This window comes from Streptomyces sp. NBC_01016, from assembly GCF_026341035.1.
Classification (GTDB): domain Bacteria; phylum Actinomycetota; class Actinomycetes; order Streptomycetales; family Streptomycetaceae; genus Streptomyces.
The window spans coordinates 4,625,277-4,740,619 of the sequence record NZ_JAPEOQ010000001.1 but is presented as its reverse complement, the minus strand read 5'-3'; the positions used below and the strand labels follow the sequence as shown (position 1 = coordinate 4,740,619).

Annotated in this window: 105 protein-coding genes, 1 tRNA gene and 1 pseudogene (2 of these 107 cut by a window edge); 66 read left to right on the top strand and 41 right to left on the bottom strand. The window is 69.9% G+C overall.

Annotation, left to right across the window (positions count from 1 at the left end):
• Positions 1-767, bottom strand: partial view of an aromatic ring-hydroxylating oxygenase subunit alpha gene (locus OG746_RS21270; protein WP_266716800.1) — the 5' portion only. 520 nt of this gene lie to the left of the window's left edge; only the first 767 of its 1,287 coding nucleotides appear in the window; the start codon lies at positions 765-767; the stop codon falls past the left edge of the window.
• A 96-nt stretch (positions 768-863) separates the two neighbouring features.
• A complete protein-coding gene (locus OG746_RS21265; protein WP_266716798.1) occupies positions 864-1,718 on the bottom strand; it encodes an enoyl-CoA hydratase/isomerase family protein in 855 nt (284 codons plus the stop codon).
• A 71-nt stretch (positions 1,719-1,789) separates the two neighbouring features.
• On the opposite strand from OG746_RS21265, the gene OG746_RS21260 reads away from it, so the two are divergent.
• Genes OG746_RS21260 through OG746_RS21245 form a run of 4 tightly spaced genes read left to right on the top strand, consistent with a single transcriptional unit; the run spans position 1,790 to position 5,702 of the window.
• Positions 1,790-2,758: a TIGR03621 family F420-dependent LLM class oxidoreductase gene (locus tag OG746_RS21260; protein ID WP_266716796.1), complete on the top strand. Its 969-nt coding sequence runs from the start codon at positions 1,790-1,792 to the stop codon at positions 2,756-2,758.
• Between the two features lie 9 nt (positions 2,759-2,767).
• Complete coding sequence (locus tag OG746_RS21255; protein ID WP_266716794.1) at positions 2,768-3,964, top strand: CaiB/BaiF CoA transferase family protein; 1,197 nt, start codon at positions 2,768-2,770, stop codon at positions 3,962-3,964.
• On the top strand, positions 3,964-4,884 hold the full coding sequence (locus OG746_RS21250) for an HpcH/HpaI aldolase/citrate lyase family protein (protein ID WP_266716792.1): 921 nt from the start codon (positions 3,964-3,966) through the stop codon (positions 4,882-4,884). Before OG746_RS21255 ends, OG746_RS21250 begins: the two co-directional genes overlap by 1 nt.
• Positions 4,884-5,702, top strand: a complete 819-nt coding sequence (locus OG746_RS21245) for an SDR family NAD(P)-dependent oxidoreductase (RefSeq protein WP_266716790.1) — start codon at positions 4,884-4,886, stop codon at positions 5,700-5,702. The genes OG746_RS21250 and OG746_RS21245 overlap by 1 nt, the downstream gene beginning before the upstream one ends.
• A 6-nt stretch (positions 5,703-5,708) precedes the next feature.
• Here OG746_RS21245 and OG746_RS21240 read toward each other — a convergent pair whose 3' ends face one another.
• Together OG746_RS21240 and OG746_RS21235 are read right to left on the bottom strand one after the other, a co-directional pair.
• On the bottom strand, positions 5,709-7,283 hold the full coding sequence (locus tag OG746_RS21240) for a CocE/NonD family hydrolase (RefSeq protein ID WP_266716788.1): 1,575 nt from the start codon (positions 7,281-7,283) through the stop codon (positions 5,709-5,711).
• A 26-nt stretch (positions 7,284-7,309) separates the two neighbouring features.
• Complete coding sequence (locus tag OG746_RS21235) at positions 7,310-8,638, bottom strand: CitMHS family transporter (RefSeq protein ID WP_266716786.1); 1,329 nt, start codon at positions 8,636-8,638, stop codon at positions 7,310-7,312.
• A gap of 153 nt (positions 8,639-8,791) precedes the next feature.
• Between OG746_RS21235 and OG746_RS21230 the strand changes: the two genes are divergently transcribed.
• The 3 genes from OG746_RS21230 to OG746_RS21220 all read left to right on the top strand — a co-directional run bounded on the left by OG746_RS21230 (position 8,792) and on the right by OG746_RS21220 (position 12,034).
• The gene (locus OG746_RS21230; protein WP_266716784.1) at positions 8,792-9,712 is read left to right on the top strand and encodes a LysR family transcriptional regulator; all 921 of its coding nucleotides are present in this window, start codon (positions 8,792-8,794) and stop codon (positions 9,710-9,712) included.
• A 155-nt stretch (positions 9,713-9,867) separates the two neighbouring features.
• Complete coding sequence (locus OG746_RS21225; RefSeq protein ID WP_266716782.1) at positions 9,868-11,112, top strand: CaiB/BaiF CoA transferase family protein; 1,245 nt, start codon at positions 9,868-9,870, stop codon at positions 11,110-11,112.
• Positions 11,102-12,034, top strand: a complete 933-nt coding sequence (locus OG746_RS21220; protein ID WP_266716780.1) for an HpcH/HpaI aldolase/citrate lyase family protein — start codon at positions 11,102-11,104, stop codon at positions 12,032-12,034. The genes OG746_RS21225 and OG746_RS21220 overlap by 11 nt, the downstream gene beginning before the upstream one ends.
• A gap of 15 nt (positions 12,035-12,049) precedes the next feature.
• Here OG746_RS21220 and surE read toward each other — a convergent pair whose 3' ends face one another.
• Entirely contained in the window at positions 12,050-12,796 is a 747-nt protein-coding gene (gene surE, locus OG746_RS21215; protein ID WP_266716778.1) for a 5'/3'-nucleotidase SurE, read from the bottom strand.
• Positions 12,797-13,173: 377 nt separating this feature from the next.
• On the opposite strand from surE, the gene OG746_RS21210 reads away from it, so the two are divergent.
• The 10 genes and pseudogenes from OG746_RS21210 to OG746_RS21165 all read left to right on the top strand — a co-directional run bounded on the left by OG746_RS21210 (position 13,174) and on the right by OG746_RS21165 (position 23,352).
• Positions 13,174-13,998, top strand: coding sequence for an enoyl-CoA hydratase/isomerase family protein (locus OG746_RS21210; RefSeq protein WP_266716776.1), 825 nt, complete (start codon positions 13,174-13,176; stop codon positions 13,996-13,998).
• 3 nt (positions 13,999-14,001) lie between these two features.
• The gene (locus OG746_RS21205; protein ID WP_266716774.1) at positions 14,002-15,030 is read left to right on the top strand and encodes an acyl-CoA dehydrogenase family protein; all 1,029 of its coding nucleotides are present in this window, start codon (positions 14,002-14,004) and stop codon (positions 15,028-15,030) included.
• Positions 15,027-16,202, top strand: a complete 1,176-nt coding sequence (locus tag OG746_RS21200; protein WP_266716772.1) for an acyl-CoA dehydrogenase family protein — start codon at positions 15,027-15,029, stop codon at positions 16,200-16,202. The genes OG746_RS21205 and OG746_RS21200 overlap by 4 nt, the downstream gene beginning before the upstream one ends.
• 72 nt (positions 16,203-16,274) lie before the next feature.
• Positions 16,275-17,858, top strand: a complete 1,584-nt coding sequence (locus tag OG746_RS21195; protein ID WP_266716770.1) for a FadD3 family acyl-CoA ligase — start codon at positions 16,275-16,277, stop codon at positions 17,856-17,858.
• Positions 17,855-19,060 carry a CaiB/BaiF CoA transferase family protein gene (locus OG746_RS21190; protein WP_266716768.1) on the top strand — a complete coding sequence of 402 codons (1,206 nt, stop codon included), beginning with the start codon at positions 17,855-17,857 and terminating at the stop codon, positions 19,058-19,060. The genes OG746_RS21195 and OG746_RS21190 overlap by 4 nt, the downstream gene beginning before the upstream one ends.
• Positions 19,050-20,201 carry a thiolase family protein gene (locus OG746_RS21185; RefSeq protein WP_266716766.1) on the top strand — a complete coding sequence of 384 codons (1,152 nt, stop codon included), beginning with the start codon at positions 19,050-19,052 and terminating at the stop codon, positions 20,199-20,201. Before OG746_RS21190 ends, OG746_RS21185 begins: the two co-directional genes overlap by 11 nt.
• Positions 20,202-20,216: 15 nt before the next feature.
• On the top strand, positions 20,217-21,365 hold the full coding sequence (locus OG746_RS21180; RefSeq protein WP_323179641.1) for an acyl-CoA dehydrogenase family protein: 1,149 nt from the start codon (positions 20,217-20,219) through the stop codon (positions 21,363-21,365).
• A gap of 13 nt (positions 21,366-21,378) precedes the next feature.
• Positions 21,379-22,164, top strand: a complete 786-nt coding sequence (locus tag OG746_RS21175) for an SDR family NAD(P)-dependent oxidoreductase (protein WP_266716762.1) — start codon at positions 21,379-21,381, stop codon at positions 22,162-22,164.
• 43 nt (positions 22,165-22,207) lie between these two features.
• Positions 22,208-22,726 (top strand): hypothetical protein, encoded by a 519-nt coding sequence (locus OG746_RS21170; RefSeq protein ID WP_266716760.1) that lies wholly within the window; start codon positions 22,208-22,210, stop codon positions 22,724-22,726.
• Positions 22,713-23,352 (top strand): annotated as a pseudogene (locus OG746_RS21165) (aminoglycoside phosphotransferase family protein). Before OG746_RS21170 ends, OG746_RS21165 begins: the two are co-directional and overlap by 14 nt.
• Here OG746_RS21165 and OG746_RS21160 read toward each other — a convergent pair.
• The 4 genes from OG746_RS21160 to OG746_RS21145 are packed head-to-tail and all read right to left on the bottom strand — an operon-like array spanning position 23,353 to position 27,296.
• A complete protein-coding gene (locus tag OG746_RS21160; protein WP_266716759.1) occupies positions 23,353-23,775 on the bottom strand; it encodes a hypothetical protein in 423 nt (140 codons plus the stop codon). It lies immediately after the preceding pseudogene.
• Positions 23,772-24,479 (bottom strand): ABC transporter ATP-binding protein, encoded by a 708-nt coding sequence (locus OG746_RS21155; RefSeq protein WP_266716757.1) that lies wholly within the window; start codon positions 24,477-24,479, stop codon positions 23,772-23,774. Before OG746_RS21155 ends, OG746_RS21160 begins: the two co-directional genes overlap by 4 nt.
• 11 nt (positions 24,480-24,490) lie before the next feature.
• Positions 24,491-25,201 carry an ABC transporter ATP-binding protein gene (locus OG746_RS21150; protein ID WP_266716755.1) on the bottom strand — a complete coding sequence of 237 codons (711 nt, stop codon included), beginning with the start codon at positions 25,199-25,201 and terminating at the stop codon, positions 24,491-24,493.
• Complete coding sequence (locus OG746_RS21145) at positions 25,182-27,296, bottom strand: branched-chain amino acid ABC transporter permease (RefSeq protein ID WP_266716753.1); 2,115 nt, start codon at positions 27,294-27,296, stop codon at positions 25,182-25,184. The genes OG746_RS21150 and OG746_RS21145 overlap by 20 nt, the downstream gene beginning before the upstream one ends.
• Positions 27,297-27,443: 147 nt before the next feature.
• Between OG746_RS21145 and OG746_RS21140 the strand changes: the two genes are divergently transcribed.
• From OG746_RS21140 to OG746_RS21125, 4 genes are read left to right on the top strand one after another with little or no spacing between them, the layout of a single operon-like run.
• The gene (locus OG746_RS21140; protein WP_266716751.1) at positions 27,444-27,896 is read left to right on the top strand and encodes a nuclear transport factor 2 family protein; all 453 of its coding nucleotides are present in this window, start codon (positions 27,444-27,446) and stop codon (positions 27,894-27,896) included.
• Complete coding sequence (locus tag OG746_RS21135) at positions 27,893-29,005, top strand: acyl-CoA dehydrogenase family protein (protein WP_266716749.1); 1,113 nt, start codon at positions 27,893-27,895, stop codon at positions 29,003-29,005. The genes OG746_RS21140 and OG746_RS21135 overlap by 4 nt, the downstream gene beginning before the upstream one ends.
• Before the next feature lie 8 nt (positions 29,006-29,013).
• The gene (locus OG746_RS21130; protein WP_266716747.1) at positions 29,014-29,823 is read left to right on the top strand and encodes an acyl-CoA dehydrogenase family protein; all 810 of its coding nucleotides are present in this window, start codon (positions 29,014-29,016) and stop codon (positions 29,821-29,823) included.
• Positions 29,824-29,841: 18 nt separating this feature from the next.
• On the top strand, positions 29,842-30,642 hold the full coding sequence (locus OG746_RS21125; RefSeq protein WP_266716745.1) for an acyl-CoA thioesterase: 801 nt from the start codon (positions 29,842-29,844) through the stop codon (positions 30,640-30,642).
• 12 nt (positions 30,643-30,654) lie between these two features.
• Here OG746_RS21125 and OG746_RS21120 read toward each other — a convergent pair whose 3' ends face one another.
• Positions 30,655-31,299 carry a TetR/AcrR family transcriptional regulator gene (locus OG746_RS21120; protein ID WP_266716743.1) on the bottom strand — a complete coding sequence of 215 codons (645 nt, stop codon included), beginning with the start codon at positions 31,297-31,299 and terminating at the stop codon, positions 30,655-30,657.
• Positions 31,300-31,415: 116 nt separating this feature from the next.
• On the bottom strand, positions 31,416-32,801 hold the full coding sequence (locus tag OG746_RS21115) for an ABC transporter substrate-binding protein (RefSeq protein ID WP_266716741.1): 1,386 nt from the start codon (positions 32,799-32,801) through the stop codon (positions 31,416-31,418).
• Positions 32,802-32,963: 162 nt separating this feature from the next.
• Here OG746_RS21115 and OG746_RS21110 point away from each other — a divergent pair, with 162 nt between their 5' ends.
• The 18 genes from OG746_RS21110 (at position 32,964) to OG746_RS21025 (ending at position 52,506) form a co-directional block, all read left to right on the top strand.
• Entirely contained in the window at positions 32,964-33,629 is a 666-nt protein-coding gene (locus OG746_RS21110) for a TetR/AcrR family transcriptional regulator (RefSeq protein ID WP_266716739.1), read from the top strand.
• Between the two features lie 226 nt (positions 33,630-33,855).
• Entirely contained in the window at positions 33,856-35,067 is a 1,212-nt protein-coding gene (locus tag OG746_RS21105; protein ID WP_266716737.1) for a CaiB/BaiF CoA transferase family protein, read from the top strand.
• Positions 35,064-35,495, top strand: a complete 432-nt coding sequence (locus OG746_RS21100; protein WP_266716735.1) for a Zn-ribbon domain-containing OB-fold protein — start codon at positions 35,064-35,066, stop codon at positions 35,493-35,495. Before OG746_RS21105 ends, OG746_RS21100 begins: the two co-directional genes overlap by 4 nt.
• Positions 35,492-36,694, top strand: a complete 1,203-nt coding sequence (locus OG746_RS21095; RefSeq protein WP_266716733.1) for a thiolase family protein — start codon at positions 35,492-35,494, stop codon at positions 36,692-36,694. The genes OG746_RS21100 and OG746_RS21095 overlap by 4 nt, the downstream gene beginning before the upstream one ends.
• Before the next feature lie 61 nt (positions 36,695-36,755).
• Positions 36,756-38,237 carry an aldehyde dehydrogenase family protein gene (locus OG746_RS21090; RefSeq protein WP_266716731.1) on the top strand — a complete coding sequence of 494 codons (1,482 nt, stop codon included), beginning with the start codon at positions 36,756-36,758 and terminating at the stop codon, positions 38,235-38,237.
• Between the two features lie 58 nt (positions 38,238-38,295).
• Positions 38,296-39,543 carry an amidohydrolase family protein gene (locus OG746_RS21085; protein WP_266716729.1) on the top strand — a complete coding sequence of 416 codons (1,248 nt, stop codon included), beginning with the start codon at positions 38,296-38,298 and terminating at the stop codon, positions 39,541-39,543.
• Position 39,544: 1 nt separating this feature from the next.
• A complete protein-coding gene (locus OG746_RS21080; RefSeq protein WP_266716727.1) occupies positions 39,545-39,766 on the top strand; it encodes a ferredoxin in 222 nt (73 codons plus the stop codon).
• Positions 39,767-39,771: 5 nt separating this feature from the next.
• Positions 39,772-40,554, top strand: coding sequence for an SDR family NAD(P)-dependent oxidoreductase (locus tag OG746_RS21075; RefSeq protein WP_266716725.1), 783 nt, complete (start codon positions 39,772-39,774; stop codon positions 40,552-40,554).
• A gap of 4 nt (positions 40,555-40,558) precedes the next feature.
• Positions 40,559-41,833 carry a cytochrome P450 gene (locus OG746_RS21070; RefSeq protein ID WP_266716723.1) on the top strand — a complete coding sequence of 425 codons (1,275 nt, stop codon included), beginning with the start codon at positions 40,559-40,561 and terminating at the stop codon, positions 41,831-41,833.
• Positions 41,826-42,272 (top strand): nitroreductase family deazaflavin-dependent oxidoreductase, encoded by a 447-nt coding sequence (locus OG746_RS21065; RefSeq protein ID WP_266716721.1) that lies wholly within the window; start codon positions 41,826-41,828, stop codon positions 42,270-42,272. Before OG746_RS21070 ends, OG746_RS21065 begins: the two co-directional genes overlap by 8 nt.
• Before the next feature lie 10 nt (positions 42,273-42,282).
• A complete protein-coding gene (locus tag OG746_RS21060) occupies positions 42,283-42,966 on the top strand; it encodes a TetR/AcrR family transcriptional regulator (protein WP_266716719.1) in 684 nt (227 codons plus the stop codon).
• On the top strand, positions 42,963-44,051 hold the full coding sequence (locus tag OG746_RS21055) for a phosphotransferase family protein (protein WP_266716717.1): 1,089 nt from the start codon (positions 42,963-42,965) through the stop codon (positions 44,049-44,051). The genes OG746_RS21060 and OG746_RS21055 overlap by 4 nt, the downstream gene beginning before the upstream one ends.
• A complete protein-coding gene (locus OG746_RS21050) occupies positions 44,048-45,145 on the top strand; it encodes a phosphotransferase family protein (RefSeq protein WP_266716715.1) in 1,098 nt (365 codons plus the stop codon). The genes OG746_RS21055 and OG746_RS21050 overlap by 4 nt, the downstream gene beginning before the upstream one ends.
• Before the next feature lie 49 nt (positions 45,146-45,194).
• Positions 45,195-46,655, top strand: a complete 1,461-nt coding sequence (locus tag OG746_RS21045) for a class I adenylate-forming enzyme family protein (RefSeq protein ID WP_266716713.1) — start codon at positions 45,195-45,197, stop codon at positions 46,653-46,655.
• A gap of 64 nt (positions 46,656-46,719) precedes the next feature.
• Complete coding sequence (locus OG746_RS21040; protein ID WP_266716711.1) at positions 46,720-48,117, top strand: ABC transporter substrate-binding protein; 1,398 nt, start codon at positions 46,720-46,722, stop codon at positions 48,115-48,117.
• Between the two features lie 166 nt (positions 48,118-48,283).
• Positions 48,284-50,515: an MMPL family transporter gene (locus OG746_RS21035; protein ID WP_266716709.1), complete on the top strand. Its 2,232-nt coding sequence runs from the start codon at positions 48,284-48,286 to the stop codon at positions 50,513-50,515.
• A 96-nt stretch (positions 50,516-50,611) separates the two neighbouring features.
• Positions 50,612-51,817 carry a sensor histidine kinase gene (locus tag OG746_RS21030; protein ID WP_266716707.1) on the top strand — a complete coding sequence of 402 codons (1,206 nt, stop codon included), beginning with the start codon at positions 50,612-50,614 and terminating at the stop codon, positions 51,815-51,817.
• Entirely contained in the window at positions 51,814-52,506 is a 693-nt protein-coding gene (locus OG746_RS21025; protein ID WP_266716705.1) for a response regulator, read from the top strand. The genes OG746_RS21030 and OG746_RS21025 overlap by 4 nt, the downstream gene beginning before the upstream one ends.
• Positions 52,507-52,524: 18 nt before the next feature.
• Here OG746_RS21025 and OG746_RS21020 read toward each other — a convergent pair whose 3' ends face one another.
• Entirely contained in the window at positions 52,525-53,484 is a 960-nt protein-coding gene (locus tag OG746_RS21020) for a LacI family DNA-binding transcriptional regulator (RefSeq protein WP_266716703.1), read from the bottom strand.
• Between the two features lie 152 nt (positions 53,485-53,636).
• Between OG746_RS21020 and OG746_RS21015 the strand changes: the two genes are divergently transcribed.
• The 4 genes from OG746_RS21015 (at position 53,637) to OG746_RS21000 (ending at position 61,165) form a co-directional block, all read left to right on the top strand.
• Positions 53,637-56,093, top strand: a complete 2,457-nt coding sequence (locus OG746_RS21015; protein ID WP_266716701.1) for a glycoside hydrolase family 2 protein — start codon at positions 53,637-53,639, stop codon at positions 56,091-56,093.
• Between the two features lie 74 nt (positions 56,094-56,167).
• A complete protein-coding gene (locus OG746_RS21010) occupies positions 56,168-57,505 on the top strand; it encodes an MFS transporter (protein ID WP_266716699.1) in 1,338 nt (445 codons plus the stop codon).
• Between the two features lie 46 nt (positions 57,506-57,551).
• Positions 57,552-60,080, top strand: coding sequence for an alpha-L-rhamnosidase (locus tag OG746_RS21005; protein WP_266716697.1), 2,529 nt, complete (start codon positions 57,552-57,554; stop codon positions 60,078-60,080).
• Positions 60,077-61,165 carry a family 43 glycosylhydrolase gene (locus OG746_RS21000; protein WP_266716695.1) on the top strand — a complete coding sequence of 363 codons (1,089 nt, stop codon included), beginning with the start codon at positions 60,077-60,079 and terminating at the stop codon, positions 61,163-61,165. The genes OG746_RS21005 and OG746_RS21000 overlap by 4 nt, the downstream gene beginning before the upstream one ends.
• 494 nt (positions 61,166-61,659) lie before the next feature.
• On the opposite strand, the gene OG746_RS20995 is transcribed toward OG746_RS21000, so the two are convergent.
• Positions 61,660-61,733 (bottom strand) — tRNA-Pro (locus OG746_RS20995).
• A 127-nt stretch (positions 61,734-61,860) separates the two neighbouring features.
• Between OG746_RS20995 and OG746_RS20990 the strand changes: the two genes are divergently transcribed.
• The gene (locus OG746_RS20990) at positions 61,861-62,373 is read left to right on the top strand and encodes a DUF309 domain-containing protein (protein WP_266716693.1); all 513 of its coding nucleotides are present in this window, start codon (positions 61,861-61,863) and stop codon (positions 62,371-62,373) included.
• Between the two features lie 280 nt (positions 62,374-62,653).
• Entirely contained in the window at positions 62,654-64,744 is a 2,091-nt protein-coding gene (locus tag OG746_RS20985; RefSeq protein ID WP_266716691.1) for an MDR family MFS transporter, read from the top strand.
• Between the two features lie 26 nt (positions 64,745-64,770).
• Here OG746_RS20985 and OG746_RS20980 read toward each other — a convergent pair whose 3' ends face one another.
• Positions 64,771-65,541, bottom strand: a complete 771-nt coding sequence (locus OG746_RS20980) for a sulfite exporter TauE/SafE family protein (RefSeq protein ID WP_266716689.1) — start codon at positions 65,539-65,541, stop codon at positions 64,771-64,773.
• A gap of 167 nt (positions 65,542-65,708) precedes the next feature.
• Between OG746_RS20980 and OG746_RS20975 the strand changes: the two genes are divergently transcribed.
• Positions 65,709-66,119, top strand: coding sequence for a DUF1622 domain-containing protein (locus OG746_RS20975; protein ID WP_266716687.1), 411 nt, complete (start codon positions 65,709-65,711; stop codon positions 66,117-66,119).
• On the top strand, positions 66,116-66,331 hold the full coding sequence (locus OG746_RS20970) for a hypothetical protein (protein ID WP_266716686.1): 216 nt from the start codon (positions 66,116-66,118) through the stop codon (positions 66,329-66,331). Before OG746_RS20975 ends, OG746_RS20970 begins: the two co-directional genes overlap by 4 nt.
• Positions 66,332-66,384: 53 nt before the next feature.
• On the opposite strand, the gene OG746_RS20965 is transcribed toward OG746_RS20970, so the two are convergent.
• The 7 genes from OG746_RS20965 to OG746_RS20935 all read right to left on the bottom strand — a co-directional run bounded on the left by OG746_RS20965 (position 66,385) and on the right by OG746_RS20935 (position 74,145).
• The gene (locus OG746_RS20965) at positions 66,385-67,911 is read right to left on the bottom strand and encodes a long-chain-fatty-acid--CoA ligase (RefSeq protein ID WP_266716685.1); all 1,527 of its coding nucleotides are present in this window, start codon (positions 67,909-67,911) and stop codon (positions 66,385-66,387) included.
• A gap of 322 nt (positions 67,912-68,233) precedes the next feature.
• Positions 68,234-68,872, bottom strand: coding sequence for a LuxR C-terminal-related transcriptional regulator (locus OG746_RS20960; RefSeq protein WP_266719108.1), 639 nt, complete (start codon positions 68,870-68,872; stop codon positions 68,234-68,236).
• Positions 68,869-70,623, bottom strand: a complete 1,755-nt coding sequence (locus OG746_RS20955) for a sensor histidine kinase (RefSeq protein ID WP_266716684.1) — start codon at positions 70,621-70,623, stop codon at positions 68,869-68,871. Before OG746_RS20955 ends, OG746_RS20960 begins: the two co-directional genes overlap by 4 nt.
• Before the next feature lie 67 nt (positions 70,624-70,690).
• Positions 70,691-71,602, bottom strand: coding sequence for an ABC transporter ATP-binding protein (locus tag OG746_RS20950; RefSeq protein ID WP_266716682.1), 912 nt, complete (start codon positions 71,600-71,602; stop codon positions 70,691-70,693).
• On the bottom strand, positions 71,595-72,395 hold the full coding sequence (locus tag OG746_RS20945) for an ABC transporter permease (RefSeq protein WP_266716680.1): 801 nt from the start codon (positions 72,393-72,395) through the stop codon (positions 71,595-71,597). Before OG746_RS20945 ends, OG746_RS20950 begins: the two co-directional genes overlap by 8 nt.
• The gene (locus OG746_RS20940) at positions 72,392-73,171 is read right to left on the bottom strand and encodes an ABC transporter permease (protein ID WP_266716678.1); all 780 of its coding nucleotides are present in this window, start codon (positions 73,169-73,171) and stop codon (positions 72,392-72,394) included. The genes OG746_RS20945 and OG746_RS20940 overlap by 4 nt, the downstream gene beginning before the upstream one ends.
• Positions 73,168-74,145: an ABC transporter substrate-binding protein gene (locus tag OG746_RS20935; RefSeq protein WP_266716676.1), complete on the bottom strand. Its 978-nt coding sequence runs from the start codon at positions 74,143-74,145 to the stop codon at positions 73,168-73,170. Before OG746_RS20935 ends, OG746_RS20940 begins: the two co-directional genes overlap by 4 nt.
• Before the next feature lie 302 nt (positions 74,146-74,447).
• On the opposite strand from OG746_RS20935, the gene OG746_RS20930 reads away from it, so the two are divergent.
• The 4 genes from OG746_RS20930 (at position 74,448) to OG746_RS20915 (ending at position 77,850) form a co-directional block, all read left to right on the top strand.
• A complete protein-coding gene (locus tag OG746_RS20930) occupies positions 74,448-75,302 on the top strand; it encodes a TetR/AcrR family transcriptional regulator (protein WP_266716675.1) in 855 nt (284 codons plus the stop codon).
• A 112-nt stretch (positions 75,303-75,414) separates the two neighbouring features.
• Positions 75,415-76,305 (top strand): beta-keto acid cleavage family enzyme, encoded by an 891-nt coding sequence (locus OG746_RS20925; protein WP_266716674.1) that lies wholly within the window; start codon positions 75,415-75,417, stop codon positions 76,303-76,305.
• Positions 76,306-76,396: 91 nt separating this feature from the next.
• Positions 76,397-77,377, top strand: a complete 981-nt coding sequence (locus tag OG746_RS20920) for a 3-hydroxyacyl-CoA dehydrogenase NAD-binding domain-containing protein (protein ID WP_266716672.1) — start codon at positions 76,397-76,399, stop codon at positions 77,375-77,377.
• Entirely contained in the window at positions 77,374-77,850 is a 477-nt protein-coding gene (locus OG746_RS20915; RefSeq protein WP_266716670.1) for a thioesterase family protein, read from the top strand. The genes OG746_RS20920 and OG746_RS20915 overlap by 4 nt, the downstream gene beginning before the upstream one ends.
• Before the next feature lie 91 nt (positions 77,851-77,941).
• On the opposite strand, the gene OG746_RS20910 is transcribed toward OG746_RS20915, so the two are convergent.
• On the bottom strand, positions 77,942-80,053 hold the full coding sequence (locus OG746_RS20910) for an MMPL family transporter (RefSeq protein WP_266716669.1): 2,112 nt from the start codon (positions 80,051-80,053) through the stop codon (positions 77,942-77,944).
• Positions 80,054-80,226: 173 nt separating this feature from the next.
• On the opposite strand from OG746_RS20910, the gene OG746_RS20905 reads away from it, so the two are divergent.
• From OG746_RS20905 to OG746_RS20890, 4 genes are all read left to right on the top strand, one after another.
• A complete protein-coding gene (locus OG746_RS20905; protein WP_266716668.1) occupies positions 80,227-80,562 on the top strand; it encodes a VOC family protein in 336 nt (111 codons plus the stop codon).
• Between the two features lie 691 nt (positions 80,563-81,253).
• Positions 81,254-81,508, top strand: a complete 255-nt coding sequence (locus OG746_RS20900) for a hypothetical protein (protein WP_266716667.1) — start codon at positions 81,254-81,256, stop codon at positions 81,506-81,508.
• The gene (locus OG746_RS20895) at positions 81,480-81,995 is read left to right on the top strand and encodes a DUF6879 family protein (protein ID WP_266716665.1); all 516 of its coding nucleotides are present in this window, start codon (positions 81,480-81,482) and stop codon (positions 81,993-81,995) included. The genes OG746_RS20900 and OG746_RS20895 overlap by 29 nt, the downstream gene beginning before the upstream one ends.
• A 21-nt stretch (positions 81,996-82,016) precedes the next feature.
• Complete coding sequence (locus OG746_RS20890; RefSeq protein WP_266716663.1) at positions 82,017-82,862, top strand: helix-turn-helix domain-containing protein; 846 nt, start codon at positions 82,017-82,019, stop codon at positions 82,860-82,862.
• On the opposite strand, the gene OG746_RS20885 is transcribed toward OG746_RS20890, so the two are convergent.
• A complete protein-coding gene (locus OG746_RS20885; RefSeq protein ID WP_266716661.1) occupies positions 82,859-83,503 on the bottom strand; it encodes a hypothetical protein in 645 nt (214 codons plus the stop codon). The two genes, OG746_RS20890 and OG746_RS20885, sit on opposite strands and share 4 nt — an antisense overlap.
• 371 nt (positions 83,504-83,874) lie before the next feature.
• On the opposite strand from OG746_RS20885, the gene OG746_RS20880 reads away from it, so the two are divergent.
• Positions 83,875-84,798 (top strand): HNH endonuclease, encoded by a 924-nt coding sequence (locus OG746_RS20880; RefSeq protein ID WP_266716660.1) that lies wholly within the window; start codon positions 83,875-83,877, stop codon positions 84,796-84,798.
• A gap of 986 nt (positions 84,799-85,784) precedes the next feature.
• Here OG746_RS20880 and OG746_RS20875 read toward each other — a convergent pair.
• The 15 genes from OG746_RS20875 to OG746_RS20805 all read right to left on the bottom strand — a co-directional run bounded on the left by OG746_RS20875 (position 85,785) and on the right by OG746_RS20805 (position 103,253).
• Positions 85,785-86,291, bottom strand: a complete 507-nt coding sequence (locus tag OG746_RS20875) for a hypothetical protein (RefSeq protein ID WP_266716659.1) — start codon at positions 86,289-86,291, stop codon at positions 85,785-85,787.
• A 17-nt stretch (positions 86,292-86,308) separates the two neighbouring features.
• The gene (locus OG746_RS20870; protein ID WP_266716658.1) at positions 86,309-86,629 is read right to left on the bottom strand and encodes a hypothetical protein; all 321 of its coding nucleotides are present in this window, start codon (positions 86,627-86,629) and stop codon (positions 86,309-86,311) included.
• A 605-nt stretch (positions 86,630-87,234) separates the two neighbouring features.
• The gene (locus OG746_RS20865; protein WP_266716656.1) at positions 87,235-87,711 is read right to left on the bottom strand and encodes a hypothetical protein; all 477 of its coding nucleotides are present in this window, start codon (positions 87,709-87,711) and stop codon (positions 87,235-87,237) included.
• Between the two features lie 596 nt (positions 87,712-88,307).
• The gene (locus tag OG746_RS20860) at positions 88,308-89,012 is read right to left on the bottom strand and encodes an RNA polymerase sigma factor (RefSeq protein WP_266716654.1); all 705 of its coding nucleotides are present in this window, start codon (positions 89,010-89,012) and stop codon (positions 88,308-88,310) included.
• A complete protein-coding gene (locus tag OG746_RS20855) occupies positions 89,009-90,646 on the bottom strand; it encodes a recombinase family protein (protein WP_266716652.1) in 1,638 nt (545 codons plus the stop codon). Before OG746_RS20855 ends, OG746_RS20860 begins: the two co-directional genes overlap by 4 nt.
• A 168-nt stretch (positions 90,647-90,814) precedes the next feature.
• Complete coding sequence (locus tag OG746_RS20850; RefSeq protein WP_266716650.1) at positions 90,815-91,465, bottom strand: response regulator; 651 nt, start codon at positions 91,463-91,465, stop codon at positions 90,815-90,817.
• Complete coding sequence (locus tag OG746_RS20845; RefSeq protein WP_266716648.1) at positions 91,462-92,646, bottom strand: sensor histidine kinase; 1,185 nt, start codon at positions 92,644-92,646, stop codon at positions 91,462-91,464. Before OG746_RS20845 ends, OG746_RS20850 begins: the two co-directional genes overlap by 4 nt.
• A 128-nt stretch (positions 92,647-92,774) precedes the next feature.
• Positions 92,775-93,698, bottom strand: a complete 924-nt coding sequence (locus tag OG746_RS20840; protein WP_266719106.1) for a TauD/TfdA dioxygenase family protein — start codon at positions 93,696-93,698, stop codon at positions 92,775-92,777.
• A 400-nt stretch (positions 93,699-94,098) separates the two neighbouring features.
• On the bottom strand, positions 94,099-95,544 hold the full coding sequence (locus tag OG746_RS20835) for a glyceraldehyde-3-phosphate dehydrogenase (RefSeq protein ID WP_266716646.1): 1,446 nt from the start codon (positions 95,542-95,544) through the stop codon (positions 94,099-94,101).
• A 54-nt stretch (positions 95,545-95,598) separates the two neighbouring features.
• Positions 95,599-96,789, bottom strand: coding sequence for a GDSL-type esterase/lipase family protein (locus OG746_RS20830; protein ID WP_266716644.1), 1,191 nt, complete (start codon positions 96,787-96,789; stop codon positions 95,599-95,601).
• 67 nt (positions 96,790-96,856) lie between these two features.
• The gene (locus OG746_RS20825; protein ID WP_266716642.1) at positions 96,857-97,429 is read right to left on the bottom strand and encodes a TetR/AcrR family transcriptional regulator; all 573 of its coding nucleotides are present in this window, start codon (positions 97,427-97,429) and stop codon (positions 96,857-96,859) included.
• A 94-nt stretch (positions 97,430-97,523) separates the two neighbouring features.
• On the bottom strand, positions 97,524-98,798 hold the full coding sequence (locus OG746_RS20820; RefSeq protein WP_266716640.1) for an SGNH/GDSL hydrolase family protein: 1,275 nt from the start codon (positions 98,796-98,798) through the stop codon (positions 97,524-97,526).
• A gap of 125 nt (positions 98,799-98,923) precedes the next feature.
• Positions 98,924-99,688, bottom strand: coding sequence for a malonate transporter subunit MadM (madM, locus tag OG746_RS20815; protein ID WP_266716638.1), 765 nt, complete (start codon positions 99,686-99,688; stop codon positions 98,924-98,926).
• A gap of 1 nt (position 99,689) precedes the next feature.
• A complete protein-coding gene (gene madL, locus OG746_RS20810) occupies positions 99,690-100,118 on the bottom strand; it encodes a malonate transporter subunit MadL (protein ID WP_266716636.1) in 429 nt (142 codons plus the stop codon).
• Positions 100,119-100,238: 120 nt separating this feature from the next.
• A complete protein-coding gene (locus OG746_RS20805) occupies positions 100,239-103,253 on the bottom strand; it encodes an AMP-binding protein (RefSeq protein WP_266716634.1) in 3,015 nt (1,004 codons plus the stop codon).
• Positions 103,254-103,352: 99 nt separating this feature from the next.
• Between OG746_RS20805 and OG746_RS20800 the strand changes: the two genes are divergently transcribed.
• The 9 genes from OG746_RS20800 to OG746_RS20760 all read left to right on the top strand — a co-directional run bounded on the left by OG746_RS20800 (position 103,353) and on the right by OG746_RS20760 (position 111,595).
• Positions 103,353-104,024: a GntR family transcriptional regulator gene (locus tag OG746_RS20800; RefSeq protein WP_266716632.1), complete on the top strand. Its 672-nt coding sequence runs from the start codon at positions 103,353-103,355 to the stop codon at positions 104,022-104,024.
• A gap of 163 nt (positions 104,025-104,187) precedes the next feature.
• Positions 104,188-104,802, top strand: coding sequence for a TOPRIM nucleotidyl transferase/hydrolase domain-containing protein (locus OG746_RS20795; RefSeq protein WP_266719105.1), 615 nt, complete (start codon positions 104,188-104,190; stop codon positions 104,800-104,802).
• Positions 104,803-104,860: 58 nt separating this feature from the next.
• Positions 104,861-106,234, top strand: a complete 1,374-nt coding sequence (locus OG746_RS20790) for an MFS transporter (protein ID WP_266716630.1) — start codon at positions 104,861-104,863, stop codon at positions 106,232-106,234.
• A gap of 39 nt (positions 106,235-106,273) precedes the next feature.
• Complete coding sequence (locus OG746_RS20785; RefSeq protein WP_266716628.1) at positions 106,274-106,669, top strand: TOBE domain-containing protein; 396 nt, start codon at positions 106,274-106,276, stop codon at positions 106,667-106,669.
• Between the two features lie 197 nt (positions 106,670-106,866).
• Entirely contained in the window at positions 106,867-107,664 is a 798-nt protein-coding gene (modA, locus tag OG746_RS20780) for a molybdate ABC transporter substrate-binding protein (RefSeq protein WP_266719104.1), read from the top strand.
• Positions 107,661-108,491 carry a molybdate ABC transporter permease subunit gene (gene modB, locus OG746_RS20775; RefSeq protein ID WP_524540438.1) on the top strand — a complete coding sequence of 277 codons (831 nt, stop codon included), beginning with the start codon at positions 107,661-107,663 and terminating at the stop codon, positions 108,489-108,491. The genes modA and modB overlap by 4 nt, the downstream gene beginning before the upstream one ends.
• Complete coding sequence (locus OG746_RS20770; RefSeq protein ID WP_266716624.1) at positions 108,488-109,573, top strand: ABC transporter ATP-binding protein; 1,086 nt, start codon at positions 108,488-108,490, stop codon at positions 109,571-109,573. The genes modB and OG746_RS20770 overlap by 4 nt, the downstream gene beginning before the upstream one ends.
• A gap of 80 nt (positions 109,574-109,653) precedes the next feature.
• The gene (locus tag OG746_RS20765; protein WP_266716622.1) at positions 109,654-110,073 is read left to right on the top strand and encodes a TOBE domain-containing protein; all 420 of its coding nucleotides are present in this window, start codon (positions 109,654-109,656) and stop codon (positions 110,071-110,073) included.
• A gap of 241 nt (positions 110,074-110,314) precedes the next feature.
• Complete coding sequence (locus tag OG746_RS20760; protein ID WP_266716620.1) at positions 110,315-111,595, top strand: YeeE/YedE family protein; 1,281 nt, start codon at positions 110,315-110,317, stop codon at positions 111,593-111,595.
• A gap of 95 nt (positions 111,596-111,690) precedes the next feature.
• Here the strand turns inward: OG746_RS20760 and OG746_RS20755 are convergent, their stop codons facing one another.
• The 3 genes from OG746_RS20755 to OG746_RS20745 all read right to left on the bottom strand — a co-directional run bounded on the left by OG746_RS20755 (position 111,691) and on the right by OG746_RS20745 (position 114,554).
• Entirely contained in the window at positions 111,691-112,437 is a 747-nt protein-coding gene (locus tag OG746_RS20755; RefSeq protein WP_266716618.1) for a methyltransferase domain-containing protein, read from the bottom strand.
• Positions 112,438-112,604: 167 nt separating this feature from the next.
• Positions 112,605-113,276 (bottom strand): GntR family transcriptional regulator, encoded by a 672-nt coding sequence (locus OG746_RS20750; protein ID WP_266716616.1) that lies wholly within the window; start codon positions 113,274-113,276, stop codon positions 112,605-112,607.
• Positions 113,277-113,333: 57 nt separating this feature from the next.
• The gene (locus OG746_RS20745; RefSeq protein ID WP_266716614.1) at positions 113,334-114,554 is read right to left on the bottom strand and encodes a CaiB/BaiF CoA transferase family protein; all 1,221 of its coding nucleotides are present in this window, start codon (positions 114,552-114,554) and stop codon (positions 113,334-113,336) included.
• A gap of 120 nt (positions 114,555-114,674) precedes the next feature.
• Here OG746_RS20745 and OG746_RS20740 point away from each other — a divergent pair, with 120 nt between their 5' ends.
• Positions 114,675-115,343, top strand: the 5' portion of a protein-coding gene (locus tag OG746_RS20740) for an acyl-CoA dehydrogenase family protein (RefSeq protein ID WP_266716613.1). It continues 507 nt past the right edge of the window; 669 of the gene's 1,176 nt are visible here — the first part of the coding sequence; its start codon is at positions 114,675-114,677; its stop codon lies beyond the right edge, outside the window.

Here is a 115,343-nt window from a genome sequence, read left to right as displayed (position 1 = left end):
AGCATGTGCGGGGTGAACAGGTCGTAGTGGTAGGCGTCGACGGGCGGCACCATCTTCTCGGCCTTGGCGACGTCCTTGTCGATGAACCGGGCGTGCACGTACGGCGGGTGGTACCACTCGCACACCGAGTCGACGGCGAGCTTCCAGTTGCCCTTGATGTGGGCGCGGAAGCCGTGGCGCCGGGTCATCTTCTCGAAGGGGTACTGCTCCAGTTCGAGCAGCCGGTCACCGAGGTAGGCGCGCAGCGGCACCGGGTCCTCGGCGAGATTGACGAAGACGAAGCCGGCGAACTCCTCGCAGTGCACGGGCGGCATCCGCAGCCGCTTCTTGTCGAGGTCGAAGAACTCCTGCTCGTTCGTGATGTGCGTGACCTGCCCGTCGAGCCCGTAGCGCCAGCCGTGGTACTTGCAGTGGAACTGCCGGCACATCCCGGCGCTCTCCTCCTGCGGGTGCTCCTGCCATACGACCTTGTTGCCGCGGTGCGCGCAGACGTTGTGGAAGGCGTGCACCTGGTCGTCGGCACCGCGGGTCACCACGATCGAGGCGAGGCTGCCGGGCAGTTCGCGGGTGAAGTATGAGCCCCTGCGGGCCAGTTGCTCGGAGCGGCCGACGTAGAGCCAGGACCGCTGGAAGATCGCGGCGCGTTCCGCCTCGAAGAACTCGGTCGAGACGCAGTCCTCGTACGAGACGGGGCCAGTGCCGAGTTCGGGGTAGTTCGGAGTGAACTTGCCTTTGCCGGTGGCCAGTCGTTCCTGAAGTTCCGTCATGGACCATGTCCTCTCGGGTCACGCGTCACCGTGAGTTGATAGTAGACAGTTAGAGGTGGAGTACGCCACACAACTGTCGTGCATTTACGGGTCGGTTCAGCTCCACGGCTCGTCGTCGTACGCCCGGTCCAGGGGCGCCATGCCGCCGCCGAACGGGAAGAACTCCTGCTGGGCGTAGGTCTCGCGCCCCAGACCGTGCCCGAGTTCGTCGAGGAAGGCGCGCTTGAGGTTCTGCGTGAACAACTGCCGCGTGTAGCGCAGGACCAGGTACGGGCGCTTGGCGAGTTCCCGCGCCAGCTCCCAGGCCCGGTCCAGGACCGCATCCTTGGGGTGCACCTCGGCGACGGCGCCCCACTCCTTGGCCTCCTGCGCGCCGAGCCGCTTCCCGGTGAGCAGCAAATAGCGGGCGCGGTTGTGGCCGACGAGGAACGGCCAGATCACATGCTGCCCGTCGCCGGGGACCTGGCCGCGCGGGAAGTGCGACACATCCTGGAAGTAGGCGTCCTCGGAGGCCAGCACGATGTCACCCATCAGCGGGACCTCGGAGTGGATGTTGCAGGGCCCGTTCACCACGCTGATCATGGGTACGTCGACGTCGAGGACGTTCCACATGAGGTTGCGGTTGTACCAGGCCTTCTCGTCGAGCTTGCGCAGTCCGCGCACGCCCGGCATGGCGTCGTACATGGGTGGGTCGGGGAGCTCGCCGTTCGGCAACCGACCCCAGTCAGCGTTGTAGTTGGCGCCCGTACCCGTGTGGATGAGGACCTTGATCTCGCGGTCGCCCGCCACGTCGGCGAAGGCGTCGGCCATGTCGTCGTGCGCCTTCCAGTCCCACACCAGGCTGTCGCCCTCGGTGTGGCACTGCATGAACAGGATGCCTTCCTCGCTCAGCTCGAAGCGATAGTTGCGGTAGCGGTCCTGGTACTCGGCGAAACGTGCGCGCTTGACCACATGCCCTCCCAATTCCGTTCGCCGCGGTCGGAGCATGGCGCCCCAACTGCTGGACAGTTATCGTGAGTTGCGTGACAAGTGTGCAGCCATTCAGGTTCGCCGTCCAGGCGACGAAGGCAACATCCGCGAAGGAGTGGCGCGACACGGCGCGCTCCGTACAGGACCTCGGCTACAGCACCCTGTTCCTCGCCGACCACTACCTCGGGCCCGGTCCGGCCCAGCGTGAAGCCCGTTGGCCCGCCCAGCATTTGGCGCCCGTCGCGGCGCTCGCCACGGCGGCGGCCGTGACGGACACGCTGCGGGTCGGCTGCCGGGTGTTCTGCGTCGACTATCACGTGCCGAACGTCCTGGCGAAGGAGGCCGCGACGATCGATCTGCTCTCCGACGGGCGACTCGAGTTCGGCATCGGCGCGGGGTGGAGCGCGCCCGAATACCGGGCCATGGGCCTTGAGTTCGCGCCCGCGGGGCGGCGCGTGGACAAGCTCGTCGAAGTGGTCGCGCTGGTGAAGGCGCAGTGGGGCGGTGAGTCGCTGGACGTGCGGGGCAAGCATGTGACCGCGATCGACCACGCAGGTCTGCCGCTGCCGGTACAGCGCCCGCATCCACCCATCATGATCGGGGGTTCCAAGCGCCGGGTGCTGTCGTTCGCGGCGCGCGAGGCCGACATCGTGAGCCTCGCGAACGTACCGTTCGCCGCGCACAACGACGCAGGCCGCACGCCCGCCGAGGAAGCCGCGCACCGCTATGGCCTGGTGCGGGAGGCGGCGGGCGGACGCATCTCCTCTCTGGAGGTGGAGAGTTCACCGTTCTTCGCACGGGTCACTGATGATTCCGCGTCCGCGGCGGACCGTGTGGCACACAGACTGGGTGTTCCGTCGGAGGGCCTGCTCGACCACCCCAACGTGCTCATCGGCACGCTCGACCAGGTGGTCGACCGCCTCCGGGAGCGGCGCGAGCGCTTCGGCGCCAACTACATCACCGTGCAGCAGGGCGAGGCGGAGCGCTTCGCCCCTGTGGTCGCGCGGCTCACCGGGACCTGAGGAGGCGCCATGACACATGGCCCGTTGCACGGCCTGCGCGTCGTCGAGATCGCCACCCTCGCCGCGGGCCCCACCGTGGCCACAACGCTCGGCGAGTTCGGCGCGGAGGTCATCAAGGTGGAACAGCCCGGTTCGGGCGACCCGATGCGCACGTGGGGCGACCGCCGCGACGGCATCGGCCTGCTGTGGAAGAGCATCGCCCGCAACAAGAAGTGCACCACGCTCGACCTGCGCACCGAGGCGGGCCAGGACCTCCTGCACCGCCTCCTGGAGGTCAGCGATGTCCTGGTCGCGGGCAACAGGCCGAGCGCGCTGGCCCGTTGGGGGCTGGACTACGACTCCGTCCACGCAGCGCACCCGCACGTCGTCATGGCCCACATCACCGGATACGGAAGTGGCGGCCCGAAGAGTGACCGTCCCGGCTACGGCACCCTCGCCGAGGCGATGAGCGGTTTCGCCCACCAGACGGGCCAGCCCGACGGACCGCCCACCTTGCCGCCGTTCATGCTGGCCGACGGTGTGGCAGGGCTGGCGGCGACGTACGCGGTGATGATGGCGCTCTACCATCGCGACGTGCACGGCGCGGAGGGCCAGCTCGTCGATGTGAGCCTCGTCGAACCGCTCACCCGGCTCCTGGAGACGGGAACCCTGGCCTACGACCAGCTCGGCCTGGTGAAGGGCCGGGCGGGCAACATGCTGCCGGCCAGCGCACCTCGCAACACCTACCGCACAGCCGATGGCCGGTGGCTGGCCATCTCCAGCGCCTCGCCCAGCATCGCCGCCCGGGTGTTCCGGGCCGTCGGCCGCGCGGACATGGCGGAGGACCCCGACTACAGGGATCCCGTACGTCGCCAGGAGCGGGCGGCGGAGGTCGACGAGGCCGTGGCCGACTGGGTGGGCCGGCACACCCTCGACGAGGCCATGACCGCGTTCGAGGCGGCCGAGGCGGCGGCGACCGCGGTGTACGACGCTCCGGCCCTGCTGGCGGACGCACACCTGCGGGCCCGCGGCACGTTCGTGGAGATGCCGGACCCCGACTTCGGGAAGGTCACAGTGCAGACACCGGTGGCACGCCTGACCGAGACACCCGGCCAAGTGGCCTACCTCGGCCGACCGTTGGGGGCGGACAACGATGCCGTCTACGGCGAACTGCTCGGCCTCTCCCCCGCCAAGATCGACGAACTGCGCGCCGGAGGGACGATCTGATGGGTACGCACACACGTCGGCCCCGCCGCTCCGAACTGGCCACGCCCGCGAGCAGCGAGCGCATGTGCGCGAAGGCCCCGGTATCCGGCGCCGACCTGGTCTTCCTCGACCTGGAGGACGCGTGCGCACCGGCGGTGAAGGAGTCCGCCCGCGCCATCGCCGTCACCGCGCTCACCGAACAGGACTGGGGCCCGACCCTGCGCGCCGTCCGCATCAACGGCCTGGACACCCCTTGGTGTCACGACGACCTCATCGAGGTCGTCACCGGGGCGCGCGACGCGCTGGACGTGGTGATCGTGCCCAAGGTGCGCACCGCGCGCGACGTCTGGTGGGTCGACGTCCTCCTGACACAACTGGAGCAGAAACTGCGCCTTGAGCGGCGGATCGCTGTGGAGGTCCTCATCGAGGAGGCGGAAGGACTCGCGAACGCCCTGGAGATCGCCCGCTCCAGCCCCCGGGTGGAGGCCCTGATCCTCGGCGCCGGTGATCTTTCCGTGTCGCTCCAATCCCGCGTCGACGGCAACTTCGATCCGCTCGGCCCCTACCCCGGCGACTTCTGGCACTTCGCCCGCACCCAAGTACTCACGGCTGCCCGCGCCGCGGGTGTCGCCGCGGTCGACGCACCGTTCCCGGCGTACGGCGAGCCGGAGGCGTACCGCGCGTCCGCCACGCAGGCCGCCCTGCTCGGCTTCGACGGCAAGTGGGCGATCCACCCGTCCCAAGTACCGCTGGCCAACGAGGTGTTCACGCCGGCCAAGGAGGAGGTGACCGCCGCCGAGGACCTCATCGCACGCTACCGCAGGGCCGAGGCGGAGGGCACGGGCGCGATCGGACACGACGGCCGCCTGGTGGACGCGGCACACATCAAGCTCGCGACGAACGTGCTGGACAGAGCCGCCCCTCGACGTACGGAGTTCTGATGCGTATAGCGAACGACCACGTAGCCGTCATCACCGGCGGCGCCAGCGGCATCGGCCACGGCCTCGCCGAGGTCCTCGCCGCACGCGGCGTCCGCGTCGTCATCTCGGACGTGCGCGAGGAGGGGCTGGCCAAGGCGCGGGCATCACTGGCGGAGGCGGGAGCCGAGGTCACGGCGGTGGTCGCGGACGTCGCCGACGAGGCGTCGGTGCGGACGCTGGCCGACCGGACGATGACCGCGTACGGGCGGGTGGACCTGGTCTGCAACAACGCGGGCGTCGTCTCCCCCGCCGCACCCCTGTGGGAACAGACCTCCCGCACCTGGGAGTTGATGATCGGCGTGAAGGTGCTCGGCGTCGTGCACGGCGTCCGCGCCTTCGCCCCGCTGCTCATCGAGCGGGGCGCGGGACACTTCCTCAACACCGCCTCTTCGGGCGGCCTCGCTCCGCTGCCCGACCGCACCCCGTACACGACGACCATGCACGCGGTCGTCGGTCTGACCGAGACACTCGACGAGGAACTGAAGCGGGTCGCCCCCACGCTCGGCGCCACCGTCCTCTGCCCCGGCCTGGTCGACACGCCTCTCGGCCGCAACTCCGAGGCGCTGGGCGCGATCCGTCTGCCGCCGGGTACCCCGGCCTCGATGCGGAGTATGGCCGACAACCGCGGCGGCATCCTGTCGCCCCGCGAGGTGGCGGAAGCAGCGCTCGACGCCGTCGAGGCGGGGCGGGTGCATGTCGCGCCCGGCGGGGGTGTGGTGGAGCGGGCCCGGGCACGGGTCGCGGCGCTGCTCGCGGACATCGAGGGCGGTGACGCGTGAGCGCGCTCAGCCGTTCCGCCCTGCCGCCCGCACCGTGAGCCGCAGCGTCGAGCCACGTGCACCTACGCCCAACGTCACCCGGCCCGCCGGTACGTCCGAGTCGATCTCCGGATAGTCGTCGCTCGACACCCGGAGCGCCAGCCGGTGCCCCACCGCGATCCGATAGTGGGTCGGCCAGATGTGCACCACCAGGTCGTGGTACCTGCCGGGTGTCACCGGAGCGAGTGCGGTGTGCCCGTGGCGGTGGCTCGCCTTGAGCCAGCCCGCCGTGATCCGGGTGCGGGTGCCGTCCGGCGCCACGTCGTACAACACGGCGGCGATATTGCCGTCGGGGGCGGTGAACGCGGCACGGACCGTTGCGGTGCCGTCACCGGCGAGCACCACATCGCGGGGGAACTCAGCGGTAATGAAGAGGAGTTGCTGGTCATCGCGCGGCGCGGCGGTCCCCGTGTTGACCTCGAACGCGGTCTCCCCCGCTGCCCCGGGCTCGGGCCCGAGGGAGCCGTCCCGGCGCAGCGCCAGCGTCAGGGCGTGTGCGTCGCGCGGCGGCCACTGCTCGAATTGCTTCCAGCCGCTGCCCGCCCCCGGGCCGGGGATCTCGTACGAGGTGACGTGCGCGGTCGGCAGCGGCGCCCGCCGGTCACCGCCGAGCCACCGGTCCCACCAGGCCAGGTACGCGCCCGGGCCGATGCCCGCGTACTGGGTCCCGGGATCCCCGTGGTCCCAGGGCCCGGAGACGAGCCACACGTTGTCGGGCCGGGCCAGGTAGTTCTTGACCATGCCGTCGCGGTAGCGGTCGTACCAGCCGTTGATCTCGAGGGTGGGGACGGTGAGCCGGTCCCAGCGGGTCTGGACGCTGCGGCCGCGCCAGAAGTCGTCGTAGAGCGGGTGTGCGGCGTAGGTCTGGAGAGTGGCGGGGGCAGTGGACTGCTGCCAGTCGCGGATGCGCGGGGAGTAGATGCCACCGCGGTAGATGGTGTTCTCGTACCAGTCGTGCAGGGCGTTGGTCGGGATGATCGCCCTGAGGTGCGGGGGCCGGTTCACGGCGACGAGGAGGCTGGTGTGCCCGCCGTAGCTGATGCCCATCTGACCGATGTCTCCGGTGCAGCCGGGGTGCCGGGCGAGCCATTCGATGGTGTCGTAGTTGTCGCGCTGTTCCTGCGGGCCGAAGGGGTCGACCGTGCCGGGTGACGCTCCGGATCCGCGCGCCTGGCAGACGAGCGCGTTGTAGCCGCGGCGAACGAAGTAGGCGGCCGCGTCACCGAAGCCCTCCAGGTTGGCGGCGTAGGCGGTGAACTCGTGGACGATGCCCGGGAAGTGGCCGGTGGCCGGTTTACCGTCCGGGGCGGCGGGCCGGTACAGCTGAGCGGCCAGGTGACTGCCGTCGCGCAACGGCACTCTGACGTCCTCGCGTACGACTCCGTAGTCGGCCGGTCTGTCGTACGAGAAGAAGGGGTCGGTGAGCGTGCCGGGGCTCGCGGCCACGGCGGCGCGGGCCGGACCGAGTGCCGCGGTCAGTGCGCCGGCCCCGGCGAGGGCACACACCGTGCGGCGGCTCGGGGTGAATTCGGTGATCTCCATGGGAGTGAGCTCCTTGCCGTGGGACGTCAGAGGGATATGGCGCCCGTGGCGAGCGCCGCCGCCGTCATCACGAGCGTCGTGCCGAACGCCCAACGGAAGATGAAGCGCTGGTGCTCGCCGAGCTGGACGCCGCTCATGCTGACGAGGATGAAGGTGGAGGCGGTGAGCGGGCTGAGCGGGAAGCCGGTGGTCATCTGGCCGAGGATGGCGGCGCGGGCGATCTCCGCCTGGTCGGCGCCGAACCCGGATGCCGTGTGGGAGAGGACGGGCAGCACCCCGAAGTAGTAGGCGTCCGGGGTGAAGGCCAGGCTCAGCGGCATGCCGGTGACGGCGACGAGCGGCGCGAGATGGCCGCCGAGGGAATCGGGCACGACGGAAACGAGCGCCTCCGCCATCTCGGAGATCATCTTGGTGCCGGTGAGGACACCGGTGAAAACACCCGCCGCGAAAATCATCGTGGTGACCAGGACCACGCTCTTGGCGTGCTTCTCCAAGAGTGCCTGCTGCTGCTCCCAGCGCGGGTGGTTGACGACGAGCGCGAGGGCGAAGGCGACCGCGAACAGCACGGGCAGCGGCATGACCTGAAGGACCAGTGCCACGATCAGGACGACGGTCAGCACGGCGTTGAACACGGTGAGCGGAAGGGGAGGGCGGGTGGCCGCGGGCATCAGCGGGGTGCCGGGGCCGTCACCGGCGATGTGGGCTCCGGCCTCCTGCCGACCCTCGCGCTGGGCCGGCACCGCGCCGAGGCGGCGGCGTTCCCGGCGGCCGATCCAGTACGCGGCGAGCAGCACCCACACGATCCCGCAGGCCATCGCAGGCAGCACCGGTGTGAAGACCTCCGAGCTGTCCAGCTTCAGCGCCGCCATGGCTCGCACCGTCGGCCCGCCCCACGGCACCATGTTCATCACGCCCGCGCCCAGACACACCACACCGGACAGCACGAGCGGGCTCATGCCCAGGCGCTTGTAGACGGGCAGCAGCGCGGAGACGGTGATGAGGAACGTCGACGCGCCGTCGCCGTCGAGTGACACACACATCGTGAGGACGGCGGTGCCGACCGCGATCCGTGCCGGATCGTTGCGGGCGAGCCGCAGGATGCCGTTGATGAGCGGGTCGAAGAGTCCGGCGTCGACCATCAAGGTGAAGTAGAGGACCGCGAAGGCGATCATGATGCCGGTGGGGGCCACCGTCTCCAGGCCTTCGAGGATCATGTCGCCCATGTCCCCGGCGAATCCGCCGACGAGGGCCGCGAGGACCGGCAGCAGCACGAGGGCCACCAGGACGGAGACCCGTTTGGTCATGGTGAGCACAAGGAACAGGCCGATCGTCGTAAATCCCAGCGCTGCCAGCATGGTTCTCGCTCACCTTCTCGATCCGCGTGTTCTCGCCGATGAGTGTCGGAGCGGCGGCGTATCGGCGTCCAGCATCAAACCGAGATCTATCCATGCGGTTGCCGCATCGGTTTCCGTATCCATGGCGCGGGCCGGCACGTAGGGTCCCTCGCCATGGACAGCACTCTGCGTCAACTCACGGCCTACGCCGCCGTGGCCCGCGCGGCCAGTTTCACGGCGGCCGCGACACACCTACGTGTCTCCCAGTCCTCGCTCAGCCGCGCGGTGGCGGACCTGGAGCGGCAGTTGGGGGCCCGCCTCATGGAACGCGACACTCGCAACGTGGAGTTGACCGCGGCGGGCGTCGAGGCGCTGCGCATAGCCGAGCAGATCGTGAACGCCCACCGCTCCGGCATGAAGGAGCTGGAGCGCTTCCTGCTGGGCGAGTCGGGCACGGTCGCGGTCGCCACCCTGCCGTCCGTCGCCGCGGTGCTGCTGCCGCGGGTGATCCTCGACTTCCGGCGCCAGCGGCCGCAGGTGACGGTGCAGCTCATGGACGGGCTCGAGCAGTCCGTGCTGAGCCGGGTGCTGTCCGGGGACGCCGACTTCGCCATCACCACGGGCGAACCGTCCGGGCAGCTGGAGCACCGGCCGCTGGTGCGCGACCGGTTCGTGGCGGTGCTGCCCCAGGAGCATCCGCTGGCCGAGCGCGCCGAGGTCACGTGGGACGACCTGGCCCGCGAGCCGTTCCTCGCGGTCGGCCCCGACTCCAGCGTGCGGCGTCTCACCGATGCCGCGTTCGCCCAGATCGGCGCGGGGTCCGCGCCGGCCGCCGAGGCGGGCAATGTCGCCACGGTCGGCGGGCTCGTCGCGGCGGGCCTCGGGGTCACCGCGATGCCCGCGCTGGTCCTGCCGCTGCTGGGCACCGGCCCGTTCGTGCAGCGGCCGCTGGTCGAGCCGACCGTCCATCGCCGCCTCGACATCGCCGTACGCGCCCGCCGCCCGCTCCCCCTGGCGGCCGACCGGTTCCTCGAGACCTTGCAGGAGTTCCGCTCCCGGCACAACGAGCTGCCCCCCGGAGTCACCTGGGCCTGAGCCAGGAGCTTCCACTTCCTCCCACACCGACTCATGCACAAAACGCAATGATTGATCGCTCTTTCATGCTGGACGCTCATGCCGGCGGCTCGGCAGGCTGAGGTGTGCCGCAAACGAGCGCGTGAATCGGGGAGTTGGGGAGCACAGTGGAGTCGGTGTCGAACAAGGATCAGGGAACCGGCCGCGGCCAGGGGCAGAGTCAGGGCCAGGGCCAGGGCCAACTGCACGGCCTCAAGGTGGTGGAGTTCGCGCACGTGGTGGCGGGGCCGATGGCCGGTTCCATGCTCGCCGACCAGGGCGCCGACGTCGTGCACGTGGAGCCGCCGGGGGCCGGTGACGCGGCGCGGGCCATGGGGCCGAAGAAGGACGGGCAGCCGCTCTGGTTCAAGGTCGCCGGGCGCAACAAGCGGTCCGTGACGCTGGATCTCCACCAGGAGTCGGGGCGTGAGCTCGCCCAGCGGCTCGTGGCCTGGGCGGACGTCGTGATCGTCACGCTGCGCAATGGCCGGCTCCGCTCCTGGGGCCTGGACTGGGAGTCCGTGCACCACGTCAACCCGAAGGCCGTGCTGCTGCAGATATCCGGTTTCGGCGCCACCTCGTCGCGCGCCGACGAGCCGGGCTTCGGCAAGGTCGGCGAGGCCCGCAGCGGCGTCGTGCACCTGACCGGTTTCGCCGACACCCCGCCCGTGCACACCGGCTTCTCGCACGGTGACGCCGTGACCGGACTGATGGGTGCCTACGCCGTGCTGGCCGCCCTGCACCGCCGTGACAACGACCCGGACTTCGACGGCGAGTGGATCGACCTCGCCCTGTTCGAGCCGCTGTTCCGCCTCGTCGAGTGGCAGGTCATCGTGCACGACCAGCTCGGTACCGTGCCGGAGCGCACCGGGAACCAGCTCGCGGTCGCGCCGGCCGCCGTCATCAACACCTACCGGTCGCGGGACGACGAATGGATCACGGTGACATCGGCGACCCTGCGCTCGGTCCGCAACGTGGCCCTGCTGCTCGGCCACGACGAGGCCGACTTCGCCACGACGGAGCAGCAGTTCGCCGGGAGGGCCGAGCTGGACGCGGGCCTGCGTACGTGGGTGGCCGAGCGCACGGCGGACGAGTGCCTGGAGGCCTTCGCACGCGCCGAGGTCGTCGCGTCGCGGGTGTTCAGCGCCGCCGACATCGCCGCGGACCCCGTGTACGCCGAGCGCGAGGACATCGTCACGGTCGACGACGCCGACCTCGGTCCCGTACGGATGCAGTCGGTCATCCCGCACTTCCGGCAGCGGCCGGGAGCCGTGTGGCGGACCGGGCCCTCGCTCGGGCAGGACAACGCACTCGTCTACCGGGAGTGGCTCGGCCTCTGCGAGGAAGAACTCACGGATCTGGAGAAGCACGGTGTCGTCTGAGTTGTCGTCCGCCTCCGGTGCGCACACGAACCGTCCCCCGCTGCGCTCCCTGCTGTTCGTGCCCGGTAACAAGACCACGGCCTGGCTGCCCAAGGCCCGGTCGGCCGGCGCCGATGCCGTCGTCCTCGACCTGGAGGACGCTGTCCCCGAGGCCGACCGGGCGGCAGCCGTACGCCAGGTGACCGAGGCGCTCGCCCGGCGGGCCGCCGATGCCTCCGACGGCGCCGGCCCGGCACTGTTCGTCCGCGTCAGGCCGCTGGACGGCTGGGCGGCGGCCGAGGAGCTGCGTACGGTGTGCGGCCCGGGTCTGAGCGGGATCGTGGTGCCCAAGGTGTCGGGGCCGGATGACGTCCGCCACGCCGACCGGCTGCTCGGGTGGTGCGAACGCGAACGACGGCTTCGGCAGGACCAGTTGGCCCTTGTGCCGCTGCTGGAGACGGCTGCCGCTCTCCGGGACACCTATGGATGCGCGATCGCCGCCACCGGCCGCGTCGCCTACCTCGGCGCGATCACGGGAGCGGGCGGCGACGTCGAGCGCGCCGTGGGCTACCGCTGGAGTCCCGCAGGGCACGAGACGCACCCCCTGCGCGCGCGGGTGCTGCTCGACGTACGAGCGGCGGGAGCGCCGCACCCGGTGGCCGGGCTGTGGACGCGGATCGGCGACCTCGACGGCTTGCGCGCCTTCGCCGAGCAGAACCGGGCGCTCGGCTATACGGGGATGATGGCCATCCACCCGTCCCATGTCCCGGTCATCAACGAGGTGTTCGCTCCGACCGCCGATGAACTCGACCGCGCGGCACGGCTGATCGCCGCCATGGAGAAGGCTCAGGCGGACAGCGTGGGCGCGGTGACATTCGAGGGTGAGATGGTCGACGAGGCGATGGCAGCGACGGCGCGGGCCTTGCTGGCCCGGTTCACCTGAGTGCGCTCCCGTACGTCACCGCATCCCCCGCGCGAGGCTACGTAGCCACCCCTCCGTCCCGCCGTCGACGTCATGGTCGTCCTGCAGCGCGGACATGCTCACGTAGTCGTCCGTGATCGCCTTGATGTCGCTGCCCGCGTCGGCGGAGGTGTCGACGGCGCCGTAGCCCGTCGTGTAGGTGCCGGGGCTGCCCGGCTTGCCGTTGTCCGGGGTGAAGTCCGGGACGAGGAAGGCGCCGCCCTGGATGGTGGTGGGTTCGGTGCCCTTCGGGGTGGCGAGGCGGGGGTCGCCCGTGGTGGGGTCCATGGGGCCTTCGACGAGCGGGTAGTTGATGTTGAGGCCGATGCCGCGGGGCATCAGGCGGCCGTCGTCCCGCGCCCGCGCCTTCAGTCGCTCGATCAGGTCGACGACGTACGCGGCCGCGGGGCGCGCCGCGAGGCGAGTGCCCGCAGGCCAGTCCGGCTGCGTTTCCAGGCTCATCGCGAGGGCGGGGACACCGAATTCGACGCCGGTCAGGGCCGCGTTGACGGTTCCGGAGTGGTTGACGAGGGCGCCGAAGTTGAAGCCGGGGTTGATGCCGGAGACGACCAGATCGGGCTTGCCGTGCGGGAAGAGCTCGTCCATGCCGAAGTACACGCTGTCGGAAGGCGAACCGGGCGTCACGGTCCACACGTCCTTCTCGGGCTCGGCCACCTGGAGCTTCTGACCCCGACTCGACACGCGACCGCCTTGACCGCTCTGGTCGGTTCCGGGAGCGACCACCGACCACGTGGTGTCCGGCGGCGCGCAGCGCGGCGCGCAGGGCGACGATGTACGGCGTGTCCGCGCCGCCCGCTCCGCGCCAGCCGTCGTCGTTCGTGACCAGGATGTTCAGGGGTCTTGATGCCTCGGAACCGGATTCGGGCGCCGCCCCTGCCGGGCCCATGACGAACGCCGTGGCCGCGACCACGGCGACACACACAGCGGCACGTACAGAACGCTTCATCATCCGTGTAAGCCCTTCATCAGGCCGGAGAGGACATGCGAGAACCCCATTTACGTATAGCGGTAAGATGATTGACACCCACTCGACGTGCCCATAGCGTGAATCGGCGCGCAGGCCGCAACCGAGCCCAGCCCAGTCCAGCCGAGGAGGTTCCGTGGGGTCCACCGGCGATGAGACAGCCGCCGTACTGACCGTGACCGCCGAGAAGGACGTACGTGTCGTCACGCTCAACCGGCCCGATCAACTCAACGGCGTTTCCGCCGAGTTGCACCGTAGGATCGCCGAGGTCTGGGACGAGATCGCCGCGGACGGCGACGCGCGGGCCGTGGTGCTCACCGGTGCCGGGCGGGCGTTCAGCGCCGGTGGCGACTTCGAGCATCTGCTGCGCCACACCAGCGACGCCGAGCTGCGTGAGCGTTCCATCCGGCTCGACCGGGCTATCCAGACGGCGATGATCCGATTCCCGCTTCCGGTGGTCGCCGCCGTCAACGGGCCCGCGGTGGGGCTCGGTTGCTCGCTGGCACTCGGGTGCGATCTCGTGCTGATGGCCGATGACGCGTATCTCGCCGATCCGCATGTGTCCGTCGGGCTCGTCGCCGGCGACGGCGGGGTCACGCTGTGGCCGCTGTTGACCAGCCTGTTGCGGGCCAAGGAGTACCTGTTCACGGGGGATCGCATTCCGGCCGAGAAGGCGGTCGAGTTCGGGCTCGCCAACCGGGTCGTGCCCGCCGCTGAACTCACCGAACAGGCCATGGCGTTGGCGCACCGGCTCGCCGCCCAGCCGCCCCAGGCGCTGCGCGCGACGAAGGCCGCACTCGCCGTGGTGGTGGAGCAGATGTCGCGCGGCGGCATGGAGGCCGCGCTGATGGCCGAGCAGGCCACCATGACCAGCCCCGACTACCTGCGGATCGTCGGCGCGCTCGCCGAGCGGGGCACAAAGAGTTCCGGGCGCGGCTCGTCCGGCGAACGGACGGAGTGAGCGGTGCAGGCGGAGGAGTTCCGGCTGGTCCGCGAGGCGTTGGGCGCCTTCGTCGCCGACCACCGGTGCACGTCGGCCGAGCCGACGGCGGCGCAGCGGTCCGCGGCGCAGAAGGCGCTCGACGCGCTCGGGCTCATAGAACTGCGGCGTGGGGCCCGGCCGTTGGCGACCGCTCAGGAGTGTGCGCTGCTCGCCGAGGACTTCGGTCGGCAGCCGATGGCGGCTTCGTTCCTGGGCACGGTGCTGCTTGCGCCCGAAGTGCTGCGGCTCCTCGATGCGGACGGCGGGGACGTCTCGTACGAGGGCACGCCCACGATTGCGCTCGGCCGGGATCTGCGGTTCGGCGGCGGAGCCGGTGACGGTCGCGCGTGGGATGCGGAGGGCGCCGACAGTGCCTTGCATGTTGCCGATGACGGGACCGTGCGCACCCTGGCGCTCGGCGACATGGCGCCCACCACCGATCTCCTGCGTGCCGTTCGCGTCGCGAAGGGGGAGGCACGGGCCGTCGGTCGGCTGAGCCGTGAGCACCTGCGTGCCTGGCAGGCCTGGGCGCTCGTCATGGTGAGCAGTGAACTCGTGGGCGCGGCCGACTCGTTCGTCGAGCAGGCTGCCGCCTACGCGCGCGACCGTGTGCAGTACGGGCGGCCCATCGGCTCCTATCAGGCGGTGCAGCATCTGCTCGCCGATGCCACGGTCGCCGTCGAGGCGTGCGCCAGCGCCACCCGTTACGCCGCCTGGTGTCTCGACCACGCCGGGGCGGACGCGGCGCTGACCGCCGCCCGCGTCGCGAAGGCCGAGGTGGACGTGTCGGCCCTGCAAGCGGTGTCGGCGGGGATGCAGGTGTTCGGTGGGATCGCGCAGACGTGGGAGCACATCGCGCATCTGTATCTGCGCCGCGTGCGCGTCGGTGCCACGGTGCTGACCGGCACCGCCGAGCTGCTGTCCGCGCTCGCCGGCCCGCGGTCTTCCGATCCCACGCAGTGGCAGCCTTCCGGTGCCGCGGAGGCGACTGATCCCACGGAGGCGGCGTGACCCACCAGGACCTGCCTCTGGACTTCGGCGACCCGTCGGACCTCACCCGGCTGCGCCGCGAACTGCGTGCCTGGCTCGCCGAGCACCCGCTCCCCGAGCGCCGTCCCGACGAGGAACCGGCCCTGTTCCTGCACCGCTGGCACCGGGTGCTGCACTCCGGCGGCTGGGTGGGCCTCGACGTACCCGAGGAGTACGGCGGCCGTGGCCTGACCGCGCTGCACCAGGTCGCGGTCAGCGACGAACTGGGCGCCTCGCGCGCGCCGGGCGTGCCGCGCATCGGCTACCTCGCCCACGCGCTCCTGGAGTTCGCCTCGCCCGAGCAGCGGACCCGGCTGCTCCCGCGCATGCTCGCCGGTGACGACGTGTGGTGCCAGGGCTTCAGCGAGCCCGGCGCGGGCTCCGACCTCGCGGGCATGACGACGTACGCGCGCAGGAGCGAGGAAGCCGACCATGGGCACTCCGACAGAGACGGTCACTACATCGTCAACGGGCAGAAGCTGTGGACCAGTTATGCCCAGTACTCCGACTACTGCCTGCTCCTCGCGCGCACCGACCGCGAGGCACCCGCGCACAGCTCCATCACCGCGTTCGCGCTGCCGCTCGACCGTGCCGGGGTGACCGTACGTCCCCTCAAGGCGGCGAACGGGGACGACGAGTTCTGCGAGCTGTTCCTCGACGATGTGCGGATCGAGGCCGGCGAGCGGATCGGCGCGGAGGGCGACGGTTGGCGGCTCGCCATGACGACGGTCAACTACGAGCGCAACGCCCTCGACACCGGCCATCTCTCCAAGTACGGGCTACTGTTGGAGCGGATGCGGCTCGAACTACACAAGCGTGAGGGCGAGTTGCCCGACGGGCTCGTGTCCGCGGTGGGGCGTTGCGTCGTCGACTATCAGGTGCTCGTCGCGCACGCCCGGCGGCGTACCGCCGAACGCCTCGCGGGTGGCGTCGCCGGGCCCGAGTCGTCGATCGACAAGCTGCTGATGACGCGCGCCGAGCAGCGCCTGTACGAGACCGCTCTGCGGGTCCTGCCGGATCAACTCGCGGAGGCGGGCGGGTCGGTGTACGGCGAGTACCTGTACTCGCGCGCCGCGTCCGTGTACGGCGGCACCTCCCAGATCCAGCGGAACATCATCGCCAAGCGGCTGCTGCGGCTGCCGTCGACCCCGTGAGTGCCATGTACGTGTGTGTCATCAGGTGTACGTCATCAGGTGTGTGTCATGTAGTGGAAAACGGAGCCCGTGATGCGCTACGACCAGGAATACCTCAGCATCCCGAACGTCGTCCGCCGGGCCGCCGCGCAGTATGGTGAGGCGCCCGCCCTCGTGGACGGCGCGACGCGCTGGAGCTTTCGCGAGCTCGACCGGCGGATGACGCGGGCGGTGCGCGCAGCGCTCGCCCTCGGCGTCTCCCCCGGCGACCGGGTCGGCATCTGCGCCCCGAACCGCGCCGAGTGGATCGCGGCCGCGCTCGCCGTGCAGGGCGCGGGCGGCATCGTCGTCCCCCTCAACACCCGCTTCAAGGCCGCCGAACTCGCGTACATCCTGCGCAAGTCGGGGGCGAAGGCGCTGTTCGCCGCGCCGTTCCTCGACACCGACTACGTGATGGAACTGCGCAAGCACGAGCCGGAGTTGGATGCCCTGAGCACCACGGTGTCCCTTGCGGCCGAGCGCGGCGACGCGGACCTCTCGTGGAACGACTTCCTGGATAGAGGCGAGAGCGTCGACGAAGGTGCCGCGCAGGCATCCATCGACCGGATCACGCCCGACACCGTCTCCGACATCATGTTCACCTCCGGCACCACGGGCCATCCCAAGGGCGTCGTCCTCACGCACGGGCAGTCGCTGCGCGCCTACGGGTGGATGGCCGAGCAGTACACCTTCCGCACCGGCGACGTGTTTCTCGTCGTGCCGCCGTTCTTCCACTGCTTCGGCTACAAGGCGGGCTGGCTCGCCTCGTTCCTGCACGGGGTGACGGTAGTGCCGATGGCGGTGTTCGACGCGGGGCGGGCCCTGGAGATCATCGAGCGGGAGCGCGTCTCCATCATGCTGGGGCCCCCGACGATCTTCCAGGATCTGCTCGCCGCCCCGGACCGCGCCCGCCGCGACACCTCGTCCCTGCGGATCTCCATGACGGGCGGCACCACCATCCCCGAGCGGCTGATCCACGCGATGAAGGACGAGCTGTCGTTCGACGTCGTGATGAGCGCGTACGGGCTCACCGAGGCTTCCGCGCTCGTCACCACGACCCGCCTCGGCGACAGCCCGGCGACCGTGGCCCGCACCAACGGTCGGCGGATCCCCGACGTGGACGTGCGCATCGTTGACGACGCGGGCAGGCCCGTACCCGCCGGCGGGACGGGTGAGATCCAGGTCCGCGGCTACACCGTCAGCAGCGGTTACTGGGACGAGCCGGAGGCCACGGCCGCCGCGATCGGCGACGACGGATGGCTGCGCACCGGTGACATCGGCGGCCTGGACGGCGAGGGCAATCTGGCGGTCGTCGACCGCAAGAAGGACATGTTCATCGTCGGTGGCTTCAACGCCTACCCGGCCGAGATCGAACGCCTGCTGCTCGGCTACGGCCCGGTCGCCGAGGCCGCCGTCATCGGCGTGCCCGACCAGCGCCTCGGCGAGGTCGGCTGCGCCTACCTGGTGCTCCGCCCGGGCGAGACGGCCACGGCGGCGGACGTCATCGCCTGGTCCCGCGCCACCATGGCCAACTTCAAGGCGCCGCGGCACGTCCGCTTCGTCGACCAGTTGCCGCGCAACGCAAGCCGCAAGGTCCTCAAGCACGATCTGCGCGCCTCGTACGAGGAGGAGGCGTGACGGGTGAGGGTGCGGGGCCTCTGGCCGGTGTCACCGTCGTCTCCGTCGAGCAGGCCGTCTCGGCGCCGCTGTGCACGCGGGCCCTCGCCGACCTGGGTGCCCGCGTCATCAAGGTGGAGGCGCCCGGCGGGGACTTCACCCGCTATTACGACGACGTGGTGCACGGCCTCGCCGCCCACTTCGTGTGGGTCAACCGGGGCAAGGAGTCCCTGGCCCTCGACCTGAAGTCGGCGCACGGCACACACGTCCTGCACCGGCTCCTCGACCGCGCCGATGTCTTCGTGTCGAACCTCGCACCCGGCGCCGCCGCCAAACTCGGCATCTCCGCACGCGACCTGACGGGGCGCCACCCCGACCTCATCACCATGGAGATCGACGGCTACGGCCCCGGCGGGCCGCTCTCCCACAAGCGGGCGTACGACCTCCTCGTGCAGGCCGAAGCGGGGGCCTGCGCGATCACCGGGCTGCCCGGGCAGCCGGCGAAGCCGGGGCCGCCGATGGCGGACGTGTGCACCGGTCTGTACGCGGCGCTGTCCATCACGGCGCTGTTAGCGGAACGCGGACGCGGCACGGGCCGGTCACAGGGGCCCGCCGCCGTCTCGGTGAGCATGTTCGACACCATGACCGAGCTGATGGGGTACGCGCTGACGTACACCCGCCACACCGGCATCGACCAGCAGCCCGTGGGCATGGGCTCCCCCGCCGTCGCCCCCTACGGCGCTTACGCCACCGCCGACGGACACACCGTGGTCCTCGGCACGACCAACGACCGCGAATGGCAGCGCTACGCCCGCGACCTCCTCGAACGCCCCGACCTCGCCGACGACCCCGGCCTCGCCACGACGGCCGACCGGGTCGCCGCCCGCGAGCGCCTCGATGCGGAGATCGCCGAATGGTGCGCCGCGCACACCCTCCACGACATCCAGACGGCGGCCGACGCGGCGGGCATCGGCAACGCCAAGCTCAACACTCCCAGCGAGGTCCTCACCCACCCGCAACACACGGCACGCGACCGCTGGCGAGAGATCGACACACCGGGCGGCCGCACCGTGGCGCCGCTGCCACCTCCGGTCTTCGAGGGCCGTGCTCCAGCCCCCATGGGGAACGTACCGGCGCTCGGTGAGCACACGGAGGCGATCCTCCAAGAACTGGGAATCAAGGGCGGAGAGTCGACGAAGGAAAGGGTGAACAGTGACACATGACCGTCGTGAAGCAGTGATCGTGGAGGCCGTCCGCACCCCCGTCGGCAAACGGAACGGTTCGCTCGCCGAGATTCACCCCGGCGAGCTGTCCGCGCACATACTGAACGCGCTCGTCGCCCGTGCCGGCATCGACCCCGCCGACGTCGAGGACGTGATCTGGGGGTGCGTAGGACAGATCGGCGACCAGTCGGGGAACATCGGCCGCTACGCGCTGCTCGCCGCGGGCTGGCCGGAGACGGTTCCCGCGACGACGGTCAACCGGGCCTGCGGTTCCGGTCAGCAGGCCCTCGACTTCGCGGCGCAGGCCGTGCTGTCGGGCCAGTACGACATGGTGGTGGCGGGCGGCGTCGAGGTGATGAGCAAGGTGCCGCTGGGTGCCGCGCGGGCCGGCGGGTCGCCGTGGTCGCAGAGCGTTCTGGAGCGCTACGACCACTTCACCTTCAACCAGGGCGAGTCGGCGGAGCGGATCGCCCGCAAGTGGGGCTTCTCGCGGCAGCAGCTGGACGAATACGCCTCGCGTTCCCACGAGTTGGCGGCAGCAGCGCAGGACTCGGGCGCGTTCGACGCCCAGCTCGCTCCGCTCGCCGACAACCCGCTCTCGGCGGACGAGGGAGTCCGCCGAGACACCACGCCCGACACGCTCGCCAAGCTGAAGCCGTCCTTCGACCCGAACGGTGTGATCCACGCGGGCAATGCCTCCCAGATCTCCGACGGCGCCGCCGCCCTCCTGGTCACCACGCCGGAGCGGGCCCGCGAGCTCGGTCTCACCCCGCTGGTGCGCTACCGGGCGGGCGCGGTCACCGGCGCCGATCCGGTGCTGATGCTGACCGGCCCGATCCCGGCGACCGTGCAGGTCCTCACGCGCGCCGGGCTCCGCCTCTCCGACATCGGCGCCTACGAGGTCAACGAGGCCTTCGCGCCCGTGCCGCTGGCGTGGCTCGCCGAGACCGGCGCCGATCAGGACCGTCTCAACCCGCTCGGCGGCGCGATCGCCCTCGGCCACCCGCTCGGCGCCTCCGGCGCGGTCCTGATGACACGCCTGATCCACCACATGCGGGACCGGGGCATCCGCCACGGACTGCAGACGATGTGCGAGGGCGGCGGCACGGCGAACGCCACCATCGTCGAACTGATCGAATAGTTGAAGGAGTTGAGGGTGCGCCGAGACATCTACACCGCCGACCACGAGGCGTTCCGGGAGCTGGTACGGGACTTCGTCGCACGCGAGGTGGTCCCTGCCTACGAGGAGTGGGAACAGGCCGGCCGGATGCCGCGCCGCGTCTTCGAACAGCTCGGGAACATCGGCGTGATGGGTCTCGCGGTCCCCGAGGAGTACGGCGGCGCGGGCACGGACGACTACCGCTACAACGCGATCCTCCAGGAGGAGGCCTCGCGCGCCCTGGTCACCCTGGGCACAGTACGCACCCAACTCGACGTGATCCTCCCGTACTTTCTCGCCTACGCGAACAAGGAGCAGCGCGAACGCTGGTTCCCCGCGCTCGCCGCGGGCCGCCTCCTCACGGCGATCGCCATGACGGAACCCGGCACCGGCTCCGACCTCGCGGGCATCCGCACCACGGCGGTGCGCGACGGCGACGACTACGTCCTCAACGGGGCGAAGACATTCATCACGGGTGGCCTGCTGGCCGATCTGGTGATCGTCGTGGCCCGCACGGCGAAGGACCCGGACAACCGCCGGGCGGGGCTCACGCTCCTCGTGGTGGAGGACGGCATGCCCGGCTTCACGAAGGGCCGCGAGCTGGACAAGATCGGCATCCGCGTGCAGGACACGGTGGAGCTGGCCTTCGACGACGTACGCGTCCCGGTAGCGAACCGGCTCGGCGAGGAGGGCGAGGCGTTCTCCTATCTGGGCCGGAATCTTCCGCAGGAACGGATGACGGTCTCGGTCGGCTCGGTCGCCCAGTCGCGGGCGGCCCTCGACACCACGTTGGCGTACGCGAGGGACCGCAAGGTCTTCGGGAACGTACTGGCCTCGTTCCAGAACACGAAGTTCGAGCTCGCGGCGGTGTCCACGGAGGTGGAGGCGGCTCAGGCGATGCTCGACCGGGCGATCGTGGAACTGGCGGAGGGGCGCCTGTCGGGCGCGGACGCGGCACGCGTGAAGCTGTTCTGCACGGAGGCGCAGGCGCGCTGCGTGGACCGATGCCTTCAACTCTTCGGCGGTTACGGCTATATACGCGAGTACCCGATAGCCCGACTGTACGCGGACGCGCGCATCACGCGGATCTACGCGGGGACCAGCGAGGTCATGAAGGTGATCATCGCGAAGTCGCTGAACCTGTGAGGGAGTTGACGAGTTGACGGACGACGACAACCAGGACTTCGGTGGCCGCAAGGGCGCCGCACTCGTCGCGGGCGGCACCGGCGGCATCGGCGCGGCCACCGTGCGCATGCTGGCCCGGCGCGGTAGCGCGGTGCTGTTCACGTACCGCTCGAACGAGACGTCCGCCGAGGCCCTCACCGCCGAACTCCGCGCGGAGGGCGCCCAGGTGGAGTCCGTCCGGGCGGACCTGACGGACGAGGACGAGGCCGCTTCGGCGATCCGCTCGGCGGTGGACCGGTTCGGCGCGCTGCACACGCTCGTCTACGCGGCGGGCCCGCACGTCCCGATGGTGCACCTGAGCAAGGTCCCACCGTCCCAGTACCGCCACCAGCTGCACGCCGACACCCTGGCCTTCTACAACCTGATCCACCCGGCACTCGACGCCCTCCGCGCGTCCGCCGGCAGCGTCGTCGCGGTCACCACCGCAGCCACCCACCGCTACCCCGTCCGCGACGGCCTCTCCTCCGGCACGAAGGGCGCGGTCGAGGCGGTGGTCCGCGCCCTCGCGGCCGAGGAGGGCCGCTACGGGGTGCGCTTCAACTGCGTGGGCCCCGGCATGCTCACGGACGGCATCGCCGCCCGCCTCATCGAGACCGGCGAACTCGACGACGCCGCCCTCCAGGTGACCCGCCGCAACATCCCCCTGCGCCGCTTCGGCACCGCCCAGGACATCGCGGAGGCGGTGACCTTCCTGGCCTCGGACCGCGCCGGATTCATCACGGGCCAGCACCTGTCGGTGGACGGCGGCTACACCGTCTGAAACCCGGATGCGCCACCCCACACGCCGACCGCATACTCTCCGCATGCCCTCGCATTCCGCCACCGACGACACCGCCACCGCCCGGTTCCGCGATCCACGCAGCACTGAGTACGACTTCCTCGGTTCGATCCTGGTGCGCTGCCCCGGCTGCGAAGGCGCCGCACGGGTCGTTCCGGCACCTGAGCACTCTGCCCCGGGCGGGCGCATATTGTTCAGACCGCGACGTCTGGTGTGCGGCGGCTGCGGACTGTCCCGGACATGGGACGGCCGTTGTGTCTCGCTCAACCGCGGTACACATCACCCTGCGACGGACCCGTACTTCGGTGCGCCGCTGTGGCTCCAGACCGAGACGCGGCACGGGTGGCTCTGGGCGTACAACCATGAACACCTGGACCTGATCCGCCGCTTCGTGCGGGCGTCTCTGCGAGAATCCGCGCCCCGGTACGACACCGGTCAGCGGATGACGCTGGTGGCCCGTCTCCCGGTGTGGATCAAGCAGGCGAAGAACCGTGCCGAAGTACTGCGGGCCATCGGCCGGATCCACGCGCATGCAATCGTCTGAGGCCTCCCGCGCGGTGGGCGCCGCCAGGGCCGTCGCGGCGTCACTGGCGCTGGACGTCGACGACATGACGGTGCTGCACGACTCGAACAAGCTCACCCTGCGGCTGCTGCCGTGTGACGTGCTGGCCCGGGTCGCGCCGGTCGACGATCAGATCGCGGAGTTCGAGGTCGAGCTGGCGCAGAAGCTCGCCGAAGCCGGGTGTCCTGTGGCCGCGCTCGACCCACGGGTGGAGCCGCGTACGTACGAGCGGGACGGGTACGTCGTCACGTTGTGGACCTATTACGAGTCCGTGACACCGCACGATGTCCCGCCCCTCGACTACGCCCACGGACTCGCGCGGCTGTATTCCGGCATGCGCGAGGTTGATGCCCGGACTCCGCATTTCACCGAGCGAGTCGCGTACGCGCAGCGGCTGCTGCCGAGGACCCGTCGAGCTCGATCTCGCCCATGCGCCCGAGGACGTCGCCGCGCACCATCCGGGGGTCGATGAGGAGTTGCTGAAGGCGTGCCGGATGCTCGTTCTGGCCGTCGTCACCACCTGGCGCTGGGACCGGTACGACCAGTACCCGGGCGGACGCGACATGGGTCTGGAGTGGCTCGAGCGGATCCGCGTGGCGCTCGGCTGATCAGGGGCGTGGGGCGGCGACCTGCGCGCCGTCCACGGCGACCCGTTCCCGCTCCACCTCACGCGGGGCGTCGTCCGCCGGCGTCCGCTCCCCCAGCGTCGACAGGTCGTACGACTGTCGCGCCAGCCAGAACCGCAGGAAGCCGGTGAGCGAGTACCGCAGGTACACCGCGCCGCCCACCACCGCGCACACCACGCCGGTGAGGCCGATGGCAAGCGCGTCGCGTTGGGCGAGCGGGTCGTCGGTGGCGTGAGTGAGGGGGAAGGTGAGCACGCCCAGGACGAGGCCGACCAGGAGCAGGGCGCCGCCCGCGCGCAGCCACAGGCCGTTGCGGGCGGTGGCCGGGTCGGGGATCTTGAGCGCGGCGAGGTCCCGGGCGAAGCGGTCGGCGCGGTCGGTGGTGTGGTCCTGCTGAGCTGTCATGCGGCGCTCCCGAGGTAGTAGGAGGACAGTTCGGCGTGCAAGGAGCTGTCGGGGTGCCCCTGCCACTGGACGCTGCCGCGTACGACGACGGCCGCGTGGTCGGCGATCTTGAGGACCGCGGTGGCGAACTGTTCGACCACGAGGACGGCCACACCCCTGCGGGCCAGCTCCGCGACGTGCTCGTACAGTTCCCCGACCACCAGCGGTGCGAGGCCCATGGACAGCTCGTCCAGGAGGAGCACCGCCGGGTCGGTGGCGAGCCCCCGGGCAAGGGCGAGCATCTGCTGCTCGCCGCCCGAGAGGGTGCCGGCGGCCTGCCGGTGCCGTTCCCCGAGGACCGGGAAACGCTCGTACGCGATCTCCTCGATCTCCGCCCGGTCGCGGCCGGTGAAGGACATCATGCGGAGGTTGTCGCGCACGGAGAGGTTGGGGAAGATGCCGCGCCCCTCGGGGATGAGGCACACCCCGGCCCTGGCCAGATCCCGCGGGTGTGCCCCGGTGACATCGCGCCCGCCGAGCAGCAGGCGCCCGGCGCTCGGGTGGTGGGCGCCCGCCGCGACGTTGAGCGTGGTGGTCTTGCCTGCGCCGTTGGGGCCGAGCAACGCGACGACCTGGCCCGCCGCGACCTTCAGGTCGATGCCGTGCAGCACGGTGATCCGGTCGTAGGCGGCGCACACACCACGTAGTTCGAGCAGGGGGTCCATCGCCATCACCGTCAGGCCTCTCCCAGGTAGGCGGCCAGGACCGTGCGGTCCTGCTGGATGTCCGCGGGCGGGCCGCAGGCGACGATCTTGCCGAGGTCGAGGACGTACACCTGGTCGCAGACGCTCATCACCAGGCCCATGTCGTGTTCGACGAGGACGACCGCGCAGCCCTCGGTGGCGACGTCGCGCAGCAGGGCGGCGAAGCGGCGGGTCTCGTCGGCGTCCTGACCGGCGGCCGGTTCGTCGAGCAGGAGGACGCGGGGCCGGCCCGCGAGGGCCCGGCCGACCTCCAGGAGGCGGGCGGCGCCGGTGGGCAGCGCGTCCGCGGCGGTGTCGGCGTCGGCGGTGAGGCCGATGCGTCGCAGGATGCCGTCGGCGGTGCGGGCCGAATCGCGGCCACGGGCCCCGAGTTCGGCGGCGACGAGCAGGTTGTCGCGGACGGTGAGACGGCCGAAGAGCTCCAGGCGCTGGAAGGTGCGGGCCATCCCGCGCCGCGCGCGCTGGGCGGGGGTGGCGCGGGTGATGTCGTGCCCGTCGAGGACGACGGTGCCGGACTGGGGCCTGCGCAGACCGGAGACGACGTCGAAGAGGGTGGACTTCCCGGCCCCGTTCGGGCCGATCAGACCCGTGATGCGGCCGGGCTCGGCCTCGAATCCGGCCTCGTCGAGGGCGCGGTTGCCGCCGAAGACGACGGTGACTCCATCAGCTCGTAGCGATGCCACGCGCGATCACCTCCCGGTCCTCGGGCCGCCACGGGCGCCGTATCCCCCACCACTCGACGGGGTCGGGCGACAGCTGCGGCCCGGACTGCCGTGCCGTGGCCCACATGCGCAGGGCCGTCGATGCCACGATCAGCGTGACGAGGAAGAGCGCGCCACCGACCTGGTCGGTTCCGTACAGGAGCCACAGCAGCCCGGTCACCGCTCCGGCGACGGGGAACAGCACGCGGTCGCGCACCAGTGGCACCCACTCGGCCCGCAGGCGCGGCACGATGCCGCCGGGGCTGTGTGCGAGGCCCATTCCGGCGAGCGCGATGAGGAGCGTCGACGCGTCGTGGGCCCAGTCGCCGAAGTGGCCGAGCAGCTGGGGCGGGGCCACGTAGGACAGGCCGGTGAACAGGCCGGTGCCGACCGCGCCGAGGCCGCCGATGACGGCGATCAGGAAGACGGGCAGATTCGCGACGAGGTTGAACTGCTCGGCGGTCACGGTGCGTTGGACCATTCCGTACAGCGCCCCGCCCAGCCCCGCGAGCGCGGCGGACAGCGCGAATACGGCCACCTTCGCACCCAGCGGCCGGCCGCCGAGTGTCGCGTACGCGGCCTCGCTGTCACGCAGCGCGATGAGCGCACGCCCGAACCTCCCGCGCCGCAGCCAGGCGACGGCGAGCGAGGCCAGCGCCAGCAACACGGCGGAGAACAGCAGGAGTTCACGCTCAGAGGACAGCTGCCAGCCCAGCAGGTTCGGGCCGTGCACCTCGACCGATCCCTGGTCGAACAGGGCGATGCGGACGCCGAGGATCTCGAAGGACGGCAGCGTGAACACCCATCGGTCCAGGACCACCGCGAACGCCGCCGTACCCAGGGCCAGATAGATGCCGGACAGGCGCAACGCGGGTATCGCGATGAGTGCACCGACCGCCGCCGCGACGAGCACCGCCACCGGCAGCGCCCACAACTGGCCCTGCCCGCCCAGGTGTCCCCACACGATCGCCCCGATGCCGGCGATGCTCAGCTGGCACAGCGAGATCTGCCCCGCGTATCCAGCCAGCGGCACGTACGAGAGGGCGACGACGCCGAGCGCGAACAGCGGCCCGTACGAGATGAGGCCCTCGCTGTCGAGGACGGTCGCCAGGAACACCGCGAACAGCAGCACACTCCCGGCGAAGACGAGCGTGCCCCGCACGGTCGGCAACGGCACCTGGACGAGGCGGCGTTCACGGCCGCGCAGACGCCGGTGCGGGAACACGATCAGCGCGAGGAACAACAGCAGCGCCGGGGCGGCGAGGCGCAGCCCCGGCAGATAGTCGTTCTGTGGGAGGTAGCCGGTGAGGAAGCTCTCCAGGCAGCCGACGACGAGCGCGCCGAGGAAGGTGAGCGGCAGGCTCCGCAGGCGGCCGAAGACGGCGGCGGTGTACGCGGAGACGATGAGAAGGGAGAGCTGCTGGGCGTCGAGGGCGACGGTGGGGGCGATCAGGATGCCGCCGATGGCGGCGAGTTGGGTGCCGAGGACCCAAGCGAGCCGCGCGGCGCGCTGCGGCGAGGCCCCGGTGAGTCCGGCGAGCGCCCGGTCGTCGACACACGCTCGCATCTCGGTGCCGGCGCGGGTGCGGCCGAGCAGGAACCACAGCCCCACGGCGACGAGTACGGCGACCGCGAGGGTGAGCGCCTGGTGCCAGGTGACGGCGGCGGGGCCCAGGTCGATCGCCGGTTCGTCGGCGAAGAAGGGGCGCAGCGGGCGGGCGGCGCTGGGGTCCCAGATCCAGCGGGCCAGTGAGATGCACCCGGTGAGCAGGGCCACGGCCATCACGAGCCGTTCCGCCTCCCCCAGTGACTGCACGGGACGCATCAGGACGCGCTCGACGAGCAGCCCGAAGCCCGGCGCGAGCACCAGGAGTACGAAGGCCAGCGCGAGCGGCACCGGCCAGCCCCAGCCGAAGGCCAACTGCCAGTAGGCGAACGCGGAGAGCATGCCGGCGGCGCCGTGCGCGAAGTTGAAGACTCCGGCCGTCGTGTACGTCAGGACGAGCCCACTGCCGACGATGGCGTAGATCGCGGCGGTGGTCAGTCCGACGACGCCGAAGGTGAGGAACTGTTCCATGACTTTTCCTCCCCGGCCCTCTCCATTGGCTGGGCCTAGGGGTGGAAACTAGCTTCTCACTGAAGGAGAATCAACCATCCGGACACGAGATCGTACATGTCCGCCCGACCCACTCCGCGTACCGAACGAGGAAGGACGGCATCCCCGTTGACCGCAGAGCACACACCCACAGGCGCCAGTCGCAGGTACGACGACCTCGCCGACATCCAGCAGCTGCTCGCCCGCTACGCCGTGGCGATGTCGCAGGGCGACACGGACCGCGTCCTGACCGTCTTCACCCCGGACGGCAGCTACAGCGCGTTCGGTGACACCTATCCGCTGGACGACTTCCCCGAGCTGATCGCGGCCGCCCCTCAAGGGCTGTTCATGACGGGCACGCCGGTCGTGGAGTTCGCCGAGGACGGCCGGAGCGCCACCGGAACCCAGCCCTTGTGCTTCGTGGAGCACGCGCGCCACGACATGCGCATCGGCTATTACAACGACACCTATCGGCGCACCCCGGAAGGCTGGCGGCTGCACACCCGAGCCATGACGTTCATCCGCCGCAGCGGCGCCCATGACTCGGGCCGCCCGCACGCCTTCGAACGGACGCGGACGTGACCTCCACGGGCACCGCCACGTTCCGTGCCGCGTTGTGCGCATGGCTGGACGTGCACGACCTGTCGCCCGACCCCGCGGACGATTCACTGGACGCGCACGTGGCCCAACTGGATCGCGTGAGACGTGAGTTGTGGGAATCCGGCTGGATGCGACACGGTTGGCCGGAAGCGGTGGGCGGGGTCGGCGGGCCGAGCGTGCTGCGGGCCGTGCTGGGCGAGGAGGTCGCCACGCGGGGGCTCGCCGAGCCGGGCCTGTACTCGATGGTCGAAGTCCTCGTGCCCACTCTCCTCTCGTACGCGCCTCCCGCCCTGGCCGCCGAGATGGTGCCGCGGCTGCTCGGCGGCCGTGAGCAGTGGTGCCAGGGCTTCTCCGAACCGGGCTCGGGCAGCGACCTGGCATCCCTCACCACCAGAGCGGTACGGGACAGCGACGGCTGGGTGATCACCGGACAGAAGGTGTGGACGAGCCTCGCCCAGTACGCGGCGCGCTGCGTCCTGCTCGCCCGCACGGGGCCCGACCCCGGGCACGCCGGGATCAGCGCGTTCTTCCTCGACATGGACTCGCCCGGCATCACGGTCCGGCCGCTGCGCACGATGCACGGCGTGGACGAGTTCGCGGAGGTGTTCCTCGACGACGTACGCGTGCCGGGTGACCGGCTGCTCGGAGCGGTGGGCGACGGCTGGAAGCTGGCCATGGACCTGCTGCCGCACGAGCGCTCCACGTGCTTCTGGCACCGGGTCGCCCACCTGTACACACGTCTGGACCGGCTTGTCGACCAGATGTCCGCGCCGGAGGACGACGCGGCCGCGCTCGGCGAGGCGTATCTGGCTCTGCACACGGTGCGCTGCCGCTCGCACACCACACAGGCCCGGCTCGCGTCGGGTGGCCGGCTCGGCCCGGAGACATCCGTCGACAAGATCCTCCTCTCCACGGCCGAGCAGCAACTCTTCGACACGGCACGGGACCTGCTGCCGGGGGCCGTGGAGCTGACGGATTCGGTGTGGCGCACGGAGTACCTGTACTCGCGGGCCGCCACCATCTACGGCGGCACCGGCGAGGTGCAGCGCAACATCGTGGCCCGGCGGCTGCTCGACCTCGGCAAGGAGTGATCGTCACCGTGACCGGCACCATGGACGACAGCGAACGGGAACTGCTTGCGGAGGCCCTCCGCAAGACGATGACGGCACCCGCGGACGGACAGGGGCCGCTCGACGGCGCCCTGTCCGACCTCGGCTGGCCCGACATGCTCACCGAGGCCCCGGCCGACGCGATCCGCACCGTCTTCCGCCTGCTCGGCGAGACCGGCGCCCACGCACCGGTCCTCAACGACGTACTGCTGCACGAGGCGGGGCGGCCACCGGGTGGCACGGTTCCAATGCCGTACGCGGGTGGACTGTGGGTGCGCTGGGGCCGTAACGCGGCCGGGGCGGAACCCGTCGGCGTCGCCCCGGATCTTCCGCTGCGGGTCCTGCCCGAACCCGGCGCCCCCGTGCCGTTCGCCCTCGGCCGTCAGGCACTCGGCTGGTGGCTCGTCGGCAGCGGGCACGCGATGCTGACGCTGGCCCGGCAACACGTCCTGGACCGCCACCAGTTCGGCCGCCCGCTGGCCTCGTTCCAGGCCCTGCGGCACAAACTGGCCGAGACGCTGGTGGCCCTGGAGGGCGCGGAGGCGACCCTGCTCGCCGCCGACGGCGACCTCAGTTCCCTCCTCGCCAAGGCGGCCTCCGGCCGGGCCGCCCTCACCGCCGCCCGGCACTGCCAGCAGACCCTGGGCGGCACCGGCTTCACCGCCGAACACGCACTCCACCGGCACGTCAAACGCACTCTGGCCCTCGACGGCCTGCTCGGCAGCACCCGCGAACTCACCCGAGAGGCAGGGCAGTTGATCGCGGCGCGCGGCGCGGCCCCCCGTCTCGTACACCTGTAGGCACCTGGAGGACTTGCGATGACCGACCTGTGGAACGATCTGCTCCACTGCCTCACCCCCAAGCCCCTCGGACAGGGCGTGTACGAGGCACCGTCCCAACAGCTTGCGTACCACCGCCTGTTCGGCGGGCAGCTCCTCGCGCAGACCGCACGTGTCGCCGAACTCACCTGTCCGGGCAAGGCTGTGAAGTCCCTGCACGTCTTGTTCCCGCGCGAGGGCAAGGGCGGACAGCCCGTGCGCTACGAGACGGACTGCGTGCAGCAAGGGCGGACGTACGCGGCCGTGCAGATTCAGGCGCGGCAGGAGCACGGAGTCGTCGCCGTGGCCACGGTGAGCCTGCACACGTGGGAGGGCGGGCCGCAGCGGCAGAGCGTGGAGGCGGCCGGCGAACTGCCGGGCGAGGAGCGGCGGATCGACCTGGAGCTGCTGCCGTGGGAGACCCGCGCCGCCACCGACCTGGACTCCCCCGACAGCGAAGCACCCGCGTACGAGTTGTGGACGCGCACCCCGTCGGTCGCCGCCGAACTGGGCCCTGCCCTGCTCGCCTACGCCACCGACCTCACCCTCATCGGAACCGCGCTGCGCCCGGTCTCCGGGGTCACCCAGCACGACGCGGGTCGCGCGTTCGTCTCCGCCGTGACCTCGCACTCCCTCTGGTTCCACCAGCCGGTGCGCGCCGACGCCTGGCTGCTGTTGCGCCAGCACAGTCCGCTCGCGGCGCACGGTCGCTGTCACGGTCGGGGCGATGTCCTCACGCGGCGGGGCGAGTTGGTGGCTTCGTACGCGCAGGACGCGCTGCTGCGGTTCGCGCGGCAGTAGCGAGGAAAGCGGTCACCCGGCCTGCACGGAAGCGGGCCGGGCGTCCGTCGGTCGGGGGGCCGTCGACCGCGCGCCCCTTGGCGTCTCCCCCGTCGGCTCGGCGCCCAGCAGGAGCACCGCCATCGTCTCCCGCACGGTGTCCTGGTAGCGCTCGTCGTCGCTGTCGACCATCCATTGCTGCTGCATGCCCTCGAAGAGGGCCATCAGGGCGGTGGCGGCGGTGCGGGGCGTGAGGCCGCTGGGGAGGCGTTCGCCGAAGCGGCCGGTGAAGCCCTCGGTGAGCATGTCGATCAGCTCGCGGTAGCGCTCGCGGGCGAAGCCGCGGGCCGGCTCCTGGCCCGTGGCCGCCTCCGCCATCACCACGCTGTGCACCTGCGCGAGGGACGGGATGCCCTGGTCGAAGGCGAGCGCCTCGGCGAGCCGGGACGGCATGTCCGGGTCGTTCCAGTCGGAGTGCACATGCCGCCGGTTGAGGTCCTCGCGCAGCCGCATCATGGCGAAGAGGAGGCGCTTCTTGCTGGGGTAGTAGTGCAGCACCCCCTGCCGGGTCAGGCCCGCGCGCTCCGCGACGGCATCGATGGACGCGCCCCGGTAGCCGCGCTCTGCGAACACCTCCAGCGCCGCCTCGAGTATCTCCTCATGCCGCGCCGAGGCCATGGGCCCACCCGCCCTCTCCGCTCACCGGTAACGAACCGTTCGCGCCGTTCACCCTACGTACGGTCGGCGCGCTGCGGGAGAGGGCGGGAGCCTGCGATCAGCGGGGTCCGCCCCGGTCACTTCACGTCGGACATCGACTTGCCGACGTCGGCGAGCGTGGCCGGCTCGACGTACTTGCCCCGGTACTTCACGGCAGGCGCGTCACAGCGGTAAGGGCCCTTGTCCGGCTTGAAGTCGGCCGGCTTCCAGCCCTCGGGGGTCGCCTCGACGATGGAGTAGCACTTGTCGGGCGTCTGCAGCTTGGACAGGTCGAACGGAGCCTGGATGCCGCCGGCCGTCCACGCGGTGTTCTTGGTGGCGTTCTCGTAGACGCACGTCCGCGTCAGTTCGGCGCAGTCGCGGGCCGAGGTGGCGAACAGCAGCCAGGAGGCGAAGGCGCGCAGCGACAGATAGCTGACCTTCGCGTCGGGAGCGTACTTGGCGTACAGCTGCTTGATCTTGTCCGTGGTGGGTGACGACGTCTCCAGGGGCGCCGTGGCGAACAGTTCGGCGTAGTTGTGCTGGGTCTTCAGGGCCGACCCGGCGAGCTTCACGAAGGGGTCGCCGTAGGAGTTGCTGTTGGAGTCGATCCAGTCGGGTGCGTAGCCGAGACTGGTGAGGGACTGCTCCAGCTTGGCCAGCGAGCTGAAGTCGCCCAGGAAGACGAGGCCCTTGACCTTCTTGTTCTTGATGGACTGGGCGTACGGCGTCCAGTCCGATACGCCGGTCGCCGGGTAGAGCTCGGTGTAGGAGACCTTGCCGCCGAGTTGGGCGATGGACTCCTTGAACTGGGCCGTCATCATCTTGGTGACCGGGCTGTCCCCGGAGATGATGCCGACGCTCTTGGCGGAGGACGGGTACTTCTCGGTGATCAGCCACTTGTAGAGGCCGGCGTACTGGAAGTAGTCGGCGTACGGTCCCGAGCCGACCACCTGAAGGTCGGAGCCGATGCCGGGCGGCAGGCTCGACTGGGCGGCGAAGTTGGGCAGCAGGCACTTCAGGCGGTCCTTGACGCCGAGTCCGTCGAGCGCGGCGGCACCGCCGACCAGGGCGAAGTCCTCCTTGCAGGCCTGCTGCATGCGCTGGCGCACCTCGAGGAGTTTCGCGTCGTGGGTGACGGGGGTGAGCTTGCGGCCGTTGATGCCGCCGTTGTCGTTGCACCAGGACGTGAACACCTTGGCGGCGTCGACGAAGTCGGGGGTCTTGTTGAAGCCGACGTCGGTGAAGACCCCGGTCTTGATGTCCTTCGCGGTGACTCCCTGTGTGCTGCCGTCCTTGGTCTCGCCCTTGCCGCACACGTCCTTCAGCGTCCCGAAGTCGGCACCGCCCGCGGCCGCGGCGGAGGCTCCGGCCTTGGTGGGCTCCTTCTCCTCGGTGCCGGCGTTTTTCGAGTCCGAGCGGGTGGAACATCCGGCCAGCAGCACCGCGAGCACGGTGATCACGCCGATGAGTAGCCTTCGCAACGGTCCTCCCCAGGGGGCGTACCTCGATTGCGGCGGAAACTACATTCTCTATTGAAGCGAAGCAACGTTCCGGACAGGAGAATCTTGTCCGGCGTTGGTGCGGTGGACGATTCGGTAGGGCGATGCCCCACGCTTTTCACAGACGCGGAGTATCGTTCTGTCATGAACGCCGTTCCTGCCGAACCTGCTCCGCCCGCCTGGCGTCAACGCGCCGTCGAGCGGTCCACCCGTGCCGCCAAGCTCCGCGCCGAAGAGCGCATCCAGCGCTTCCTGGACGCCGCCCAGGAATTGATGAGCGAGAAGGGCACCACCGACTTCACCGTGCAGGAGGTCGTCGAGCGCTCGAAGCAGTCGCTGCGCAGCTTCTACCAGCACTTCGACGGCAAGCACGAGCTGCTCCTCGCCCTCTTCGAGGACGCCCTGTCGCGCTCCGCCGACGAGATCCGCACGGCGACCGCCGCCAAGAAGAAGCCGCTGGATCGACTGCGCGTCGCGGTGGACCTGCTCTACAAGAGCTCACAGCCGCGCCCGAACCAGCAGAGCCCGCTGTTCACCGACTTCGCGATGCAGCTTCTCGCCACCCACCCAGCCCAAGTGGCCACCGCGCACGTGCCGTTGCTCGACCTGTTCACCGAACTCGTCGAGCAGGCCGTCGAGGCGGGCGAGGCCCGCGCCGCCAAGCCGCGCCGGGTCGCCGCGCTCGTGATGCAGACCGCGATGTTCACGGCCCAGACGCCGGGCGTCCCGACGGGCAGCAAGTCGACCTCCGTGACCGCCAAGGAGGTCTGGGAGTTCTGCCTGGGCGGGCTCGTGGGGGCCCCGAAGTAGGCCGGGTTCTGCTTGATCCGGGCACACACCCGGGTGGTCGACGAGGCGCGCAGGGCGTGCGAGTGGGCCCTCGATCAACGGCCGTACCTGGAAGCCCCGTTGAACCGACCTCCCCACCGAGAGCAGTACTCTAAAAAAGCGAGAATGACACTTCCCAAATTCAACACCGTGCCTCTACCTTGGCAACGCCGCGTCGACTCGGATCGTGGCGAGCGGGAGGTGCTCGATGGGGAGCGAAGCGTTCGACGGGATACGAGTGGTCGAACTCGCCCAGTGGGTGTTCGTACCGGTCGCGGGCGCGCTGCTGGCCGACTGGGGCGCAGACGTCATCCGCGTGGAGCGCCCGGAGGGCGACCCGTACCGGGGGCTCGCCACCCAGCGGATCGGGACCGACGGCGGCGGTGTGAACCTGTCGGTGGCGCTCGCCAACCGCGGCAAGCGCTCCGTCGCCCTCGACCTGCGCCACGAGGAGGGCCGCGCACTGCTCGATCAACTCCTCGCCACCGCCGACGTGTTCCTCACCAATCTGCGGCCCGGCGCACTCGACCGCCTCGGGCTCGGCGCCGAGGAACTCGCGCGGCGCTTCCCCCGGCTGGTGTACGCGCGGGGGCACGGTTACGGCGTGCGGGGCCCCGATGCGGACCGGGCCGGGTACGACTCGTCCGCGTTCTGGGCGCAGGGCGGGATGGCCCATGTACTGACGCCGCCGGAACGCGGGTATCCGATCAGTCAGCGCGGCGCGATGGGTGACCGCAACGGCGCGATGGCGCTCGCGTTCGGAGTGGCGGGCGCACTGCTCAAACGCGAACGCACCGGCGAGGGCTCCGTGGTGGATGTGTCGCTGCTCGCCACCGCGATGTGGACGTTGTCTTCGGACGTGCTGTCGGCGCTCGCCGGCGGGCAGCCGCGCGGAGTCTCCGGGCGTGGTGGCTCGGTGAATCCCCTGGTGGGAGCGTACCGGACCAAGGACGGGCGCCATATCCAGCTGGTGTTCCTCCAGGGGGACCGGTACTGGCGGGAGTTCTGCGCGCTCATCGGGCGCGACGAGCTGGCCGAGGATCCGCGCTTCGCCGATCTGCGGGCGCGCGGCGAGAACCGCGAGGCGTGTGTCGCCGAGCTGGAGGTCGAGTTCGCGCGCCGGACGTTCGAGGAGTGGAAGACACTGCTGGCGCGGATCGACGCTCCCTGGGCGCCCGTTCAGGCCGTCGAAGAGCTGTTGACGGACCCCCAGGTCCTGGCCAACGACTACCTCGGCGAGGTGGAGCTGGAGGACGGCAAGTCGTATCCGATGCCCACCGTCCCCGTGCAGTTCGACGAGCGGCCGGCGGAGCTGCGGCGGGCACCCGGTCACGGCGAGCACACCGAGGCCGTGCTGCTCGAACTCGGCTACGACTGGGCGGAGATCGCCGAGCTCAAGGACGCGGGGGCGATCACATGAGCGGCGTCCTGCGTCCGGTGCCCGTACCGGACGCGCGGTCCGCGCCGTACTGGGAGGCGGCCGCGCGGCATGAACTCGCCCTCGCGCGCTGCGGCCGGTGCGCGGCCTTCGCCCTGCCGCCCGACATGACGTGCCCGCACTGTCATGCGACCGATCCGGGCTTCTCGTACGAGCCGGTGAGCGGCCGGGGCACCGTGCGGTCCTGGACCGTGGTGCGGCAGTCACCGCTGCCCGGCCTCGCCGATGAGGTCCCCTTCGTCCTCGTGGATGTGGAGCTCGACGAGCAGGCCGGGCTGCGGATGATCGGGCGGCTGCTCGACGGGCCCGACTCCCCTCTGCGCGTGGGCGATCGGGTGCATCTGGACTTCGAGGACATCGCTCCGGGAACCGCCGTGCCGGCCTTCGCGCTCGGTGAGGTGACCTCATGAGCGGGCGGTTCGCGGCGGGCGGCCAGGTGGCCGTCGTGGGATACGGGCACAGCGACGTGCGACGGCATGCCGAGCGGCCGCTGGGAGTTCTTGCCGTCGAGACGGCCCGAGCCGCGATCGCCGACGCGGGGCTGACGCCGCGGGACGTGGACGGCTTCGTCGGCTCGGCGCTGTTCCCCACGTCCGGGAGCCACACCGCTGAGGACGGTGTCAGCACGGTCACCCCGGCATGGCTCGCCGAGCATCTGGGCGCCCGGCCGTCGTACGTCGCCGGGTTCCAGGGCATCGGGCAGATTCCCGGTTCGGTGGCGATGGCGGTCAACGCGGTGGCGAGCGGCGCGGCCGACCATGTCCTCGTCCACCGCGCCCTGCACAATCCGCGCGCACGCTACCACGACACAGCGGTACGGGAGTTCGGCGGGGCTCAGCAGTGGACGGCGCCACAGGGCCACTTCGGGCCGCTGCCGATGATCGGGCTCGCGTACAACGAGTATCTGCAGCGGTACGGGGCGGGCCGCGAGGCGATGGCGGCGGTCCTCGTCGAGGCGCGCAAGAACGGGGCGCGGCTCCCCTGGTCGTACTGGCACGGGCAGCCGCTGAGCGCCGAGGAGTACCTCGCGGCGCCGATGGTCAACGACCCGATCTGTCGCTACGACTGCGACATCCCGGTCGACGGCGTCGCGGCCTTCGTGCTCACCTCCGCCGCGCGGGCCCGCGACCTGCCGCACAAGCCGGTGTACGTCGCCGGATACGCGGGGAGCGCTCCGGGTCCGCGCCGTCTCCCGCTGCACTGGCCGCTCGACGACATCATGGCCGGGGGCGCGGCGACGGCACGCCGGTTGTGGGAGCACGCGGGGGTGAAGCCCGCCGACATCGATGTGCCGCAGTTGTACGACGGGTTCTCGCCGTTCGTGTACTTCTGGCTGGAGGCCCTGGGCTACTGCCCGATCGGCGAGGCGCACCGCTTCGTCCTGGACGGCGGCATCGACAGTGACACGCCGGGCGCCCTGCCCGTACTCAGCGGCGGGGGCGCGCTCGGCAACGGGCGCATGCACGGAGTGCCCCAAATGCTGGAGTGCTATCTGCAGTTGGCGGGCCGGGCCGGGGAACGACAGCGCACGCGGACCACGTTCGGACTCGCCTGCCATTCCTCGCCGCACTACGGGGGCGCGGTCGTGTACAGCGCGCTGCCCTGGTAGCCACCGTCTTCCCAACTCCCTTGTCCAATGCGTCGGTTCCTGGCGCGAGAGAGGCGGAATCGTGCACGACATCATCGAGCAGCGGCGCTCGTACGTGGCCGGGAAGTGGATCGACGGGGACGAGCGGCTCGCCGTCGAGAACCCCGCCGACGCCTCGCACGTGACCGATGTGTCGGTGACGCCGCTGCCCGAGATCGAGCGCGCGGCCGTCGAGGCACGCGAGAGCTTCGAGAGCGGCGTGTGGGCCGACGTCCCGGCCGCCGAGCGCGCCCGGCTCCTGTATGCCTTCCTCGACCACGTGGAAGCGTCGCGGGAGGCGCTGGTCGCCACGATGGTCGCCGAGGCGGGGCAGCCTGCCGCGTTCGCTGAACGCGCCCAGCTTCAGGGCGGGTTGGCGGTGGCGCGCGGAGCGATCGACCTGTATCTGACGATGCCGCACGAGTCGGCGACACCCGTGCCCGTCGACGACCTCGTACGCGGCCGCGTCGCACTCAGCGTGGAGCGGCACGAGCCGGTGGGTGTCGTCGTGGCGATCACTCCGTACAACGGGGCGATCGTGATGGCGCTGCAGAAGATCGTCCCGGCGCTGATGGCGGGGAACTCGGTGATCCTGCGGCCGAGCCCGCTGACGCCGCTGTCGTCATTGGTGTTCGGCGCGGCGGCGGACGCGGCCGGTCTGCCGCCGGGGGTGCTGAGCGTGGTGGTGGAGGGCGGGGCGGCGGGCGCCGAGCTGCTGACCGGACATCCGGCCGTCGACATGGTGTCGTTCACCGGGTCCACCGCGGTCGGCCGCCGCATCCTCGCGCAGGCCGCGCCCACCGTGAAGCGGGTCGCGCTGGAACTCGGCGGGAAGTCCGCTCAGATCTACCTCGACGACGCGGTGGAGCGGGCCGCGGCCGGCGCGGTCGCCGTGGTGGCCGCCACCGCGGGCCAGGCCTGTGTCGCCGCGACCCGCATGCTGGTGCCCGAGGAGCGCAGGGCCGAGGTCCTCGACGCGGTGGGCGCGGCGTACGCGCGGCTCGTCGTGGGTGACCCGAACGCTCCCGGAACCACGCTGGGGCCAGTGATCAGTGCGGCCCAACTGGGGCGGTGCGAACGCTTCGTGTCGCTCGCCGTCGAGCACGGCGGCACGGTCGTCAGCGGGGGCGGTCGACCTCCGGGCCTCGACGCGCGCATCGCACGCGGCCACTACTTCGAACCCACCGTCCTCGACCTGCCCGACAACGACAACCCGGCCGCCCAGGAGGAGATCTTCGGCCCCGTCCTCGCGGTCCTCGGCTACCGCGACCTCGACGACGCCGTACGCATCGCCAACGACAGCCGCTACGGACTGTCCGGCCAGGTGTACGGCGCGGACACCGCGGCCGCGACCAGTGTGGCGCGACGCCTGCGCACAGGCGCAGTCAACGTGAACGCCGCCGTCTTCAGCGCCTACGCCCCCGGTGGCGGCTACAAGCAGAGCGGCCTCGGCCGCGAGCGCGGGACCGCAGGCATCCGCGCGTTCCAGGAAGTCAAGCACCTGGCGATCGGCGAACTCCGTTAGGAGTCCGACGAATCAAGACACCAACGAGTCAGGAATCCGACGAGTTGAAGGAGCACCCGTGTCCATATCCACCGCCCTCACAGCGCCGGACGTCACGGCGGACCGCTCGCTCGACTGGCTGATCTCCGTCGACGACCACATCCTCGAACCGCCCCACCTGTGGGTGGACCGCGTCCCGAAGGCCGACCGCGACCGCGCCCCGCACATGGTGACGGACGACAACGGTCTGGACTGCTGGGTCTACGACGGCAAGCGGTTCCCCAGCTCCGGTCTGAGCGCCGTGGTCGGCAAGTCGAAGGAGGAGTTCAGCCCAGAGCCGCTCCCGTACAGCGAAATGCGGCCCGGCTGCTACGACCCGAAGGCCCGGATCGAGGACATGAACCAGGCCGGCATCCTCGCCTCACTGTGCTTCCCCACGGTCACCCGCTTCTGCGGCCAGCTGTTCATGGAGGCGAGCGACCGCGACTTCGGGCTCGTATGCCTGAAGGCCTATAACGACTGGATCATCGAGGAATGGTGTGCGGCCGCCCCCGGCCGCTACATCCCCCTCGTCCTCATCCCTCTGTGGGACCCGGCGCTCGCCGCGAAGGAACTGGAGCGCTGCGCCGCGAAGGGCGCGACGTCCTTCGCGTTCTCCGAGAATCCGGCTCCACTCGGCCTGCCCACCATCCACGACAAGGACCGCTACTGGGACCCGGTGATGGCCGCGGCCAACGACCTTGGCATGGTCGTGTCGATGCACGTCGGCTCGTCGTCGACGGTGCCGCAGATCGCGCCCGACGCGCCGTTCCTCGCGAACCTCGCCTGGGGTGCCACCCGCACCTCGGGGGCCATGCTGTCCTGGCTGTTCAGCGGCATGTTCCAGCGCTTCCCGAACCTGAAGATCGCGCTGTCGGAGGGCGAGATCGGCTGGATGCCGTACTTCCTGGAGCGCGCCGAGCAGGTCCTCGACACGCAGCGGCACTGGGTCAAGCGGGGTGTCCGGTTCAACGACCACGCGGGCAGTGGCGCCGTGGACCTCGACACCCTTGACATCCGCGCCACGTTCCGCGAGCACATCCACGGCTGCTTCATCGACGACGTGCACGGCATCGCCAGCATCGACGAGATCGGCGAGGACAACATCATGTGCGAGACGGACTATCCGCACTCCGACTCGACGTGGCCGAACTGCATCGACCTCGTCAAGAGCCGCATCGCCCATCTGTCGCCCGAGCGGCAGTACAAGATCCTTCGCGGCAACGCCGAGCGCCTCTACCGGTTCACCCCGGCCGAGCCGCCCGTCCCCGCCCCGGCGAAGGCCTGAAATGACCGACCCGCAGGTCGTCGTCGACCGGGAGCGGTGTCTCGGCACCGGCATCTGCGTCGTCTACGCCCCGGCCACCTTCGCCCACGACGACGAGGCGAAAGCCGTGGTCATAGGGCCGCCCGAGCCGCTGGACGAGTTACGAACGGCGGTCGAGGGGTGTCCCACGCAGGCGTTGCGCCTGATGTCCGACCCGCTGTTCGCCGATGAGGAAGGACGGTGAGACACATGTTGCTCGACGCAAGGACCGCGCTCGTCACGGGCGCCGGATCGGGTGTCGGCGCGGCCTCCGCGCTGCGCTTCGCGCAGGAGGGTGCCCGCGTAGTCTGTGGCGACATCCGCGCCGACGCGGCCAAGGAGACCGTGCGCCGGATCGAGAAGGCCGGCGGTGCCGCCGTGGCCGTCGCCTGCGACGTGTCCCGCGAAGACGATGTGGTGGCCGCCGTCGCGGCGGGCGTCGAACGCTTCGGCCGACTCGACATCGTCTTCAACAACGCCGGTGTCCCGACTCCTCGTCTGGGGGCGAAACTCGAGGACCACACGGCGGAGGATTTCCAGTACCTGGTCGGGGTCAATCTCGCCGGTGTGTTCCACGGCTGCAAGCACGCCGTGCTCCAGTTCAAGCGACAGGGCGGCGGTGGCGTCATCCTGAACACCGGGTCCGTGGCCGGCCTCGTGGCCTGGGGCGGCTCGGTCTACGGGGCCACCAAGGGGGCCGTGCACCAGCTCACGCGGGCGGTCGCCATCGAGGGCGCACCGTTCGGCATCCGCGCCAACGCCATCGGCCCGGCCGGAATGCCGCTGACCAACTTCATGGCGGCGGGCGGCCTCGAGGCCCCGGACGCGGACGCGCTGGACAGGACCGTGCAGCGGGTCGCGGAGAGCCATCCGCTGGGGCGGGCCATCACCGCCGAGGACTGCGCGGAGGCCGCCGTCTTCCTGGTGTCCGACCGGGCCGCCAATCTCACGGGAGTCGTCCTGCCGGTCGACGGCGGATACGTGGCGAGGTGACACGATGACCACACCCGTGACCCTCGACCGCGACCGGGTCCGCGAACTCTTCGACCTGCGCGGCGCGTATCTCGCCCAGATGGGCGGCGGCTATCGCGACGATCCCTACCCGGCCTGGCACCGGCTGCGCGCCGAGGCGCCCGTCCACCCAGGAACCGTCCACGAACTCACCGGATACGACGGGCCCGCGTACTTCCAGGGGCTGCCTTACCCGGACCGGCCGCACTTCTCCGCGTTCAGCTACGCCGCGTGCGAGGAGGCCTACCGCAACCCCGAGGTGTTCGCCGCCTCGCCGACCCCGATCGATCCGCGCACCGGTCAACTCGCCGCACAGAACAGCATGTTGTCGATGAGTGGCACGCAGCACCGTCGCTACCGCGCCCTGGTGCAGCCGTCGTTCGTGCCCGGCAGGGCGCAGTGGTGGATCCGCAACTGGATCGAGCAGACCGTCCACCTGCTCATCGACTCCTTCGCCACCGACGGACGCGCCGAGCTCAACGTGGACTTCTGTGCCGCGATCCCGGTGCTCACCATCACCGGCAGTTTCGGTGTCTCGGTGGAGCGGGCGCTCGACGTCCGGGCCGCGCTGCGCGACCCGGAGCGCATCGTCGAGATCCTCGCCCCGGTCGTCGCGGCCCGCCGCGCCCAACCGCAGGACGACCTCATCAGTGTCCTGGTGGAGGCGGAGATGACCGACGAGGACGGCGTCGCGCACCGGCTGTCCGACGCCGAGATCCACTCCTTCGCCGTCCTGCTGCTCACCGCCGGCTCCGGCACCACGTGGAAGCAGCTGGGCATCACGCTCACCGCGCTCCTCCAACGCCCCGCCGTCCTTGCCGCCGTACGCGAGGACCGGGAGCTGCTGCGCCCGGCGATCGAGGAGGCGCTGCGTTGGACACCCACCGACCCGATGTTCTCCCGCTACGTCACGCGCGACATCGACTTCCACGGCGTCCATCTGCCGGAGGGTTCCGTCCTGCACCTGTGCATCGGCGCCGCCAACCGGGATCCGGCGCGCTGGGACCGGCCGGACGAGTTCGACATCCGGCGAAGGCTGCGCCCGTCGTTCGCGTTCGGCGGCGGCGCGCACGTCTGCCTCGGGATGCATGTGGCGCGCGCGGAGATGCGGGTCGGGATCGGGGCGCTCCTGGACCGGCTGCCGGGGCTGCGGCTCGACCCGGATGCCGCGCCGCCGCGCTTCATCGGCCTGTACGAGCGGGGCGCGACGGAAATCCCGGTGGTCTTCCAGCATCCGAGGGAGAGGGACGGACATGAGTGAACCCGCCTACCGCAAACCCGACTTGGCGCTCGTCGGCGCCGAGCACGTGGCCCGTTACCGGGAGACCGACGGCGAGGAGGGCTACGAGTGGAACGGCGTGCCCATCCTGCTGCTCACCACCACCGGGCGCAGGACGGGCGAGCCCCGCACCAAGGCGCTGATCTTCGGCAGGGACGGCGACGACTACCTGATCGTCGCCTCGACCGGCGGGGCGCCGAAGCACCCCTCCTGGTATCTGAACCTGCTGGCACGCCCAGAGGCGGAGATCCAGGTCAAGGGCGAGCACATCCCGGTCGTCGCACGGTCCGCGGCCGACGGCGCGGAGCGGACACATCTGTGGCAGCTCGTCACCGGCTACTGGCCCAACTACGACACCTACCAGGAGCGCACCGACCGCCTCATCCCCGTCGTCGTGCTGACGCCCACCAAGGAAACGTAGGACCGGACACATGTCGAACCCGAACACCACCACCTGGGCGGATCACGCGGCCGACCGCTCGCCGTCCGTGCAGCGGTCCCGGGCCCGCAGCGTCCAGCAGGCGCAGGCCATCACGCGGGCCGCGCACCGGCTCGTCCAGCAGAAGGGGAGCACCTTCACAACCCAGGAGCTGACCCGCGAGTCCGGTGTCGCACTGCAGACGATCTATCGGCACTTTCCGAGCAAGGACCACATTCTGCTGGCCCTCGTCGAGGAGATCATCGCCGAGCAGGCCCTGCGCATGCGAGCGTCGGCGCACGAGCTCCCCGACCCGGTGGCCCGGCTGCGCTTCTACATCACCAGGACGCTCGACGGGCTGCGCGGTGACGGCGACAGGACGGGCCCTCAGTTCATCACCGCTGAGCACTGGCGGCTGCACCAGCTGTTCCCCGACGAGATGGCGCGGATCGCCCAGCCGTTCGGCGACCTCGTCGCGGTGGAACTCCGGGAGGCCGCCGCGCGGGGCCTGCTGGGGAGCAGGGATCCGGAGCACGACGCGTGGTTCGCGATGAAGCTGGTCACCTCCGTCTACCACCACTACGCGTTCGCGACCGCGCGGGAGCCGGTCGAGGAGGTCGCCCGGCGGCTGTGGTCCTTCTGCCTCGCCGCGTTCGACGGGCCGGCGGAGGACACCGTAGAGAGGCGGGAAGCATGAGCGAGGCTCCGGTTTTCGCCAAGGGCCGCGATCTCGACGCGGCCGCACACGCCCTGCGCCCGTGGCTGGCCGCCCGGCTCGGTGTCGACGACGTACGCGCCGAGAACCTGGTGTACCCGCGGGGCGCCGGCGTCTCCAACGAGACGATCCTCTTCGACGCGCGGGCCTCAGGGCACTCGTACGCACTCGTCCTGCGGGTGGCGCCCGCGCCCGAACACCAGATGTTCATGGATCCACGGTTCCGGCTCCAGTACGACATGCTGGTGGCGCTGCGCCGCCTCGGCACGGTGCGGGTCCCCGAGGCGCTCTGGTACGAGGCGGATCCCGCCCTGCTCGGCCGACCCTTCTACGTCATGCGCCGGATGCGCGGCCGGGTCCCAGTGAGCATGCCCGTGTACAACGCGACGGGCTGGCTGACCGAGGCGACACCCGGCGAGCGGCACACCCTTTGGGAGGGCGCCGTGCGGCAGCTCGCGACCGTCCACGGCGCGCCCACCGAGGACTTCGCCTTCCTCCACGCCCCGGACCAGGGCGCGCCCGGCGACGAACAACAGCTCACGTACTGGCGCCGGTTCGCCGACTGGGCGCTGGAGGACGAGATCCCCGACACGGTGCACGAGCTGTTCGGCTGGGTCACCGCCACTCAGCCACCGGCATCAACTGCCGGACTCTCATGGGGAGACGCCCGGATCGGCAACATGATGTTCGACGAGGGCTACGGCGTCGTCGGCGTCATGGACTGGGAGCAGTCCTCGCTCGCCGGGCCGATGGCCGACCTGGGCTGGTGGCTGCTCTTCGACGACATCCACAGTGTCGAGCAGAACATCCCGCGCCTCGACGGGCTCGGCACCCGAGGGGAAACCCTCGACCTGTGGCAGGAGCTGACGGGGCGCCCGGTGGAGCATCTGCACTGGCACGAGGTGTTCGCCGGGCTGAAGGCGGGCCTGCTGGCGCTGCACACGCGCCGCTCCATGAAGCTGCCGGCCGCGGGGCGTCCCAACCCGTTCATCGAGCGTTCGCGCCGACTGCTGGGCTGGCCGAGCCCGGGGTCGGACCGGGCGGCCGGAACCGTGGAGGTGTCATGAGCGTGCCGGGCGGCCCCGCGCCGCACGACGAATCGGTGGTGCTCTCGCCGCGCTGGCTCACGGCCGTCCTGCGGCAGCGGCACCCGGGCGCCACGGTCACCGCGACGCAGGTCACCGAGCGGCTCGAGACGGTGGCCACCAAGGTTCGTTTCGACGTCTCGTACGCGCACGGGGAGGCCGGCACCGTCCCGGAGAATGCCCCTCCCGCCTTGTGTGTGAAGGCCTACTTCAACCCCGCCTCGCGGCAGCGCGGCACCTCGCGCGCCGAGGTCGACTTCTACCGGCTGCTCGCGTCGTCGCTGCCGGTGCGCACGCCGCCGTGCGTGCACGCGCAGGTCGACGAGACGACCGGTCACCCGCTGCTGCTGATGCACGACCTGGTGGCGGCGGGTGCCCGGTTCGGCGACCCGCTGATGGGCTTCGGCCGGGACCAGGCGGCGGGCACGCTCGACCAGCTGGCCGCCCTGCACGCGGCGACGTGGGACGGAGCGAAACCCCAGCCCGCAACCGCGAACGGCACGAAACACCAGCCCGCCCTCGCCACCGCCTTCCCGCCCCGGCTCGCCTCGCTCACCCGCTACATGGGCCCCGGCCGGCTCCAGGCCCAGCTCGACGACGGCCGGGCACCGGGTGTCCCGGCGGATGTGCGCCGCGCCGACCGGCTGCTCGCCGCGATGGACGCGCTCGCGGAGCTGTCCCCGGCGCACCCACGCTGCCTCGTCCACGGCGACGTACACACCGGCAATGTCTACGCCACGGCCGACGGCTCGCCCGGACTGATCGACTGGCAGGTGGTGCAGTACGGCGCGTGGGCGCTCGACGTCGGATACCACCTCGCCGCCGTCCTCGACCCCGACGAACGCGCTCGCAGTGAAAGGGAGTTGCTGGACCACTACCTCGACCGGCTCGCCGCACACGGCGGCACGCCGCCGGGACGGGACGAGGCGTGGTGGGCGTACCGGGCGCATCTGCCCTACGGGTTCTTCCTGTGGGGCATCACGCGGGCCGTGGAGCGGCCGATCACCGTACGGCACGCGGGACGGCTCGCCCAGGCGGTCGCGTGGCACGACAGCTTCGGCCTGCTCGGCGTCTGACGCCCCAGTCCCCCGATCGTTCCCTCACAGCCTGCGGAGGAGTACGTCAATGGAAAGCGAAACGGGCATCGCCCACCTGATCAGAAGGCGGGCGGCGTCCTGCACGGGCGCCGAGGTGCTGCACCACATCGCCCTGGACGGCAGCGAATCCGCGTTCACCTGGCGGGAGTTGGACCGCAGGTCCGACCAGCTCGCGGGCGCGCTCGCCGCACGGGGCCTGCGTGACGGCGACCGTTTGTCCCTCGCGCTGCGCAACTCGCCGCAGCTGATTCTCGGCGTGTTCGCCGCCTGGAAGCTCGGGGCGGTGCCGGTGCCGGTGCGCTGGGACCTTCCCGCGTGGGAGCTGGAACGCCTGCGGGAGGTCGTCCGGGCTCGTGTGCACCTCGGCGCCGACGACCTGCCGTGGATCGACGCAACAATGGCCGCTCACGTGCCCACCCTGCCGTACGACATCATGTCCCCCTACGCGCACGGCATTTGCAGTAGCGGCTCCACCGGCACACCCAAGGTCATCCTCACCGCACGGCCCGCCGTCCACGCCCCGGCGTTCAGCACACCGCTCATGCAGTCCTGGACGCCGGTGCCACGCCCGCAGACGATCCTCGTGCTCGCGCCGATGTACCACGCCAATGGGTTCACCGCACTCTTCGGCCTGTTCGACGGCGACCAGCTCGTAGTGATGGAGAAGTTCGACGCCACCCGCGTGGTGTCCGCGGTCGAAGGCCACGGCGTGACGACGTTCACCGCCACCCCCACCATGCTGCAACGCATCGCGGACCTGTCCGGGATCGACGACCGCGACCTGACCAGCCTGGAGTGGATCCTCCAGGGCGCGGCGCCGATGCCTCCGGCGCTCGTGCACCGCTGGGCGGACCTGATCGGCGCGGAACGCATCGTCATGGCGTACGGCATGACCGAAGGCCTCGGCATCACCGCGCTGCGCGCCGACGAGTGGATGACACACCAGGGCAGCGTCGGACGGCCGTTGCGCGCCACGGAGCTGCGCATCCTCGACGCCGACGGCAAGGAGGTGCCCGTCGGCGGGACCGGCGACATCTACCTGCGCTCCCCCCGATACCACGGCTACGAGTACCTGGGCGACGCCCCAGGCCTGAAGACGACGCCCGACGGCTTCCAGACCGCAGGCGATGTCGGATACCTGGACGCCGACGGCTACCTGTACCTACTCGACCGCCGCGTCGACATCATCATCAGCGGCGGCGCGAACGTTTTCCCCGCTGAAGTGGAGGCGGCTCTGATCGACCACCCGGCTATCGCCGACGTCGTGGTCATCGGCCTGCGTGACCCCGACTGGGGCCGTCGCGTGCACGCGCTGATCGAACCCAGGGACCCGGCCGCCCCGCCCACGCACGAGGAGGTTGTCGCGTACGCACGAAGCCGCCTCGCCGCGTACAAGCTACCCAAGACGACGGAGTTCGTCGACGTCATGCCGCGCAGCGCGGCGACCAAGGTCAATCGCGGCGCTCTGGTGGCGGCGCGCGGCGGCTGACACTCCGTGCGCCGCTTCCCGCACATCGTCCGGAAAGCCCCTCCCCTGAAAGGCAGGACAGCCCGTGAGGCCCCAGAGGACCATCACCGCCCTGACGGTGGTCGCCGCGCTGTTCGCGGCCGGATGTTCCACCCGTGGCGACAGCTCCGGCCGCGGCGGCTCCGAGGACGGCGAGAGGGCCGCGGCCACCGCGCCCGCGGCGTCGGGCGACTTCGGCGACCTGCAGCACGTGTGCGGCCGCGGAGACCCGAGCGGTGCCCCGGCCCAGGGAGTCACAGCGAAAGAGATCCACGTCGGCGTCATGTCGGACGTCGGCTTCACCAAGAACACCGAATTCGCCGACGCGGCCAAGGCATTCACATCATGGTGCAACGAGGCGGGAGGCATCAACGGCCGCAAGATCGTGCCGAAGGTCCGTGACACCAAGATGCTGGAGGTGCGCCAGCGGGTCGACGAGGCGTGCCGCGCCGACTTCGCGCTGGTCGGCGGGAGCGCGGCGCTCGACGGACTCGGCGTGAAGGACCGCCTCAAGTGCCTGCTGCCGGACTTCCCCGCGCAGACGGTGCAGCGCCAGAACGAGGGCGCGGAGCTCCAGCTGTCGATGCAGGCCGGCGGTCCTTCGTACTTCCGCTACGCGGGCTTCTACGACTGGCTGATCAAGGATGCATACCCAGACTCGGCGGACGCCGTGGGCATCATCTCCGGCGACTCCCCCGTCACCCGGGTCTCCCTGGAACAGCGCGTGGAATTCTTCAAGTCCCGCGGCGCGAAGCCCTCCTACACCGACCTGTACCCGGCCTCCGGAGTCACCAACTGGACGCCCTACGCCCAGGCCATCAAGGAAAAGAAAGTCAAGGGCCTCGTCTTCATGGGCGACTTCACCTCCCTGGCGAAGCTGGAGCAGGAACTGACCGCCATGAACTACAAGCTGGACTGGATCGACGCGAACAGCAACGCCTACGGCACGGCGTTCACCAAGCTCGCCGGCCCGCAAATCTTGGCGGCGCAGAACAATCTCGCCGACGTCAGCGGCATCCACCCGATGGAGAAGGCGTCCTCGAACCCGCCGACCAAGCAGGCCCTTGACTTGTTCGAGAAGTACGCGCCCGGGAAACAGGCCACCCTCCCCGCGATCAAGTCGATCTCCGCCTGGCTCCTGTTCGCGAAGTCGGCGACGAGCTGCGGCAACGACCTCACCCGCAAATGCATCCACGACGCGGCCCGCAAGGAGACCGCCTGGACCGGCGGCGGTCTCCAAGCGCCCGTGAACCTCGCGGTCCAGGACGCCCCGGTGAAATGCATGAACATCGAGAAGGCCACCCCCGACGGCTGGGAACCGGCCGACTTCGAGCCGAACGAGGGCGCCTACCGCTGCGGGATCACGTCGTACAAGCTCAAGGGGAATTACGGCAGGCCGATGAAGCTGAAGGACGTGGGAAAGAGCCTTAAGGATCTCGAGTAGCCGGACGGGGCCCTCAAGGCGGCCTCCTCCTCAGGTAGTACGGCGGTGCCCTCACTCGTGCGGTCTCACCAGGCAGAAGAGACCCCAGCCGCACGACGCGCCGACAGGGCCGTCGCGGGCAGCCTTGGTGACTGTCCGCGACCGTGACCCTGGAAAGACAATCCCTGTGGCTACCCTCCTTTACCGACTGGGCCGCACCGCCTTTCGGCGGCGCTGGCTTGTCGCCCTGCTGTGGGCGCTGATCCTCGGCGCTGTCGGCGCCGGCGCCGCCAAGGCTCCGGCCGCCGATGACAGCAATACGTCGTTCATGCCGGGCATCGAGGCGCAGAAGGCGTTCGACCTGATCGGCGAACGTTTCCCGGGCTCGGATGCCAACGGCGCCGACGCCCGCATCGTCTTCAAGGCCCCGCACGGGGAGAAGGTCACCGCGGCCGACAACCGGGCCGCCATCGACACCCTGGTGTCCGAAGCGGCCGACGGCCCCCAAGTGGCCGGCGCCGTGGGCCCGTTCAAGGCGGGCGCGGTGAGCAAGGACGCCTCCACGGCGTACGCCACGGTCACCTACAAGGTCAAGGCCGCCGATCTGACCGACGCCGACAAGAATGCCCTGGAAGGCGCCGTCGACGAGGCACGCGACGCCGGTCTCACGGTCGAGGTGGGCGGTACCGCCCTGGCGAGTCAGCCGGCGGCGGGCGGCTCCGCCGAGTCCATCGGCATCGTCCTGGCCGCCGTCGTCCTGCTGATCACCTTCGGATCGCTCGCGGCAGCAGGACTGCCGCTACTCACCGCCGTCATCGGTGTCGGGATCAGCATGTGCGCGATCCTCGCCCTCGGCAGCACCTTCGGACTCGACATGACCACCGGCACGCTCGCCTCCATGCTGGGACTCGCGGTCGGGATCGACTATGCCCTGTTCGTCGTCTCCCGCTACCGGGAGGAACGGGCCAACGGCCACGAACCGCGCGAGGCGACGGGGCTCGCGGTCGGGACCGCCGGTTCCGCCGTGGTCTTCGCCGGACTCACGGTCGTCATCGCCCTGGCGGGGCTCTCCGTGATCGGCGTGCCGATGCTGACGAAGATGGGCTTGTGCGCCGCGGGAGCGGTCGTCGCGGCCGTCCTGATCGCGCTGACCTTGGTGCCCGCCCTGCTCGGCATGTGGCCGAACGCCGTACTCCCCCGGAAGATGCGCAAGGGGGGCTCCGCCGCCGCACACCAGGGAGTCGCCGGCCGGGCCAACGGCGGCACCCGGTGGGCCCGCTTCGTGCTGCGTCGCCCGCTGACGGTCCTGCTGGTGGGAGTCGTGGGTCTGGGGGCGCTGGCCCTGCCCGCCACCCAGCTGGAGATGGGCATGCCGGGAGACGAGGCCAAGCCCACTTCCACCACGGAGCGGCGTGCCTACGACGCGCTCGCGGACGGCTTCGGCGCGGGGTTCAACGGCCCGCTGACGGTCGTGGTGGACACCAAGGGTGCCGACGACCCCGCGCAGGCAGCGAAGACCATCACCGGAGTGATCGAGCGGACGGACGGCGTCGTCTCCGTCTCACCCGCACAGTTCAACGAAGCAGGCGACGCCGCGCTCTTCTCGGCCACCCCGGCAACGGGACCGAACGACGAAGCCACCAAGGACATCGTGCAGACGATCCGCGCCGAGCGCCCGGATCTGGAGGCGCGGACCGGCGCGACCTTCGAGGTCACCGGCAGCACCGCCATGAACATCGACATCGCCCGGGCCCTCCAGGACGCGCTGGTTCCCTACCTCGCGGTCATCGTCCTGCTGTCCCTGGTGCTACTCCTGGTGGTCTTCCGCTCCCTGCTCGTGCCACTGAAGGCGGCCCTCGGATTCCTGCTGTCGGTGCTGGCCTCGCTCGGCGCCGTGGTGGCCGTCTTCCAGTGGGGATGGGGTGCTCAGCTCCTGGGCGTCGAGCAGACCGGCCCGATCATGAGCCTGATGCCGATCTTCCTGGTGGGCATCGTCTTCGGCCTGGCCATGGACTACGAGGTCTTCCTCGTCGCCCGGATGCGCGAGGCGTACGTCCACGGAGAGCGCCCCGCCCAGGCAGTGGTGACCGGATTCAGGCACAGTGCCCGGGTGGTGGTGGCCGCCGCCGCGATCATGATCGCGGTGTTCTCCGGCTTCGTCGGATCGGGCGAATCAATGATCAAGACGATCGGGTTCGGCCTCGCGGTCGCCGTGCTCTTCGACGCCTTCGTGGTCCGCATGGCACTCGTACCGGCCGTACTCGCCCTGCTGGGCGACAAGGCGTGGTGGCTGCCCCGCCGGCTCGACAAGCTGCTTCCGCATGTCGACGTCGAAGGCGCCACGCTCACCGCGCGGTCCGTGCCCGACGCCGGTCCGGAAGCCGGCGCGCACCGCCCGCAGGAAGTCGTGCGCACCTGAGCCGGCCCATGACCCGTGTGCCGCGACGCCGCGTACAGCAGCCTCGCGGCACACCTCTGTCAGGCTGTCCACGTCTGCCCTACCTCGGAGTACGCGATGAGCACGAGCCTCCAGCGCCGCGCGGCGCGCCACCCGCGAGCGGTGGAGTCCGGCCTGCTGTCGCTGCTGCTCCTCGCCACCCTCACGGGGGTCCTGGTCACCCGCTCGGTCACGGACGGCCAGACCGTCCTGTGGCCCGGTGTGGCCCTGTCCGTCCTCGCTTGCGCGGCACTGCTGTGGCGACGCGGCCACCCGCTGCCCACCCTCGCGGTGACAGCGGTGTGCGCCATCGCCGAAGGTGCCCTCGGCTACCTGCTGACTCCTCTGCTCATGGGCCCGCTCCTGGTTGCGCAGTACTCCGCGAGCGTGCGCGTCCCGCGCAGGACCGCGTGGAACAGCGCACTGGCCGCGGCCGCGGCCATGGCCGTCACGGGGCTGTTTCTCACCACCTTCAGCCACCAGCTGATCCTGACCAGCCTCAATCCGGCGGCCTGGGTCCTGATGGTCGCGGCCCTCGGCAGCTACGTACGGGTCCGGCGGCAGTACGCCGTCGCCCGGGCCGAGCACGCCGCCCAGGAACGGGAGGAGGACGCGCGCCGCCGCGTCATCGAGGAGCGGATGCGCATCGCCCGCGAGCTCCACGATGTCGTCGCCCACCACCTCGCACTGGCCAACGCCCAGGCGGGCACCGCCGCCCACATCGCCCCGACCAACCCCGGCCAGGCGCTCGAGATCATCGCGCGGCTGCCCGAGACGACCGCCGCGGCCCTGCGTGAACTCAAGGCCACGGTAGGGCTGTTGCGCCAGGACACCGACCCCGACGAGGTCGCCCCCGCACCGGGTCTCGACCAGCTGCCCGACCTCCTCGCGAGCTGTTCGGCGGCCGGGCTCGACGTCGATGTCACCGTTCAGGGGGAACCTCAGCGGCTGCATTCCGGTCTCGACCTCACGGCCTACCGGATCATCCAGGAGGCGCTCACCAATGTCACCAAGCACGCGGCCACCCCTACCGCCCGCCTCCGGCTGGTCTACACACCTCGCCACCTGACGCTCACCGTCACCAACGACACCTCCGCCGCCCGCCCGACGGCCGGTCCCGTCGCGCAGCGCGGATTCGGGCTGCTCGGCATGCGCGAGCGCGCCCTCGCCATCGGAGGGACCTTCCATGCCGCACCCAGGCCTGAGGGCGGGTTCGAAGTCACCTGCTCCCTCCCACTGCACGACCTCGACGCACGCGAGAACGAAAGCGAAAGCACCACATGACCATTCGCGTCCTGCTCGCCGACGACCAGGCCCTGCTCCTGGCCACCTTCCGCATCCTCATCGAGTCGGAGCCCGACCTCACGGTTGTCGCGGAGGCCGGCAACGGCCAGGAGGCCATCGCCCTCAGCCTCGAACACCGGCCCGACGTCGTCCTCATGGACATCCGTATGCCGGGAACCGACGGACTGGCCGCCACCACGGACATCTGCACCCGCCCAGAGCTGTCCGCCACCCGCGTCCTGATCCTCACCACCTTCGAGAACGACGAGAACGTGGCCAAGGCCCTGCGCGCCGGTGCCAGCGGCTTCCTCGGAAAGGACGTCACCCCGGACGTGCTGCTCGTCGGCATTCGCACCGTGGCCGCCGGCGATGCCCTGCTCTCCCCGACGGCCACCCGCTCACTCATCAACCGGTTCCTGGCAACACCGGAGCACCGACCACTCGCACCGCCCGAGCGCCTGACCGCCCTCACCCCCCGCGAGCGGGAGGTCGTCGCACTGGCCGCACACGGCAAATCCAACACCGAGATCGCCGACCACCTGGTCCTCAGCCCGCTGACCGTACGCAGCCACATTCAGCGCGCCATGACCAAACTCGACGCCCGCGACCGTGCTCAACTCGTCGTCATCGCCTACCAGAGCGGACTGGTCAACTCCTCTACGGAACCGGGCAGTCAGGGGCCGCGGTGACACGGACGTCGGCGAACCCTAGACGGTGCCCCCAGCAACCACTGTGGGCCGCGGCGGCGACACATCAGGCACACCGTCGACCGGTCGGCCGAGCCGGGTGAGCAGCGAGGTGGTCGCCGCGTCGGCGGCAACGGCCAGGTCCATCGTGATCGTGGTGAGCGGGGGGTCGGACACCGCGGACAGCGGGGTGTGGTCCATGCCGATCAGCGCCAGGTCCTCGGGCACCCGAAGGCCGCGGCGGCGCGCGGCGGCCAGCAGCGTCATCGCGACGTCGTCGTTGTAGCAGGCGACCGCGACCCCGGAAGGGCCGAGGGCGTCGAGAGCGGCAGCCGCGTCGTCCAGGTCGATACCAAGCCGTACGACGACGGGCTCGGCCAGGCCCTTCTCGCGGCACACATCCCTGACACCCCGCTCGCGCCCGTCACCGAACGGGTCCTGCCGCACGTCCCGTAGGTGTGCGAAGGCCAGGCGCGTGTGTCCGTGCTCGATCAGGGCGCGCGCCTGCAGGGCGCCGATGGCGTGATCGTGGTCCGCGCCCGGCACGGTCACGGGGTCGATCACGGGGACGTCCCGCTCGGCAAGGAGCGTGCGCTCGGGTTCGCCGAGCGGGGTCAGCGAGAACACGGCCGCCGGTTTCATGCCGGCGACGAGCCGGCCGAGGGACTCCGTCGAGGGGACCGACAGGCGCAGTACGAGGGTGAGGCCTTGCGCGGCGAGTACGTCGGTGAGCCGCTCGAAGACGTCCTGGAGGTTGCCGCCGAAGGTCGTGTTCGGGATGAGCGCGATGACGACGTCACTGGAGCCGCGGGCCAGCGCCCGCCCCGCCACGGACGGTTCGTAGCCGAGTTCGCGCGCCGCGTCGCGCACCTTCTCCCGCGTCCGGTCCGAGAACCGCGCGTCCCGGCCGTTGAGGATCTGGCTCACCGTCGCGCGCGAGACCCCCGCGCGCCGTGCGACGTCTTCGCTCCTTACGGCCATTCGCCCCTCTTCCCTTGCTTCCACGGCTGTTTCGCCCACGCACAGTATCGCGCGTAACCAACTGTTGACGCGCGTTACCAGCCCGTGCTTCTCTCGGTGACGCGCGTTACCTCCTCCCCCTCCCTCTCAGCACGAGACCCACGGAGTTTTCGATGGTGAGCACACGCACGGTCCTCAACGACGGCTGGAGCTACCGCCGGAAGGTCACGGCCTTCCAGGAACTGGGCGGCACCTCCGGCGACTCCTGGACGGATGTGACGCTCCCGCACGACGCCCTCATCGGGACGGAGCGCCGGGCGGACGCCCCCGGCGGCGAGGCGAACGGCTACTTCCCCGGCGGCGCGTTCGAGTACCGGCGCACGCTGACCGTGCCCGAGGAGCTGCGCGGACGGCGCGTCCACCTCGAGTTCGACGGCGTCCACCGGGACGCGGTGGTGACGGTCGACGGCGCCCTCGCCGGCCAACACCCCTACGGATACTCGCGGTTCCACGTCCGGCTCGACCCGTTCCTGCGCTTCGGCGGCGAGAGCGAGATCCGGGTGGCCTGCCGTACGCACCTGGACTCGCGCTGGTACGCGGGCGCCGGCATCCACCGCGACGTGCACCTGGTCGTCACCGAGCCCGTGCACATCGCGCTCGACGGCGTGTGTGTCACGACGCCGGTCGCCACTGCGGACGAGGCGACGGTCGAGGTCGCCGTCGTGGTCGACAACGACGGTCCGACGACCACGACGGCACGCGCCCATGTCGTGCTGCGCGATGCCGCGGGTGCCGAGGTCGACGCCGACGGCGCGCCGGTCACGCTGCTGCCCGGTGAGTCCGCAACAGCCCGCTTCCGGCTGCGTGTTGAGAGCCCGCAAAGGTGGAGCGCCGAGACGCCGTACCTGTACACGGCCCGCGTCGAACTGCGCGACGGCGACGAGCTCCTCGACGTACGGGACACCCCCGTCGGCGTCCGCAATCTCCAGGTCGACCCTGCCCACGGTCTGCGGATCAACGGCGAGACGGTGAAACTGCGCGGTGCCTGCCTCCACGCGGACAACGGCCCGCTGGGTGTCGCCGCGATCGGCCGCGCGGAGGAACGCAAGGCCGAACTCCTCAAGGCCGCCGGGTTCAACGCGGTCCGCAGCTCGCACCACCCGGCCTCCAGCGCACTCCTCGACGCGTGCGACCGCCTCGGCCTGTACGTCATCGACGAGACGTTCGACATGTGGACGCAAGGAAAGTCGGACTTCGACTACTCCGCCGACTTCCCGCAGTGGTGGGAGCGCGACGTCGAGGCGATGGTCGCCAAGGACCGTCTCCACCCGAGCGTCATCATGTACTCCATCGGCAACGAGATCCCCGAGACCGGTTCCCCCGCGGGCGCGGTCTGGAGCCGCCGCCTGGCCGAGAAGGTCCGCGCGCTCGACCCGACGCGCCTGGTGACCAACGGGATCAACGGCTTCGTCTCCGTCCTCGATGCCGTGCTGGACGGGATGGCGGGGCGGCGCGAGGCCGCACAGGAGTCCGGCGGGGTCAATCAGATGATGACCGGGTTCGGCGAGATGATGGCCGGGATCCAGGCGTCGTCGATGGTCGGTGAACGCACGGAGGAGGCGTTCGCGGTCCTCGACGTCGCCGGGATGAACTACGGCGACGCGCGGTACGTTCCGGACCGCGAGCAGTTCCGTCACCGCGTCATCGTCGGGACCGAGACCTGGCCCGCTGACATCGACCACACCTGGGCGCTCGTCGACCAACTCCCGCACGTCATCGGTGACTTCACCTGGACCGGCATCGACTACCTCGGCGAGACCGGGATCGGTGTCATCAAATACGCGGGAGAGGCGGGTGAAGGGGCGAGCGGGTTCTCGACCCCGTACCCGGGCCTGACCGCTTGGTGCGGCGACCTGGACATCACCGGGCACCGCCGCACCGTCTCGTACTACCGCGAGACCGTGTTCGGCCTGCGTTCGGCCCCGTACATCGGCGTACAGCGGCCCGAGCGCCACGACGCGGAGGTCGCCGTGGCGACGCCCTGGTCGTGGAGCGACACCGTGTCGAGCTGGAGCTGGCCCGGCTTCGAGGGCAGGCCCGTGCGCGTCGAGGTCTACAGCGACGCCGAGGAGGTCGAGCTGCTGCTCGACGGCAACCGGGTCGCGCGCGCAAAGGTCGGTGAGACCAAGGCGTTCCGCGCCGATCTGGAACTCCGTTACGCTCCAGGCACGTTGACGGGCGTCGCGTACTCCGGCGGGGTCGAGACCGGACGGACGTCCCTCACCTCAGCGGCCACCGACGCACTCGTGCTCACCGCCACGACGGATCGCACCGAACTGACGTCGGACATGCACGACTTGGCGTACGTGTCGCTCGAACTCACCGACGGCGCCGGTGTCCTGCACCCCACCCTCGACCGGTCCGTCCACGTCGATGTCGCGGGGCCCGCCGTTCTGGCGGCCCTCGGCAGCGCCGCACCCGTGACCGAGGAGAGCTTCACCGACGCCCGGCACCGGACATTCGACGGCCGGGCACTGGCCGTCGTCCGGCCCACTGGACCGGGCGAGATCACGGTGACCGCGAGGGCGGACGGCTGCGAGACCGCCGTCGTCCGCCTGCACGCCCGCTGACACCTGTGCCGCCAACGCCCGCACACCCCGCACCGCATCACCCCGCCGCCCCGCACGCCGACAACGGAGTCACCGTGACCAACGACGAGCCCCTTGCCGCAGCCATGGCCTCCGCCACACCGGCCGGACCTCCCGACGCGACGCACGACGCGATGCACGAGCCCCCTCAGGAAGAACTCCCTCCCGTAGGGCGGCGCTTCATCTGGTTCCTGCTGCTCGCCCACTTCGGAGCGTTCCTCGGCCTCGTCACACCGATGGCGATCTCCCTCGCGATCCGGGTCGAGCACCTCGCGCCGGACAACACGGGAGTGCTCGGTTACGTCGTCGGCACCGCCTCGGCCGTCTCCGTGATCGCCGGCCCGTTGCTCGGCACCGCGAGCGACCGCACGCGCTCCCGGTTCGGGCGCCGCCGACCGTGGATCGCGATCGGAGCGGTCGTCGGCCTGCTCGGATCGCTCGTGCTCTCCGGCGCGCAGAGCGTGTTCCTGCTCGGCGTCGGATGGGTGATCGCCGCACTCGGGTGGACCCTGGTCATGAACCTGGTCATGACGGTGCTGGCCGACCGACTGCCGGAATCCCAGCGGGGCAAGGTCTCCGGCATCAGCGGCTTCATTTCCATGGCCGCACCGGTCGGCGGCTCCATCCTCGGAGGCGCGCTCTCCGGGAACACGTTCCTGCTCTTCGTGGTTCCGGCCGCGATCGGCCTGCTGCTGGCGCTGGCGTTCGTCCTACTGGTCCACGAGGACTCCACCAACGACCTCCAGCCGCCTCCCAAGCTCGATCTCAAGAGCCTGGCCTCGACGTTCGTCTTCGATCCGCGCCGCTACCCCGACTTCGCCTGGAACTGGCTCGCCCGCTTCCTCTTCTACATGGGCCTCACGTTCAACACGACCTTCACCGCCCTGTTCTTCGCCGACCGGCTCGGGAAGAAGGTCGCCGAGATCAGCCAGATCGTCGCGGTCACCGGCGGCCTCACCCTGGTCGCGGTCAGCATCGGCGCCATCTCCAGTGGCTACGTCTCCGACAAGGTCGGGCGCCGCAAACCCTTCGTTCTGCTCGGCGGGACCATCTTCGCCGGCGGCGCGAGCCTCATGGCGTTCGTCGACGCACTGCCCCTGCTGCTGACCGGGGCATTCATCGCGTCGCTCGGGATGGGCCTGTTCTCGGCCGTCGACCAGGCGATCCTGCTCGACATCGTCCCCGAACGCAGCACCGACGCAGGCCGGTTCATCGCCATCAACCAGTTCGCCACCTCCATCGCCCAGGCCGTCGCCCCCATCGCCGCGCCCACTCTCCTCACCGTCGGCGTCGTACGAGGCGGGGAGAACTACACCCTGCTCTACCTCGTCGCCGCGGCCTTCACGCTGGCCGCCGGCGTCGTCGTCATCACACGGGTGCGGTCGATCCGCTGAGCCCCTCTCCGGTGAACACCCTTACGACAGCTCGGAGTTGCGAGACATGACCACCGTGCCCGCCTTCATCAGCGGCTCCCGCGCCGCGGCCGAAAGCGACCCCGCCCCCTACTTCCGTCGCGATCTCGACATCACCCCCGGACTGCGGCGCGCCACGCTGTACGTCACCGGCCTCGGGATCGTCGAGACGTACGTCAACGGCGCCCGGGTCGGCGACGAGGTCCTGAGCCCTGGCTGGACCTCGTACACACACCGCCTGGACCTGCGCCGCCACGATGTCACCGGCCTGCTCGCCGAAGGCCGCAACACTCTCGGCGCGATCGTCGGCGAGGGGTGGGCCGTCGGGCCACTGTCGTGGGAGCTGAAGCGGGGCAGATACGCCGACCGGCCCGCACTGTACGCGCGGCTTGAGCTGGAGTACGCCGACCGCACCGAGGCCATCGGCACGGACGAGGAGTTCCGCGTCGGCGAGGGGGCGGTGCGGGCCAACGGCATTTACCACGGCGAGAGTTACGACGCCCGTCTTGAACCGGTGGGCTGGTGCGAGCCCGGCTTCGACGACACGGCATGGACCCCCGCGCAGCCCTTCGACTGGGACCTGGGAACGCTGGTTGCCGAGGCGGCCCCACCGATCCGGCGCATCGAAGAGCTGGCGCCGGTCGAGATCAACCGCCGCGACGACGGCCGGTTCATCGTCGACTTCGGCCAGGTGCTGACCGGGTGGGTGCGACTCACGGTGTCCGGCGAGGCAGGCCGGACCGTCACCCTGAGGCACGCCGAACACACGACCCCAGACGGCGAGTTGGAGACGGAGACACTGCGCAAGGCGGCCGCGACCGACCGCTACACACTGCGCGGGTCGACTGCCGAGGCTCCCGAGACGTGGGAGCCGCAGTTCACGTTCCACGGGTTCCGGTACGTCGAAGTGACTGACTGGCCGGGCGAGTTGTTGCCGAATGACCTGTCCGCGGTCGTCGTGCACAGCGACATGGCACGTACCGGCTGGTTCTCATGTTCGAACGACCTGGTCACCCGGCTGCACACCAACACCGTGTGGTCGATGCGCGGCAACTTCGTCGGGGTTCCGACGGACTGCCCGCAGCGCGACGAACGGCTCGGCTGGACCGGCGACCTCAACGCCTTCGCACCCACGGCCGTCTTCCTGTACGACGTGCGTGGAGTCCTCCGGTCCTGGCTGGACGACCTCGCGGCCGAGCAGTCCGCCACCGGCACCGTGCCATGGACCGTGCCCGACGCGCTGCCACACCCGTCCTCGGCCGCGGCCCTGTGGAGCGACGTGGCGGTGAACCTGCCCTGGACGCTGTACCAGGAGTATGGCGACGCCGGGATCCTGCGGCGCGCCTACCCCTCGATGACGGCGCTGGTCGACGAGATCGCCGGCCGGCTCGACGAGCACGGCCTGTGGAGCGAGGGTTTCCAGTTCGGCGACTGGCTCGCCCCGGACGCCCCGGCCGACAACCCGGCCGGCGGCGGGACCGACAGGTACCTCGTCGCGCAGGCCTACCTGTGCCGTACGGCTCGTCAACTGGCGGACACCGCACGGGTTCTGGGCGAGGACGTCGACGCCGCCCGCTGGGCCGCGCTCGCCGAACGGGTACTGGCGGCCTTCCGCACGGAGTACGTGACACCGGCGGGCCGCCTGGCGTGCGAGTCGCAGACCGCCTACGCCCTCGCGATCACCTTCGGGCTGCTCGACGAGAAACAGCGGGCGAAGGCCGGGGCCCGCCTCGCCGCCCTCGTCGAGGAGGCCGGACACACCATCGCGACCGGGTTCGCCGGCACCCCGCTGATCACCGACGCACTGTCCGCCACCGGCCACCTGGACACCGCGTACAAGCTGCTGCTTCAGATACGCTGCCCCTCGTTCCTCTACCCGGTCACCCAGGGCGCCACCACCGTGTGGGAGCGGTGGGACTCGGTGCTGCCCGACGGCCGCGTCAACGCGACCGGCATGACCTCGCTCAACCACTACGCGCTGGGCGCCGTGGCCGACTGGCTGCATCGCGTCGTCGGCGGCCTGCGGCGCACGTCGCCGGGGTGGCGCACGCTGCGGATCGCGCCGAAGCCGGGCGGCCGCCTGACGTTCGCGAGCGCCGCGCACGACACTCCGCTCGGGCGCGTGTCGGTCGACTGGCGGGTCCTGGACGGGGAGGTGCACCTCAACGTCGCCGTGCCCGACGAGGCGACAGCCGTCGTCGAACTGCCCCTGCACCCCGAGGGACGCACTGAGGAGATCGGCGGCGGCCGACACACCTGGCGCTACCCGGCGCCCGAAGGCTACGGCGAAGCCGTCCGGCTCACGCTGGACTCCCCCGTCAAAGCCGTCATGGAGGACACAGACACCTGGGCACGAGTGCGCGAAGTCCTCGCCGCGGCCTACCCGGACATGCCCATCGACGCCGCAGGCACCCACCTCGACGCCGCGCCCCTGACAGCACTGGTGGAGCACTACCCGGGCCCGAAGGACACGCTGCGCACCGCTTTGCAGGAGGCGCTGCTCCTCGAACCGACGCCCAACCCGTACCCCACGACCTCACCTGGAGTCCGCACATGAACTCCCCATCCACACACGGCCGCACGCCCATCCGTCCGGGCCGACCCTGGCTCGACACGAACGGCCACCGCATCCAGGCGCACGGCGGCTCGATGAGCATCGCGCCCGACGGCACGTTCGTCTGGTACGGCGAGAACAAGGAGCACACGACGCCGGGCAGCGGCGTCTGGCACTGGGGCGTGCGCGCGTACTCCTCCCCCGACCTCGTGCACTGGACCGACCGCGGTCTCATCATCCCGCCGGACACCGACGATCCGGACTCGCCGCTGCACCCGGCGCAGAAGACGGACCGCCCGCACATCCTCTTCAACCCGGCCACCGGGAAGTACGTGTGCTGGCTCAAGGTCATGGGGTCCGGCCCGCACGACCCTCAACGCTCCACGGTGCTCGTGGCCGACGACCTCTTCGGACCGTACGAGATCGTCCGCAGCGGCCTCGAACCGCTCGGGATGAGCGCGGGCGACTTCGACCTCTCCGTCGACCCGGTGACCAACCAGGCCTACTACTACTTCGAGAAGGTCCACACCGAGCTGATCTGCGCCGAACTCACCGACGACTACACGGATGTCACCGGCAAGCACTCCTCCCACTTCCCGCACCCCGGCCCGCCGTTCACCCGCGAGGCACCCGCCCACTTCCAACGTCGCGGAAAGCACAACCTGTTGACGTCCGGAACGACCGGCTACTTCCCCAACCCCACCGAGGCCGCGATCGCCGACGACTTCCACGGCCCTTGGACGGTCCTCGGCGAGACCCACCGCGGAGAGGGCTCCCACACCTCTTTCCGCTCCCAGATCAGCTGCGTGTTCCGGCACCCCGGCAAGGAGGACCTCTACATCGCGATGGCCGACCGGTGGATCCCGCAGCTGCCAGCGGGCATGCCGAGCGCCTTCGACACGATGGCCACGATGCAGTCCGGGGACACACCCCCGCGACGCGCGCCCAACCCCGGGCTGGAGGCCGTGATCGCCCAGCACGAGGAGAACACCGCGACCGCCGACTACGTGTGGCTGCCGGTCCGCTTCGACGGCGACCGTCCCTACCTCGAGTGGACGGACGCCTGGCACCCGGACGACTTCCGCTGACCTCGCCGACGCCTCGGTACCGGTACAGCCCCCAACAGCGCAGCCTTCCCCCGCCCCGTACAGTCGCAGCACCTTCCGATGCCCGCTGGCAAACGCCCGAACCTTGCTACGGTCCAGACTGCGACATGTGAGAGGCCGCCGCTCTAGTCACAGCGGCAACCTGACCAGATCACTCCCTACTGGATCCCCAGGGCGATACCCCCTCAGCGATAAGCCAGCATCAGACCGGCCATGAGTGGCCGCACAGCGTGGGGGACGCACTCCACCGGTCATGGGGTCGTCAACTCACCGGCCCCATCACCGAATTGCAGTTATAGGGCCATCCGTCTGCCCCCATAGCCACGACGAGACAATGTGACCTGCACCGCACTGTGAATCCACGTCCACGACGGGGACACCATCGGGCCCGCTGGTGGGAGCCGAATCAGGCGTGACACGAGAAAGGGGCCGTTCGAAAACGGCCCCTCATCTGCGACGTTCGATCGTTCGAACTGTCGGGACGACAGGATTTGAACCTGCGACCCCTTGACCCCCAGTCAAGTGCGCTACCAAGCTGCGCCACGTCCCGATGTCCACTGCCTCCGGCCCGGTGTTATCCGGCCCTTCCGGCGGCGACAAGAAGAACAATACCCCAAGCTCAGGGGTGGTTTGAAACCGGATCCGCGGGGCGTGGGCGGCTGAGCGAGAATCGGCGTATGAGCACTTCACGCGAGGGTGACCGGGATCGGGACGAAGAGGGGCGGGCTCGTAATGCCCGGCCCCGTGATGGGCTCGGGCGGCCACTCCCCCATGGTGCGGCCGGCGTCGACCGGCAGCCCGAAGGGGTCGTGCGGACCGCCGCGCAGAGCGTCGCGGAGGCGCAGGCGCTGCTCGATGCCGGGCGGCCCTTCCATGCGCACGAGGTGTTCGAGGACGCGTGGAAGTCGGGGCCCGAGAGTGAGCGCGGGCTGTGGCGGGCCCTCGCGCAGACCGCCGTCGGGCTGACGCACGCGGCGCGCGGCAACGCAACCGGAGGCGCCCGGCTGCTACGGCGCGGAGCGGACGGGCTCGTGGAGTGGCAGGGCGAGGGGCAGGGCGCGGGGCAGGGCGACGCCCCGGCCGGGCTCGACACGGCGGGGCTGGTGCGGTGGGCGCAGGAGCTGGCCGGTGAGGTGGAGCGGAGTGCCGAAGCCGTGGATGCCGCCGCCGTCGCCCCGCGCCTGACCTGACGCGGGGCGCCGGGCACGCACCTCCTTCGTCCGACACGGGCGCCGGGCACGCACCTCCTCCGTCCGACACGGGCGCCGGGTGCTGGGCGCGCAGGTCCCTGTACGACACAGAGCGCTGGGCGCGCGTGCCCCCGTCCGTCGCGCGGCGCCCCGGCGCGGACGTCCCCCGTCCGACCCGGGGCGCCCGGCCCGCACACCCCCACCCGACGCGGCAAGCGCACGTCACCGGTCCGGCCCCCACCCACATGCGCCGCCCTGGCCCCGATGTGACGCTGCGAGGGTGACGACCACCGAAGAAGCCGCAGCCCCGCCCCCGGCCGCAGAGGCCGCGCCTCCGGTCCTCGACAAGCGCCGTCGCAATGTCGTCTTCGGGACGATCATGCTCGGCATGCTCCTCGCCGCCCTGGACCAGACGATCGTCGGCACGGCCCTGCCGACGATCGTGTCGGATCTCGGCGGCGCGGCGCACATGTCGTGGGTCGTGACGGCCTATCTGCTCGCGGAGACCGTCGCCACCGTCCTCGTCGGCAAGTTCGGCGACATGTTCGGGCGCAAGATCGTCTTCCAGCTCTCGGCGATCATCTTCATCACCGGCTCGTTCCTGTGCGGCCTGTCCACGAACATGTCGCTGCTCATCGCCTGGCGAGCGCTGCAGGGCATCGGCGCCGGCGGCCTGATGGTGACGGCGATGGCGCTCATCGCGGATGTCATCCCGCTGCGCGAACGCGGCAAGTACCAGGGCGCGATCGGCGCCGTCTTCGGTGTCTCGACCGTCATCGGGCCGCTGCTCGGCGGGCTGTTCACGGACCACCTGACGTGGCGTTGGGCGTTCTACGTCAACGTACCGATCGCGATCATCGTGGTCATCGCCGCCGCTCGGACGATCCCCGTGGTGAAGTCGGCGGCGAAGCCGATCATCGACTATCTCGGCATCGCGCTCGTCGCGGTCGGGGCGAGCGCCCTGATTCTTGCGACCAGTTGGGGCGGCAACGAGTACGCGTGGGGTTCCGGCGTCATCATCGGGCTCTTCGTCGGCGGCATCGTCGCGCTCGGGCTGTTCTGCTGGGTGGAGACGCGGGCCAAGCAACCGATGCTGCCGATGCATCTGTTCCGCAACCCGGTGTTCACGGTCTGCTCGATCCTCAGCTTCATCGTTGGCTTCGCGATGCTCGGCGCGATGACGTTCCTGCCGACGTATCTGCAGTACGTGGACGGGGACTCGGCCACCATCTCGGGTGTACGCACCTTGCCCATGGTGATCGGCCTGTTGATCGCGTCAATCTTCTCCGGCAATGTTGTCAGCAAGACCGGAAAGTATCGGATCTTTCCGATCGTGGGCGCCCTTGTGATGGCGCTCGGGCTGTATTTGCTTTCCCTGATGGACAGTTCGACCAGTGCGTGGCTCGAGTCCGTGTACATGTTCGTGCTGGGACTCGGTATCGGTCTGTGCATGCAGGTGTTGACCATCGCCGTCCAGAACACCGTCGAGTATGCGGAGTTGGGTACCGCGACCTCCGGTGTCACGTTCTTCCGTACGCTGGGCAGCTCGTTCGGCACCGCCGTATTCGGCACCATCTACGCCAACAGCCTGGAGCCGAATCTGAAGCAGGGGGTGGCGGACGCGGCGCGGGCGGGCACCGGGATCTCGCCGGAAGCCCTCGCGAAGGCCGCGCAGAGTCCGCAGGGGCTGCACGGCCTGCCGGAAGCGGCGCGCGAGCCGATCGTCAACGGGTACGCGGATTCGCTGCACACGGTGTTCCTGTGCACGGTGCCGGTGGCGCTCATCGGGTTCCTGGTGGCGCTGTTCCTCAAGCAGGTGCAGTTGCGCGACACCGCGCGCGCGGGTTCCTCGGACATGGGCGAGGGCTTCGCACAGCCGTCGTCGGGCGATTCCTCGCACGTGCTGGAGCGGGCCGTGGCGAACCTGGTGAAGGAGACGAACCTCAACACCGCGCGGCAGATCCTGGAGAAGTCCGAGACCCGGCTCGACATCGCGGGCGCCTGGGCCGTGATGCAGGTGGACTTCTTCACGCGGATGGTCGGGCACGCGAGCCTCGGGATGATCGCGGCGCGCCGCAGGGTGCCGCCGGAGGTGCTGGTACCGGTGTTCCAACGGATGGTCGACGAGGGCTATCTGACGCGTACGGGCTCGTACTTCTCGCACACCGAGGCGGGGCACCGGGAGTCGGAGGTCATCAACAGCGCCTGGGGCGACTGGCTGAGCCAGAAGGTCGAGGCCGATGTCGGCCGCCCTGCGGACGCGGAGCTGCGGATGGCGGTCGACTCGATCGCGAAGCGGTTGCTCGCCGAGGACATGGCGCAGGGGCTGACGAGCCAGGCGGGTTCGGAGCGGGCCCTGGTCCCCATGTAGGACCGGTACGGGGTCGGCAGCGGCCTTCAGTTCAGCAGAAGCTGGAGGCCGCCCAACACCGTCGCCGCGATGACCAGTTGCTCGAAGAGTCGCTGGTTGATCCGGTTCACGCACGCCCTGCCGATGATGGCGCCCGGCACGACGAAGAGGCAGAGCGCGGCGTCCAGGAGCAGCGAGCGGCCGTCGATGAGGCCGAGGCCCACGCTGAACGGCACCTTGGCGGAGTTCACGATGAGGAAGAACCACGCGGAGGTGCCGAGGAAGCCGAGCTTCTTGAAGCCCGCCGACAGCAGGTACATGGACATCACGGGGCCGCCCGCGTTGGCCACCATGGTGGTGAAGCCGCCGAGCACCCCGTACGAGCCCGCCTTGACGCGGGCGGAGCGGGTCTGCGTCGCCTCGGTGTCGGCAGCGGCGGCGGCCGCCTGTTTGCGGCGCCAGAGGGTCACTCCCGCCATGACGAGCAGGATCGCGCCGATCGACATCCGTACGGCCCCGTCCCCCGCGAAGCCGAGGAAGACCGTGCCGAGGACCACGCCCGCGCCGACGGCGGGGAACAGGCGCCACAGGGTGGGCCAGTGGGCGTGCCGCCGGTAGGTGAGCACGGCGAGGATGTCGCCGCAGATCAGGATGGGGAGCAGTACCCCGGTGGAGGCGCGCGCGGGCAGGATCGCGGCGAAGACCGCGAGGCTGACCGTATTGGCGCCGCTGACGGCCGTCTTGGAGAAACCCACCACCATGGCCGCGGCGGCCAAGGCGGAGAACTCCCAGGGGGTTATCCCGAATATGTCGTGCATGGCGAGGACAGATGCTAGACGCAACTACCTGCCCGGCGTCAGGGGCGCCGCATGGTGATACGGGTTACGTTCCACCGGCCCCGTAGGCCCGCATGCACCGCGTCCGGCCCTCCGGACGGCGCGAACTCGGCCTTGTGTCCTGGCCAATTGGGGACGAGTCTCCCTCCATGACCCCGCTGGCAGAAGTGCTGCCCGAGTCGACGCTGCACGATCTGATCGGCCTGCTGGTCAGGCTGGTCGAGACCGCGGGCGCGCTGATCATCTTCATCGGCGCCGCATGGGCCTTCGCACAGTTCGTCCGGGCAGGTGTGCGCAGGCGCGGCAAGGAGGCGGAGTTCAGCCGGATCAGGCTCGGCCTGGGCCGGTTCCTCGTCCTGGGCCTGGAGTTCCAGCTCGCAGGTGACGTGCTGCGCACAGCGGTCGCACCGAGTTTCGCCGAGATCGGCCAGCTGGCAGCCATCGCCGCCATCCGTACGGCGCTGAACTACTTCCTCGGGCGCGAGATCGCCCAGGAGCGGGCCGAGATCGAACAGAGCCGCTCGGCGCCTGCGCCCGGCGCCGAGGAACGGCCGACATGAGCGAGTGGCTGCCGCGGGCAGCCGTGCTGGTCTGCGCGTTCGGTCTCTTCGCCGCGGCAGCGGCCTGGCGCCTGACGCACACGGTGCGTCAGGCGCTGGTCGTGCTGCTCGACTTCCTGACCGCCGCCGCCCTCATCCGGCTGGCCGACCGGCCGTCATGGGACACCATCACCCTGACGGCAGTGGCGATCGTGCTGCGCAGAATCCTCTGACCAGCCGCCGGCCACGGCTGCCCACGGTTCCGGTCGGGTCGGGCCCCCCGTCCTCAACCCGCGTACGTCTCCCGCAGCTCGCGCTTGAGGACCTTCATGCTCGGGCCGAGCGGCAGCTGGTCGGTGAACTCCACGCGGCGCGGGTACTTGTGCTTGCCCAGGTGCTCCTTGGACCACGTGGTGAGTTCAGCGGCGTCGAGCGTGGTGTCGGGCTTGAGGACGGCGACAGCGCAGACCTCCTCGCCGTGCACGTCGTCGGGCAGGCCGATGACGGCGACGTGGTCGATGGCGGGGTGGCGCATCAGCACCTCCTCGACCTCGCGCGGGTAGACGTTGTAGCCGCCGCGGATGATGACGTCCTTCTTGCGGTCGACGATCCGCAGGTAGCCCTCCTCGTCCTTGGTGCCGAGGTCACCGGTGCGGAACCAGCCGTCGACGAGGGCCTTCTCGGTCTCTTCGGGCCGGCCGAGGTAGCCGGAGAAGACGCAGTGGCCGCGGACGACGATCTCGCCGAGTTCGCCGGTGGGCAGCAGCTCGATGCGGTCGTCGAGTTCGGCGCGGGCGACCTCGACGTCGACGCCCCAGATGGAGTGGCCGATGGTGCCCGCCTTCGCGCCGTACCAGGGCTGGTTGACGGAGGCGACGGGCGAGGTCTCGCTCAGCCCGTAGCCCTCGTGGACGGGGGCGCCGAAGAGCTCCTGGAAGCGTTCGAGGATCGCGACGGGCAGCGAGGCGCCGCCGGAGACGGCGACGCGCAGGCGCGGCAGTTCGGCCCCCTGCTCGAGCGCCTGCGCGGCCGCCGTGAGCAGGTGCACGTACATGGTGGGCACGCCCTGGAAGACGGTGACGTGCTCGCGGACCATCAGCTCGACGGCCTTGGCGGCGTCGAAGCGCGGCATCAGGACGAGCGTCTTGCCGGCGCGCCACACAGCGTGCATGGAAGCGGTCTGGCCGAAGGCGTGGAAGAGGGGCAGGGCGCCGAGGACGATGTCGTCGGGGCTGTGCTCGTTGCAGTCGAAGGCCTCGACGGTCGCGTTCATGACGAGGTTGAGGTGGCTGAGCACGGCGCCCTTGGGGACGCCGGTGGTGCCGCTCGTGTAGAAGATGACGGCCGCGTCGTCGGCGTCGCGGGTGGCGTACGTGGCGAGGGGCTCGGCGTCCTGCGTGAGCTTCTCCAGCTCGCCGTCGGCGCCGAGGGCGACGGTGCGGATGCCGACGGCGTCCGCGGCGGCCTCGCCCGTCTTGGCCTGCGCCGGGTGGCACAGCAGGAGCGTCGAGTCGCTGTCCTTGAGGACGTGCTCGACCTCGTGCGCCGACAGGAGCAGGTGGACGGGGACGACGGTGGCGCCGGCCGCGATGGCCGCGTAGTAGGCGCGCGGGAACTCGGCGGTGTTGGGCGCCATGAGGGCGATCTTGTCGCCGGGGCGGACGCCGAGCTCGGCGAGGGCGGCGGCCTGCTTGCGGACCTGGAGCCACAGCTCGGCGAAGGTGCTGCGCAGCTCGCCCGCGACGAGGGCTGTCTTGTCGGGGTACCGGCGGGCGTTGTCGGCGAGGATCGCGGCGAGCGAGAGGGTGGCCATCGGGTAGCGCTCCGTTCCGTACTGACTGCTGGTTCGGCGGTGGACCAGGTCGGGAGGGTTCCGTAGCGGTAAATTAGCGCCGCTAGTTTTGTCCTCCTGGGGGGACTCTACGCCTCGAACCCGACCGGGCGGTATGTGCCCTGGGTCACTTCCGGATCTCAGGGCTGGCCCTGATGTCCTGACAGGTCGGCCCGCCTATGGTTGAGGTCCGGCACCGCTCCGCGGACGACGTACGGGGGAGCACGGGGGCTACGGGGGTGGCGCGTCGTCCGACGGAGCGGGTAGCCGGAACCTCTTCCCTCCTTACGGAGGATGCATGGAATCAGCCGCGCAGAAAGCGCAGCACGGCCATCACGCGCCGGTGCTCAGCCGGGTCCGACTCCAGGCCCAGCTTGGCGAAGACGTTGCGGACATGGGTCTCGACCGTCTTGCCGCCGATGACCAGCTTGTTCGCTATGGCTTCGTTGGAGCGCCCCTCGGCCATCAGCGCGAGCACATCGCGCTCGCGGCCGGTGAGTTCGTCGAGCGGCCCCGCGGGACGCGGCGCGTCCATGAGGCGGGCCACCACCAGCGGATCGACGACGGTCTCCCCCGCGGCCACCCGCTTCAGCGCCCCGCTCAGCTCCTCGGCGTCGGCGACGCGCTCCTTGAGGAGGTAGCCGAAGCCCTCCGGCCGCCGGGCGAGCGCCCGGACGCTCGCGGTCGTCTCCACGTACTGGGACAGCAGCAGCACACCGGTGTCGGGGTGTGCCGCGCGCACGGCCGCCGCCGCGACCAGGCCCTCGTCGGTATGGGTGGGCGGCATACGGATGTCGAGCAGCACGGCGTCCGGGGTGTGTTCGGCGACCAGGGCGAGCAGCGGCGCGGTGTCCGCGCACTCGGCGACCACGTCGACGCCCTCGTCGGTCAGCAGCCGTACGATCCCCAGCCGAAGGAGAGCCGAGTCCTCGGCGACGATCACGCGCACGGAAGCTCCGCCCTGATGATGGTTCCGCCCCCGGCGGGGCTGTGGATGTGCAGTACGCCGTCGACGGCGGCGAGCCGGTCGGCGAGGCCGCGCAGGCCGGTGCCGCGCGCGAGGTCGACGCCGCCGACACCATCGTCCACGGTCTCCACGACGAGGCGTCCTTCGTGGTGTCGAGCCGAGACGCTGACGGCCCTGGCCCCCGCGTGCTTGGCCGCGTTGGTGAGGGCTTCGCAGACGGTGAAGTACGCGGTGGACTCGACGAGCGGGTCGTAGCGGCGGGGCTCGGCCGCTACGACGACCGGGAGTGCGGCCTGCTCGGCGAGCTCGCTCAGGGCGGCGGCGAGCCCTTCGCGGGTGAGGACGGCGGGGTGTATGCCGTGGGCGATGCCGCGCAGTTCCTCGATGGCGTGCCGCACGCCGGCCTCGGCCTCGTCGGCGGCCTCGCGCAGCGTCGGGTCCGGGTGGTCCTCGAGGCCCTTCTGCACGCGGCGTACGGACATCAGGGCGAAGACGAGGCGGGTCTGCGCGCCGTCGTGCAGATCGCGCTCCAGGCGGCCGCGCTCGGCGTCGGCGGCCTGCACGATGCGGGTGGCGACGTCCTTCGCGCGCGTGCGCAGCCAGACGTTCTCCAGGGCGAGGCGCAGGGCGGCCGCCACGGACTCCAGGAGTTCGGGGTCCTCGGAGAGGGCCGGGTCGTGGTGGAGCAGGGCGAGCGGGCGGCCGTCGGAGGCGGCCACCGGGGTGCGCCCCGGCCCGTCCTTGCCGATCTCGCGGCGGGACCCGTCGACGTATCCGCCGCGCTCCTCGTCCCACAGGCCGAGCCGCAGCGTCGGGTCGCCGAGGACGCGGACCAGCGCCTCGCGCAGCCGCGCCGGGTCGGAGTCGGTGCCGATGTCGATGACGAGCCCGCTGACCTCGGCGCGCTGCAGGCGCATGCGCAGCAGTCCCGCAAGGAAGGCGAAGGGGACGGCGACCTGGGCGAGGTCGGACAACAAGTAGACGGCCTGTTCGGGCACCGAACCGACTCCGCCGAACCACGGCACTACGTAGAACAGCATGTCCCACATCAGGAACACCGTGGCGACGCCGATGCCGATCCAGGCGGGCAGCAGGGCGCGCCTGCGGGCCGCGGACGCGTTCCGCCAGCGCAGCACGATCGCGACGGCGGCGACGACCGAGAGCACCCAGCCCACCGCGTGGTAGGCGGCGTCGAACGGGCCGAAGAGGCCGTCCCAGGCGGGCACGTGCAGCAGGTTCGGGCCGCAGTCGCGGCAGTCCAGGTACGTCGCCCCGGCCTGGGCCGCCGGGTCGAACAGGAGTGTGCGGACGAATCCGCCGACGGCGACGAGCCCGTACGCGAACTGCACCAGGCGGCGCGAGAGGACCGTGGTCAGGCGGCCTTCGGGGAACGACAGGATGAGGTGCAGGAGGATCGCCATGTTCAGCGCCTCCCACCAGGCGCCGAAGGCGAAGAGGGCCGGGACGGCGGTGCCCTGGAGGTTGCCGAAGAACCAGGTGATGCCCTCGAACACCATCAGGCGCCCGGTGTGGTTGGCGGGCCTGCGCCGCCAGGCGACGAGTCCGGCGACCACGAACGCCCAGCCGACCGCGAGGTCCCGTACGAGATCGCCCGCGGACGCGCCACTGCGCGCGTACGCCCACACTCCCGCACCACCCGATACTGCGGCGAGGGCCGCGGCCCCGGTCAGGCGCAGCCGAACCGCCCGCTCACCCTGACTGTCCACGGCCACACGTTAAGGCATCCAGGGGTGGGTCGGGGAAATCGGGCGGGGCGTGCGGGCGCACTTGGGGTCACCGGGGGCTTTTGGGGTTACTGGGGCTCTTGGCCACCTGGTCCTGCGGCCCGCGGCTGACGCCCTCCTCGCCGCTCTCCCCGTCGGTGATCGTCCCGCCGCCTGCCGCGTCGCCGCTCACCGCGCCACTTGCGCTGCCACTCGCCCCGCCGCCCGCGCGGATCAGCTCAAGGACCCGGCTCCTGAGGGCCGTGAACCGGGCGTCGGCCCGCGTCGTCAACTGGTCGCGCTCTACGGGGAGTTCGACGGGTACGTCCTCCAGGACCACGGTCGGTGACGCGCTCAGGACCAGCACCCGCTCCCCCAGGTACACCGCCTCGTCGATGTCGTGCGTGATGAACAGGACCGTCATGTCGCGCTCCCGCCACAGCCCGCGCACCAGGTCCTCCAGGTCGGCGCGGGTCTGCGCGTCGACGGCCGCGAAGGGCTCGTCCATCAGGAGCACCTCCGGCTCGTACGCCAACGCGCGGGCGATGGCGACGCGTTGCTGCATGCCGCCGGACAGCTCCCACGGGTAGGCGCGGTGGACGCCCGCGAGGCCGACCGCTTCGAGGGATTCCACGACCCGTGCGCGGCGGGCCGCTTTCGGCATCGATTTGCGTTGCCTGAGCGGGAGTTCGACGTTCTCGGCGACCCGCATCCATGGGAAGAGGCTGCGCCCGTACTCCTGGAAGACGACGGCGAGACCGGGGCGCGGGCCGGTCACGTGTGCGCCGTCCAGCGTCACCGAGCCGCTGGTCGGCCGCAGCAGTCCGGCCACGCACTTCAGGAGCGTCGTCTTGCCGCAGCCGGAGGGGCCGACGACGCACACCAGCTCGCCCGCATCGAGGCGGAACGTCAGGTCGCGCAGCGCCTCCACCTGCCGGCCCGAACCCTCGTAGAGCTTGCGCAGTCCCGTGACCTCAAGCACCGCCGCCTCCCGCCTTCCGCCGCGCCCCGCGCGATCCGTGGTACCAGCCGAGCGCCCGCCGTTCGACGAGCCGGAACAGCAGCGCGAGCACCACCCCGAGCAGGCCGAGGACGAGGATTCCGGTCCACATCTCCGGCACGGCGAAGGAGCGCTGGAACTCCACGACGGCGAAGCCGAGGCCGCTGCTGGAGGCGTACATCTCGCTGATGACCATGAGGATGACGCCGATGGACAGCGCCTGGCGCAGGCCCGCGAAGATCTGCGGGCTCGCGGCGGGGAGCACCAGGTGCCGCAGCCGGGCCGCTCCCCCGATGCCGTACGAGCGGGCCGTCTCGGCGGCGACCCGGTCCACGGAGCGTACGCCCGCGGTCGTGTTGAGCAGCACCGGCCAGACGCAGCCCGAGGCGATCACGGCGATCTTCATGGTGTCGCCGATGCCCGCGAACAGCATGATCACAGGGACCAGGACCGGTGGTGGGACCGCTCGGAGGAACTCCAGGGCGGGCTCGCACGCGGCGCGGGCACGGCGCGAGGAGCCGATGACGACGCCGAGGGCGACGCCGACGACGCCCGCGACCGCGTATCCGGCGAGCAGGCGCAGCACGCTGGGCAGCACGTCGTCCTGGAGCCGCTCTGCCGTCCAGGTGTCGTCGAAGCGGCCGAGGATCGTGCGCAGGGGCGGCGCGTAGAAGCTGGTGCTGGCGTCGGAGGCGAACCACCAGACGGCGACCAGGACGCAGGGCAGGGCCACGGCCAGGACGGCGGCGCGCAGGGCGCGGAGGGTGCGGCTCACGCCGGGTCCTCCGCCCGTACGGACTGGTGCCAGGACAGGGCGCGCCGTTCCACGAACCGCGCTCCAGTGTTGATCAATACGCCCAGGCAGCCGGCGACAAGGATCAATGCGTACATGTCCGGGACGGCCTGTGAACTCTGCGCAACATTGATCCGGTGTCCCAAGCCCGGTGCACCGATGACGAGTTCGACGGTGATGGCGAGGATCAACGCGACGGCGGCGGCGAGCCGTACGCCGGTCATCACGTACGGCAGGGCCGTCGGCCACACGACGTGCCGCACGCGCGCCCACGGGCCGAGGCCGAAAGCGCGCGCCGTGTCGTCGGCGACCGGGTCCACGTCCTGCACCCCGTACAGCACCTGCACGAGGACCTGCCAGAATGCGGCGTAGACGACGAGCAGCAGGACCGAGCGGAGCTCCGTGCCGTACAGGAGGATCGCGAGCGGGATGAGCGCGACGGACGGGATGGGGCGCAGGAACTCGACGGTGGACGCGGTGAGTTCACGCAGGTACGGGACCGTGGCGATGACGAGGCCCGCGAGGATGCCGCCCGCGGTGGCGAGGGCGAGGCCGAGCGCCCAGCCGGTGAGGGTGTCGCCGAGCGCGGTCCAGAAGGCGGCGTCGGCGAGTTCGCCGCGCAGGGCGTTCAGGGTCGTCGTGAAGGGCGGTAGGAAGTCCGGGTCGACCAGGCCGAGGCGCGGCACCGCCTCCCACAGCGCCGCGCACACCAGCAGTCCGAGAAGCCCGGGCACCGCGGGGATCACGGCAGCGATCACGGCAGCAGCGCGTCGAGGTCGGGGGTCTTCTCGAACAGGCCGTCCTGCTCGCCGAGCTTTGCGAGGGTGTCGAGCGAGGGGCGGTTCCACTGCGCGGGCCAGGCCGGGAGCGTCACCTTGTCGAGGGTCGACTGCGGGATCTTCGTGTACGTGCTGATGATGTCGCGGACCTCGTCGGGGTGACCGTTGGCGTAGGTGAGGGACTTCTGGGTGGCGGCCTTGAACTTCTTGACGACGTCGGGGTGTTGATCCACGTATTGACTCGACGAGAAGTACATCGCGACCGTCAACTTGCGTGCCGTGTCGACGAAGTTGGAGGCGATCACGCGGCCGCCCTGCGCCTTGACGGTGGCGGTGGCCGGCTCCACGACCTGGGCGGCGTCGATCTGCCCCTTGTCGAGCGCGGCGGGCATCTGGTCGAAGGCGAGCTCGACGAACTTCACCTTGGAGGGGTCGCCGCCGTCCTTGCGGACCGATTCCCGGACCGTGGTGTCATTGATGTTCTTGAGCGTATTGACGGCGACCTTCTTGCCCTCAAGGTCCTTGGCGGACTTGATCGGGCTGTCCTTGTTCACGACGACGGCGCCGAAGTCCGCGTTCTGCTTGCCCGTGGAGCCGACGCCGTTGACGACGACCTTGACGGGGACGCCCTTGGACTGGGCGACCATCAGCGAGGTGGAGTTCGAGAAGCCGAACTGGAACTGGCCGCTGACCACGCCCGGCACGATCGCCGCGCCGCCCTGCGCCATGGTCATGGACAGACTGAGGCCCTGCTCCTTGTAGAAGCCCTTCTTCTGCCCGAGGTACAGGGGCGCGACGTCGACGATCGGGATGATGCCGATCTTGAGGTTCGTGGTGCCGGCGTCTCCGGTGGATTCGGACTTCGGGCTGTCGGAGCCGGAACCGCAGGCCGCGGTGGCGGCGAGGAGCATCGTGGCGGTGACAGCGGTGAGTGTGCGACGCGTGCAACGCATGGCTATCCCCCTGGGAGCCCTGGTGCTCAGCGGGAACGTAGAGCCCGCACCCTATGGGGTCAACTCCCCTTGCGGGCAAGGATGTTGGCACGATTCACAGCGCAACCTTTGGGTGCGTGGCGCGTCGCCCGCGAGGACGCCCGCGGGGGCACCTGATCCCGGTCGCCATCCCGGCCGCCATCCCGACTGTCGCGTTGCGATGGTGACTGATGAGACAGTCAGAGGCTCAATGGCCAATGTTTCCCGTTGATTGAGGAGCATCGTGTTGAGTTCTTCTCAACATGCGGTTAGGGTCGTGCCCCGTGGAATCCAGCAACGAGGCAAGCCCTGCCGACACCGCCGCCCGCGTCCGTGAGGTCATCACGGCGGCCGGTGTCAGCCAGCGCGAGTTCGCGCGCCGCATCGTCATGGACCCGTCGAAGCTCTCCCGCTCCCTGAGTGGCACCCGCCGGTTCACGGTGGCCGAGCTGGCGCGGATCGCCGACGAGGCGCGCGTCGACCCGGGCTGGCTGCTCGGCGCGCGGCCGCAGGAGGCCGAGGCCGCGGCACCCGTGCCCGCTTCCGTGGAGGGCGGGCGGCCGCTGCAGATCGTCCAGGAGACGGTCCGGCTGGTCGCCGAGCACGGGTTCCACGCGGTGCGGGTCTCCGACATCGCCCGCGCCTGCGCCACCAGTACCGCCGCGATCCACTACCACTTCCCCGGCCGCGCGGATCTCCTGGAGGCCGCGGTGCGCTGGTGCATGGACGAGGACACCGCGCGCCGCGCCACCCACCTCGCGGAGGCGGACGACGCGGCGGCGGAGCTGCGCCAGCTCATCGAGTTGCAGACGCCGCGCACGGAGCAGCAGCGGCGGCAGTGGAAGGTGTGGCTCGACCTGTGGGCCGAGGCGGCGCGGTCCACGACGGTGGGGCGGCTGCACACGGAGTACTACCGGCAGTGGCGGGAAACCGTGGCGGATGTCCTCCGTCGTGGGGTCGACCAGGGTGTGTTCCGGTCGTCCGTCGAGCCCGCCGCGGCGGCGTATGCGTTGACCGCACTGATCGATGGGCTTGCCACGCAGGTGCTTTCGGTGAGTCGGGAGTCGTTCGGGTCGGCTGCCGATGCGATGCATGCGGCGTTGCTCTCGTACGTGGACGGCGTGATCACGAACCCGTAGTCGACGACTCGGGGCTCTGCCCCGGACCCCGCTGCTCAATCGCCGCAGGGGCTTCACTGTGGCCCACCCGCTTGATTTGCCCACCTGATCCAAATACCTGGGAGGTCCCCCTATGCCCACCGAAAACGTCATCATCACTGCCGCTCTCACCGGTGCCGGTGACACCGTGCGGCGGAGTCCGCACGTGCCCGTCACTCCGGAGCAGATCGCCAAGAATGCCGTCGAGGCGGCCGACGCGGGTGCTGCCGTTGTGCACATTCACGTACGGGATCCCGAGACCGGTGACCCCTCGCGCGACACGAAGCTGTACCGCGAGGTCGTCGAGCGGATCAAGGAGACCGGCACCGACGTCGTCATCAACCTGACCGCCGGCATGGGCGGCGACCTGGTCATCGACCCGGACGAGCCGCTCACCCACCTGCCCGGAACCGACCTCGTCAGCGGCCTCGACCGGCTGCCGCACGTCGAGGAGCTGCTGCCCGACATCTGCACGCTCGACTGCGGTTCGCTGAACTTCGGCGACGGCTCGAACCTGTACGTGTCGACGCCCGACATGCTGCGCCAAGGTGCCAAGCGCATCCAGGAGCTGGGCGTGCGGCCGGAGTTGGAGATCTTCGACACCGGCCAGCTGTGGTTCGCCAAGCAGCTGCTCGCGGAGGGTCTGCTCGACGACCCGACCGTGTTCCAGCTGTGCATGGGCATCCCGTGGGGCGCCCCGGCCGACCCGGGCGTGCTGCAGTCGATGGTCAACATGCTGCCGGAGGGCGCCCAGTTCGCCAGCTTCGCGCTCGGCCGCATGCAGATGCCGTGGGTGGCGCAGTCGATCCTGCTCGGCGGGCACGCCCGCGTCGGCCTGGAGGACAACCTCTACCTCGGCAAGGGCAACAAGGCGACCAACGCCCAGCTCGTGGAGCGCGCCGTGACCATCACGGAGTCCCTCGGCTCGCGCGTCGCGACGCCGGACGAGGCCCGCGCGCTGCTCGGCCTCAAGCCGCGTTCCTGAAATCTCCGCTCACGCAAGCAAGCCGCATTTCTGAATTCCCCGCACACGCAAGTAAACTGACACCGCTTCACCGGAAGGCAACACCACCCTCATGACCTCCCCCCTCACCGCTCCCGAGGACGTCCGCCGGGTCGCGTGCGTCGGAGCCGGCGTCATCGGCGGCGGCTGGGTCGCCCACTTCCTGGCGCGCGGCTACGACGTCACGGCCTGGGACCCGGCCCCCGACGCCGAGCAGAAGCTGCGCCGCCTGGTCGACGCCGCCTGGCCCGCCCTCACCGAGATGGGTCTCGCCGACGGCGCCTCCCGCGACCGGCTCACCGTCACCCCGACCCTCGAAGAGGCCGTCGCCGACGCCGAGTTCGTGCAGGAGAGCGCCCCCGAGGACCTCGATCTCAAGCGCGATCTGCTGTCCCGGCTCGACGCGGCCGCCCCCGCCGGCGTCGTGATCGCCTCGTCGACCTCCGGCTACCCGATGACCGACATGCAGACCACGGCCGCGAACCCCGCGCGCCTGGTCGTCGGGCACCCGTTCAACCCGCCGTACCTGATCCCGCTCGTCGAGGTCGTCGGCGGCGAAAAGACCGACGCCGACGCCACCGCCTGGGCCTCCCGCTTCTACGAGGTGGCCGGCAAGTCGGTCATCACCATGGCCCGCGAGGTGCCCGGCTTCATCGCCAACCGCCTCCAGGAGGCCCTGTGGCGCGAGGCGCTGCACATGGTCGCCAACGGCGAGGCGACGGTGAAGGAGATCGACGACTCGATCACCGAGGGCCCCGGCCTGCGCTGGGCGTTCATGGGCCCGATGCTGACGTTCGCGCTCGCGGGCGGCGAGGGCGGCATGGCGCACATGCTCGACCACTTCGGCCCGTCCCTGAAGTCGCCGTGGACGCGCCTGGAGGCCCCGGAGCTCGACAAGCAGCTGTACGACTCCGTGGTCGCGGGCTGCGATGTCGCCGCGGACGGCCGTTCCATCGCCGACCTCGTCGCCGAGCGCGACCAGGGCGTCATCGACGTGCTGCGCGCGACGGGCCGCCTGAACGGCAGCAAGAACGGGGAGGCCGACCCGCGATGAGCCCACTCCCCCTGCTGCACCGCACGGTCCGCCCCGAGTGGATCGACTACAACGGTCACATGAGCGAGGCGTTCTACGTCCTCGCCTTCGGTCACGCCACCGACGCCATGATGATCGAGACGGGCCTGGACTCGACCTACCGCGAGTCCACCCACTGCTCGCTCTACACGGTCGAGTCGCACATCCGCTATCTGCGTGACGTTCCCGAGGGCGCCCATCTCGCCATCCGTACGCGGGTGTTGGGGGCGGCGTCGAAGAAGGCGCGCTTCACGCACGAGATGTTCGTGGTCGACGACGAGGCGGGCGAGCCCGACCCGGACGCGGCCCCTGTGGCGACCACCGAGCTGCTCGCGATCCACGTCGACCAGGAGGCGGGCAAGGCGGCCGAGTTCCCGGCCGTGGTCCGCGACCGCTTCACCGAGCTGACGGAGCCCGCCCCGGAGTGGGCGGGCCGGTCGATCGCCGTCGTCTGACGGAGCGCCGACCACCTGACGTGCAGGGCCCCGGACACCTCGTGTCCGGGGCCCTGCACGTGCGCTCATCCCTGCCGTAGTAGATGCATCGTTACTGACGCGGCGTCACCAGCGGTTCCTGCGGGGCCTCTTCCTCCTGGACGCCGAACCGGTCGTGCACCCTGCGCAGCGCTCGCGGCGCCCACCACGCGCGCTTGCCCATGAGCGCCATCGTCGCCGGTACGAGCAGCATCCTTACGATCGTCGCGTCGATCACGACCGCCAGGGTGAGGCCGAGGCCGATCTCCAGGATGGGCGCGAAGCCGCCCGTCATGAAGGCGCCGAAGACGACGGCGAGGAGCAGTGCCGCGCAGCTCACGACGCGGCCCGAGCGCCTCAGCCCGGTCACCACCGCTCCCTGCGCGTCCCCCGTGGTGCGCCACGACTCGCGCATCCGGGCGAGGATGAACAGTTCGTAGTCCATGGCGAGCCCGAAGGCGATGGCGATGATGAGCGGCGGCGCGGTCAGGCTGAGCGCGCCGAGGCCCTCTCCGCCGAGCCAGGACGCGGCGTGCCCGTCCTGGAACACGAGGACCACCACGCCGAGCGCGGCGCCGAGGCTGAGCAGGGTGGTGAGGATCGTCCGCAGCGGGATCAGCAGCGAGCCGGTGAACGCGAAGAGCAGCGCGAAGATGCCGACGAGGACGGTGAGCGCGGCCCAGGGGGCACGGTCGGCGAGCATCTGGCGGAAGTCGACGAGCCGGGCCGCGACGCCTGCCACGCTCACCGGATCGTCCCCGCGCAACGCCCGTACGTCCTGCACGAGTTGGGTCGCGGTGGCTCCGTCGATCGAGCCGGCCGGGGTGACGCGCAGCACGCGGGTGCCGTCGTCGAGGGTCCGGGTCTCCGACGACGCGACGCCGTCCAGCGCCTTCACGCGGGCCTCGAAGGCGGGGTCCGTGCCGGGGCGTGCCACGACGACGACCGGGTCGACGCCGACACCCGCCGGGTAGTGCTCCTGCATGGTGTCGTACAGCTGCCGCGCCTCGGTGGATGCGGGGAGTTGGCGGGCGTCACCGATGTCGATACGGAGGTTCGATACGGGCAGCGCGAGCGTGAGCAGGGCGAGGACGCTCACCGTCGTCACCGCGATGGGGCGGCGGGCCGCGAACAGGGCGAGGCGGGCGAAGACGCGGCCCTCCGTCCCGGGCGCGCGCGGCTTCGACGGGGCGATGCGCGCGCCGAACCGGGTGAGCAGCGCGGGCAGCAGGGTCAGCGCGGCGAGCATGTCGACGACCACGACGGCGGCCACGGCCAGGCCCATGCTGCGCAGGAACGGGCTCGGGAAGACGAGCAGTCCGCTGAGGCTGACGGCGACGGTGAGGCCGGAGAAGAGGATGGTGCGGCCCGCGCGTTCGACGGTGCGGTGCACGGCCTCGGTGACGTCCGCGCTCGTCCGGCGTTCCTCCCGGAAGCGCATCACCATCAGCAGCGCGTAGTCCACGGCGAGGCCGAGCCCGAGCATGGTCGTCACCTGGATCACGTAGACGGAGATCTCGGTGACCTGGCTGAAGCCAAACAGGGCGAGGAACGCGCCCGCCACGCCGCTGACCGCCACGAGCAGCGGCAGTCCGGCCGCGCGCAGCCCGCCGAATATCAGCAGGAGCAGCCCGAGCACGATCGGCAGGGATATCAACTCGGCGCGCTGGACGTCTTCTTGGGCCCGCTCGCCGAGCTGCTGCCCGAGCAGCGGGCCGCCGCTGACGTGCACGTCGGCGCCGTCGATCTCCTTGACCCGGTCGGCGACGGCATCGACGGTCTCCTCCTCCGCGTCGTCGTCGAGTCCGCCCTTCAGGTTGACGGGCACGATGAGCGCGCGGCCGTCGGCGGAGGCCAGGCCCTCGGTGGCGTACGGGTCGGGCACGGCGGCGACGCCGGGAATGCGGCGCAGGTCCGCGGCGGTCCGCTCGACCTGGCCGCGCAGTTCGGGGTCGGTGACGCGGCGCGCCTCGACGACGGCGCTGAGGGATTCGCCGCGCGGGTCGATGTCGTCGAGGAGTTCGGCGGTGCGGTCGGACTCGGTGCCCGGCACGTCCGGCACCGAGTCGGAGAGCCGGCCGAAGACCCCGGTGCCGAGCCCGAAACCGAGCACGATCAGGGCGAGCCAGGTGAGGATCACGGTACGGGGGCGGCGGGTCGCCGCCCGGGCGAGTGCGCTGAGCACGGCGCCTCCTCGGAGGGTTCCGATGGGACACCGTCAGCGTGGTCGCGCACAGAGGTGCGGCGGATCGCCGGGGCGGGCGGTTCCCGGCTCGCGCGTGGGAGGGAGTCGGGGCGCGCGGCATGGGTCGCACGGGTGAGTGACAGCCGCCGGGCGCGCCGGACATGCTGGCGCGCATGCCCGTCTCGCTGCACCACATCGTCATCGACGCCCACGATCTGCCCGCCCTGGCCCGCTTCTGGGCCGGGGCGTTGCGCTGGCGGATCCTGTCGGAGCGGGAGCGCGAGGTGGTGATCGGTCCGGACGAGGACGCGCCGGTCGGGATCTGCTTCATGCCGGTCACGGACCGCAAGGTGGTCAAGAACCGGCTGCACTTCGACCTGACCTGCGCCGCCGAGGACCGGGACTCCGAGATCGAGCGGCTCGTCGGGCTCGGGGCGCGCGGCGCGGACGTGGGGCAGAGCGGCGACGAGTCGTGGACGGTGCTGGCCGACCCAGACGCTTCTAACTAGCACTTCTAGACTACAGGCCCCGTTGTCCCTGGTCAGCAGGCAGGCGAAAGCCCCACCCATACGCCGGGGGACGCACAGGTGGGGCCGGTCCCGCTCTGTCCGTGGAGTCAGAGCGGGAGACCAGGGGTGGTGTGCACAGGCGCCTGTTCAGCGGGCGTGTGCTGCTCGGTGCGGTGCAGGTCTAGCGCGCCCTGCCATGCGTCCCTACTGACCTCATTGGGGGCAGTCTTGATGCAGCGCTGCAAGTCCTCACACTCATAACACTTCGGCTTTGCCGGTTCCCGGCTGCTCATCGCTGGTCATCCCCCGTGAGCCATTGGTGATCGGTCTTCAGATGCCGACGCAAGCGCACATTGAGATCAGTTACCCGGCTGCCGTTCGCGTTCGCCTTCGCGTTTCTCCGCAGCCGCGTGAGCATCCCGCATGCAGCGCAGCCGTCTACGCCCTCAAGGCACTCGCTTTGAGTCAGCGGAAGTTCCAAAGGTTCTTCCTGTCGTGTGCTCGCCTGCATAGCCCAACCCCCAGCTTTCCTGTCCGTGTGAGGCAGCCAGCCAAGCTCGCTAGAGCTACTCGTCTCCACAAACTTGCACGGACTTGCACACCAGTATTCGCGCAGGTGCCCTTGACCTGCCGTGCTGAACAGGCAGGATGGCTATGCAAGTTCGAGCAAGCTACGCGGAGAGAGGCAGCCATGTCGCTACGGTTCGTGGGCATTGACCCGGACACCGATCACGACCATTGCCCAACAGTCTGGGCCGACGAAGAGGCAGGCGAATTGGTATTGCAGGGCTGGAAGGCTGGCCCTGATCTGCGTATGGCCTGTGAGTCGAACACACCAGCCAACGGGCCCATCCCGGACAGCGAAGAAGTCATCAGGATTCCGGCGCGCATGGTGCCGATGATCCGGAAAGCGTGCGATGCAGTCGAGCGTTCCGCCGTTCAGTGACCTACTGGCCAACACACGTGACTCCGCTGTCCACTTGGAAACGCGGGATGACTACGGCACCAACCCCCGGCTAGAGGCATGGCAGCGCGGGGAACGGGTGGACTGGACTGACCGCGATTCATGGTGGCACCCGTTCCATCAGACGATTGCGGATGCTGTGGCGCGTGGTGTCTCCATTCGCCGGGCGCGCGTGGTGTCGGAACCCGTCAGCGAATACATCCGCTGGGAGCACGACTCCACGCACGGGAACCTAGCTGCTGGGGAAGATGTCCGGTGGCTGCCCCGGAGTGCGCTGGCGGGCTTCCTGGTGCCAGCGCATGACTTCTGGCTGTTCGACGGGAACCTCCTCCGCATCCATCACTTCGCCGGGGATGGCAGCCACGTGAGGGATGAACTCAGCACGGATGCAGCGACGTTGAAGCTCTGTGCATCCGCCTTTGAGTCCATCTGGCAGCGGGCCATCCCCCACAGCGAATACAAGATCTAAGCGCGACCGGGCAGCCAATTCATGTCTTCACCTTCGTCCAAAGCCCAGCAAGCCAGAGAAGCCGTGGCCGGGCGGTTGCGGGAAATGAGGCTTGACGCAGGAATCACAGGGCGCGAGTTGGCTATCCGCTGCAACTGGAGCGAATCCAAGTCATCCCGGATCGAACACGCCAAGACGCCACCCAGCGACACTGACATACGCGCATGGTGCACAGCGTGCGGGGTGCCGGAACAAAGCGGTGACCTCATCGCGGCCAACCGGCAGGCTGATTCCATGTACGTCCAGTGGCAGCGCCTACAGCGAACCGGCCTTAGGCGGCTACAGGAGTCGGGCGTACCCCTCTACGAGCAGACGAGACAGTTTCATGTGTACTGCTCGAATGTCGTCCCTGGATTCTTCCAAACACCCGGCTACGCAACAGCGCTGCTGACTTCAATTGCGCACTTCCGAGGCACGCCTGACGATGTGTCAGATGCCGTCACTGCACGCATGGACCGATCACGCGTCATTCGGGAAGGTGACCACAGGTTCGCAGTCCTGGTAGAAGAGTCGGTGCTGCGGTATCGGATCGGAAGTCCGGAAGTGATGGCAGCTCAGCTTGGCCATTTGCTGTCAGTCATGGCGCTCCCCTCGGTCTCCCTGGGGGTCATTTCGTTCGCAGCAGCCCGTGAGGCGTGGCCACTCGAAACCTTCACGGTCTTTGACCGTCAGCGAGTGCACGTCGAAACGTTGGCAGCCTCCATCAAGGAGACCCAGCCCAGCGAAGTAGCCCTGTACCTCCGGGCGTTCGGCAACATGAAGAAGGTTGCCGCCTATGGGGCAGACGCTCGCTCACTCATCACCTCCGCCATTGACGCACTCAGTTAGGGAACGGGAACGCGGGCGGCTCTACTGGCTCCTTGGCGAGACTTATCACGCCTCAATTTCTGCCGTATCCGCCATAATGTGCGGCGCCGCTCGGTTCCATCCCTATCAAGCATCCGGGCACAGGCCACGCCAAACGTATTAATGGCATCAACTAGCTGCCGCCTGCAACTATCCGTCTCATTCATTGCATCCTCGTACGCCTTGCGTGCCGCCTCGAATGCGTCTTCATCTTCTTCGTCGGTTTCTTCCAACCATTGCTTCAATAGCTGTCGGCACTCGCCCAGGTGGGCGATCATGTCATCAACAGCGTCATGAACAACAGAACCAATAATGGCCAACGGCTCTGGTCCCGCAAGAACTACGTCGATCCATCGCGCGTCAAGATCTTCTTTAAACTGCCGTTCTTCTTCACGTGTCGAATCTTCGTAGGCAGGCGAATTCAGGCGAGCCTCTAAGGCGCGCAGCACTTCAAGAAAAGCTCTATAGGCCTCACGTCGCGGTTGGTGTCGCTCCTTGAAGTTCTCTGCACGTACGGTCATGCGCACACCATCACGCTGGGCGCGCCCCGCCGCGATTGAGCCGATTACACCGCTGATCGAGCCTGCTAAGGCGCCAAACACTGCCGCTATACCAGCATCCATGGCGTGATTGTCCGGCCCTGCTGACTTCCTGTCTAGGGCGTCTCCCCTGACGCTCCGTCTCGGCCCAATCGGTCACGCGCTGGTCATGCTCGGGAGTCTGCAAGGGGTATCGGGTGGGCGTCGCCGACAGCCTGGGAACACAGAAAGCCCCGGCCAGCGAGTGACCAGGGCATCAAATGGGGTATTTCTCTCCGCGCAAACGCTCCGAGTTGCGGGGCTAGGTTTTTCTCTCCCTGCCGAGTGTTTCCGCACTGGGGAGGGGGTGCCCCCCCCCCAGGTAGCGCTAGTAGATCCGTGGTGACGGTCGTCCGGCTGAAATGCAGCGCGCAAAATCCTGCTGACGAATCCTGCTGACGAGGCATAATCTGGTCATGGGCAAGCGAGAGCAATGGTTCCGTGAGGGCGCACCACTTTTCCGGCAAGCGCTCGAACAGCTTCGGCTTGCTGATCGGTTGCCGACCACCGAAGACGACTACTACGCGTGCCCGTGCTGTTTGATCGCGTACCCGTTTGAAGCGATTGCAGAGAAGGTATTGAGCACGGAACACGTGCCACCTGATGCGCTCGGCGGAAAGGGAATGCTGCTCACGTGTACACGCTGCAACAACGATGCGGGTCGACGCTTTGACGCTCATGCAATAAAGCGTGCGGACGTGCATAACTTCTTGCTGAGAAAGGAAAGCAATCGACCCGTACGTGCTGTATTTCTGGCGGACGGCATCTCCGTACGAGGGGAGGTACAGAGTTCCGGGACCGGATGGCTCATGCAGGGGGTCCCGAAACAAAATGACCCAGCGATGCTTGATGCCCACGAAAAGGCTCTACGCGAGGCCTCCGAGCGAGGTGAAGTGCCCAAGTTCACTTTCACACTGACGGAGCGATTTTCGCCTCAACATGCGGACGTCTCATGGATACGATCCGCATACTTGGCCGCATTCGCAGCCTTGGGCTGGCACTACATTCTTCGACCGGAACTTGATCCGATTCGTGCACAGTTGAAGTCTGATTCGCCAACAGAACTCCCGCTCACCATCGGATTCAACCCCAAGGCTGACAGTAATATTCGATCAATCATGATTGTCCGAGAACCAGAGAACCTGAGCAGTGTCCATGTAGTCATCGGGCACTACACCGTATTCCTACCGGACCCCTGGGGGACGCTGTCCTTGCAGGATTTGGCGGAGTCGATCTCAGGTTTGAGTGACGAAACGGGTGGCGTTACTGCCACGTTGAGCGGTCAGATCGCGGATTGGCCAACAAAACCCATGTACTTGCTGGATAAGGCGACTCGTTAGCGTCAGCACACACATCAATGAAGTGGCTGCACGGAAAAGGAGCAGGTCAAGAAAGGTGGGGGTTCCAGCCGGCTGAGGGTGCCTGGTTGCGTCAGCACACCCCGGAACGAAGGCTCTTGACCCCCTGCCTCGCGGGACAGCAAGGTTGGGTCATGGATGCAGGATTGGCGGCAGTACTCGGTGCATTGGCAGGGTCGGTCGCGACAATTGGCGCAGCGCTGGCTACTGGATGGTCAGCACGTGAACAAGCGAAGATGACGGCACGGGCGGAGCATCTGAGACAGAGACGTGATTCACGGCAGTCTGTATACGAGGAATTCATAGAAGCAGCAGAGGAGCATGCGAACCTGACTAAGATTCTGCTAGCTCCTGCACCACAAGACTTCGATGACCTAGAACGCCTCCGCATCCTTCCGCCGGGTATGGACCTAGAAGCGACTATTAGTGAATCTAAGTCACTACACGAAAGGGTTCGGAAAATCTCGACGAAAGTTCAGATTGCGGGCCCAAAGGAAGTGAGTACAGCTGCAGTGGCTGTAAGCGGTAAGTCGGGAAGTGTGTACGGTTCCCTTAGCGTGACGACTATCACGAGAAGTTATCCAGGCGCACGCAGTCTGGCTGAAAAATGGGAAGCCGGATGTAGAAACTACGTGGAATTCAGTGGCTCCATGTCGGACTTCACTGAAAAGGTGCGGATTGCGCTGGATAATGATGGGACGAAGGAGTAAGCGCCCTGCGCCATGACGCAGGGCAACTCGCTAAAAAGTTTCCATCATGGGATAACCGGCGGAACGATGGGGTTTCCCTCAGTGTCGCACGGAGTGAGGTCAATGACGTAGCGCTGGCCATCCCGTACAACACTGCTTAGGCCCCGTGGCATTCGTGTGCCCTGGTAATCAGCCGGGCAGCGATCCGACCACGCCGGGGAACCGTCGGGAAGTCGGGGAAACCAGGGATAAGAACCATCCGGCCCGGGATCCAGTGCGTCACTTGCCATTGATGAACGCCTCACGCTCAGCCTCAAGGGCATCAGCGAACTCCGCAGCACGGCGCCGAGACTCGTTCACGACAATCCACTTGAGATAGTCCACAACGTCTAGGGTGTATTCCCTCTCATCGGGCACCGTGCTTTGAGTAGAGGAAATGCCTAGCGTGGTCTCAGCGCGTCGGGCATGGTCCAGCACAATGCGCCGCTTCTCACGACCCGCAGCGAACCGAACCAGGTCTTCGAGGAAACCCATTGTTTTCGGGTCGTAGTCAACGGGCGCGCCTTCGGAGTCCCTAGCCTTCGCCGCTAGTTCCGTCCAACGTGAGTGAAACTCCGTGTCGTACTTTCGGGTTAGATCCACGCGCTTCGCGGCAGCAGCATCGCGCCTCAAAGCCTCTTCAGCTTCCAGCTTGGCCACCTTCGCCTGAGCGGCTTCGGCAGCCTTACGCGCCTTGTCTAGCGTCTCCAACTCGGCCTGAGTAGCGGGCTTGGTGTCCTGATTCATCGTGCTTCACTTCCCTTTCAGTTGGCCGTGCGGTAGTAACCGCTCGCAATGCGCTGCTCAGGGGTAGTTCCCTCTGCGCTGATGCTGGGGCTCGTCGGCGCAGCATCGTCTAGTCGATCGGCAGCCTTCCGAGCAACAGCCGCGTAGCCCATCGCCATTCGCATAGAAGGGTTGATGTCAACGCCCTTAGCCTCAGCATTCTTCAGGTGGGCAACCTCAGCATCAACCGATTCGCTGGCCGTAGAAGCCAGAGACTCAAGCACTCGGCGCTCACTCTCAGGGCTTCCGTTCTCTACGCCCGGCTCAACGGTGCGCATGTACCACGGGGTGTCATTCATGGGATTTCCTTCCAGGGACCACCTCCGGATTTTCGGAGGTGGTAGTCAGTGGTGGTAGAAGACCCGGCCCCAGCACTCCGGATTCTTGGGCCGGAGTCCTAGGTGACGCGCGCCATATCGATTGGACACGCGCTTATAGCCGGTGGCGATGAGCAGTCGTCCAAAGGTGCCCAGCGGTATGAACTTGTCTCTGCTGGCGGCCTTGCAGGCATCGAACAAGAGACTTGTGCTGGCGTCTGCGCCTGGGTGCTCCTCAAGGGCTTCCCCGACCACAGCGGCAAACTTCGCAACGTGCTTATGGTCAGCCTCAGTTAGACGCACCATCGGGGCTGCCTCCTAGGACGTTGATGCGAACCCAAGCGAAGGCCGCGAACAGCTCATCCCGCTGCTGTTCGTCTGTCGGCACGATTGCATGAGTTTCGAGAATTTCTAGCGCTTGCTCAGCGCCGATAGCGTCCATGCGTAGGCACTCCGAATTTCAGGGAATAGGGGTCAGCCGGCTCGGATCTGGCGGTTTTTTCAGATAGCGCCAGCCATTTGGTAGATCAGCGATACCCAGAGCACCATTACCAGCACTTCAGGAAGCCAACCGAGTAGGGCGTCCATCAACCTTCACCGCGCTCTAGGGCGTTGTGCCGAAAGCCACGGGCCATAAGCGCCAGCGCGTCATCAATAGCGGTAGCGCTGGCCTTTGTGCGTCGGGGCTTCCTGGTGGCTTCCTGAGCCTCTATGTGCCGTAGGGCGACCTCACGGTTTGCTTCCCGGGCCCGGGTGTCAGCAGCGCGGCGTTCATCGCTCACAGCGGCGTACGCGGCTTCCTTGAGCCTGGCCACTTCAAAGGGAAAACGCTCAGCGCCGTAGGAACGGTGCGCGTCATCAAACCGAAGGTGACAGCGTCGACACATGGCGCGATAGCTGGTGGTGTTCTGGCTGTAGGGGCCGTGCTCGCTGTCCAGCTCCTCAGCGTCGTCCCACTGGTAAGCCCAGTCATTGGCGCTGAGCCCACACCAGTGGCAGGCGCTGTAACGCGCTGGAAGGCGGAGCGAGTTGAGGGTTTTATGCATGGCTTTGTAGCCGGTCATGGAAGTCCTTGCGTGGCTGCCCGCGTATCGAACGCGCGGAAACGAGAAAAGCCCCCGAGCGTGGGGAGTGAGAGAAGGGGCAGCCACGCGCCTTCAATTACTCGACCCACGCCCGGGGGCTGGATGTCTACGGAACGAACCCCCGTAGCAGGGTGTCTAAGCTCGCGGGTCTGGTGTGGCTGCCACCCGCTAAGGCACGGTCTCCCCTGCCCTTCACAATGTGTCTAGGGAGTCGAATGCTCGTCGGCACCGGAAAGCGGGCCCTTTTAGACGGCTCTCCAGGAACGTTACAAGGCCGTTACGGGTACCCCCACCAGGCGAGGAAGCAGGGCCCAGAACGGGCGAGTGTAGAAATGTACTTTCGAGGGCCGGGCGGCGTATCGACTAGAGAACTCTATTCGATTACCGGGATGGGACCTGAAACTACACTTCTACATTTATGCAGGTCAGAGTAGGTGATCTGACAGCGTGTCAGAAATGGTTCTACACGGCGCCTTGGTTCTGCGCTCTTTTCCGCTGCCCGCCCCGGGGGCCTCGAACGCTGGCGGCATGAGAAAGCCCCGCCCGGCATCGCTGCCTGGCGGGGCCGGTGAGCCTCAGTGGAGCAGGAAGGATCGCGAGCTCCTGTCGCGCAGCCGCTTGAGTGCCTTGCTGCGGGCGGATGCCACATGCCCCTTCGGGACCCCCAGGGCTACCGCTATCTCGCTGTCGGTCATGCAGCCGTACTTGCCGATACCGTACGTCATTTCCAGCACGCTCCGCTGTTGCTCCCCGAGCGTGAGCAGCATCCATGCCACGCGGCCGCTAGAACGCCCCGCGTCGCCCTCTGAGGGCTCCGCCGGTTCGGGGGTGGCCAGTTCCTCGGGCATCTCCCCAACGGGGCTCACGGCGGCCCTCACGACCTTCGCAGTTGCTGGGCTCATCCGCCATGCCAACTCACCGGAACTCAGCAGCCGTTCAGCTTCGTCGGCATCGCCCTTCGCGTGCTTGTAGGCGGAGCGCCAGAGCTTCGCTTCGTCCAAGCTGAGTCCCAGGTAATGCATGGCGCAATGCGCGTCCATCATGGCGCCGGTAACGGTCTTCGCTGCGTAGTTCACGAAGTGTTCCGGAGTCACACCATCAAAGCGCGACAGGCATTGCCACAGAGCCTCACGCCCTTCCTGGGCAAGGTCTTCTGCATGCTGCCGGTTGATGCGTCGAGCACGCGCCCTGATGAGCCGGTCAAGTTCCCGGAGTATCACCGTGATTGCTTCGCTGTTGCCGTCGAGCGCCGCAGTGAGCTGCGTTTCATCAACCCTCATACCGCTACCGCCAACTCGGCTGCCATGGCTGTGAGTTCGTTTGCCGCCTCAACAAAGAAGTGCGTACTCACGTCGAATATCATCCGGCCTTCATCAAGCTTTCGCCACCCCCCGCGTGTGCCACGCTTCACGGTCAGGTGAGCCCCGGCTTTGAGCAGCATGCGCCGCTTCTTGGCCGTGTCAGCCTCTTCCCACAAGTCCGCGTAGGTCTTTCCGGTGCTGATCTCCTCCGTACGAGGCTCCACCTTTTCGAGGGTTTCAAGCTCAGCAAGTCGTGCGTCTAGAGCATCCATGTGCTTCTGCCAGGATGCTTGCGCTGCTTTCGACTTCTGCTGTCCCCGTTCCGCGCGGTGCGCTTCGTACTCAGCGAGGGTGGCGTCAATCTCGGGTTGCGGATCGTACCCAGGAATGACGCGACTGAGTGTTACTTCCAGCGCGCCTGCCATGCGCAGGAAATCCCGACTCACGTATTCATCTGCCCAATCACCACGAACGTTTACCGGCGCTTCGCAGGAGTCTCCACGGGCACTGCTATTGCACTTATAGGTAGGCGTCTTACCGTCCTGGGCATTCAGGTACATACGTCCGCCGCACGAAGCACAGTGGATAACTGCGAGAAGTAGTGCGTTTGTGTCTTTGCGTTCCCGGTTGTTGATGCGCCGGGAGTCCAGCAAAGCGCCCACACGGTCATACTCGGCACGTGTGAGGAGGGGTTCAGCCGTCGCCATCACCGGCTTTCCCTCGCTGTCACGGACCGGATTTCCGTCGTGTACCTTCCAGCCCAACAAGGCCGGAGAACGAAGCAACTTCGAAATGACGGGCGGTGTCCACTTGAATCGCTCACGCGATACGCGCTGCCCCTTGGCTCCCCCGGTCTTTCCGCCAGTTTTCCGACCCTTGACCAATGACCACCAGTCGCGCGGGGAAGGAATTCCGCCAGCGTTCAACTCTTCGGCAATGGCGGTGACAGTCTTCCCGGTCACGCCTTCCGACGGATCCCCCATCAATCCCTGAATGATGCGCTCAATGACGGCTACTGGCGCTGGTCCGCATCCCTCAATGGCTTCCGTGGCGGGCGTCAGAGTCCAGCCGCCGCCTTCCAGCGGAACGGGAGCGTAGCCGTAAGGCGGACGGGAACCACGCCAGCGAAGTTCCATGCCCCGCATGGCCGCCTGAGCACCTAGCACGCGCTCACGGATGGACTGAGCTTCGAACTCAGCGGCAAAGGCGAAGATTTGGAGGATCAGTTGAGTTATCAGGTCTACGCCGTTGCGGAAGTCTAGAACCAGACGGCCACCCGGCCCTTCAGCAAAGACAATGACCTTACGGTGTTTCCGCGCCCAAGTAACTAGGGCATTCATGTCGGCCATGCTGCGAACAGCACGATCAAATCGCCAGAACAGCACGGCGTCGAATTCTTCCGGACGCGTAAGCCAGGAACCCAACTCAGGGCGCTCAAAAGGTGTGGTCTTGCTTGCGCTGACACCCAGGTCTACGGCTTCCCCGATGATCTCTGCGCCAATGGATGCTGCGGCGTTCTCATTGGCAGCACGCTGACGGCTGGGGCTGGTGGTCTCGTCAGTCTCGACTGACAGGCGGATGGCAGATAGTGCACGGGTCTGATCGGTCTTCACGGACCCGTGCAAGTGAGTCGAACGCTGACCCTCGCTGACCAGGGACGATGTAGCCACGGTGGCACCACTCCAGAACTCCTAGACCGGTGCGTCTGGAGACCCGGAGGGCAACGAGTTCTGCGTGGTGCGCCCGAAGCGGACATTGATCGACTGAGCGTGCTCGCCCGGCTAACCAGGCTCCACGAGCCCCGACTCGTACGCGCAGATGACCGCCTGCACCCGGTCGCGCAGGTGCAGCTTGCTCAGGACGTTGCTGACGTGGGTCTTGACCGTGTGCTCGCTGACGTGGAGGGTCGCGGCGATCTCCGCGTTGGTGAGGCCGCGGGCGAGGTGGCGCAGGGTCTCCAGCTCGCGGGCGGTCAGGGCCGAAAGGGTGGGCGTCTCACGGGACTTGGGCCTGCGGCGTGCGACGTCGGCGACGAGGCGGCGGGTCACGGACGGGGCGAGCAGGGAGTCGCCCGCCGCGACGACCCGGACCGCGTGCACGAGGTCGTCGCGGCGTACGTCCTTCAGCAGGAAACCGGACGCGCCCGCGTACAGCGCCTCGTAGACGTACTCGTCGAGGTCGAACGTGGTCAGCATGACGACGCGGCAGCTGGACTGTTCGCAGACGCGGCGGGCCGCTTCGATGCCGTCCATGTGCGGCATGCGGATGTCGAGCAGGAGGACGTCCGGGGCGTGGCGGCGCACGGCGGTGACGGCCTCCGCGCCGTCGGCCGCTTCGGCGACCACCTCGATGTCGGGCTGCGCGTCGAGGATCATGGTGAAGCCGCTGCGCACCAGCTCCTGGTCGTCGGCGACCACGACGCGGATGCTCATGGCGCGTGTTCGGCCGCGGGGCGGCGCGCGGCGGGCAGTCGGGCGGTGACCCGGAATCCGCCGTGCGGGCCCGGGCCGCTGTGCGCGCTGCCTCCGCAGGCCGCGGCGCGCTCCTCGATGCCGACGAGTCCGCGCCCGCCACCGGCTCCCGGTGTGTCGGGTCCGGTTCCGTCGTCCGTCACGGTGATCGCCAACTCCGCGTCCCCCCAGTCGAGTTGTACGTCCGCCCGGGCAGCGTACGCGTGCTTGACGGTGTTGGTCAGGGCCTCCTGGACGATCCGGTACGCGGCGGTCTCCGTTTCGGGGGCGAGGGGGCGTGGGTGGCCCGTGCTGCGCAGAGTGACGGCGACTTCGGTGGTCGCGGACACCTGGCGGATCAGGCCGGGGAGGCGGGCGACGCCGGGGGTGGGCGCGACGGCGGGGTCACCGACGCCGCGCGCACTGTTGCCGTGGCCGGTCAACACGCCCAGGATCAGGCGGAGTTGCTGCATGGCCTCACGCCCGGCGCCCGCGATCGCGTCGAACGCCGCCTCCGCACGCGCCGGGTCGCTGCACACCACGACGGGGCCCGCCTCGGCCTGCACGACCATCAGGCTGACGGCGTGGCCGACCACGTCGTGCATGTCCCGGGCGATCCGGGCGCGTTCGCTGGTCACCGCGCGGGCCCGGTCGACCTCGCGCTCCCGCTCCACGGCACGGGCGCGCTCCTCAAGGGCGGTGGTGTACGCGCGCTGAGTGCGGGCCAGCACCCCGAACCCGTAGGCGCTCAGGAGGCTGAGCAGGTGGAAGGCGTACTCGAAGGGCTCGGCGTGCTCCTTCATGGACATCGTCGCCGACGCCCCGATCAGCCAGCCGACGAGCATGACGCGGCGCGGCACCGGTTCCGCGTACGCGGCGAGCGTGTAGAGCAGGACGAGTCCGCCGTACACGACGTCGGGCGGCGGCGCGTGGTACAGCGCCATGGCCGGGGTGGCGACGGTCACGACGACCGCGCACAGGAGCGGTGCGCGCCGCCGCCAGATCAGCGGCACCGCCGTGCCCGCGCCCAGCAGGAAGCCCTGCCAGGACAGCGGGTCGCCGTCCTCGTCGGGGAAGAGGAACTGCAGGGACACGGCGAACAGGACGAGGGCGGCCAGCGCCCCGTCGACGACGTACGGGCTGGTGCGGCGCGGCAGACGCATGGTGCGGCTCCTCGTGGCCTGGTCCCTGTGCAGAGTCTTCGCGGGGTGCTCTGCGGGGCCAGTATCGAGGGGCGGCCCGCTCAACACCTCGCCGGTGAGAGGGATTTCGGGCCGCCCGCACCGGTTTCCTAGAAGGGGCGGTCCCCCGCGATGGCGACGCGTTCGGCGACCCGGCGGGCGTCGCCGTAGTCGGCCACCGCGTAGTGCTGGGTGGCGCGGTTGTCCCAGAACGCGATGTCGCCCGGCTGCCAGTGGAACCGCACCTGGAACTCCGGCACGTGGGCCTGCTGGTACAGCAGTCGCAGCAGCCGGTCGCTCTCGGCACGCTCCATGCCGAGGATCCGGGTGGTGAAGGAGGTGTTCACGAAGAGCATGCGGCGCCCGGTCTCGGGGTGGCGGCGCACGACCGGGTGGGTGACCGGCGGGAACAACTTCTGCCACTGGGCGAGGCGTTCGGGACCGTAGAAGCGGCGGAAGCCGGGCAGGAAGTCGTGCTCGGCCTCGGCGCCCTCGATGCGCGCCTTCACCTCGTCGGAGAGGTTGTCGTACGCGGCCGCCATGTCGGCCCACATGGTGTCGCCGCCGAACGGCGGGACCTCGCGCAGCTGCAACACGGCGCCCAGGGCGGGGCGTTCGCGGAAGGTGACGTCGGTGTGCCACACGTTCTCGTAGCTCGGGACGCCGCCGGCACCCTTGTCGAAGCGGACGACGTCCTCGCTGTCACCACGCTCCAGGAGCGGATTGGTCTCCAACTCGCCCCAGTTACCGGCGAATTCGCGCTGGCGCTCGCTGGTCAGGTGCTGGCCGCGGAAGAACAGCACCTTCCATTCGAGCAGGGCCCGGTTCAGCTCCTCGCGCAGCTCAGGGGAGAGCGGCAGGCTCAGGTCGAGGCCGCTGATCTCGGCGCCGATGGTGGCGCCCTGCGGGGTGAGGTCGAACAGCTCGTAGGGGCGATCCTGCCAGCCGTCAGGGGTGCGGCGCAGAACGCGGCGCCCCTCGTAGAGGCCGTCGGCGGGGATGTGGGCGGGGCGCAGCGAGAGAGAAGGGGGCATTTCGGTCACGGACAAGGGGGGCCTCCACAGGCACGCAGTGACGAGGGAACGCGCTGAACGCGAGAGTGATCCGTACGTGCGGTATGCGGTACGTGGTGCGTGCGGTACGTAGTACGTGCGCGGCCGACGCCCTACGGGGCGGTGGCTTCTACAAGGCGTACAGCAACGCGTACTGCACGACGTACAACTAGACGTACGGGAAAGTTCGGCGAGGGGTCTACAAGCCCGCTACAAGCCGCTGCGCGCGCAACCACATCGGTCCGGCACGGGGGCCGTTCCGAGAGCGTGGGCGCGATGCATGAACATGTGCCCCATCCTGCGCCCCAGTTGATCATTCCGTCAAGTGCCGCGAGGCCGGCCCCGCGGAGAGCGGGACCGGCCTCGGCAGAGGTACCGGGCGTCAGGCGGTGGGCGCCGGGAACGTCGGGTACTCGACGCCGGAGACGTGCTGGACGACGCGGATCACCTGGCACGAGTAGCCGAACTCGTTGTCGTACCAGAGGTAGAGGATCGCGTTATCGCCGTCGACCTTGGTCGCGCCCGCGTCGACGATCGAGGCGTGCCGGGACCCGAGGAAGTCGCTGGAGACCGCGTCGGGCGAGTCCGTGAAGTCGATCTGGCGGCGCAGCGGCGAGTTCAGCGAGACGTCGCGCAGGTGGTCGAGGACCTCTTCGCGGCTGGTCTCGCGGCCGAGCCGCAGGCTGAGGATCGCGATCGAGACGTCCGGGACGGGGACGCGGATCGAGGAGCCGGTGATCGGCGCCTTGAGGTCCGGCAGGGCCTTCGCGACGGCGGAGGCGGCGCCGGTCTCCGTGATGACCATGTTGAGCGGCGCGGACCGGCCGCGACGGTCGGCCTTGTGGTAGTTGTCCAGCAGGTTCTGGTCATTCGTGAACGAGTGAACGGTCTCCACGTGACCGCGCTCCACCCCGTACTCGTCGGCCATCGCCTTGAGCGGCGGCACGATCGCGTTCGTGGTGCAGGAGGCGCAGGACAGGATCTGCTCGTCCGGCTTGATCGTGTCGTGGTTGACGCCGTGCACGATGTTCGGCACGTCACCCTTGCCGGGCGCGGTGAGCACGACCTTGTCGATGCCGGGCCGCAGGTGCGCGGAGAGGCCCTCGCGGTCGCGCCACTTGCCGGTGTTGTCGATCAGGATGGCGTCCTTGATGCCGTACGCCGTGTAGTCGACCTCGGACGGGTCGTTGGCGTAGATCACCTTGATCGCGTTGCCGTTGGCGTTGATCGTGCTGTTCGCCTCGTCAACGGTGATCGTGCCCTGGAACTGGCCGTGGATCGAGTCGCGACGCAGCAGCGAGGCCCGCTTCACGAGGTCCTGCTCACCGCCGCCGCGCACGACGATGGCGCGCAGGCGCAGACCGTTGCCGGATCCCGCCTTCTCGATGAGCAGGCGGGCGACGAGGCGGCCGATGCGGCCGAAGCCGTAGAGGACGACGTCGCGGCCCTCACCGCGCTCCAGCTTCAGGGCGCCGGTCGCGCCGGCGACGGCCTCGGCGGTGAACTCCTCGACGCTCAAGCCCCGGTCGTCGGTCTTGTACGTCATCGCGAGGATGCCGAGGTCGATCTGGGAGGGCCCCAGGTCGAGGTCGGCGAGGGCCCTCAGGAAGGGCATCGTCTCGGTGACCGAGAGCTCCTCGCCGGCGATCTGGCGGGCGAATCGGTGGGCCTTCAGCAGGCTGACCACCGACTTGTTCACCAAGGAGCGGCTGTGCAGCAGGACGTTCACGTCCCGCTCGCGGTGCAGCTTCCCGATGATCGGGATCATTGCCTCCGCGGTCTCCTCACGGTGCTTCCAGTTGGTGAACGAGTCGTCGTTGACAGTCACGTGCGTCTCTTTCGAGCTAGGCGGCGCTCATATGCTAACCCGCCCGCTCGGCTGTCATTTCAGGGGGCCGAGCCCCAGCTCGGCGAAGCGTTCGCCGATGCGGCGGTGGGCGGCCGCATCGGGGTGGACGGCGTCCGGCAGCGGGAGTTCCTCGTGGTCGGCCTCGCCGTACAGTTCGCGGCCGTCGAGGTAGTGCAGGTGCGGGTCGTCGGCGGCGCGCTGGGCGACGATGCGGGCGAGTTCGGCGCGGATGGTTTCGAGGGTGAGCCTGCCCTGGGCCACCTCCGCCGGGTCGCCGGTGGCCTTGAAGCGCATCTGCCCCTCGGCGACGGAGCTGAAGTCGGGCATGAGCGGGCCGGGCGTCTCCTCGTGGATCGGGCACAGGATCGGCGAGACGACGAGGAGCGGGGTGGTCGGGTGCCCCTCACGGACGGTGTCGAGGAAGCCGTGCACGGCGGGGGTGAAGGCCCGCATCCGCATCAGGTCGGCATTGACGAGGTTGATCCCCATCTTGACGCTGATCATGTCGGCCGGGGTGTCCCGCAGGGTGCGCGCGGTGAACGGGTCGAGCAGGGCGCCGCCGCCGAAGCCCAGGTTGACGAGGTCGACGCCGCCGAGGGAGGCGGCGAGCGCGGGCCAGGTCGCGGTCGGGCTCGCGGCGTCGGAGCCGTGACTGATGGAGCTGCCGTGGTGCAGCCACACCTTGCGGCCGGAGCTCCCGAGGGGCGCGGTGGGCTCCACGGGTGCGTCCGTGCGCAGGGCGACGAGCTCGGTGGTCTCGTTGTGCGGCAGCCAGATCTCGACGGTCTTGAGGGCGTCGGGCAGACCGGCGAACCGGAGCGTGCCCGGCTCCCCGGGCGTGTGCTCGAAAGTGCCCGCGCCCATGTCGATGGTCAGGGTGTCGCCGCCTGCCACACTCCCCTGCCCGGCGAGCCGACCGTCCACGAGCAGGTCGTAGAGGCCGTCGGGGCGCGGCGGCACGCCTACGTAGACGCGCTTGGTCGGCACCGTGTCGAGTTCGACGACGGTGGCGCGGGTGCGGAAGGCGAGGCGGACGCCGGAGGGCTGCGACTCGGCCATGGCCAGCTGGCCGTCCGTGTTCTGGGCGCGGGCCCAGGCGGGGAGGCGGTGCGGGAGGAGGCCGCGAGCGGTGCGCTCAATGTCGATCGCACCGTGGACGAGGTCGTCCGTCAGCGGTGTAGTCGTCAACTCAGTCAACTCATGGACGGGATTCGGGGTGCTCATGGTGGCGTCAATCTGTTGATCAAGGATGTGGATGACTCGCCGGGCAGGTCGCGCGGCGGGCGCCGGTTCACGCCTGCGCGGGCCAGTTGCGAAGCAGCGCGTCGAGCGCGTCCAGGCTGCGCGCCCAGCTCTCGCCCGAGTCGGGTGCGCTGTGGCTGAATCCGCCGGCCAGTTCGAGGCTGACGTAGCCGTGGAAGACGCTGCCCAGGAGCCGGACGGCGTGGGTCTGGTCGGGTTCGGTGAGGTCGTAGCCGCGCAGCACGGCCCGCGTCATCTGCGCGTGCCGCACGCCCGCGCTCGCCGCAGCCGCCTCCGGATCGAGCCGGTACTGGGCGGAGGCGTAGCGGCCCGGGTGCGAGCGGGCGTAGTCGCGGTAGACGTTGGCGAGAGCGGTGAGCGCGTCCTTGCCGGACCGCCCCGCGAGAGCGTCGGCGGCAAGGTCGGCCAGCTCCTGCAGGGCGATCAGGGCGATCCGCGTCTTCAGGTCGTGCGAGTTCTTCACGTGCGAGTACAGGCTCGCGACCTTGACGTCGAACTGCCGGGCGAGGGCCGAGACGGTCACATGCTCGAAGCCGACCTCGTCGGCCAGTTCGGCACCGGCCCGGGCCAGCCGCTCCGCGGTCAATCCGGCACGCGCCATGACCGTACGCCCTCTCCCTCAGCCCCCATCACTGTTACCGAAAACGATTCTGCACTTGCCTAATACCTTTAGGCAAATCCACGTCGGATTTCGTTTACCGGGTCCCTGCCGTCAGCATCCGCAGCGAGATCGATTCGGCGATCGCCTGCTGCCCGGCGATGTTCGCGTGGACGCCGTCCCCGTTGTCGTACGCGGGCTTGATGCTGTTCGGGTGCAGCGGGTCCTTCAGGACCTCGTCGAAGTCCATGACGCCGTCACAGGTCCCGGAGCACGAACTCGCCTTCTTCGTAAAGAGGTTGACCGTGTGGCGGTCCAGGTTGTTCTGGTCCGTGTAGCCGGGGCGGGGTGTGATGGGCGTGACGTAGATCCTGATTCCGGCGTCGCGCAGTTCCTTGAAGACCTTCTTGTAGCTGGCCAGGATCTGGTCACCGTCGCAGCCGAAGGCGAGGTCGTTGGTGCCGTAGTAGAACAGGACCGAGGTGACGCCGTGCAGGGCGAGGACGTCCCTCTTGAGGCGGCTCGCGGCGTCGAGGCCCTTCACGTTCGACGGGGCGCCGGGGCAGTCGGCCGCGCTCGTCGTGCCGCTGATGCCCGCGTTGGCGATCGCGACCTGGTCGGTGCGCGGGAGTTCGGCGTGCACGCGGCGCGCGAGGTCGTCGGTCCAGCGGCGGTTGGTGCCGGTCTCGGTGCAGCCGGGGCCGCAGTTGGTGCTGCCGACGCCGTCGACGACCGAGCTGCCGTAGGCGACCGCGCTGCCCTTGAGGCGGGGGTTGTGCACATCGACCGCGCTCACCAGGTAGGTGGCGTCGACGGTCTTGGTGTACGCGGCGCCGCTGGTGTCGGCGGTGCGGTCGCCGGTGCCCTCCGGCGTGAGGTAGTTGGTGCGCAGCGCGGTGCGGTGCTGGCCGGGGGTGGCCGCGCCCTTGAGCGCTACGGAGACAGCCACGTCGTCCTGGGCGGCCGTGTCGAGGTCGGCGGGGTCGCTCCACACCTCGCCGCCCGCGGGAACGGTGACGTGGGTCTTTCCGTCGAAGCGGACGGGGTGAGTGTCGCCCTTGATGGACGCCCCGTCGCCGCTCAGGCCGACGGAGGCGCCGCCGATCTCCAGGGGCGCCGCGCCGAAGGTGTTCTGGATGCGGACGCGGACGCCGTCCCCGCCCTGGCTGAGATGCGTGACGGTGCGGACGGACTGGTCGCGCAGCCGATCCGTCCCCGCGTCCTGCTGGGACTGGGCCCATGAGGTGAACCAGGCGTTGCCACCGGCCTGTCCGGGTCTGGCCTCGGCAGGGTGCGGGGCAGCGGCGAGGCCGCCGCCCGCGATGGCGAGGACGGCCGCTGCGACGGTCGTGAGCGTACGAAGTCGAGGCATGTGCACAACCTTCTTCCGGTGAACGGGAGTCTGGATGGTGCGGTGCTACGAACGCGAAAGTGGTGCTGTGCTACGAACGCGGAAGGGGCCCGGCAACCCGGCGCAGGCCCCATCCGTCTTTCCTGTCAGCCGCCGACGAGCGCCCTCAACGACACGTAGAAAAGCGAGGGGCCGAGGAGGCAGCCGACGCCCGTGTAGAAGGTGGCGGTCATCGCCCCGTACGGGACGAGCCGCTTGTCGGTGGCCGCGAGGCCGCCGGCCACGCCGGACGTGGTGCCGAGCAGGCCGCCGAAGGCCATCGCCGACTTGGCGTTGTTCAGGCCGATCAGGCGCGCGACCAGCGGCGTACCCACCATCACCACCACGGACTTGACCAGCCCCGCGGCGACCGACAGCGCGATCACGTCCGAACTCGCGCCCACCGCGGTGCCCGTGACGGGGCCCACGATGTACGTGGCCGCGCCCGCGCCGATGGTTGCGAGCGAGGCCGCGTCCCGGTAGCCGAACAGCGCCGCGACGAGCGCCCCGGCGACGAAGGAGACGACGACGCCGAGCAGGATCGACAGGGCGCCGGCGGGCCCCGCCCCCTTGATCTCCTTCAGGTCGACGCCGTACGCGGTGGAGACGATCGCGAAGTCGCGGAGCATGGCCCCGCCCATCAGGCTCATCCCGGAGAGCGCGGTGATGTCGGCGATCCCCGCCTCTCCCCCGGTCGCCGAGCCGCCCCAGTAGGCGAGCGCGAGGCCGAGCACGATGGCAATGGCGGAGCCCTGCAGCCGCCCTCGGGTCAGCTTCTTGGACAGCCATGCCGAGACCAGCATCAGCGTGCCGACGAGGGCGAAGGCGACTATGAGCCCGTTGTCCTTGCAGACGGAGACGAACGTATCCACGTCAGGCCCCCTGCTTCTCGGTGGCGGGCTCCGCCGCTTCCGCGCCCGCGTCACTCAGGGGCGGCAGGGGTTCCCCTTTTCCGCCGATCCGCGCGATCACCGGCACCAGGGCGAACCCTGCGACGAGCGCGACGAACCCGGCCAGCAGGGCCATCGGGCCGCCGGTGACGGCCTTGTACACGTTCTGGGTCGACGCCATCGCGATGACGATCGGGATGTACATCGCGCTCCAGAAGAGCACGCCCTGTTCGCTCGCCTCGGGGAACTTGCCCTTCTGACGCAGCCAGTGGGTCGCGAACACGAGCATGATCATGGCGAAGCCGACGCCGCCGACATTGGCGTCGACGCCGAGCGCCTCGCCCAGGTATTCACCGACGAGCGTGCCCGTGAGCATGCACACCGCCAGCGCTGCCACTCCATAGAGGACCATCGTCTTCTCCACATTGAGAGACCGGGAAGTAAGTAAGCGAGAACGTGGGGGGTGGAGATGGGGAACGTAAGGACAGGTAGAGGTACCGGGTAGTGGTTCGGGTCGAGGCACGGGTAGAGGTCAGACCTTCGCGAACAAGTCCACGTACTTCTTGCGGAGTTCGGCCTTCTGGACCTTGCCCATGACGTTGCGGGGCAGCGACTCCACGACGCGTACCGCGCGCGGGTGCTTGAAGCGGGCGAGGTCGGGTGCGATGGAGTCGATGAGGTCCCGCTCCTGCGGCTCCTGGCCCGGCGCCGCGACGACGACGGCGACGACCGTCTCGCCGAAGTCCGGGTGCGGGACGCCGATCACGGCGGATTCGAGGACCGTGGGGTGGGCGTCGAGGAGCGTCTCGATCTCCTTCGGGTAGACGTTGAAGCCGCCGGAGATGATCAGGTCCTTGCCGCGCCCGGAGATGCAGAGGTAGCCGTCCTCGTCGATGAGGCCGAGGTCGCCGGTGATGAAGAAGCCGTCCTCGCGGAACTCTGCGGCGGTCTTCTCGGGCATCTGCCAGTAGCCGGCGAAGACGTTGGGGCCGCGGACCTCGACGCTGCCGACCTCGCCGTCGGGCAGCGGCTTTCCGGTCTCGGCGTCCACCACGCGGATCTCGGTGCCGGGCAGCGCCTTGCCGACGGTGCCGGGCTTGCGGGGCCCGCCCTCGTACGGGTTGGTGGTGTTCATGCCGGTCTCGGTCATGCCGTAGCGCTCCAGGATGGCGTGTCCCGTGCGGGCCTCGAACGCCTCGTGGTCGCTGGCGAGCAGCGGCGCCGAGCCGGAGACGAACAGGCGCATGGAGGCGCAGGTCTCCGGGGTGACCTTCTCGTGCTTGAGCAGGCGCGTGTAGAAGGTGGGCACTCCCATGAGCACGGTGGCGCGCGGCAGCAGCTCCGCGATCGCGTCGGCGTCGAACTTCGGCAGGAAGAACATGGAGGCACCCGAGGTGAGCACCATGTTGGCGGCGACGAAGAGACCGTGGACGTGGAAGATCGGCAGGGCGTGGATCAGCCGGTCCTCGGACGTGAACTGCCAACTGCCGAGCAGCGCCTCGCAGTTGGAGGCGAGGTTCTCGTGCGTGAGGATCGCGCCCTTGGAGCGGCCCGTGGTGCCGGAGGTGTAGAGGATGGCCGCCGGGTCGCCCGCCGCCGCCTCGTGCACGTCGTCGTGGTGGGCGTCGCCTTCGAGGAGGCTGCCGTCGCCCGCGGTGCCGAGGGTCTCGACGACGAGGTCCGGGCCCTCGCGGTGGGCGTGGTCGGCGCGGCGCTGCGGCGGGCAGACGAGGACGCGGGGCTTGGCGTCGCCGATGAAATAGTCGATCTCGGCGCCGGTGTAGGCGGTGTTGAGCGGCAGGAACACGCCGCCGATCTGCAACGTCGCCAGGTAGAGGGCGATGGCCTCGACCGACTTGTCGACCTGCATGGCGACGCGGTCGCCGGGGGTCACGCCGTCGGCGACGAGGCGCGCCGCGATGCGCCGCACGGTGTCCGCGGTCTCGCGGTAGGTCACGGACCGCCCGTCGGGCAGCTCGAAGAGCGCCTTGTCCGGCCGGAGTTCCGTCTGCTCGACGAAGGACCGGTGGATGGTGCGGAAGGGGGCGGTCGCCGTCGAGGGGCTCGTCTGCGTGCTCATCGGGGTGGTTCCTTTCTTCTTTTCCCCCGAGGCCCGGTCGTACGGGGCCTCGTGCTGCGGGAAGTCTTCTTCGAGGGGGCCGCCGACCGCGACGGCGCCGCGGCGCACGAAGTCCTCGTGGCGGCGCTCCAACTGGTCCGGTTCGTAGCGGTAGTTGATCATCGCGCCGTAGGACTGGCGCCACGCCTCGGGCGAGGAGTTGGCGGGCCAGTCGAGCTGCCAGGCGGCGGCGCCGTTGCCGAGGTGGAAGCGGGCGACAGGGTCGAGGGGGCGGCCGTCGGGGCGGCGTTCGGCGACGACGTAGCGGGCGAGGGCCGGGAGGAGGCGGGGGCGGATGCGCTCGGCGTCGTCGATGACATCCGGGTTGCTCAACTCGGCTGCGAGGGAGGCGAGTTCGGGCTCGTGCCCGGCCCGCGCCTCCAGCCACGCCCGGAAGCCGGGGATGGGTGACAAGGTCGCGAACTGCGTGAGGTGCGGGAGTTGTTCGCCGACCTGCTCGATGACCTGCTTGATGAGGAAGCTGCCGAAGGAGACTCCGGCGAGGCCGTCGAGCGCGTTGTTGATGGAGTAGAGCGCCGCCGTGTCCGCGTGCGCGGGGCCGAGCGCGGGGCCGGGTTCGAGCAGCGGGGCGATGCTGTCGGGCAGCCCGCGGACGAGGGCGACCTCCACGAAGATCAGGGGTACGTCGCCGATGGCCGGATGGAAGAAGGCGTAGACGCGGCGGTCCTCGGGCTCGATGCGGCGTCGCAGTTCGGCCTCGGACGCCATCGGGTGCACCCGCTCGCCGCGCAGCAGATGCCGGTGCAGCTCGGGCGGCGAGTCCACGGTGACCTCCTCCATGCGCAGGAAACCGCGGTTGAACCAGGAGGTGAGCAAGTGGTGGAAGTCGTGGTCGAGGGGCCGCAGTTCGGGGTGGGCGGGCAGCAGGCGGCGCAGGTCGGCGCGCATGTGGACCAGGGCGAGGGTGGCGTCGGGCGCGTGGTTCATGCGGCGCAGGAGCTGCTGGCGGGCCGGCTCGACGACGTCGAAGAGGCGGACGAGCTCCGCCTCTCCCTGGGAGCCGGTGGCGCGGGCCTCTTCCCAGCGGCGGTAGGCGGTGCGGACCTGGTCGGCGTCGGCGTCGTAGGTCTTGGTGATGTGGGCGAAGAAGGCGAGCCGGCCGGCGTCGTCGAGCGCCTCGTAGGCGGCGAGGGCGCGGGCCGCGACGGCGCGCGTGGAGGCCTCGCCGACGTCGCTCATCAGGACTTCGCAGGCCGCGAGCAGCTGGTCGAGCGGGGCGTCGGCGGTGGACCGGTCGGCGTCGCCGTCCGCTCGCGCGCCGAGCTTTCCGAGGGCTCGGTACAGGTCGGTGAGCAGCCAGCCGTCGTGGCGGTCGTCGTGGTGTTCGTCGTGGTGTCCGTCGCGGTGTTCCTCACGCCGTTCCATCTGCGCTCCCGCCCACGTCTCGCCACGACGCTCGATATGCATCGTGGGGCATGATGTATATAACAACCGCACGGTAGATCACAGGAGTGACCGGCGCCACCCCCTGGAGCGGCCGGATAATCTGGGCAATCGGAGGTGGAGATGGCTCGAGTCCCTGAGGCCAGACGCGTACGCGACGCCCTGGAGAACGCGGTGGTGGACGGCCGGTACCGGCCGGGCGAACGCCTCGACCCGGCGGAGCTTGAGCGCGAGTTCGGCTGCTCGCGCACGCCGGTGCGCGAGGCGCTGCAGGCCCTCGAGCGGTCCGGCCTCGTACAGATCCGCCCGAAGCAGGGCACGTACGTCACCGAGCTGAGCGTGTCCGAGCTGGCCGAGCGCTTCGAGGTCATGGCGGAGCTGGAGGGGATGGCGGCGCGGCTTTCGGCTCGCCGTATAGAGCGTGAGGCGCTGGCCGAGCTCGAGGACGCGCTGCGGGAGTGCGAGCAGCATGCGCGCGCGGGCGACGCCGATCCCTACTACTACGCCAACGCCCGCTTCCACGCGATCGTCTACGACTCGTGCGGCAACGAGTATCTGCGGCAGCAGTCCCATGCGCTCAAGCGGGCCCTTCAGCCTTACCGGCGGCTGCAGTTGAGGGTGCCGGACCGGATGCGGCGGTCCCTGGCGGAGCACCGGGCAATTGCCGACGCGATTGCCTCCGGCGCGGCGGAGAGGGCGGAGGAGGCGGCGCGTGAGCATGTGCTCGTGCAGGTGAAGGAGTTCAGCCAGTTGGTGCGGACGTGGCGTCACCTGACGGAGCCGGCGGCGGGCTGACCGTTGGGGTGCGGCGGGCATTGCCTCCCCCACGGGGCTCTGCCCCGGACCCCGCGAGTCTCGTCCCGGAGCGGGGCTTAGAACCGTCACAGATACCCGGTTGGGCTCCCGGCCGTTCCAACAGAGGATTGAGCGCGTGACGGAGACGACGGACACGGCAGGCATGAAGGCGTTCCACCAGGCGGTCACCGAGTGGGCCGCCGGTGGTTCCGGCACGCCGGCCCGGGAGCTGGCCGTACGTCTGCGGGTGCGCAGCGCCGTACTCCTCGAAGGGCTCAGTGACGTCGCGGCGGTTGACGCGCTCGCCGAGCGGCGCGGGCGGGACCTCGCGGCCGAGGGCGTGTGCGTCGTGTCCATGGGCGGCGCGATGAACGTGGGCCGTTACGCCCGGCTGCTCGGACCGGCAGGGCTCGGGCTGCGCCTGACCGGGCTGTGCGACGAGCGCGAGCGGCGCTATTACGACCGCGCGCTGGAACCGGCCGACGGGCCGGACGGCGGCACCGTCTTCGTGTGCGTCGCGGACCTGGAGGACGAGTTCATCCGCGCGCTCGGCGTCGCACGGGTCGAGGAGGTCGTCCGGGAAGCCGGCGAGTGGCACCCCTGGCAGACCTTCGCCCGCCAGCCCGCCCAGCAGGACAGGCCCGCGCACCGCCGCCTGCGCCGCTTCCTCGGCACCAAGGCCGGCCGCAAGATCCGCTACGGACGACTGCTGACCGAGGCGGCGTACGACGCCGGGTGCGTGCCCGCGCCGCTCGAGGAGCTTTTCGCGCAGCTGTAGGCGGCATGCGGCGACGTTTCGGTGCGCCCCGAAGGGTTCACCGGCCACCATGGAGTACATGCACACCACAGCAATCCGGCACCGCGGCCCGGTCCTGGCGCTCATGTGCGTCGGCATGTTCCTGGTGCAACTCGATGTCACCGTCGTCAATGTCGCGCTCCCCCATATCGGAGAGGACCTGCGCACCGACCTTTCCGGGCTGCAATGGGTGGTCGATTCCTACACTGTCGTTCTCGCCGCGTGCCTGCTGGGCGCGGGGGTGATCGGTGACCGGTGGGGGCATCGCACGGTGGTGCTCGTCGGGCTCGCGCTGTTCGGCGTTACGTCGCTGCTGTGCGGTCTCGCGCCGAGCGTCGGCACGCTGGTCGCGGCGCGGGCGCTGCAGGGTCTCGCGGCGGCGCTCTTGCTGCCGAGCACGCTCGCCGTGGTGAACCGGACGTTTCCGAAGCGGGAGGAGAAGGCGCGGGCCCTGGGGGTGTGGGCCGGGGTGTCGGCGCTCGCGCTGCCGACGGGCCCCGTGCTCGGAGGTGTGCTGGTCACCGCGGTGGGGTGGCGGTCCGTGTTTCTCGTCAATCTGCCGGTGGTGCTCGTGGCCGCCGCCCTGACCTGGCGATACGTGCGGGCCGACGCGCCGTCCCGCACCGGGCGCCTCGATGTGCCGGGACTGCTCGCCGCGGCCGTCTTCCTCACCGCTCTCGTCTATTCGGCGATCTCGGCCGGGCGCTCCGGGGTGTCCGCGGCTCCGGTCGTCGCGGCGGTGGCCGCCGTGCTCGCCGCTGTCGCCCTCGCGCTGTGGGAGCGGCGGGCGGCGCAGCCGATGTTCCCGCCGGAGTTGGCCCCCAGGCCGGACTTCGTCGGGGCCAACGCGGTGGCGGCCGCCATGAACTTCGTCGGGATCGGCTCGATTTTCGTGATGACGCTGTATCTGCAGAAGGTCCAGCACCGCGACGCCCTGACGGCGGGGGCGATGCTGCTGCCGCTGTTCGTGCCGTTGGCCGCGTGCGCGCCCGTCACGGGGAGGCTCGCCGCACGCCTCGGACCGCGGCCGCCGATGGTCGCCGGGCTGCTCGTGGGGGCAGCGGGCTCCGCCTGTCTGCTGGTGCTCACGCCCGCGTCCACGTACGGCGATCTGCTGCCGACGCTCCTCGGGCTCGGGCTCGGCATGGGGCTGCTGACCGCTGCCGCGGTCGCCGCCGCGTTGCAGGCGGGGCCGCCGGACCGGCCCGGCCTGTCGTCCGGCGTCAACAACACCGCACGGCAGGCGGCCGGCGCGCTCGGCATCGCGGTGTTCGGGGCGCTGGCGCGGGACCCGGAGTCGCCTGCCCGGTTCACGATGGGGCTGCACCACATCGGCGTACTGGCCGCCGTGCTGTGGCTGGCCGCCGCCGCGTTGACGGTGCGTGTCGTGCCGCGTCCCGAGCGGCCGCACTGAGCGATCGCCCCACGGCGGCCGGAAGTTAATCTTTGCCGCATGCAGTCCTACACAATCGGCCAGGCCGCACGGCTGCTCGGCGTCAGCCCCGACACCGCGCGGCGGTGGGCGGATGCCGGGCGGATCGTCACGCACCGAGACACGAGTGGGCACCGGGTCGTCCAGGGCAAGGATCTCGCCGCGTTCTCCGTGGAGTTGGCAGCGGGCGACGACGCCGACGACCACCCCTCGTACACCTCCGTGCGCAATGCCTTCCCCGGCATCGTCACCGCCGTGAAGCTCGGCGACGTCGCCGCCCAGGTGGAGATCCAGGCCGGGCCGCACCGGCTGGTCTCGCTGCTCACGCGGGAGGCGGTGGAGGAGCTGGGCCTGGAGGTCGGCATGGAGGCCACCGCCCGCGTGAAGTCGACGAATGTCCATATCGACCGTGCGTGAGCATCACTCCCCCTCCCACCACATGTACGTACGAACGCACATGCACACCCACACCGTCCACTCACCGGGATCATGCGAACCCACAGGCGACTTCCCCCTGGCAGATGCGGCAGTATGGTCGCCGTAAGCGTTCCAGGACACAGCAGGGGAGCTGAACCGTGACAACCCGTTCCGCGCGCAGGACCACGACCCGCCGCATGCTTCAGGTGACCGGCATCGGGGCGGCGGCGCTGCTGACGCTGAGCGCCTGCGGATCGTCCGACTCCGGGTCCGGTGCGTCCGATGCGGACTCCTCGGGGGCGTCCAGCGGCAAGAAGCTGTCCGGGACGGTGAACGTGTTCGCCGCCGCCTCCCTCAAGGAGAGCTTCACGAAGCTGGGCAAGCAGTTCGAGAAGGAGCACCCCGGCACCAAGGTCACCTTCAACTTCGGCGGCAGCGACAGCCTCGCCGCGGGCATCACCGGCGGCGCCCCCGCCGATGTGTTCGCGGCCGCGAGCCCCAAGACGATGAAGACGGTGACCGACGCCGGTGACGCCGACGGCAAGCCGAGCACCTTCGTCCGCAACCAGCTGGAGATCGCCACCCTCCCCGGCAACCCGCACAAGGTGTCGTCCCTGAAGGACCTCACGAAGCCCGGCCAGAAGGTCGTGCTGTGCGCAAAGGAGGTGCCGTGCGGTGCCGCCGCGCAGACGGCCCTCAGCGCCAGCAAGCTGAAGCTCACCCCGGTCTCGTACGAGCAGGACGTCAAGAGCGCCCTGACGAAGGTGGAGTTGAAGGAGGCGGACGCGGCGGTCGTGTACAAGACGGATGTGCACGCGGCCGGTGACAAGGTGGAGGGCGTGGAGTTCCCCGAGTCCAAGGACGCCATCAACGACTACCCGATCGCCCCGCTGAAGAAGGCGCCGAACGCCGCGGCGGGCAAGGCGTTCATCGAGCTGGTCAAGTCCGCCGACGGGCAGAAGGCGCTGACCGAGGCCGGGTTCCTGAAGCCGTGACCGTGGCGGCGAACGACACCGTGGAGGGCGGGGCGCGGCGGCGCCGTGGCCGCGTCCCTCCGCTGCCGCTGCTTGTACCCGCGCTCGTGGGCCTTGCGTTCCTTGTGGTGCCGCTGATCGCACTGCTCGTACGGGCCCCGTGGGCGCAGCTGCCCGAGCAGCTGACCAGTCCCGAGGTGTGGCAGGCGCTCCAACTGTCGCTGGTGTGCGCCACGTTGGCGACGCTGGTGAGTCTGGTGCTCGGGGTGCCGCTGGCCTGGCTGCTCGCGCGCACGGAGTTCCCGGGGCGCGGTCTCGTACGGGCCCTGGTGACGCTGCCGCTGGTGCTGCCGCCCGTGGTGGGCGGCGTCGCGCTGCTCACCGCGCTCGGGCGCAACGGTGTCGTGGGGCAGTACCTGGACTCCTGGTTCGGGATCACGCTGCCGTTCACCACGACCGGTGTCGTGATCGCCGAGGCCTTCGTGGCGATGCCGTTCCTCGTGATCAGTGTCGAGGGCACGCTGCGGGCGGCCGACCCGCGCTACGAGGAGGCCGCCACGACGCTCGGCGCCTCCCGGTTCACCGCGTTCCGGCGGGTGACGCTGCCGCTGATCGCGCCCGGGATCGCGGCCGGCGCGGTGCTCGCGTGGGCGCGGGCGCTCGGCGAGTTCGGCGCGACGATCACCTTCGCCGGCAACTTTCCCGGCCGCACCCAGACCATGCCGCTCGCCGTGTACCTCGCCATGCAGAGCGACCCGGCCGCGGCGATCTCCCTCAGCCTGGTGCTGCTCGCCGTGTCGATCACGGTGCTTGCGGGCCTGCGTGACCGCTGGATGACCGCGTCATGACCGACCTTCAGAAGACGGTGCAGTACGAGGATGTGGCGGGGGCGGGGCTCGACGCGCGGCTCGTCGTGGATCGCGGCACCTTCCGGCTGGACGTCGCGCTCACCGCGAACCCCGGCGACGTCGTCGCGCTGCTCGGCCCGAACGGGGCCGGGAAGACCACCGCGCTGCGTGCCCTCGCGGGCCTGACTCCCCTCGACGCCGGACACCTCCACCTCGATGGCACCCCGCTCGACGGCACGCCACCCGAGTCGCGCCCGGTGGGCGTGGTGTTCCAGGACTATCTGCTGTTCCCGCACCTGAGCGCCCTCGACAATGTGGCGTTCGGGCCGCGCTGCCAGGGCGCCGCGAAGGCGGATGCTCGTACGCAGGCGCAGGCCTGGCTCGACCGGATGGGGCTCGCGGAGCACGCCGGGGCGAAGCCGCGTCGGCTGTCCGGCGGCCAGGCGCAGCGGGTCGCGCTCGCCCGCGCGCTCGCCACGCGGCCCCGGCTGCTGCTCCTCGACGAGCCGCTCGCCGCGCTCGACGCCCGCACCCGCCTGGACGTGCGCGCCCAACTCCGCCGCCACCTGGCCGAGTTCGAGGCGGTGGCGGTGCTTGTCACCCACGATCCGCTGGACGCGATGGTGCTGGCCGACCGGCTCGTCGTCATCGAGCACGGCCACGTCGTCCAGGAGGGCGCCCCGTCGGACGTCGCGCGCCGCCCGCGCACGGACTACATCGCCCAGCTCGTCGGCCTCAATCTGTACCGGGGCCGCGCCGAGGGCCACACCGTCCACGTCGACGACGACGGCCCCGCGATCACGACGACGGAGGAGCTGAACGGCCCGGTCTTCGTCGCGTTTCCGCCCAGCGCGGTGACGCTGCACCGGGAGCGGCCCACGGGGTCGAGCGCGCGCAATCTGTGGCGGTGCGAGGTGAGCGGGATGGAGACGCACGGCGACCAGATCCGCGCCGCCCTCTCCGGCGACCTCCCCCTCGCCGCGGACCTGACGACAGTGGCGGCGGCCGAACTCGACCTGCACCCCGGCGCGAAGGTGTGGGCCACGGTCAAGGCGACACAGACGCACGCGTATCCGGCGTGACGGGTCCTTCGGGTTGCCCGGGCTCTAGGGTGAAGCACACGCAAAAGCCCCATAAACCCGACTTTGCGAGGCGCATCGCCATGGCCCTCTCCATCCGCAATCAGCTTCCCGGCACCGTCACGGCCGTCACCACGGGCGAGGTGATGGCGACGGTCAAGGTCCGTCTCGACGGCGGCCAGGACCTCACGGCCGCCATCACCCTCGAGTCCGTCAAGGACCTGGGCCTCGCCTCGGGTTCCGCGGTCCGAGCCCTGGTCAAGTCCACCGAGGTGGCGCTCGCGACAGCGCCCGTCGAGGGCCTGTCCATCCGCAACCAGCTGCCCGGCACGGTCAGGGACGTCGCCACCGGGGGCGCCATGGCCTCGGTCAGGGTCGACATCAGCGGGGCGGAGCTGACCGCCGCCATCACGAAGGACGCCGCCGCCGACCTGCACCTGGCGGCCGGCTCCACGGTGGTCGCCCTGCTGAAGTCGACAGAGGTGTCGCTGGCCACTGCCTGAGGGACCCGCTCGCGTCTCATGTCGCGCCCGCGATGTGAGACGCGCTCCCACGGAATCCGGCGGAAACCCTAAAGTGGCGCACATGTTCGGACCCGCTCGTCACCTGGCTCTCGCGCTCTTCGCGGCCACGACGTGGAGTGTCGACGACGCGCTCTGTCGTCGTTGACGTCCTGCCGCGCCGCTTCGGCGCGGCGAGCTCCTCCTGTCCGAACCTTCCCACTCCAGCTGCCGGAGACCTGCCGTGACCACCGCTCCCCCCGCCGGGGCGCCGCCGCGCGCCGCCCTGATCGCCCCGTCCCCCACCTCCTCGCCCGCCCCGGTCGCCGAGTCCGCGCCGCCCACCCGGTGGGGGCCGCTCGTCGGCGCCGGGGTCATCGGCGCAGTTCTCGACGCCTACGTGTTCGTGGCGCACGGCGCCAAGCCGGGCGTCCTGCTGCTGCTCGGGCTCGGGCTCGGGTTCGCCCTGTTCCACTCGCGGTTCGGGTTCACCTCCGCCTGGCGGCAGCTCGTGGCCGTCGGCAACGGCACCGGGCTGCGCGCGCACGCCCTGCTGCTCGGCACGACGGCGACGCTCTTCGCGCTGATCATCGGCACCGGCAGCGGGCTGTTCGGTTCGGTGCCCGCGCCCAGTGCGGGACCGATCGGTATCGGCCTCATCGTGGGCTCGTTCCTGTTCGCGATCGGCATGCAGCTCGGTGGCGCCTGCGCGTCCGGAACCCTGTTCGCGGTCGGCTCGGGGCAGAGCTCGATCGTGCTCACGCTCTTCGGGTTCATCGTCGGTTCCACCCTCGCCGCCTGGCAGTTCGGGCTCTGGAGCGATCTGCCGGCGCTCGACCCGTACCTGCTGTCCGACCACGTCGGCTGGTTCGGCTCCTGGGCGATCACCATCGTCGCGCTCGCCGCGATCTGGTTCATCGCGCGCGCCGTGCAGGCCCGCCGCAATCCCCCGCCGGTCGGCACTCCGCCGTCGGCGAAGGGCACGCTGCTCCGTACGGTCCGTGGCTCCTGGCCGCTGGCGGCGGGCGCCATCGTGCTCGCGGTGCTCGGCGCGGGTGTGCTGCTGGTGTCCGGCGGCGCGTGGGGCGTGACGAGCGCGTTCGCGCTGTGGGGCTCGAAGGTGGTGGGCGCGCTCGGCGGGTCCCCCGAGACGTGGGCGTTCTGGCAGCAGCCCGGCAACTCCGCCCAGCTGGCGGGACCGGTGCTCGCCGACAAGACGAGCCTCACCGACATCGGCATCATGGTCGGCGCGGCGGTCGCCGCCGCGGCGGGCGGCGTGTGGAAGCTGCACCGCGGCATCCCCGCCCGTACGGCGGTCGCCGCGGTCGTCGGCGGCATCCTGATGGGGATCGGCGCGCGCCTCGCGGGCGGCTGCAACATCGGCGCGTACCTCGCGGGCATCGTCTCCGGTTCGCTGCACGGCTGGATCTGGGGCGCCGTCGCCATCCTCGGCACGTGGGCGGGCCTGCGGCTGCGCCCGGTCTTCGGCCTCGGCAACCCGAAGCCGTCGGACAGCGTCTGCTGACCTCGTAGGGCATCGAAGACATGCGGGTCCGGGGAGCGCACAGCGTGCTCCCCGGACCCGCTCTCGTGTGACCGTCAACGCGTCTCGTGTGACCGTCAGCGCGCCATCAGCGCGAAGACTCCCCAGCCGAGATATTCGCGCTGGTACCGCGCGTAGCGGGCGGGACCGGTGGTGAGCTCGGCCCGTACCTCGGCGGCCAGCTCGTCCTCGGGGTTCCCGTCGAGCCAGCGGCGGAGGTTGAGCCACTGAGCCGCCTGGTACCGGTCCCAGCTGTCCTGGTCGGCCAGCATCATTTCCACGATGTCGTACCCGAGCCCGCCGAAGCGCTCGATCAGCTCCGGCAGCGGCAGGAAGTCGTCCTTGCCGCCGGCGTGGCAGGCCCTGGCGGTGTCCTCGTCGGGCACCTCACGGCGCCAGTACGGCTCGCCGATGAGCATCAGGCCGCCGGGGCGCAGGCTCTTGGCGAGGAGGTCGACCGTGCCGGCCACGCCGTTCCCGATCCAGGTCGCCCCGACGCACGCGGCGAGATCGACCGGCTCGTCCGCGACGTACCCGGAGGCGTCGCCGTGGACGAAGGCGACCCGGTCGGCGACACCGAGTTCGGCGGCGCGGGCGCGGGCCTTCTCGGTGAACACCGTGCTGATGTCCACTCCGGTCCCGGTGACGTGATGGTCGCGGGCCCAGGTGCACAGCATCTCGCCGGAACCGCTGGCGAGGTCGAGCATCCGGGTCCCGGGCGCCAGGTGCAGCGCCCGGCCCAGGGCGGCGAGCTTGCCCGGGGTGAACGGGTTGTGGATGCGGTGGCTACTTTCGCGAACGGTGAAGATGCGCGGCAGATCCACGAGGGGTGTTCCTTACGTTCGAGACGTGCGATGAGGTCAGGGCTTCCGGGAGGGACAGACGACCGGAGTCGGCCGCCGTTGCTCGGACCGTCATCAAGCACACCTCGTTCTGCACGCGGGGGTGGACCCGGTCAACCTAGGCCGTCCGGACCGCGCGCTCCACCGATTTACGCCCCCGCCGCCTCGCCGAGCAGCCCCTCCAGCGCGGCCACCGCATGCTCGCGATGCCCGTCGAGCAGCCGCACCGCGTCCTCCGTGCGCCCCTCGCGCAACGCGTCGAGGACCGCCCGGTGTTCGTCGATGACATGCGTACGGCTGGTCGAGTCCGCGTAGTACAGGGAACGGTAGGCGTCGGTGGCGTCCCACAAGGTCGCGATGAGCTGGACCAGGCGGTGCATGCCGGACGCCTCGAAGAGGACGAAGTGGAATCTGCGGTTGGCGGCCGCCATCGCCGCGACATCCGCAGCGGCGGCCTGCGCCTCCACCTCTTCCTGGGCCTCCGCCAGGGCGTCGAGGACGGCACCGCCGCCGCGCATCGCCTCGCGTACGGCCTCGGCCTCCAGGATCTCCCGGATGCGGTACACCTCGCGCAGCTCGGCCAGGGACAGCTCGGCCACGAAGTAGCCACGGTGCGCGTGGTGCACGACGAGGGACTGGCCCTCCAGCGTCTTGAGCGCCTCGCGCAGCGGCACCCGGCTCACGCCGAGCTGCTCGGCGAGGGCGTCCTGCCGGATCGGCATGCCCGGCCTGATCTCCCCGCTGGTGATGGCGCGGCGCAGCTCCTCGAGCACGAACTGCTGCGCCGTGGGGGGCCGCCGCCTCGGTGCGGGCGTGGTCATGGCGGCTCCTCTTCCTCTCTGCCGGGCGTCGGCAGCACGTGGTGAACGGCGCCCATCCTACGGAGCCGCACTGACATCGCCCGCCTCGTCGGCGGCGGAAAGCCCCAGCTCGGCGAGGATCTGCTCGGTGTGCTCGCCGAGCCGCGGCGGCGCCGTGATGTACGCGGCGGGGGCGGCGCTCAGCCGGATGGGGTTGGCGACCTGGGCAGCGGGGGCCTCGCGGTTCGGGTCGTCGATGTGTACGCGGGGGTCGAGGCCGAGCCGTTCCGCGAAGGCGAAGGCCTCCCCGAGGTCGTTGATCGGGCCGCAGGGCACGCCGACGGCGGTCAGTGTCTCGAACCACTCGTCGGCCCCGCGCTCGCGCAGCCGCTCGGTGAGTTCGGCCAGGAGTTCCTCCCGGTGGGCCACGCGCGCGGTGTTGCTCGCGAAGCGCGGGTCCTCGGCGAGGCCCGGCACCCCCAATTCGGCGCACAGCGCGCCGAATTGGCGGTCGTTGCCGACGGCGAGCGCGAGCGGCCGGTCCTTGGCGTCGAGGACCTCGTACGGGGCGATGCTCGGGTGCTTGTTGCCCATCGCGCGCGGCACCACTCCCCCGGCGACGTGCGCGGAGGCCTGGTTGGTGAGCGCCGAGAGCAGCGAGGTGAGCAGGGAGACCTCCACCTTCTGCCCCTCGCCGGTGGCGTCGCGGTGTCGCAGCGCCGCCATGACACCGAGCCCCGCGTGCATCCCCGTGATGACATCGACGAGCGCGACACCGGCCTTGGTGCCCTGGCCGCCCGGCTCCCCGGTGACACTCATGAGTCCACCCATGGCCTGCACCAGGAGGTCGTAGCCGGGCAGCGCGGCGCCCTCGGCGGAGCCGAATCCGGTGACCGAGCAGTACACGAGGCCGGGGTTGAGCGCGCTCAACTCCTCGTAGCCGAGGCCGAGTCGGTCCATGGTGCCGGGCCGGAAGTTCTCGACGAGGACGTCGGCGCGGGCGGCGATGGCGCGGGCGGCCTCGCGACCGGACTCCTCGGTCAGGTCGAGGGCGACGGAGCGCTTGTTGCGGTTGACCCCGAGGAAGTAGGTGGCCTCGCCGTCGGCGAAGGGCGGCCCCCAGGAGCGGGTCTCGTCGCCGGCTCCGGGGCGCTCGACCTTGATGACCTCCGCGCCGAGGTCGGCGAGGAGCATCGTCAGGTACGGGGCCGCGAGGACCCGGCCGAAGTCGGCGACGACGAGCCCTGCGAGGGCGCCCTGGGCGGCCGGCTCGGCGGCCGGGCTGGTGGTGGCCCGCATACGACTCTCCTTGGCAAGCGGTGGGCGTGCGGCTACGATCCGAGACGTAAAGAAAGTTGGATCCAAAATCCGATATCCGTCACCCTAGCGCCGACCGGCCACGCAGCCAAGGAGTCCGCGATGCCCTCAGCCCCCCTCCACCCCTTCGAACTCGTCGACATCGACGGCATGTTGAGCGACGAGGAGCGCGCCATCCGCGACACCGTGCGCACCATGGGCGAGCGCGAGCTGCGCCCGAAGGTGGCCGAGTGGTTCGAGAACGGCGCCATCCCGGCCCGCGAGCTCGCCCGCGAACTGGGCGGTCTCGGCGTCCTCGGCATGCACCTGGAGGGCTACGGTTGCGCGGGCACCAGCGCCGTCTCGTACGGGCTCGCGTGCATGGAGCTGGAGGCGGTGGACTCGGGTCTGCGCAGCCTGGTCTCGGTGCAGGGCTCGCTCGCGATGTACGCGATCTGGAAGTACGGCTCCGAGGAGCAGAAGCAGCAGTGGCTGCCGGGCATGGCGGCGGGCGAGAAGATCGGCTGCTTCGGCCTCACCGAGCCGGACGCGGGCTCCGACCCCGGCTCGATGCGCACGAACGCCAAGCGCGACGGCAAGGACTGGGTCCTCAACGGCGCCAAGATGTGGATCACGAACGGTTCGGTGGCGGACATCGCCGTCGTCTGGGCCCGCACCGAAGAGGGCGTGCGCGGCTTCCTCGTCCCGGCGGGTGCGCCCGGCTTCTCGGCTCCGGAGATCAAGCGCAAGCTGTCCCTGCGCGCCAGCGTCACCAGCGAGCTGGTCCTGGAG

Coding starts and splice junctions, on each gene's coding strand:
- OG746_RS21255 (WP_266716794.1), top strand. CDS start 2,768: ATGACACATGGCCCGTTGCACGGCCTGCGCGTCGTCGAGATCGCCACC.
- OG746_RS21250 (WP_266716792.1), top strand. CDS start 3,964: ATGGGTACGCACACACGTCGGCCCCGCCGCTCCGAACTGGCCACGCCC.
- OG746_RS21245 (WP_266716790.1), top strand. CDS start 4,884: ATGCGTATAGCGAACGACCACGTAGCCGTCATCACCGGCGGCGCCAGC.
- OG746_RS21240 (WP_266716788.1), bottom strand. CDS start 7,283: ATGGAGATCACCGAATTCACCCCGAGCCGCCGCACGGTGTGTGCCCTC.
- OG746_RS21235 (WP_266716786.1), bottom strand. CDS start 8,638: ATGCTGGCAGCGCTGGGATTTACGACGATCGGCCTGTTCCTTGTGCTC.
- OG746_RS21230 (WP_266716784.1), top strand. CDS start 8,792: ATGGACAGCACTCTGCGTCAACTCACGGCCTACGCCGCCGTGGCCCGC.
- OG746_RS21195 (WP_266716770.1), top strand. CDS start 16,275: ATGCGCTACGACCAGGAATACCTCAGCATCCCGAACGTCGTCCGCCGG.
- OG746_RS21170 (WP_266716760.1), top strand. CDS start 22,208: ATGCCCTCGCATTCCGCCACCGACGACACCGCCACCGCCCGGTTCCGC.
- OG746_RS21160 (WP_266716759.1), bottom strand. CDS start 23,775: ATGACAGCTCAGCAGGACCACACCACCGACCGCGCCGACCGCTTCGCC.
- OG746_RS21155 (WP_266716757.1), bottom strand. CDS start 24,479: ATGGACCCCCTGCTCGAACTACGTGGTGTGTGCGCCGCCTACGACCGG.
- OG746_RS21145 (WP_266716753.1), bottom strand. CDS start 27,296: ATGGAACAGTTCCTCACCTTCGGCGTCGTCGGACTGACCACCGCCGCG.
- OG746_RS21125 (WP_266716745.1), top strand. CDS start 29,842: ATGACCGACCTGTGGAACGATCTGCTCCACTGCCTCACCCCCAAGCCC.
- OG746_RS21120 (WP_266716743.1), bottom strand. CDS start 31,299: ATGGCCTCGGCGCGGCATGAGGAGATACTCGAGGCGGCGCTGGAGGTG.
- OG746_RS21110 (WP_266716739.1), top strand. CDS start 32,964: ATGAACGCCGTTCCTGCCGAACCTGCTCCGCCCGCCTGGCGTCAACGC.
- OG746_RS21105 (WP_266716737.1), top strand. CDS start 33,856: ATGGGGAGCGAAGCGTTCGACGGGATACGAGTGGTCGAACTCGCCCAG.
- OG746_RS21100 (WP_266716735.1), top strand. CDS start 35,064: ATGAGCGGCGTCCTGCGTCCGGTGCCCGTACCGGACGCGCGGTCCGCG.
- OG746_RS21095 (WP_266716733.1), top strand. CDS start 35,492: ATGAGCGGGCGGTTCGCGGCGGGCGGCCAGGTGGCCGTCGTGGGATAC.
- OG746_RS21080 (WP_266716727.1), top strand. CDS start 39,545: ATGACCGACCCGCAGGTCGTCGTCGACCGGGAGCGGTGTCTCGGCACC.
- OG746_RS21075 (WP_266716725.1), top strand. CDS start 39,772: ATGTTGCTCGACGCAAGGACCGCGCTCGTCACGGGCGCCGGATCGGGT.
- OG746_RS21070 (WP_266716723.1), top strand. CDS start 40,559: ATGACCACACCCGTGACCCTCGACCGCGACCGGGTCCGCGAACTCTTC.
- OG746_RS21065 (WP_266716721.1), top strand. CDS start 41,826: ATGAGTGAACCCGCCTACCGCAAACCCGACTTGGCGCTCGTCGGCGCC.
- OG746_RS21060 (WP_266716719.1), top strand. CDS start 42,283: ATGTCGAACCCGAACACCACCACCTGGGCGGATCACGCGGCCGACCGC.
- OG746_RS21055 (WP_266716717.1), top strand. CDS start 42,963: ATGAGCGAGGCTCCGGTTTTCGCCAAGGGCCGCGATCTCGACGCGGCC.
- OG746_RS21050 (WP_266716715.1), top strand. CDS start 44,048: ATGAGCGTGCCGGGCGGCCCCGCGCCGCACGACGAATCGGTGGTGCTC.
- OG746_RS21045 (WP_266716713.1), top strand. CDS start 45,195: ATGGAAAGCGAAACGGGCATCGCCCACCTGATCAGAAGGCGGGCGGCG.
- OG746_RS21030 (WP_266716707.1), top strand. CDS start 50,612: ATGAGCACGAGCCTCCAGCGCCGCGCGGCGCGCCACCCGCGAGCGGTG.
- OG746_RS21025 (WP_266716705.1), top strand. CDS start 51,814: ATGACCATTCGCGTCCTGCTCGCCGACGACCAGGCCCTGCTCCTGGCC.
- OG746_RS21020 (WP_266716703.1), bottom strand. CDS start 53,484: ATGGCCGTAAGGAGCGAAGACGTCGCACGGCGCGCGGGGGTCTCGCGC.
- OG746_RS21015 (WP_266716701.1), top strand. CDS start 53,637: ATGGTGAGCACACGCACGGTCCTCAACGACGGCTGGAGCTACCGCCGG.
- OG746_RS21005 (WP_266716697.1), top strand. CDS start 57,552: ATGACCACCGTGCCCGCCTTCATCAGCGGCTCCCGCGCCGCGGCCGAA.
- OG746_RS21000 (WP_266716695.1), top strand. CDS start 60,077: ATGAACTCCCCATCCACACACGGCCGCACGCCCATCCGTCCGGGCCGA.
- OG746_RS20990 (WP_266716693.1), top strand. CDS start 61,861: ATGAGCACTTCACGCGAGGGTGACCGGGATCGGGACGAAGAGGGGCGG.
- OG746_RS20980 (WP_266716689.1), bottom strand. CDS start 65,541: ATGCACGACATATTCGGGATAACCCCCTGGGAGTTCTCCGCCTTGGCC.
- OG746_RS20975 (WP_266716687.1), top strand. CDS start 65,709: ATGACCCCGCTGGCAGAAGTGCTGCCCGAGTCGACGCTGCACGATCTG.
- OG746_RS20970 (WP_266716686.1), top strand. CDS start 66,116: ATGAGCGAGTGGCTGCCGCGGGCAGCCGTGCTGGTCTGCGCGTTCGGT.
- OG746_RS20965 (WP_266716685.1), bottom strand. CDS start 67,911: ATGGCCACCCTCTCGCTCGCCGCGATCCTCGCCGACAACGCCCGCCGG.
- OG746_RS20935 (WP_266716676.1), bottom strand. CDS start 74,145: ATGCGTTGCACGCGTCGCACACTCACCGCTGTCACCGCCACGATGCTC.
- OG746_RS20925 (WP_266716674.1), top strand. CDS start 75,415: ATGCCCACCGAAAACGTCATCATCACTGCCGCTCTCACCGGTGCCGGT.
- OG746_RS20920 (WP_266716672.1), top strand. CDS start 76,397: ATGACCTCCCCCCTCACCGCTCCCGAGGACGTCCGCCGGGTCGCGTGC.
- OG746_RS20915 (WP_266716670.1), top strand. CDS start 77,374: ATGAGCCCACTCCCCCTGCTGCACCGCACGGTCCGCCCCGAGTGGATC.
- OG746_RS20905 (WP_266716668.1), top strand. CDS start 80,227: ATGCCCGTCTCGCTGCACCACATCGTCATCGACGCCCACGATCTGCCC.
- OG746_RS20900 (WP_266716667.1), top strand. CDS start 81,254: ATGTCGCTACGGTTCGTGGGCATTGACCCGGACACCGATCACGACCAT.
- OG746_RS20895 (WP_266716665.1), top strand. CDS start 81,480: ATGCAGTCGAGCGTTCCGCCGTTCAGTGACCTACTGGCCAACACACGT.
- OG746_RS20890 (WP_266716663.1), top strand. CDS start 82,017: ATGTCTTCACCTTCGTCCAAAGCCCAGCAAGCCAGAGAAGCCGTGGCC.
- OG746_RS20885 (WP_266716661.1), bottom strand. CDS start 83,503: ATGGATGCTGGTATAGCGGCAGTGTTTGGCGCCTTAGCAGGCTCGATC.
- OG746_RS20880 (WP_266716660.1), top strand. CDS start 83,875: ATGGGCAAGCGAGAGCAATGGTTCCGTGAGGGCGCACCACTTTTCCGG.
- OG746_RS20875 (WP_266716659.1), bottom strand. CDS start 86,291: ATGAATCAGGACACCAAGCCCGCTACTCAGGCCGAGTTGGAGACGCTA.
- OG746_RS20870 (WP_266716658.1), bottom strand. CDS start 86,629: ATGAATGACACCCCGTGGTACATGCGCACCGTTGAGCCGGGCGTAGAG.
- OG746_RS20865 (WP_266716656.1), bottom strand. CDS start 87,711: ATGACCGGCTACAAAGCCATGCATAAAACCCTCAACTCGCTCCGCCTT.
- OG746_RS20860 (WP_266716654.1), bottom strand. CDS start 89,012: ATGAGGGTTGATGAAACGCAGCTCACTGCGGCGCTCGACGGCAACAGC.
- OG746_RS20850 (WP_266716650.1), bottom strand. CDS start 91,465: ATGAGCATCCGCGTCGTGGTCGCCGACGACCAGGAGCTGGTGCGCAGC.
- OG746_RS20845 (WP_266716648.1), bottom strand. CDS start 92,646: ATGCGTCTGCCGCGCCGCACCAGCCCGTACGTCGTCGACGGGGCGCTG.
- OG746_RS20840 (WP_266719106.1), bottom strand. CDS start 93,698: ATGCCCCCTTCTCTCTCGCTGCGCCCCGCCCACATCCCCGCCGACGGC.
- OG746_RS20830 (WP_266716644.1), bottom strand. CDS start 96,789: ATGAGCACCCCGAATCCCGTCCATGAGTTGACTGAGTTGACGACTACA.
- OG746_RS20825 (WP_266716642.1), bottom strand. CDS start 97,429: ATGGCGCGTGCCGGATTGACCGCGGAGCGGCTGGCCCGGGCCGGTGCC.
- OG746_RS20820 (WP_266716640.1), bottom strand. CDS start 98,798: ATGCCTCGACTTCGTACGCTCACGACCGTCGCAGCGGCCGTCCTCGCC.
- madL (WP_266716636.1), bottom strand. CDS start 100,118: ATGGTCCTCTATGGAGTGGCAGCGCTGGCGGTGTGCATGCTCACGGGC.
- OG746_RS20805 (WP_266716634.1), bottom strand. CDS start 103,253: ATGCATATCGAGCGTCGTGGCGAGACGTGGGCGGGAGCGCAGATGGAA.
- OG746_RS20800 (WP_266716632.1), top strand. CDS start 103,353: ATGGCTCGAGTCCCTGAGGCCAGACGCGTACGCGACGCCCTGGAGAAC.
- OG746_RS20795 (WP_266719105.1), top strand. CDS start 104,188: ATGAAGGCGTTCCACCAGGCGGTCACCGAGTGGGCCGCCGGTGGTTCC.
- OG746_RS20790 (WP_266716630.1), top strand. CDS start 104,861: ATGCACACCACAGCAATCCGGCACCGCGGCCCGGTCCTGGCGCTCATG.
- OG746_RS20785 (WP_266716628.1), top strand. CDS start 106,274: ATGCAGTCCTACACAATCGGCCAGGCCGCACGGCTGCTCGGCGTCAGC.
- modA (WP_266719104.1), top strand. CDS start 106,867: ATGCTTCAGGTGACCGGCATCGGGGCGGCGGCGCTGCTGACGCTGAGC.
- OG746_RS20770 (WP_266716624.1), top strand. CDS start 108,488: ATGACCGACCTTCAGAAGACGGTGCAGTACGAGGATGTGGCGGGGGCG.
- OG746_RS20765 (WP_266716622.1), top strand. CDS start 109,654: ATGGCCCTCTCCATCCGCAATCAGCTTCCCGGCACCGTCACGGCCGTC.
- OG746_RS20750 (WP_266716616.1), bottom strand. CDS start 113,276: ATGACCACGCCCGCACCGAGGCGGCGGCCCCCCACGGCGCAGCAGTTC.
- OG746_RS20745 (WP_266716614.1), bottom strand. CDS start 114,554: ATGCGGGCCACCACCAGCCCGGCCGCCGAGCCGGCCGCCCAGGGCGCC.